This window comes from Rhodococcus sp. MS13, assembly GCF_013277835.1.
Classification (GTDB): domain Bacteria; phylum Actinomycetota; class Actinomycetes; order Mycobacteriales; family Mycobacteriaceae; genus Rhodococcus_F; species Rhodococcus_F erythropolis.
The window spans coordinates 113,170-228,512 of record NZ_VBTL01000014.1; the positions used below are offsets into that span (position 1 = coordinate 113,170).

Here is a 115,343-nt window from a genome sequence, read left to right on the forward strand (position 1 = left end):
TGCAGGAGAAGGGTCGACGCGCCAGTTCGGTGATGGTCGTGCGACCGGCGACGCTTCGCGGGTGATCGTTCGCGAGCGTGTCGACGGCGACCTCGACGGTTGCGTCGATGCGCTGGCACAGGTCCACGAGTGCGACGGATATCCGAACACGTGGCCGCAGAACCCGCACCGCTGGCTCAGTTCGCCCACGGTGGTGAAGGCGTGGGTCGGTGAGAGCGACGGGCGTGTTGTCGGTCATGTGGCCGTCGACCGCGAGGTTGCAGGCGCGCCCACCACCGCGGGATCGATAGCCGTGTCGCGATTGTTCGTTCATCCCCATGCGCGCGGAAACGGCCTCAGCGGTGCGCTACTCGACGCTGTCACGGATTTCGCAGCCGAAAGTCAGTTGGAACTGGTGCTCGACGTCGTCGAGGACGCTTTGCCGGCGATCGCGCTGTACGAGCGTCGAGGTTGGGTGTACGTCGACGAGAGGCTCGCCGACTGGACCCGGACCGACGGCGTCCGGCCCGTGGAACGGCGATACCGTCTGCCGCGCTGAGCGGCCTCGACTACACGAGCCAAATTGCTTGAGCGACTGGGCTTCCCAGGTCGATGGTGTCGGGGCTGTCGCCGAGTCGAACGGACACTGTTCCGGCGAAATCACGGCGTTCTTCGACAGTGATGTCGACATCGAGACTGACGCCGACGGAATCGAAGTACCGAAGCATTTCGGGATCGGAATCGGAGATCCGGGCAACGCGGCCCCGCTCGCCGTTGGCGAAGTCGCTGAGCTGACGGGCCGGGGGAGTCGGCACCGAACCATCGGTGGCGGGAATGGGATCGCCGTGCGGGTCACGTTCGGGGAAGCCCAGTTTGGCGTCCATCCGCGAGATCATCAGATCGGAAACGGCGTGTTCGAGGACTTCGGCTTCGTCGTGGACTTCGTCCCAGCCGTAGCCGAGTTCCTGAACCAGATAGGTCTCGATCAACCGGTGGCGCCGGACCATGGACACAGCAGCCGCGCGGCCACTGTCCGTCAGAGCGATGGAACCGTAGCGGGCGTGATCGACGAGGCCCTGGTCCGAGAGTTTGCGGATCGCCTCGGACACCGTCGAAGCCGAGACGTTCATCTTCTCGGACAGGAGCTTGGTGGACACCCGCTCGTGGGACCACTCTTGGATCGTCCAGATGACCTTGAGGTAGTCCTGAGCCACCGACGAGAGTGCGAGCGTGTCGATTGCCGCGCCGTGCGCCGAAGTGCTGTCGCCATCCGACGTCGATGATGCTTCCGAGGTTCCGGTCTTGTGAGCTGCCACAACGCTTAGCTTAGGCTACGAAATCCGGAACTTCCGTACGTGAGCGGCAGCACAGCGGTGATTCGCTGGGCGGGTCCGAACGTGACCCGCCGCCGGTGGACCCGTAGGCTGCCAATCGTGCTGAGATGGCGTGGTCTCGACGAAGTTCCGGCCGATTGGGGTCGTTGTGTGCTCACTATCGGTGTGTTCGACGGTGTGCATCGTGGGCATGCCCAATTGATAGCGAGAGCGGTTACCGCTGCGCGCAAACGTGGTGTTCCGAGCGTGTTGATGACGTTCGACCCGCATCCCATGGAGGTTGTGCGGCCGGGTAGTCATCCAGCCCAGTTGACGACGCTGCAACGGCGTGCGGAATTGGCTCAGGATCTGGGCATCGACGTGTTCTGCGTGATGCCGTTCACCGCTGATTTCATGAAGCTGACGCCGGAGCGCTACGTCCACGAAATTCTCGTCGAACGTCTGCATGTCGCCGAGGTGGTGGTGGGGGACAACTTCACCTTCGGCAAGAAGGCGCTCGGCAACGTCGATCTTCTTCGTGAGATGGGCGCTCGCTTCGGCTTTGCGGTCGATGGCGTCCAGCTGCTCGCCGAGCATGCGGTGACGTTCTCGTCGACCTACATCCGCTCGTGCGTCGACGCAGGCGACATGGAAGCGGCTACCGAAGCTCTCGGCCGTCCACATCGTGTCGAAGGTGTGGTCGTCCACGGTGACAAGCGTGGACGCGAGTTGGGATTCCCGACGGCCAATGTTGCACCGCCGATGTTTTCGGCGATTCCGGCCGACGGCGTCTACGCAGCGTGGTTCACGGTGCTCGGCGCCGGCGAGGAACTCGGAACTGTCGTTCCCGGTCGTCGGTACCAAGCCGCAGTGTCTGTGGGGACCAACCCGACCTTCTCCGGCCGGACCCGAACCGTCGAGGCGTACGTTCTCGACACCGAAGCAGACCTGTACGGACAACACGTCGCTGTCGACCTGGTTTCGCGGATTCGGGGCATGGAGAAGTTCGACTCGATCGAGTCGCTCATCACGGCGATGAACCGAGACGTCGAACGCGCACGCCAAATCCTGAGTGAGGATGCAGAGCGCAGCGTAGGTTGAGCGCAGAGTGGGTTGAACTCGTCCCGCACTAGTGGCGGCGGCCACATTCGCTCCAGGTGGGCGAAAACGCCTCATTGCTGCTGGTAGGATCTTCTCTCGGTGCGTGCTGCGGTTTGCGGTGGCCGCGCCCGATCTAGTTCCTTTCACGCAAACGTCATCACAGGAGTGAATCAAGTGGCATTGACCACGGAAGAGAAGAAGGTCGTTCTCGGCGAGTACGGCTTGCACGAGACCGACACGGGATCGCCCGAAGCTCAGGTGGCAATGCTCACCAAGCGCATCACCGATCTCACCGAGCACCTCAAGACCCACAAGCATGACCACCACTCGCGTCGTGGACTGCTCTTGATGGTCGGTCGCCGTCGTCGTCTGCTGAAGTACGTGGCAAAGACTGACGTCGCTCGCTACCGCACGCTCATCGAGCGTCTCGGCCTGCGTCGCTAGATTTTTCTCACGACGCTGATCGAAAGCAACACGGCACGCTTCGGTTTGCCGAACACTCCGTTAGCCGGCGAAGCCACGCATATACTGGGCTTCGCTGGCTTTCGGCGTTAGCTGCCGCAAGGCAGTTTCCGCTGTCGGCGCTATGCACAGTTGTCTACGCACAGTTGTGCAGTGCGCAGCCAGCACACCGTATGCACCAGAGAACGTGGTGTCGGTTGTCGGTAGTGGTTCTCCGGACCGGGCAAGTGCCCGAAAGCTCCGGCGGACTTCGATCGACGGCCGCCCGAACGTCGTGACGTCCCGAAGCGGAAATCGCTCGCATCGCAAGGAGCGTCTGCAATTCAAGAGGGGGACGTCCCTCGGTGCGCAGTTTCCACCAGGAGGGTGGAAACGCCCGCGCGGGTACGGCGAAGACGAGAGGGAAGTGAAGAGAAAAGAATGACAGAGAATTCCGTAGTAGAGGTCGACGAAGGCGTGTTCGAATCCACCGCCGTGATCGACAACGGGTCCTTCGGTACCCGCACCATCCGTTTCGAGACCGGACGCCTTGCTCAGCAGGCCGCCGGCGCCGTCGTTGCTTACCTGGACGACGAGACCATGCTGCTGTCCGCCACGAGCGCCAGCAAGCACCCCAAGGAGCACTTCGACTTCTTCCCCCTGACGGTGGACGTCGAAGAGCGTATGTACGCAGCGGGCCGCATCCCCGGTTCGTTCTTCCGTCGTGAGGGACGCCCCTCCACCGACGCGATCCTGACTTGCCGCCTCATCGACCGGCCGCTGCGCCCGTCCTTCGTCGACGGTCTCCGTAACGAGATCCAGGTCGTCGTCACGGTCATGAGCCTCAACCCGCAGGATCTGTACGACGTCGTGGCCATCAACGCCGCTTCCGCGTCGACGCAGATCGCGGGCCTGCCGTTCTCCGGACCCGTCGGTGGCGTGCGTGTTGCACTCATCGTCTCCGAGGACAACAAGGCCGGCCAGTGGGTTGCATTCCCGACGGTCGATCAGCTCGAGAACGCCGTCTTCGACATGGTCGTAGCCGGCCGCGTCGTGTCCGGCAGCGGTGACAACGCCGACGTAGCGATCATGATGGTCGAGGCCGAGGCCACCGACAACGTCATCGCGAAGATCGCCGACGGCGCTCAGGCACCGACCGAGGCCATCGTTGCCGAAGGCCTCGAGGCCGCCAAGCCGTTCATCGCACGCCTGTGCGCTGCTCAGGCAGCACTGGCATCCAAGGCTGCAAAGCCCACGGGTGACTACCCGGTCTTCCCGGCGTACCAGGACGACGTTTTTGCTGCCGTCGAGGCTGCTGCGTCCGAAAAGCTCAATGCCGCACTGACAATCGCCGGCAAGCAGGAACGCGACGACAAGACCGACGAGGTCAAGGTCGAGGTTCTCGAGCAGGTTGCACCCAACTTCGAAGGCCGCGAGAAGGAACTGGGAGCAGCGTTCCGCTCGCTCACCAAGAAGCTGGTTCGCCAGCGCATCCTGCGCGATCAGTTCCGCATCGACGGCCGCGGCGTCACGGACATCCGTTCGCTGTCCGCCGAGGTCGCGATCATCCCGCGCGCACACGGCTCCGCACTGTTCGAGCGCGGCGAGACCCAGATCCTGGGTGTTACCACTCTCGACATGGTCAAGATGGCTCAGCAGGTCGACTCGCTCGGTCCCGAGACCACCAAGCGCTACATGCATCATTACAACTTCCCGCCGTACTCCACCGGTGAGACGGGTCGCGTCGGTTCGCCGAAGCGCCGCGAAATCGGTCACGGTGCACTCGCCGAGCGCGCTCTCATGCCGGTTCTGCCCAGCGTCGAAGAGTTCCCGTACGCGATTCGCCAGGTCTCCGAGGCTCTGAGCTCCAACGGTTCCACCTCGATGGGCTCGGTGTGCGCGTCCACGCTCGCACTGCTCAACGCCGGTGTGCCGCTTCGCGCTCCGGTTGCCGGTATCGCCATGGGTCTGGTCTCCGACCAGGTCGACGGTGAAACCCGCTACGTCGCTCTGACCGACATCCTCGGCGCCGAAGACGCCTTCGGCGACATGGACTTCAAGGTCGCAGGCACCAAGGACTTCGTCACGGCCCTGCAGTTGGACACGAAGCTCGACGGCATCCCGTCGCAGGTTCTTGCCGGTGCACTCTCGCAGGCGAAGGATGCACGGACCACGATCCTCGAGGTCATGGCGGAAGCCATCGACACCCCGGACGAGATGAGCCCGTTCGCTCCCCGCGTGACGGCCATCAAGGTCCCCGTCGACAAGATCGGTGAGGTCATCGGCCCCAAGGGCAAGATGATCAACTCCATCACCGAGCAGACCGGTGCCAACATCTCCATCGAAGACGACGGCACCGTGTTCGTCGGCGCCACCGATGGACCGTCTGCACAGGCCGCGATCGACATGATCAACGCCATTGCCAACCCGCAGCTCCCCAAGGTCGGCGAACGGTTCCTGGGCACGGTCGTCAAGACCACCGCCTTCGGTGCCTTCGTTTCGCTCCTGCCGGGACGCGACGGACTGGTGCACATCTCGAAGCTGGGCAGCGGTAAGCGCATTGCCAAGGTCGAAGACGTGGTCAACGTCGGATCCAAGATCCGCGTCGAGATCGCCGACATCGATGCACGTGGCAAGATCTCGCTGATCCCGGTCGAAGAGGGCAACGACGAGGCTGCCGCTCCGGCCGCCGACGAGGCTGCTTCCGAGTAGATCTCACTTCGTACTCTGATGCGGCCCCGCGCGGATTTCCGTGCGGGGCCGCATCTGTACTGTCTGTAGACACGAGCCTGTAGATACCTGATTCAACACTTGCACCGAGGACTGCTGAACCTTTTCATGGCAAAGACCACTCCCAACACCACGCGCAGCCGCAGCGCTGTGCTGAAATCGCCGATCGATGCGACTCCTGAATCGGGAGTGCAGCGCACGGTCCTGCCCGGCGGCCTGCGCGTCGTCACCGAATTCATCCCCGGTGTGCGTTCCGCCTCCGTCGGCGTGTGGGTCGGAGTCGGTTCCCGCGACGAGCAGCCGAGTGTGGCCGGTGCCGCGCATTTTCTCGAGCACCTGCTGTTCAAGTCGACGCCGTCACGGACCGCGTTGGATATCGCGCAGGTCATGGATGGTGTGGGCGGCGAACTCAATGCATTCACGTCGAAGGAACACACCTGTTTCTACGCGCACGTGATCGACGAGGACCTCCCGATGGCGGTGGACCTTGTTGCCGACGTCGTACTGCGTGGGCGCTGCAGAACTGCGGATGTCGACGTCGAGCGGCAAGTAGTGCTCGAAGAGATCGCGATGCGAGACGACGATCCGGAAGACCTGCTCGGCGACGCCTTCCTGACCGCGTTGTTCGGAGATCATCCTGTCGGTCGTCCCATCATCGGTAGCGTCGAATCGATCGAGTCGATGTCGCGCAATCAGTTGCACTCCTTCCATGTTCGGCGTTACACGCCGCAGCGGATGGTGCTGGCAGTAGCGGGGAACGTCGACCACAAGCAGGTTGTGACGCTCGCTCGCCGCGCCTTCGCCGGGCATCTCGAGCGTGGGGTCAAGCCGGCGCCGCGGCGCGAAGGCACTCTGCGGTTGCGAACGATGCCTGAACTGAGCTTGACCCACCGCGACAGCGAGCAGGTCCACCTTGCGCTCGGGGTACGCGCGTTCGGTCGGCACGAGGGTCATCGCTGGGCCCTGTCTGTTCTCAACGCCGCAGTGGGCGGCGGGCTGAGTTCTCGTCTGTTCCAAGAGATTCGCGAGAAGCGTGGGCTTGCGTACTCCGTCTATTCCGGCGTAGACACCTTCGCGGACACCGGAGCGTTCTCCGTGTACGCGGGTTGCCAGCCGGAGAACCTCGGGGAGGTTGCCACAGTGATCCGCGAGGTACTTGCGAACGTGGCGACGGACGGAATCACCGATGCCGAGATCGCCCGCGCCAAGGGATCGCTGCGCGGCGGATTGGTTCTGGCACTGGAAGATTCAGGTTCACGCATGAACCGTATCGGTCGCAGTGAACTGAATTACGGCAACCATCGCAGTGTTGCGCAGACGCTCGCGACCATCGACGCAGTCACCTCCGAAGAAGTTCTCGAGGTGGCGCAGGTGCTCTTGACCAGGCCTTTTGCAGCCGCCGTCGTCGGCCCGTACAAGCGGGTTCGTGACCTCCCTGCGTCGGTACGCGGGATCGTGGGCAAGTAGTTCGAACTATCGAAATCGGGGTGTGCAGTTGAAGATCCGTGGTGCAGTGCTCGAAGAGATCGGCCGGGAGCGTCCCTTTGCGGAGTCGACTCCGATTTCGATTTCGGAACTCGACCTCGAATCCCCGGGCCCGGGTGAGATCCTCGTCAAGATCGAAGCTGCCGGGCTTTGTCACTCCGACCTCTCCGTGGTCGACGGGAATCGCGTTCGCCCCGTGCCGATGTTGCTGGGCCACGAGGCAGCTGGTCGAATCGTCGAACTCGGCGACGGCGTTGATTCGTTGTCGGTGGGCACCCGCGTCGTGATGACTTTTCTTCCGCGGTGTGGCGAGTGCGCGGGATGCGCCACTGACGGCCGGATGCCGTGCACGGTGGGTAGCGCCGCCAACAACGACGGCAGTTTGCTCGGTGGCGCGCAACGACTGCGGCGCTCCGGCGAGAGCGTCAAACATCATCTCGGCGTTTCGGGTTTCGCGACGCATGCGGTGGTCAACGCCAAGTCCGTAGTTGCCGTCGAAGACGATATTCCGGCCGAGATTGCAGCCGTACTCGGTTGCGCGGTGTTGACCGGCGGGGGAGCGCTACTCAACGCGGCCAAGCCTCGCCCGGCGGACACTGTGATGGTGGTCGGCTTGGGCGGCGTCGGGATGGCCGCAATCCTGACGGCGCGGGCACTCGGGGTCGAGAACGTCATAGGCGTCGATGCACTGGAGTCCAAGCTGGCTCAGGCCCTGGAACTGGGCGCGACCGAGGTCTTCACACCGTCCGGCCTGTCCGAGAGTGGCGTTCGCGCAGACATCGTCGTCGAAGCTGCGGGAAATGCTCGGGCGTTCGAGACAGCCGTGGCTGCGACGGCAGCTGGCGGCACGACCGTCACGGTCGGGTTGCCTGCGCCTGACGCGCGCTCGTCGATCTCGCCGCTCGGGCTGGTGGCCGAAGCGCGGACCATCATCGGCAGCTACCTGGGATCCGCCGTCCCCGCCCGTGACATCCCGATCTACGCGCAATTGTGGCGGGACGGGAAGCTACCGGTCGAGAAGCTCATCTCCTCGCGAATCGAGTTGGACGACATCAATTCCGGCATGGACGAACTGGCCGATGGAAAAGCAATCCGACAGGTCATTATTTTCGAATCGGAGTAGGCGCGCATCGGTGTTATGCAGCGGAAATGAGAGGGTTGCGCCTCCGAGAGCCCCACGCCTCGCCGCGGAAAATCGTTACCCCTTGTAACGCTCCTCTCGTACTGGACGACTACTCGAATGACGTTGCGTGACGCCCCGGGGGTCGGTCGTACGTTTTCCAAAAGTTGATTGGGGAGAAGATATGCCGGTTCGTGGGTTCTTTTCGCGACATCGAATACTGGCGGGTGCAGTAGCGCCCGCAGCGCTCGGCGTGGCCGCACTGGTCGCGGTTGCGGTCGCAGTGGACTCTCCGGAGTCACGCACGATCGAGACGCAACTGACGTCGTCGGTCACGGAGTGCCACGACATGGTGAGTATCGCGGTTGCCGGTCGACACGACACGCCGGATGCTTCGACGGTGAAGATGTTGCTGGGAGCCGACGGGAAGCCGCTGCCGGCCGCCCTGTCCGGTGACTACAAGAGTGAACGCGTCGACCAGGTGATCAACCCGGCAGGCTCGGTCAACGCGAACAAGCCCGGCTCGTACGCAGCGGTGTACATCGCATATCCGGCCAACATGGCGTCCTACGAGGACGCCGTCGCTGCCGGTGCTGCAAATACGCAGTCCGTGATGAGTGCCATCGCCAAGGAATGCCCGAAGACTCAGTTCTCGATCGTCGGTTACAGCGAGGGCGCCGATGTGGTGCGTCGTGTGGCGATGGACATCGGTACGCAGGAGAACAACGAGTTCGGTGTCGACCCGGACAAGGTTGTCGGCGTGGTCATGCTGGCGGATGCAGGCCGCGAAGCCGGCGACGGTACGTTCCTCGGTGCCAAGAATCCGTTCACGAACCCGGACAACTTCGATACGAAGTACCAGAGCGGCACCTCCGCGACACCCGGCGAAGGTGTCCTCCCCGGCACTGCCGGAGGTTTCGGCAAGCTGAACGGCAAGGTCGCGTCCTTCTGCTCGGACGGTGACTTCACCTGCTCGGCTCCCAGCAACATCTCTCTGTTGATCTTGGCGGCAAATGTCGGTCGGCAGTTGAACATCGACCAACTCGAATCACAGGGTCTGAACCCGGCCACCGGCCAGGACGTCGCGGTGGTGTTCGGCCAGATCGTCTTCGAGGCGTTCGCAGACATTTCGTCGAATCCCAACTGGATGCAGAGTGACGAGACGTTCCTTCAGGTGATGCTCAAGGTCTCGGATCCGGAGTACAAGCCCGGTAAAACACCCGCGCCGGCGCCGGTAGCCGAGGGCGAGACGGTATCTACCGACAAGGTGTCTCCGCTGGCATATCTGCCGCAGAAGCTTTTCAAGGAGATCGTCGGTCTGATTGCTACCAACCAGAACACGATTCCCGTGATCTTGAGCGACCCCTACCAGCAGACACTCGCTCCGGACGTCGGACACCACTTCGATTACTGGCGTGATGCGGACGCGGCCAACGGCAAGCCGTTGACTTCAGCTGAGTACGCAGCGGCCTGGCTCACCTACCTCGCCCAGCAGGCGAAGGAAGGAAAGCCCGTCGACACAACGGCGAAGCCGACCCCGGAACAGATCCGCGCGGCAGTCGATGCCTACATGGCCGACGGCAATGCGGAAGGCGACGCAGCAGTGGCTGACGGCACCGGTCAGGCACCGGCCGCAACCACGGGCTCGACGGAATCCGCTGGAGCGCCCGCAACGACGTCGCCGGTACCTGCGGCAGGATCCGCGCCGGTCACATCGGGAGCAGCAGCGACGCCGACTGGTTCGGCCGCGGTCACTCCTACGTCGACTGTTCCGACCTCACCGGTTGCGGGAACGGATGCGACGACGGCGCCCCCGACCACGACGGTGACGTCGACGACGACGACGAAGGTGCCGGTTCCGAACCCGTAGGGGTCCTCGCGACATTACGTCACCAATAGCTCGGTCACAGGCTGCGATCCGCAAGTAGTTGCGGATCGCAGCCTGTTTTGTATGTACGGGTTACGTACGGCGACGGTTGGTGCTTATCGTGGAAGGGAGGTTTCCGGATCACGAATCGTGGGTTTCACCGTGCACGAGCTGTCTATTGCGCAGAGTGTGGTCGAGGCCGTGTGCGAGCGTGCCGGCGACCGACGAGTAGCGAGCGTGCGGCTTGAAGTAGGGCAACTCTGCGCGGTGGTTCCACACTCTCTGCTGTTCTGCTTCGACGTTGTCACCGCGGGTACTCACGCCGAGGGTGCCAGCTTGCACATCGATGAGATTGCAACCAGCGCGCGATGCAAAAGCTGTGGCGTGACTTTCTCGCCCCCCGACATGTTCTTGTTGTGTGGGTGCGGCAGTGCTGATGTCGAGGTGCTTGCCGGCCGCGAGTTGCGGATCCTGTCGATGGAAGTGAGCTGAGCATGTGCGCGACGTGTGGGTGCGGGGACGCCACGGGACCTCGGGTGTCGGTCGTCGCCGGCGGAGAACACGAGCAGGACGACAGCCATGGGCACGGTCACCACCACGACCACGACCATGACCATGACCATGACCATGACCATGGGCACGGTCACTCCGACCACACTGTAATTCTCGAGCAGCAGGTGCTTGCCAAGAACGACGGCATTGCGGTTCACAATCGTGAGTGGATGCGGGGCCGCGGAATCACGGCGCTCAACATCATGAGTTCGCCCGGCGCGGGTAAGACGACATTGCTGGCGCGAACGATCCGGGAACTAGGACGACAACGACCGATTGCCGTGATCGAAGGTGACCAGGAAACCCGGCTCGACGCCGAGCGGATTCGTGAGGCCGGCGCGTCAGTGGTCCAGGTCAACACGGGGGCGGGCTGTCACCTCGATGCCGAGATGATCGACCGCGCGCTGCGCGCCTTGGACCCCGCGGACGAGTCGCTGCTTCTGATCGAAAACGTAGGAAACCTGGTGTGCCCCGCGCTCTTCGACCTGGGTGAGGAAGGCAAGGTTGTCCTAATTTCGACGCCGGAGGGGGGCGACAAGCCGAAAAAGTACCCGCACATCTTTGCCGTCGCGGACCTCGTGGTGATCAACAAGATCGACTTGCTCCCGTACGTCGAGTTCGACGTCGATGCCTGTGTCGCGCAAGCGAAAATACTCAATCCTGCTGTGTGCGTTGTTGTTCTATCGGCCACGACAGGTGAGGGTATGGACGAGTGGTACGAGTGGATCGGTAGTCGTTCGGCGATTTCTCCGGTGGCCGTTGACAACTGATCTGCTCGGGTAGTTAATGAAATGAGTGGGTGCCACGCAAGTGGGCCGAGGTTCGACTCCGGTGGCGTCAGCGTTTCGGTGCCGCAGCAATTTGAGGCCATAGCGTGTCAGGCAGTAGCGGCGCCGAGAATCAGGCGCAAGTGCACCCGTGAAAGCGGCTGACATGGACACACAAAAATCGACTGCTGGCACCACGGCGGAACCTGCCTCCGAAAGCGCAGCTACCCCCGAAAGCGCAGCGGCCAAAGCGGAAGAAACTCTGATCCACGTGCTGTGGATCAATGCCGGTCTCAGTTGCGACGGTGATTCGGTGGCGCTCACCGCGGCCACGCAACCCAGTATCGAGGAGATCGCGCTCGGTGCGTTGCCCGGCCTGCCTCAGGTGGCGGTTCATTGGCCGCTCATCGACTTCGAATGTGGACCGCAGGGCGGCGCTGACGATTTCCTGGAATGGTTCTGGAAAGCCGACCGGGGAGAATTGGAACCCTTTGTTCTTGTTGTCGAAGGATCTATACCGAACGAGAAACTTCACGACGAGGGGTACTGGTGTGGTTTCGGGAACAATCGCGAAACCGGCCAACCGGTCACCACGAGCGAATGGCTCGACAAGCTGGCACCGAAAGCCACTGCGGTAGTTGCGGTCGGCACGTGCGCAACCTACGGCGGCATACATGCGATGGCCGGCAATCCGACCGGTGCGATGGGCGTGCCGGACTATCTCGGGTGGACCTGGAAATCGAAGGCGGGCATCCCGATCGTGTGCGTTCCCGGGTGTCCCATTCAGCCGGACAACCTCTCCGAGACCCTGACCTATCTTCTGTACATGGCCACTGATCAGGCGCCGATGATTCCCTTGGACGAATCCCTCCGCCCGCAGTGGCTTTTCGGTGCCACCGTTCACGAGGGCTGTGACCGTGGCGGGTACTACGAGCAGGGCGAGTTCGCGACGGAGTACGGGTCGCCGAAGTGCATCGTCAAGCTGGGATGTTGGGGACCGGTCGTGAAATGCAATGTCCCCAAACGTGGTTGGATAAACGGAGTCGGCGGGTGCCCTAATGTCGGCGGGATCTGCATCGGCTGCACAATGCCGGGATTCCCGGACAAATTCATGCCGTTCATGGATGAACCACCTGGCGGCAAACTCTCCACCAATGCGGTGGGAATGTACGGGTCCGTGATCCACAGTCTGCGCCGGATCACCGGTCACACGTTGGACAAGGAACCGCACTGGCGCGAGCGCGGGTCGAAGTTGCTCACCGGTGCGACGCGTACCTGGTGACCGACCGGATACCTTCAAATCAGTTCGTGAGCAACGTCTCTGGGAGGCACTGCAATGACGGCCATCGTTCCCGAACCCACCTCGACTGCGGACCGCGACGGTCTTGTCGAGATGGCGTGGGACCCCATCACCCGAATCGTCGGCAGTCTGGGTATCTACACCAAGATCGACTTCGCCAATCGCGAAGTGGTGGAGTGCCACAGCACGTCGTCGATCTTTCGTGGGTATTCCCTGTTCATGAAGGGGAAGGACCCGCGCGACGCGCATTTCATCACCAGTCGTATCTGCGGCATCTGCGGTGACAATCACGCCACGTGCTCGTGCTACGCACAAAACATGGCGTACGGCGTCAAGCCGCCGCATCTAGGCGAGTGGATCGTCAATCTCGGCGAGGCCGCCGAGTACATGTTCGACCACAACATTTTTCAAGAGAATCTGGTCGCAGTCGACTACTGCGAGAAGATGGTCTCCGAGACGAATCCCGGTGTGCTGGCGCAGGCAGAGAACACGCGCTGCCCGCACGAGGAGCAGCACGGTTATCGCACGATCGCGGACATCATGCGGACTCTCAATCCGTTCACGGGTGAGTTCTATCGCGAAGCGTTGCAAGTCTCGCGTTCGACTCGCGAAATGTTCTGCTTGATGGAGGGTAGGCACGTCCACCCGTCGACGCTCTATCCCGGCGGCGTCGGAACCGTCGCGACGATCGAACTGATGACGGACTACATGTCGCGGCTGATGCGGTACGTCGAATTCATGAAGAAGGTCGTGCCGATGCACGACGACCTGTTCGACTTCTTCTACCAGGCGCTGCCCGGTTACGAAAAGGTTGGCCTGCGGCGGACCCTGCTGGGTTGTTGGGGATCGTTCCAAGACCCCGAGTACTGCAATTTCTCGTACAAGGACATGACCGACTGGGGCCGGAAGATGTTTGTCACTCCCGGTGTGGTTGTCGACGGAAAGTTGGTCACCACGGATCTGGTGGACATCAACCTCGGTATCCGAATCATGCTGGGGTCCTCGTATTACGAGGACTGGAGTGATCAGGAGATGTTCGTCAAGACCGATCCGCTGGGTAACCCGGTCGATCGCCGGCACCCGTGGAATCAACACACCAACCCACATCCGCAGAAGCGTAATCTCGAGGACAAGTACAGCTGGGTCATGTCACCGCGATGGTTCGACGGAAAAGACAACCTCGCTCTGGATACCGGCGGGGGAGCATTGGCTCGTCTGTGGAGCACCGCTCTTGCCGGCCTGGTCGACATCGGATACCTCGAGTCGACCGGACACAGTGTGAAGATCAATCTTCCGAAAACAGCACTGAAAGGTCCCGTCTCGCTCGAGTGGAAGATTCCAGAACATGGCAGCAATACTCTCGAAAGAAACCGTGCGCGAACGTATTTCCAGGCATACGCAGCAGCGGCTGCCCTTCACTTCGCAGAGAAGGCGCTTGTCGAGATCCGGGCAGGCCGCACCAAGACGTGGGAGTCGTTCGAGGTTCCGGACGAGGGAATCGGTTGCGGATTCACCGAAGCCGTCCGCGGAGTTCTCTCACATCACATGGTGATTCGTGACGGCAAGATCGCGAACTATCACCCGTACCCACCGACCCCGTGGAATGCGAGCCCGCGCGACAGCTACGGAACCCCCGGTCCGTACGAGGATGCCGTGCAGGGTCAGCCGATCTTCGAGGAGAACGATCGAGACCACTTCAAGGGCATCGACATCATGCGGACCGTGCGTAGTTTCGATCCCTGTCTGCCGTGTGGTGTTCACATGTATCTCGGCGGCGGTAAGACCCTGGAGAAGTTGCACTCTCCGACGCAGTCCGTGACCGGGGAGTGATCGATGGAGCAATCGGCCGACTACTGGCGCGGAGCAGGTGAACGCATCGAGACGTTGTTGCAGGCCAATGCCGGTGCAGGCCCGGTGGCCAGGAATCGCGCCGAGCAACTGGTGCGCGAGGTCGTGCAGTTGTACGGCGCCGCACTCGAACGCACCGTCGCGCTGGCGGATCCGGCCATGATGGATGCGATGGTTCGCGACGATCTGGTGTCGAGCCTCCTACTGGTGCACGGACTTCACCCGCACGACGTCGAGACCCGCGTACGCACTGCGCTCGACAGCGTGCGTCCGTACCTCGGCTCGCACGGCGGGGACGTCGAACTGATCGAGGTGGCGGACGGCGTGGTGCGGCTACGGCTTCTCGGAAGCTGTAACAGTTGCCCTTCGTCGTCGGTGACCCTCGAAACCGCGGTCCAGGACGCGGTGCGGGCGGCGGCACCCGAGACCACCGGAATCGACGTCGAGACACCGGATTCGCACGAGCTGAAGTCGGGTGTGATCTCGGTCGAGTCCCTGTTCTCGCACGTACACGCCGAAGGGGGAGGCGCGCACTGGGTGGAGGTCCCCGAATTTGCCGAAGTCGACGCGGGTGAGGTCGCGGGTTTCCGGGTATCGGATACCGATCTGTTGGTCTGCCGCTCCGGTGACGATCTGTACGCGTATCGCGACCATTGCCCCGTATGTGACCATTCGATGGCGGGGGCTGTGCTCGAACGCATGATGGGCCTTCCTGTCCGAGACGCCGCTGTCCTTACCTGTCCGACGTGCTCTGCCCACTTCAGCGTGTACGGAGCGGGTGCGCGGGTCGGCACCGGCTCCGAGCACCTGGCGCCTCTGCCGGTGCTTATTCGCGACGGTGTGCTCTCGGTCGCGCTTGCCGACGATTCCGTGTTGCCGGTGACCTAGCCGTGGACGAAGCCTGGTCATGAAAACCACTGTGGGAGAGGTACTCACGCGAATCGCCTCGACGCGCGCCGTTCCGACCGGGCCGCTGTGTGAGATGTGCGCGGCGGGCATAGGTGACGAACACCAACACGTCGTGGACGTACAGGTCCGGAGCCTGATGTGCGTGTGCCGTCCCTGCTATCTGCTCTTTGCGCCGGTCGACGCGGATCTCCGATACAAAGCGGTTCCCGATCGGTATCTCGAATTTCCGGGCTTCGAACTCGCCCCTGGCCGGTGGGAGTCCCTGGAAATTCCTGTCGGCCTGGCATTCTTCTTTCGGAACTCACTCCTCGACAAGTACATAGTCTTCTATCCGGGACCTGCCGGAGCTACCGAATCCGAGCTGCCCATCGACTCGTTCGAGACTGTGCTCGCGGAGAATCCGGGGCTCTCGCAGATGCGGGCCGACGTCGAGGCGTTGATTGTCTCGGTGCCCACGTCAGGACAATCGCCGAGATGCTTCGTTGTTCCCATCGACGCCTGCTACGAGCTGGTGGGCAGGCTGCGCACCGTGTGGCGCGGATTCGACGGTGGCCAGGATGCCGCACGCGCGGTGGACGAGTTCTTCGGGCGCGTCGAGGCGCGAAGCAGGTCGGCATGACCGTCCTCGACTTCTCGGTCGACAACGTGGAGGTGGAACCGTATGCGGTTACACCAAATCTGACGGTGAGATTGAGGATGTCGGAGACTACCGGCGCGACCGTCCGAGCAGTCGCTCTACGCGCACAGGTTCGAATCGAACCGCACCGCCGGCCGTACTCCGACGCGGAAGGCGACGCCCTGCGCGATCTGTTCGGTCCGCGGGAGCGTTGGTCGAGTACGCTGCGAACCTTCTTGTGGATGGAGTGTTCCACGGTCGTTCAGGGATTCACGGGGACAACGGTCGCGGCCTTACCCATGGCGTGTACGTACGACTTCTCGGTGACGGCGTCGAAGTACATGCACGCACTCCGTGACGGAACGATTCCGATCGTGGTTCTACTGAGCGGAACCGTATTCACCGACGGACAGCGCGGTTTCTCGGTGCAGCAGATCCCGTGGGACAGATCTGCTGCCTACGAATTGCCGGTCGACGTGTGGAAACAGCTGATGGCCACGCATTATCCGGCCTCTGGTTGGGTACGCCTCGACCATGAGACGATTGCCGATCTCGTGCGATTCAAGGCAGCGCACGGCCTCACGGACCTCGAATCAGCCGTGCGGCAGTTGCTGACGGCGAGCGAGGTACCCCGATGACCCGAACTGAGATGGATCACGACGTTCGGGCCGTGGCCGACGCTGTCCTGTACGAGGGATATCTTCTCTATCCTTACCGGGCAGGCTCGGCGAAGAATCAATCCCGTTGGCAGTTCGGGGTTCTCGGACCGCCCGGCGCCGCCGGTGACGGAGTCGGCGAGGAACCGTCGATGTCCGCCCAATGTCTGCTCGGCGAACTCGAGCGGAACGGCGTCGAAGTAACGGCGACGGTGAGATTTTTGCACCACCAGTCGCGGACGGTTGAACGACTCGGCGCCGGCGGCGCGTGGATTCCGGTGGATCGGTTGGTCGTCGACGGGCACGAGGCGATCTCGTGGGACGAAGCCACCGAATCCGAGATCGTCTTGGGTCCGTGGGGTCTGGACGAACTCGAGGCCGGAGTCGAAGAATCCTTCTGTGCGGCGGGAGTTGTCGACGGCGAGACTCTGGCGGATTCTCGGGGCCGCGTAGTCGGACGGGTCGTTCGGACACGGCTTCCGGTGACCGGCCGCTTGGAATTGAACGCCTCCGCAGGGGACAGACGCAGGGTGATCTCCGTGAGCATCATGAACGACACGAGCGTCGACATGAGGGACAAGGGCACGGCCACGGCGCAGTCGATGCTCGGCACTCACGTCATTTTGACCTGCGCAGGCTCGAAGTTCGTGTCGTTGTTCGACGAACCAGAGCACTCGGAGCCGCTGCGCCAAAATCGCTGTTATCCAGTGCTTGCGGGGACCGAGGATCCGACTCACCCCGGTACATCGCCCACCGTTCTGGTGTCACCGATCATCTTGTACGACTTTCCCGAGATTGCGCCGCAGAGCGAAGGATCCCTGTTCGACTCGACGGAGATCGACGAAATTCTCACGCTGAGAATTCTGGCCATGACCGAAGAGGAAAAGGCGCGGGCGCGGGCGACCGACTCGAAAGCTGCCGACATCATCGACCGATGTGAAAGCTTGACGGCCGACGATCTAGCCGGCCTGCACGGCGTGCTGCGAGATTCGAATGCCGGTTCTGATCTGATACCCGAGGTGCCTGACGGCGTGGACTGGTGGACGCCGGAAGCCGACACCAGTGTTCAACCACGCACCGACGCAGTTTTGATCAACGGCGTCCGCGTCTGCGGTGGAAGTACGGTTCGGCTTCACCCCTCACGTCGCGCTGATGCTCAGGACCTGTTCTTCGACGGCCGGATCGCCCACGTCGCCACCATTCATGAAGACGTGGACGGCGACATTCATGTTGGGGTGACGCTCTTGGACGACCCGGCCGCCGATCTGCACAACTGGTACGGCCGCTACCTGTATTTCGCGCCGGACGAGATAGAGCCGGTGCCGCGAGACGGCGCGAGTTGACGTACTTCACGCTGTCGGACTTCACAGCTATCGGACTTCACAGCTTTCGGACTTCACTGCTATCGAGAGGAGAACCCGCCATGAGGAGCATGGGATTGCTGTCGACGGCACTTCTCGGCGCCACCGCGATCGCAGCCGCGATCGTTCTGGTGGTGTCGATGCCGGACATCCAGCGCTATCTGCGAATGCGAAAGATGTAAAGCACTGTGCGCGTGCTGATTGCAGGCGTCGGAAACATATTTCTCGAAGACGACGGATTCGGCCCCGAAGTTGTTCGAGCGTTGCAGCATGAGAATCTCCCGACGGGGGTTCGCCTGGTCGACTACGGGATTCGTGGTGTGCATCTCGCATACGACTTGTTGGAGTCGTGGGACGCGCTGGTGCTGATCGACGCATTACCGGTGACCGGAGTTCCGGGGAAGCTTGCGATCATCGAAGTGGATCCCGAAAGTGAAGGCTCGCAAGGAGGTTTCGACGCACACTCGATGCATCCGAGTTCGGTGTTTGCCAGCCTGCAGGCCCTCGGCGGAGCACTCCCGCGGACGTTCGTGGTGGGGGCACACGCGAAATCGGTCGGCGACGGAATCGGATTGAGTGCAGAGATGCGTGATTCGGTAGGGCAAGCCGCCTCTGCGGTGATGGCACTCGTCCGGTCGATCGACGTGGATTGTGATGCCACCACTTTGGGGCCGGAGGTGTGAGTCATGTGTCTGGGGATTCCGGGACGGGTACGCGAACTACTGGACGGATACGGCGGTCAACTCGCCCTCGTCGACGTGGAAGGTGCACCGCGCAAGGTCAACATCGGGATGCTCGACGAAGGCGCCGTCACGGCAGGTGACTGGGTGGTGATCCACATGGGCTTTGCAGTCGAGAAGGTCGACGAACGGGGAGCACAGCGCGCCCGGGCCGGCCTCGAACTGATGGGCCGTGGTCAAGACGGTGAGATCGACGAGTCCGATACTCGTACCGGCGAGGTCGGGACATGATGATCGCCAGCCGTGTCATCGTTCGTGGCGTAGTCCAGGGGGTGGGATTCCGGCCGTTCGTTCACGCGACTGCGACCGAACTGGGACTTTCGGGTTCGGTGGGAAATTCTGCTCTCGGGGTCGTGATCGACATCGAAGGCGATGGAGAGGCAATCGATGCGTTTGTCGCTCGGGTGCGAAACCGCCCCCCACCGCTGGCACGAGTGGAGTCGATAGAGCGCGAGGACTCGCCGCCGCTAGGTCGTCAGGGGTTTTGCATCATCGAGACGGATGCGGGGGCGGTCGGGCGAACCTTGGCGCCGGCCGATGTCGGGATCTGCGACGACTGCCTGCGGGAGCTGACTGATCCGAGCGATCGGCGATATCGTCATCCCTTCATCACCTGCACCAATTGTGGTCCACGATTCACGATCATCGAGTCGATGCCCTACGACCGGGCCGCTACGACGATGAAGCGGTTCCCGTTGTGCGCGAACTGTGCGGCGGAGTATGTGGATCCCTCCGACCGCCGGTTTCATGCGCAACCGATTGCCTGCCCGGAGTGCGGTCCAACGCTTTCGTTCGTGGAAGGCGACGCGCCCACGGAGACCGGCGAGGGTGCACTGCTACGAGCCCGATCGCTGCTACGAGACGGGAAGATTATTGCTGTCAAGGGAATTGGAGGATTCCACTTGGCCTGCGATGCGCGTGATGATCGCGTGGTTCACGAATTGCGTGAACGCAAGCATCGACCGAGCAAGCCGTTGGCGGTGATGGTGCGCGATGTGAGAGAAGCCAGAGCGCTGGGTGTGGTCGGGGATGCCGAGGCCGATGCCATGTCCTCGCGCGAGCGTCCCATAGTGCTGGTTGCCAAAGCGTCTGGATACACGCCGTCTCCCTCGATTGCCCCAGGCATTCCGGACATCGGAATCATGCTGGCCTACAATCCGATTCAGCATCTTCTTCTCGGGTTGGCGGGAGACGCTGCGGGCCCCGCGGCGTTGGTGATGACGTCGGCGAACATCGGTGGCGAGCCAATTCTGTACTCTGACGACGATCTCGAACGGGTGGGTGACCTGGCCGACGGGGTGTTGACCCACAACCGTCCGATCTTGATGCCGTGTGACGACTCGGTGATGCGAATAGTCGGCAGTGGACGACAGTTGCTTCGTCGCTCGCGAGGATATGCACCGCTGCCCGTTGCGGCGCCGTTCGATCTACCGCCCACCTTGGCGGTCGGGGCCGATCTGAAGAACACCTTCTGTCTAGCCGAGGGTGCGTATGTCTGGCCGAGTCAGCACATCGGAGACATGGGCGACCTCGCTGTCATCGACAGTTTTGCTGCATCGGAGAGTCACTTCGAGTCGATCACCGGAGTAGTGCCGCACCAGATTGCCTGTGACGAGCATCCTCGGTATCGCTCGTCCTCGTGGGCTCGCAGTCGTAGTGGCGACCGACCGGTGCGCGTCGTCGGGCATCACCACGCACATGTGGCTTCCGTGATGGGGGAGAACGGCCGGGACGGGAGCGAACCGGTTCTCGGAATAGCGTTCGACGGCACCGGTTACGGGGCGGACGGCGCAGTGTGGGGAGGGGAATTGCTGCTGGCGACGTACAAGGGTTATCGCCGTCTCGCGCATCTGGGATACGTACCGCTGCCAGGGGGCGATGCCGGAGTGGAACGACCGTACCGAATGGCGCTCGCCCACCTCTGGCATGCCGGGTTGGACTGGGAATCCGACCTCGCGCCGGTGGCGGCCTGTCCGCCACGAGAGCAGTCGGTCCTACTTCACCAGTTGGAAACCGGTTTCGGGTGTGTGGACACCTCGAGCATGGGGCGGTTGTTCGACGCAGTCTCCTCGCTGACCGGGGTTCGTCAGAGCGTCGACTACGAAGCGCAGGCCGCCATCGAGTTGGAGGGCATTTCGAGGGGAGTCGACTGCGCCCCGTCGCGGTACACCTTCGATTGGGTGCAGTCGGACGACGATTCATGGACAGCTGATCCACGGTCGGTCATTCGGGCCGTTGTCCGTGATCTCCGGGCGAAGGTGCCCGCCGACGTGATCGGCGCGCGCTTCCACGAGTCTGTCGCTTACCTCGTAGTCGAGTGGGCAATCCGTGGCCGCGACCTGGCGGGAGTGGACGAGGTAGTTCTCACCGGAGGCGCCTTTCAGAACCCCCTCCTGCTCGTCCGGGCGTGTGCCCTGCTCGGAGAAGCCGGATTCACGCCGTTGACAGGACTGCAGTTACCACCGAACGACGGTGGTCTCGCCTACGGCCAAGTGCTGGTCGGGAGTTCGTCATGAGGTCAGGAGTTGTGCCATGTGCCTAGCCGTACCAGGACGTATCGAGTCCTTGGAGGAACGCGACGGAACGACGATGTCGGTGGTGAACTTCGGTGGCGTCCGAAAAGAAGTGTGCCTCGAATACATTCCGGGCGCCCGAGTCGGCGAGTACGTCGTGGTGCACGTCGGATTTGCCATCCAACGACTCGACGAGGAATCCGCACGCAGCACGCTGGCGGAATTCGAACACCTCGGCGTACTCGAAGAGGAGTTCGGTGACGGGTTCGCCAGGGCTGCCCGGGCCGCCGGGATCGAACCGAAGGAGACGGAATCATGAAGTATCTGGACGAGTTCTCCGATCCGGAACTGGCCGGCAAACTGCTGGATCAGATCCGCGCGCTGGCCACGCGCCGATGGGCGATCATGGAAGTGTGTGGTGGTCAGACACATTCGATCATCAGGCACGGCATCGATCAACTACTCCCAGAGCAGATCGAGATGATTCACGGACCTGGTTGCCCGGTCTGCGTCACGCCGCTCGAGATCATCGACAAAGCTCTCGAAATCGCGGCAAAGCCCGATGTCATTTTCTGTTCATTCGGGGACATGTTGCGAGTTCCGGGGAGTTCGTCGGATCTGTTCCGGATCAAGAGCGCCGGCGGCGACGTTCGCGTGGTGTACTCACCGTTGGATGCACTGACTATTGCCAAGGAGAATCCGGACCGGCAAGTCGTGTTCTTCGGGATCGGATTCGAGACCACAGCGCCGGCCAACGCCATGACCGTCTATCAGGCCAATCGCCTGGGTATCAAGAACTTCTCGCTGCTCGTCTCGCACGTTCTGGTCCCGCCGGCAATGGCCGCGATAATGGACTCGCCAGAGTGCCGCGTGCAGGCATTTCTGGCGGCCGGGCATGTGTGCAGTGTGATGGGAACGTCGGAGTACCCGGCCCTCGCCGAGAAGTACAAGGTCCCGATCGTCGTTACCGGATTCGAGCCGCTGGATCTCCTGGAGGGCATCAGAAAGACTGTGCTGCAGTTGGAATCGGGTCGACACGAGGTCGAAAATGCCTACGCCCGTGCTGTCACGGCGGAGGGCAACACCGCAGCGAAAGCGATGCTCGAGGATGTGTTCGCGGTGTCGGACCGGACGTGGCGCGGCATCGGATCGATCCCGGACAGTGGTTGGCAGCTGGCACCGAAGTATGCGTATTTTGATGCGGAAGAACGTTTTTCGGTGACCGATATTCACACCGACGAGTCGAGTGTCTGCCGGTCCGGTGAAGTATTGCAAGGCTTGATCAAGCCACACGAGTGCAGTGCCTTCGGGAAGGAATGCACTCCGCGGAATCCACTCGGTGCCACGATGGTGTCGTCCGAGGGGGCGTGCGCTGCGTACTACCTGTACCGACGCCTGGAACTGCAGGAGGCGGGTCATGCCGGCTGAGGAGACCGCTGTCGTGGACCTGTCGGCATGGGTGTGCCCACTGCCGCTGCGTGATTCGCCGAACATCGTCATGGGACACGGCGGTGGGGGAGCGATGTCCGCCGAGCTCATCGAGCATCTGTTCCTGCCCTCGTTCGGAAGCGCTGCCGATGCCGAGCTCGGCGACTCGGCTGTATTCGACATCGGCGGGGTGCGGCTCGCCTTCTCGACGGACTCGTACGTCGTGAAACCCATGGTGTTTCCCGGCGGAACGATCGGCGATCTTGCGGTCAACGGAACGGTGAACGACCTGGCGATGGCGGGAGCACAACCTTTGGTGATGTCGACGGCATTCATCCTCGAAGAAGGGACCGCGTTGACCGACATCGCGGGGATCGCGAAGGCGCTCGGGCAGGCTGCGCACGTTGCCGGCGTTCGACTGGTGACGGGCGACACCAAGGTTGTCGATGCCGGTCACGGCGACGGAGTCTTCATCAACACCGCGGGAATCGGGATTGTCGCCGACGGGGTGGACATCAACCCTACTCGCGCACAAGTGGATGACGTCGTGATCGTCAGCGGCGACATCGGTGTGCACGGGGTGGCCGTGATGAGTTGTCGCGAAGGTCTCGAATTCGGGACCGAGGTGCGCAGTGATTGCGCGTCGCTCAACGGCGTGGTCGCCGACATGATTGCCACCGGCGTCGACATCCACGTCTTGCGCGACCCTACCCGGGGCGGAGTTGCCGCCACTCTCAACGAGATCGCTCAAGCGTCGAATATCGGTGTTGCGCTGGTGGAACGAGATCTGCCGATTCCCGCTGACGTGCGCGACGCCTGTGGGCTACTCGGTCTGGATCCTTTGTACGTCGCCAACGAGGGTAAGTTGATCGCCTTCGTTCCGCGAGAAGACTCCGACCGAATTTTGGAAGCGATGCGCGGTAATCCACTGAGTGCGGGAGCTGCCGTGATCGGGGAGTGCGTGGCCGAACATCGCGGAATGGTGGTGGCGCGTACGGCATTGGGAGGCAATCGGGTAGTGGATTTGCCGGCAGGTGAACAACTTCCGCGGATCTGCTGATGACTGCCGTCGGTATGAACGGGCCGGCATTGTTTGCCCGCTACGCGTATCCGCCGAACGAGTTGGGTTACTGCGGACCCGACGATCCTTCAGTGCTGCTTCGTCTGGCCAGCGGCAACTCGGGCAGCGGCGACCGTGATCGCGCTCGTCAATTCGACGGTGCGTGGCCGTACCTCGAGGCATTGGCAGCAAGTGCGGGCATCGACGATCCACTCGATCCGCGAGTGATCGAAGCCTATTGGGTAGGAGGTGATCTCCTCGACTCGCTTGATTCGGGGGCGTTGTTGCAGCACTTGAGGGGGGCATTCGGCGAACGCGAGAACACCGGGTTTCTCCCTGCCCTCGGGGATCGGGACCGCGCGCTCGCGCACCACAGTTTTCACGTATTTCTGGTGTATCCGTGGGTCAAGCTTCTTCGGAAGCGCGGTGCGGTCCCACTGTCCGTCCTCCAGAACTGCCGGATCAGATGGGGAGTGGTCGAGGACGTGAGTGAGGAGCACGCGTTGGTGGTTTCGTCCCCGCTCGAGTTCGACGGTGAGCAACTCGTACGCGGCACGCCGGTGACGCAGCGAGTGCGATGGAGCGTTGACGGCCGCTCACTCGCACCGACGCCCGTCCAGGGCGCCTTGGTGACGATGCACTGGGATTGGCTGTGTGACAACATCACGTCAGAGCAATCACGGGCATTGGATGCCGCGGAAGACTCGGCATTGCGGATCGCGACCCGGATGCTGTCGAGGTGACAGGCCCTGTCAGAGCAGGGACCACGGTCTGGCGGATACGGAGGTGTCAGGGCACGAAGAAGGTTCCGAGGCCCGGTGTTCCGATCGCCTGGGGATCGACGTATGCGACGACCTGACCCGAGCCCGGACGAATCGTGACGGGTTGTGCATCCAGTGTCGGAAATGATGCGGATCCGTACGCTCCGGTGCCGAGACTGAGCCAGTGGACGACCGCGGAGTGGGGGTTTCCGTCTCCGGGTGCGCGTTGCACGTGCAGCACGGCGACGCCCGGTTCTTCGCCGACGATCGCTGCAAGGTGGGGAGTGGGCAAGTCGACGAGCGGGACGTAAGGGTCGACCTGGAACGGAACCGTGCTCGGCGCCGCTGCCGCGGTACCCGGCATCATCACGCCGGAGATCGCAAGGGCCGCAAAGACCGCGGCACCGGTACGTGCAAAAGCGTTGAGTGCAGTCATACGATTCGACGCTAGTCGCTTGACCGGCGATTCGGTGCCGTTTCGCGTTTCAATCGGTGGCGGGGTGACGTCGACGCCACCGCCCAGTGGTACGCGAAGGTACTCGGAATGACGATCGAGATATTCGGCCCCACGGCACGCACTGCACTGAAGTTCGGAGATCAGAAGATCAATCCGAGGACTCTCGGATCGGCGGAGCAAGACCCGGCCTGGACCACCGGCGCCGTCGAGGCAGCAGGTTCCGAGGATTTGTGCTTCATCACTCTTGCGTCACCCGGAACTGTCCGTGAGCACCTGGAGAACTGTGGGGTCGAGGTGCTCGACGGGCCCGTGACCAAACTGGGTGCCCTCGGCGAGATGGTCTCGCACTATTGTCGCGACCCCGACGTAAACCTTATCGAGATCGCCGTCTACCCGTGAACTAACCACTTCGAGAAGAAATTACTCCAGATTCAATGTCGTCCAGTGCTGCCTCCGCCGGCTGTCGACATCCTTCCCCGCCGTGCACTTGGAATTCTCGTTCGTCACCGGACTTTGCGGGTCCCGCTTCTCTGATCGTCGCCCGCGGTCCGCGTCCGTCGGACTGTTCTCTTCCAGATCGCTGATCGAACTGGTTTCGAGAAGGTGTCGGACCGACGTCCGATGGCTTTCGAGGGGGATCTAGCTACTTCCGTCTTCTATCGAGTGAGCGAGGGTGGAGACGGTGCGCTTTCGGTGGGTTGTTGCCGGTTGCACTGTGTCGGGCCAGTCAGCAGTTTCTTCCAGCGCCCAGTCGGCCCATTCTGCGATGTGGTTGAAGTGGCCGATCATGAACCGGTTGGCCAGTGCCATCAGATGATTCTGCTGGGGGAGTGTGCCGGCTTCGGGGGCCGAAATCCGTTGTGCGTGTGAGACGAACAGACTTCGGGACCGAGTTGCCTGTTCGCGCATGGTGGTCAGGTTGGTCCGCAGGTCGGCAATCGTGCCTTGGTTGGCGAAGATCACGCGGATCATGCCTTCGAACTGCAAGGCGGGGGGTGTGGCCTGGGTGGCGAGCCAGTCACTCAGCGCTGTGCGACCTTCGTCGGTGATGGAGTAGACCGTGCGCGAGCGCTGAGTGCCTTTCGTTACCGTGCTCGCCGTGACCAGACCGCGTTCAAGCAGTATTTTGGGGGCGTTGTATCGCTGTCGGTCTGCGCTGGGCCACAACTCGGCGACCCCGCGTCCGACCTGTTCGGCGATCTCGTATGCCGACCAGTCCTTGACCGTCAGCAGTCCCAGGATCATGTACGAGGTAGGTGTGAGATCACGCTGAGCCACATGGCTCCCTTCGTTCCGCGGTTACATCCGAGCCTACAAGTGCTACTTCCCTTCACCGTTTGCATCCTCGGTGTCGGCGATGTCGTCGGATGTGTCCTGAGCGGGCTTGCCGTAGATGAAGGGGACGAGCGCTGCAGCGACGGCAGAGGCCGGGGCGAAACCATCGGCCGTGGGTGCCAGATTTCCCCACACCACCAAGGCTACGTCGTTGACCGGGTCGTACCCCATGAACGAGTTGTAGCCGGGCAGTTCGCCGATGTGGCCGTACATCGGACCCATTTGAGCGATACCGTATCCGTATCCTGCGGATCCTTCGCCATCTGTGGGTTGCACACTGTTCAAACGCAACTCTTGTGTGGCGGGACTCAGGAGCGAACCGGTTCCCAGAGCTTTGACCCATGTCGCCATGTCGTTTGCAGTCGAAATTCCCTGACCTGCAGACCATGTCCACGAGGGATTGTGCCTAGTGGTGTTGGTCGGTTTTTCGGTGCCTGCGGCGATCGCGTCGAGGCGAGATTGTGGGAGAGCCTCTTTGCCTTCGCCGAGCGTTTCGACGTTGCCACTGTAGGTGTAGCCGTCTGCAAACGGAGTCGGGATGCTGGTGTCGGTGTTCGCAGGAAACGACGTCCCTGCGAGTGCGAGTGGCCCGAAGAATCGGTCCGCGAAGATCTGCTGAATCGGCTTGCCGTCCAGCTGCTCGGCGATCAAGCCGAGGAGAACGGTATTGGTGTTGGAGTAGTGATAACCGGTGTCGGGCGCGAAATACGGCGGCTGGCTCAGCCCCATTGCCAGCAGTTCCTCGGGTGTCCACACTCGCTCCGGTTGCTCGTCGAGCGCCCGGTTGAGTTCGAGGGTTTCGGTGTAGTTGTACAGGCCGCTACGCATGTCGAGTAGGTCGCCGATGGTGATGTTGTCGCCGTTGGGGACATCTGGGCGGAACTTGCTGACCGGATCGGTTACCGCAACCTTGCCTTCGTCGACCAACTGCAGGATGGCCGTACCGGTCCAGGTCTTGGTGTTCGAGCCCACGCGAACCTTGGTGTCCAGAGTGGGAGGCTCGTTCACGCCTTCCCTGACCGAACCCCATGTGTTGACGTACTTCTGCGTCGGCGTCGTGATCATGACCACCATTGCGATCTCACGGAACTCTTCTGCCTTCTCGGAGACGACGGAATCCATTGCGGCGCTGTCGAAAGACAAGACGGCGCTGTCCGCAGACCCGGCGGAGGTCGGCGGGGACGACGAGGGGGACTCGGAATCGGTTGCGGACGAACAGGCTGAGAGCAGCAACGCCGTAGCGATGCAGGCCACAGCCACTTTGCAGGTCTTGACGTTGTGAAAGGACGTCGACTTCCCAAAAGGGTTCATAGAGGGACTTTAAGCGATACTGCACTCTGCATGCTGCACTTTGCAGTAAATTACGACAAATCAGTCATGCATCCTCAGGAGCGTCCATGCCGCACCCCACATCAGTTCGCGCCGTCGCTGCGTTGATCAGCGTCGGAGTAGTCCTCACCGCATGTTCAGCGAAGCCGTCGAATTCCGATTCCGCATCGGCTCCGGCGCAACAGGTTCCCGAGGAGGCAGCCCGCATCATGGCCACCGATCCGTACGCCATGGCTCGGTGGTCCTATCTCTTGGTCGACCCCGCCACCGACGAGGTGATTTACAGCAACAATGCTGATAGCTCGATGTTTTTGGCTTCCCAGACCAAACATTTCACCGTCGGCACCGCCTACGACACCCTTGGTGTAGACCGCACTGTCACCACCCCCGTTTATGCCACTTCTCTCCCCGTCGAGGGCACCCTTACCGGTGATCTGGTGCTGGTCGGCTCCGGTGACCTCGCGCTCGGTGGGCGCAACGCCGCACAAGGCCGATTCGATTTCGCCACCGACGGCATCGACCACGTCTACGCCGATGCCCTGCCAGGAGCCGTTCTCGCGCCCGGTGATCCGCTGGCAGGCCTGAACGATCTCGCACGACAAGTAGCCGACGCCGGCATCACTCGGGTAAACGGCGACGTTCTGGTGGACCCTCGTCTGTGGGACACATACTCGACAGTCGAAGGCCTGGTCCCGTCGATTTTCGTCAACGACAACCTCGTCGATATCCAGGCGAGTCCGGGTGCGGTAGGTGAGCCCGCCACCATCGACATGCTTCCCGGCAACGGCCTGTTCCGCGTCGATGCTCAGGTCACCACGGGTGAGGAAGGTAGCGACTCGACTCTGAAGGTTGCGGCCGATCCGTCCGATCCCACCCGGATCAACGTGACCGGGTCGGTGCCGGCTGGAAAGACATCGCTGACTGTCTATCGCATTACCGACGCGCCGACGTGGGCGCGTCAGCTGTTCGTAGAAGCACTGCGACGCAATGGAATCGAGGTTGCATCGGTATCTCGTACGAACAGCACGGCTGCCCTGCCTGTCGATCGGACATATTCAGGAAGTCGACAAGTTGCGAGCCTGCAATCGGCACCAATTTCGGAGTCGGGAGGGATGATTCTCGCGACAAGCTACAACACGGGCGCGAACACTTTCTTGTGTCTGTTGGCAGTAGCGACAGGATCGTCGTCGTGCAGCGACGGTCTTCCCACCGTGCGGGCACTCGCCGAGAAGGCAGGTATTGCAGCATCCGACCTGGTGGTCATGGACGGTCAGGGTGGAGACCCGTCACAATCGACGCCCGCAGCCGTCCTCCAGTGGCTCGACTGGGTGGACCAGCAGCCATGGGCCGATACGTTCTGGGCAGGTCAACCCGTACTCGGTGAGCGAGGCTCGTTGTCGGGCGTGGGAACCGACAGTCCGGCAAAGGGGAAGGTCATCGGTAAGACGGGAACATCCGCCGACGTCGAATCTGACACCGGCAGGTTGATAGTCACTCTTCAAGCGTTGTCGGGTTACATGATCACCCCCGACGATCGCCGACTTCTGTTTGTCGTCGTCGTCAGCGATGCAGTGTTTCCCGACCTGCCTAGGGGCGTGTTCCAAGTCGGGGGAGACGTCGGTGGTGTTGCCGCTGCATTCCAACAAGCACAGACGAATTGACGGGGCGAGACGGAGGTCCGGCGTTCGGGCGCTCATCCCTTTCGAATGAGGCACGAACGATGTAGGCGCACAGAGTGTCAGCATTGGCGCGCAGCGGTATCGACTGCGTCCCGATGAGAAACGAGTTTTGACATGGGTTCCGTTATCGGAGATCTCCTCCCCATAGCTGTCGGTGTCGCCGTGTCTCCGGTAGCCGTCATCGCCACGATCTTGATGTTGCTCTCCAAGCGCGCGGGTAGCACCAGCATCGGGTTCGCGTTGGGTTGGCTGCTCGGAATCTTCATTGCCACAGTTCTTTTTGTCACCCTGTCCAGTGCCCTCAGCACCTCGGACAATGGACCGTCTGCCACGGTATCGTGGATCAAACTCGCTCTCGGTGTCCTCCTGTTGGCGGTCGCGGTCAAGCAGTGGCGAGGGCGCAGCGGCGAACACGAAACACCGAAGTGGATGCAAGCCATCGACGAGATGACCGCGGTCAAGGGGTTGGGCCTAGGATTCGCGCTCGCCGCGATCAACCCGAAGAATCTGCTGATGTGCATCGCGGCGGGAGTGTCGATCGGCTCGGCGTCGCTGGCGACCAGTGGAGTGATCGCCTCTGTCCTTGTCTTCACGATCATCGCCAGTTCAACGGTCGCGATCCCGGTCATCGGATACCTGGTGGCTGCTGATCGTCTGCGCGAGCCGTTGGCCAAGCTCAAGGTCTGGCTCCAAGACAACAACACCACGGTGATGAGCGTGTTGATCTTGGTCGTCGGAGTTGTTCTGATCGGCAAAGGAATCGGCGGAATCTTCTGATATCCGCTCTTTCGCGTGGTGTGAACGTGCGATTCCCGGATGATCGTTCGATCAGGCGCGCTTGACCGCGTAGTCGCCATCGGCGTGGCCGATCAGTTGCCAGCCGCCCTCGATCGGGGACAGTCGGACGTCAGCGAGATTCGTGGTCTCGAGCTGTGGCCGGTCGGTGCCGGGGTACCAGGCTTCGACCTGTCCGGTACCGGTCCCGGTAAACCCGTTGCGCGACAACTCCGTCAGTGTGCCGGGCGCTGCTCGCGGATAAGCACGCGAGAGAGGCCCGGCAAATCCCTCTACGAGCCCGAGTGATTCGCCGGAAGGGCAGTCGATGCGATTCAAATTTCCTTGCGGCTGGTGGGTATTGCCGTCCCGAACCGGGTGGGGGTCACCGCACGCTTGTGTCCACGACCACCACGCGCCGCCCATCCGGTACTTGTCGGTGGCGTCGACGAAGCGGTCGACGTCTGCTCCCTGCTCGCCGGCATCCCCGAACCAACCCCATTCACCCGTCCACAACGGGGCGTCGTACCAGGCGGCAGCGCGGTCGGCGATCTTGAACCCGTCTTCGATTCCGGGGAATTCGCTACTGACTGTTATCGATTCGCTGTAGAGATGTGGCGAGAAGACCACCAGAGGATCGGTCAGGTACTGGCGTGGGGGCAGCGCGTCGAAGCCGAATGCCGACCAGATCGCGCTGGGCTCGAAGAACACGAGGTGCGGAAATCCGCCTGATTCGGCCTGTCTGATGGCGTCGGTGGCCCGCTTGTAGAACTGCCCGATCTGATCAGCGGCGGTGAATGGATCGCGCAGGCCGGGATTCGGTTCGTTCAACAGGTCGTATCCGGCCACCGCCGGTTCGTCTTTGAACTCGGCGGCCAACCGCGCCCACGTAGCCACGAGGCGACTCTGGATTCCTTGCTCGTCGTCGTAAAACGCCTGGAAGGCATGGGCGATCGCCGGTGCGGCTTCCCGGAGTCCACCGATGTTGCAGGTCGTCCATCCGCCGGTCAGGGTTGCCCACTCCGGTGCGCCGTCCCAGCCGACTCCCGGCTCCATGAAAGACGGGCACGACTGGTCGCTCGGGGTGCCGACGTACGGGCCCCATGCGTCCTGATGCATGTCGAGAACGGTGTAAATGCCGTGATCTTTCGCGTTCTGGACTGCGCCTCGAATCCGGTCGACATACGCAGTGTCGAATGCACCGCGGGTCGGTTCGAGGAGGGACCACGCGACGTTGAGTCGGACGACGTTGAAGCCCAGCGCGGCCATCTGCGCGAAGTCCGTTCTTCCCAGCGGCGTAACGGTGGGTAGACCGGTGCCGTTGGTTGCGTAGTCATTGAGACCGTTGGCGTTCACGCCGCGGAGCAACACCGTTCGTCCGTCGACGTCCTTGATCGTTCGATCTGCGACGGTCAGTTGGGGGAGAGTCCAGCCCGGATCCGGAGGTGAAGCGTTTGCCGCCGGGGCTGCAATCTGGATAGCTAGGATTGCAAGGGTGGCAAGCAACAGCGCGCGCATCCGGTGACCTTTCTAGACAAACGTCCAATTCGGAGATGAGGGTAGCGTGAGAACGCCTCCTCCGGGGCGCTTTGCACCGTGCTGAATAGGCAAGTTTGTCGCGTACGTGAGTCGCTCCACCTGGAATTTGGCCCACGAGGCGTCGCCTGGGCGGGACTGGCGGTGATTTACACTGAGCGCGTGGCACTCTCCCGGACACAGATCTATACCTTTCGCCTTCCGGCCGAGTCGGCTTTCGCGTTGGGGCACAACACTTTGACGGCCATCTTCGGCAACGTGAGGCAGATCGGTCCAACAGCACTGCAGTCAAGCTCGAAGATCAGCTTGTCGAGTTGGGGTGAGCACGTCGTGCTCGAGGTGCGTCCGGCGCCAGGTGGGTCCGCGGTTGCGGTCACGAGTAGTTCGGCGCTCAGTACGCAGTTCCTCGATTGGGGGAAGCACCGAAAGAACATCGATCGAGTCTTTGCTGCCTTTGCGCAATCCGTCGATGAGGCCCAACGGTCAGTGTGAGACAGCAGGCGTCGGCATCCATGAGTCGGTTGTCCGACGGGCTTCGTGCTGACTCTCGAGATAGGCGAGAAGAATGCCGAGCACCGGATGCGCATTGTCCTCGCGCCAGATCAGCGAGTGTGGGTAGACGGGCGTTGGGTTGCGGAGCGGAATGCGTCGCAAGTCGTAACCGGCGGGCCAGAGGTATCGATCTCCTTGGCCGACAAGTGTTGCCAACTCGGTAGATTCGGCGATTGCGTCGAGGAGTGCCTCGGTTCCGAAGTTTGGGCCGATCGCATCAATCGTGAGACCGAATGTGGACGAGAGTTGCTCGTAGTACTCGGACCACTCGGTGCCTGGGACGATGCCGGGAATCCAGATCCGGTGATCGGCGAGTTGAGTCGGGGTGACGGACGGTGAGCCGGCGAAGGGGTGCGAAGGTCCGACTAAGACTTGGAGCGGATCCTCGAGTAGGCCGGTAATTCTGATGCCGTCAGGTACTTCACCGCTCGTCTTCATCACCGCGCGGATGGTCGCGTCGATCTCGCCGGATCTGACGGCAGCGATCGCGGCGACAGCGTTCGAGGTAGACAGAGTGACGACGTCGAGGTCGATTCCAGGGTTGGCGCGGTAGAAGTCCTGGATCAGAACGGCGGGCGCGATCCGACGGTTGAGGACATCGACCCGCAGTGCGCGCCGGCCCGGATGCACAGAGGCGACGGCTCGCTCGTGGACTCGAAGGAATTCGCGTGCATGGGGCAAAAGCGCCTGCCCGTCGATCGTGATCTGTGCGCCCCTCGGCGTGCGATTGAACAGTCGGACATCCAATTCTCGCTCCAGCGCGATGATCCGCTTGGATGCTGCCTGCTGGCTGATCGACAGCTCGTCTGCTGCTGCTTGAAACTGCCCGAGATCGGCTGCCACGACAAAAGTTCGCACGGTGTCGAAGTCCATCTCCCGATCGTATGTACACCACCGATGGTTGTGGCACGGACGCCTCGCAGTTGATTGCTACAGGTCACACAGCTGTGATTCGATCCTCGTTGTCGAATATCGGTGGTCACAGGGGGTGGACGTGGAAGCTCAAAACGCGCGACTTGGTCGAGAATTCGGGTGGTTGTGGTTCGCGTACGTCTCCAGCACTGTCGGCACCTGGGTGGGATTCGGTGCTCTACCCCTCATCGCGATCCAGGTTCTCGATGTCAGCACCTTCCAGGTGTCCATGCTCGCGGCCGCCGGGCTGGCAGTCGGTGCCGTGATTGCAGTACCTCTCGGCGGGAAAGTCGAATTCCTCCGCAAGCGGCCAGTGATGATCACGACGGACCTTGTGCGGTTTTGTGTACTGATTTGCGTCCCGGTGGCATTTGTCATGGGTTGGTTGACATTCACGCTGCTGCTTTTGGTCTCGATCGTTGTTGCGGCAGCCGATATCGCATTCGTGGCAGCGAGCGGCGCCTATCTCAAGCACCTGCTGAAACCATCGCAACTTCTGGTCGCCAACGGGCGGTTCGAATCCACGACTTGGGCCGCCACCGCAGTTGGTCCGCCGTTGGGTGGTGGAGCAATCGGAATGTTGGGTCCGGTTGTCACGGTGATCGCCAACGCCGGTTCATTCCTGGTCTCGGCAGTCGGGTTGTATGCCATCCGAGGACAGGAGGTTCGCCCCGATCGGCGCGACGAGCCGACGCCGAATCTGAAGGCGATGTTCGACGGTTGGAGATTCATCCTCGCTGACTCCGAACTGCGGCCACTCTTTTTCAACACGGTGTTGGTCAACGCCCTCATAATGGCGACCGAACCACTACTGGTTGTTCTGCTCGTGGGCGAACTCGGGTTTTCGCCTTGGCAGTACGGCCTTGCATTCGGCCTTCCATGCCTCGGTGGCTTGATCGGCGCTCGGTTGGCTCCGCGGCTAGTCGCGCGTTACGGGCGACGCAGAGTTATGACCGTCTCCGGTGTCCTGCGAGCCTGCTGGCCAGTTGGACTTGTGTTCGTCGCCCCAGGTGTCGGCGGACTCGTGGTTGTCATCGCAGTTGAATTCCTCTTGATCGCCTGCATGGGAGTTTTCAATCCGATCTTCGCGACCTACCGACTCGAAAGGGTTGCGACTGATCGTGTTGCCCGCGTTCTGACGGCCTGGTCAGTGACCAACAAAGCCGTCATTGCGCTGTTGACCGCAGGGTGGGGTGTAATGGCGGTGTTCACTGGCACACACGCTGCAATCGTCATTTCCGGTGTACTGCTACTTGTTACGCCGATCTTGCTCGTCCGCAGCGCTCCCGAACCTCGACGATTGCCTGGGGAGAAGGAAACGCAGGACGCTACGCCTCGCTGATGGAGGTGTTTGCTTCGACCGAAAATCGATTCTGCGGAGCGGGCCAATTGGTCAGCATCGAATCGAGAGCCTCGAGGATCCTGGACCAGCTTTCGGCGCTGTCCGGTGCACTGTGGCTGAACGATCCACCTAACTCCAGGCTGGCATATCCATGGAAAACGCTGCCTAGCAACCGAACTGCGTGAGTCTGGTCGAGGTCGGTGAGGTTGTATCCGCGCAGAATCGATCGCATCATCTGCGAGTGTCTGAAGCCCGCGCTCGCTGCTGCGTCCTCCGGGGTGAGGCGCATCTGTGACGCGGCGTACCGGCCGGGGTGTGCCTTCGCGTAGTCGCGATAGACGTTCGCGAAGGCGGTCAAAGCGTCGCGGCCGGACCGACCGGCCACGGCGTCGGCAGCCTGGTCGGCCATCTCCTCCAAAGCGAGCAACGCGATTCTGGTTTTGAGGTCGTTCGAACTTTTCACGTGGGAGTACAGGCTTGCGACCTTGACGTCGAACTGCCTGGCGACTGCCGATACGGTCACGTGCTCGAAGCCGACCTCGTCGGCCAATTCCGCGCCCGCCATCGCGAGGCGGTCGGCTGTGAGTCCTGCGCGAGGCATGTCAATCGGTCCTGTTCGTTGGGAGGGTAAACCACTTGCCTAAAGAGTATAGGCAAATTACTATCAGCAGTAGCAAACTTCCGTAAACGATTTCAGGTGAATGAAATGCACAGCCAGAGCAGCTGGATTACTACCGAAATTTCCGACGACATCGTGCGCGGAGCCCTCGAAATCGAACGGACCGAACGCGGTGTGCTGACGCACCGCCTACCTGCCAAGGCTCGCACGCAATTCGCTGACGGGCAGATGGCAATGGCGCAATCACAACCGTCCGGAGTGCGGCTAGTATTCCGAACCAGCGCCACGAGCATCGAACTAGATACTCTGCCCACGAAAATGATCTACACCGGCGCTCCGCCGAGGCCGCAAGGGGTGTACGACCTGCTCGTCGACGGCGAACTGGCCGGGCAAGCAAGCGCTACGGGCGGCAATACGGTGACGATCGACATGGCTACCGGTACCGCTCAGAGGCAGTCCGGACCTGTCAGTATCATCCGTTTCGCGGAGCTGCCCGCGCGATCCAAGACCGTCGAGATCTGGTTGCCACACAACGAGACCACCGAACTTGTCGCATTGCGAACCGACGCGCCACTCGAACTCGCGGTTGATACGAAGCGCCGCGTGTGGCTCCATCACGGAAGCTCGATCAGTCAAGGATCCGGCGCTGAAAGTCCCTCCGGCACTTGGCCTGCTCTTGCAGCCTCCGTCGGCGGCGTGGATCTGATCAACCTCGGGTTCAGTGGCAGTGCTCTGCTGGACCAGTACACCGCCCGCGCGATGCGCGACACTTCTGCTGACCTGATCAGCATCAAGATGGGGATCAATCTGGTCAACTCCGACGTGATGCGCTTACGGGCCTTCACATCTGCAATGCACGGCTTCCTCGACACGGTACGTGACGGTCATCCAGTGGCTCCGCTGTTGGTCGTTTCGCCCGTCTATTGCCCGATCCACGAGGACACACCGGGGCCTGGCGCCTTCGACTTCGACGCTCTTGCCAGAGGCGAAATGCGATTCGTTGCCACCGGAGATCCCGCCGAGCGGGCATCCGGGAAGCTGACGCTGCGCTCGATTCGGGAAGAGTTGGCGCGCATCGTAACCCAGCGGTCAGTCGATGATCCCAATCTGCATTACATCGACGGGTGTGATCTCTACGGTGCCGCGGAGAACGAAGAGTTGCCGCTTCCCGATCAGCTCCATCCGGACGCTGCAACGCATCGTCTCATCGGCGAACGCTTTGCCCAACGTGTATTCGCAGACGGCGGTGTATTCGCCGGCGAGGTGTAATCGCGCAATCTGATTCGGCTCACACCACCACTCACATCACGGTGAGCCGAATCAGCGGGTACTTGCGATCGGACTTGCTCTGGTACTTGGCGATTCGGGGCTGGGCGGTGGCCACTTGGTGCCACGCTTGCTCGCGATCGTCGCCTTCGAGTTCGTGAGCTGTGACTGGTACGGCATTTCGGCCGGGCATCTCGATAGACACTCGATCGGGATGCGCCACCACATTCGAGTGCCAGTCCGGGTTTCGACCGCCGCCGCCCGAAGCCACGATCAACAGACCGCCCCTGCCGTCGGACAGGTGCATCAGCGGAGTCTCTCGGAGTTGCCCGCTGCGTCGGCCTACCGTGTGCAAGATGAGGACGTCCATTCCCATGAATGTGCCTTTCCCGCGCCGAATCTTGCGATTCGTGCGGGCGTTCGCGTTCCGCTGCATCCACCGTGACAGTGCGCCGGGACCGCCGGACTTCGGTTCGCTGTGATTCCCGATGGGATCGCTCGGTGTTGGATCCGTCTGTGCCATGGTCGGCTACCTCCAGTTTGTCGGCGTGAGCGTCGTTTCGACAAACCTATGAGGATTGCGGGCTCGGTGCTTCTCGATTTCTGATCACTGTATTTTCCGGTCACTGTGTTTTGTGATCGGATTTCACACGATTTGACCCTGACGTAGCGTGAGGGCTCACGATGATTTCATGACCGATACCTACCCAGCATTCGACATCAGCCCCGTCCCTGTCCCTACGACCGATGCCGTGCCTCCGGAACAGTTCCGAGGTCTCTACGGTATGCCGATGTTCGTGTCGGTTCCGACTTCGGATCTGGCCGAATCGGCAGACTTCTGGATCCGCGGGCTCGGTTTCTTCGACCTCTTTTCGGTGCCTGATCGACTGACGCATCTGCGGCGCTGGGCATTTCAAGACGTTCTGCTCGTGCCCGGCGAGCGAGCAGATTCACCACCGTCCATCAGCGTGAGCTTTGCGTGTGTGCTGAGTCAGATGGACCAGATAGCAAAGGCGTGTGAGGAATTGCGGCCCGGATGCACCAGCGGTCCAGACCTGAAGCCGTGGAATTCACTGGAGTTGGAGATCGTGACACCGGAGAACGCGCGTGTGATCATGACGGCCGCTCGTCCGTACGACCCGAACAGTGCCGAGGCCGAGCATCTGCGAGGTATGGGAATTGACGGACCCGACGACTGAACAGAAGTCTGACGCGGTGGTCTCGCGCACCGCGTCTGTCAAACTGGATGCCGTGACGGATCAACTCTTCGGAGGCGAGGCAGACAGTGCTCTTACCGTCGGTGCTGCCGCATCTCGGCTGGGCATAACTGTACGTACCCTTCATCATTGGGACGCAATCGGTTTGGTGTGCCCATCCGGGCGCAGTGACGGTGGCTACCGGTTGTACACCGACGCCGACCTCGGCCGAATTGGTCGCGTACTTGTCTACCGCGACGTGGGCTTGTCGCTCGACGAGATCGGGATACTGCTCGAATCGCCGGTAACCCACGTGGACGAAACACTGCGCGGGCAGCGCGCCGAGTTGCGACAACGGATTGCCGACTTGGAGCAACGGGGCGAGTCCTTGGATCGCATCATCGATGCCAGGAAGTTCGGTGTGCTGTTGCCGGCAGACGAGCAGGTGTCGATCTTCGGCCGTCACTGGCAGCCGTCATGGGGACTGGAGGCGCACGAGCGTTGGGGTGACAGTGTGCAGTGGGCGCAGCACGCGGAACGGTCGGCGGGTAGGACCGCTGAGGATTGGCAGAAGATCGCCGACTGCGTCGAGGCGCTCAACGAAGATCTGGCGTTGGCGTGCCGCGCGGGTGTCGAACCGGGAAGCGCCGAGGCGAATTCGCTGGCAGAACGCCACCGAGCGTCGATCGGGGTCTACTTCGACTGCACACACTCGATGCAGGTGTGTCTGGGGCGGATGTACGTGGCCGATCCGGGATTCTCCGAGTTCTACGACGCGCTGTTCTACGAGACGGTCGAGGCCGGTCTGACCGCGTGGCTCCGCGCTGTCATCGATGCGAACGCTCTGGCCCATGGAGTTGTCCCCGAATCGGCGACATGGGTGTGAGTGAGCTGGTGGTCGCTCGTCAGTCCAAAGACGCGCAGGCAGTGCACCACGGTCGGCCGTCGACCCCGGGGGCACGATGGGGTACTGCGATGCGCGCGGCCAAAATGCAGCTTTCGTTGTCGTGATAGACGTCGAGATCCGAAGGAACCGTCGAGTGGAACGCCGGGACCTTCATGTCTACCTCCGTTGTCACTCGCCAGAGAGTTGGCTCGTTGCGGTAATCCTCCCACCCCAGCGATCATCTCGCCTGTCGGAAGAAGCAGGTGTCAAGGCAGGGGCCGACACGGGCTGTCCTCGCCGCGCGATCATGCAGCCGCACAGCGGTTTACAGGTGTGAGTGCCTGATCGCCCTTCCGGTCGAACCGATGCGCACTGCGCGCGCGGTGTGATCTTCGACGGCGCTCACCGCAGAGAATCGCACAGGGATAGGCTGGACGAATGCGTGGAGAGTACAAGGTTCCTGGTGGAAAACTGGTCGCGGTCGACGTCGAGGTGGCGGACGGTCGGCTGGCCGAAGTCGCAGTCTCGGGGGACTTCTTCCTCGAGCCCGACAGTGCGCTCGACGACATCAACGCGGCGTTGCGCGGAATGCCAGCCGACTCGGATGCAGAACAGTTGGCACAAGCTATCTCCAGTGCGCTCGACGAGTCCGTCTCGATGATCGGCTTCACGCCCCAGTCGGTCGGTATTGCGATCCGGCGCGCACTCGGTCACGCCACGAGTTGGGCGGATCACACGTTCGACCTCATCCCACCGGTGGTTCTGGACCCAGCGATGCACGTCGCGCTGGACGAGGTCATCGCGCGTGAGGTGGCATCGGGTGAGCGTCCGCCGACACTGCGATTCTGGGACTGGGACTCGCCCTTGGTCGTGATCGGATCGTTCCAATCCGTGCGTAACGAGGTCGACTCCGAGGCTGCTGCGCGGCACGGCATCGGCGTGGTGCGCCGAATCTCCGGTGGCGGCGCGATGTTCATGGAACCTGGCAACTGCATCACGTACTCGTTGGCAGTACCGGCGTCGTTGGTCGAAGGTTTGAGTTTCGAGCAGTCCTACGCGTTTCTCGATCAGTGGGTGATGGGAGCGCTGGCCGAGGTGGGTATCAACGCTCGGTACGTGCCGCTCAACGACATCGCCTCGGACAAGGGCAAGATAGCCGGCGCCGCTCAGAAGCGATTCGCGTCCGGCACCGTGCTCCATCACGTGACCATGGCCTACGACATCGATGCGGAGAAGATGACGCAGGTGCTGCGAATCGGGCGAGAGAAGATGTCGGACAAGGGAACCAAGAGCGCAGCCAAGCGGGTCGATCCGCTGCGTTCTCAAACCGGAATGACGCGTGCAGCGATCCTGGAGTCGTTTGCGCAGCACTTCCGCGGCCAGTACGACACCCGTGACAGCGGCTACACGGACTCGGAGTTGGAGCAGGCGCGCAAGCTGGTGGACACGAAGTTCAGCACCGAAGCGTGGACTCACCGCGTCCCGTGACGCCGTTGTCTCGAGACACCGACAAACCGGGACGAGACCCGAGAGGTCTCGTCCCGGTCGACCTAGCTGGCCGGAGTCGTTGAGTTTGCCCCGAGAAGTTCAGCGTCGTCGACGACGGAGTTCCTCTTCGGAATGGTGAAAGTTGCGCTCACACACAGGATTGCGATGACGAAGCACGCCAGTGTGTACCACAGGTTCCCGATGGGATCTCCAGCGCTGGTGGAACCGTCGACTGCGTCGAAGAAGTCCGGAAGCGCACTCGCCCACAGTACGGCCATGACAACCAGGTACACCACGCTGTAAATCTGGACGAACCTGTTGGTGTGTGCAGGAGCGTTCGATTCTGCCGTGCGCAGGTTTCTCCACTGGCGGACGAGAACCACGATCGCGACCACTGTGAGGACGGCGAGTTCCGCCGCATAGAGGAACCCACGAACGGTGTCACTGCCCATCCCGAAGACCGTCGCCGGGAGCGGGAGAATGAACGTACCCAGCGAGGCCAGCAGGCCGATCACGATGGTGCGCCAAACCAACTGAAGCCCGGAGAAGTGCTTGCCGGCATCGACGTGCCGTCCGACGAAGTACTGGACGCAGAATGCCAACGACATCGGCCACAGCGCGGCGAAGACGACCACGCTGGGGAGTGGAACCGCGTCGAACATGGGTTGGTTGATCGGGTTCGACGTCGACCACTCCCACCACCGCAACTGGGGTCCGAGGTGATCGAAGATTTCGTAGAACGCGTGGTGGACGAAGCCGACGCAGACTGCACCCAGCAGGGGACCGTATTTGCGGAAAACGCCGAGCATTCTGACTATTTCGAAGGCCAACGTCGCCATGAGCGGGTAGATGGCAATGATGTACAGCGGCAGTCGACCCCACATGAAGTCGACGGTGAACACGTTGTGCGCGAACATCGTGTCCACTTGTTCTTCGATGCCGAACGCTGCCGGGAAGTACAGCGGAGGCTCGATGATGAACAGGTAGGCGGTGGCGCCGAACCAAAGGACCAGGTTGGTGGGGTCGCCGTTGCGGCGCAGTCGCACGATCGCCAAGACCAGTGCGAGTACCGAGCCGACGATGATCGTCCATTCGAGTACGGGCAGGGTCCAGTTCTCGAGGGCCGCCGGGTTACGGAACTCGACGAGTCCACCTGCTTCCTGACAGGAGAAACCGAGTTCTGTTGCCAGTTGGGCAAACGTGGGGGAGCAGTGCTCTGCCATCAGTTGGCCCCTGACGTGATCGACTCTTGTGCCTGAGATTCGGCGGTGTACCAGCGTGTGCAGTCGTAGCCGTCGTCGTAACGCTTGAACCACTGGTCGGCCAGTGCGGGGAGCTTCTCGTGGTCCGGGTTGTGATTGGGCATCTGGCTGCGGAAGACTCCGCCGAGCGCGACGAGTTGTTCGCCGAGTTGTAGGTGATCGAAGGCGCGGGGCATGGTGCCCTTGGTCAGGTAGGGCGCAAACGACGTCAGAATCTTCTGCTTGGTGCGGTGCATGGCGAACATCGACAGTGAGTCGACTTGCCGTTCGGAGAGTGGAACGTGCTGGTTGAACCCTGCACAGGCGATGCGAATCACCTTCATGACGTGCGCGAAGATCGACGGCGCCATTCGCATCCGGTAAAGCTCGCTTCCGACAACGGAATTGAAGATGATCAGTGCCGAGCTGCGATGCTCGACCTCCTCGACGAAGTGCCAGATGAACAGTGATGCGACGCGGTCGTCTCCCGGACGGAACAAGGTCGCCTCGTTGTCGAGCATCAGTTTGAACACCGGTGTGAAGGTCGCCTCCAGATCTGCGGTGTACGCGAGCCGGTAGTTCAACGAGGTCGCCTCGGTGAGCAGATCGAATTCACCGATCACGGCGTCGAGTGTGTTCTGCAGTCCGGGGTATCGCCTGATCAGAGCTTTCACATGTTGGCGGTGGGCGGTCGAGTGGTGGCCTTCTTGACGCATGAATGCCACGGCTTCCTCGGCGACCTCCGGATCACTGATCCGCGACTTGGTTTGCATGATCATCTTCACGATCATCTTTTCGAAACCGATGGCCAGGAACGAGACCGCGTTGGACATGCTCGACCAGGCCGGATTCTCCGGGTTCCACAGGAAGGGAACGTCATGATCCTCGAATCCGAAATCCATCTTTCGGGGCTGAAGGTTGGTCACTTGTCGAACCTCGTCTTTCGGAGGGGCTGGTCAGGTGGCCGCTCTGGCACTCGAAGCCACGTGTGGCGGTAATCATACATATTGATGTGCAGTTGTATGTTCACTTTCGATGACGGGAGTGGATTCGGGGAAAGCAGATGCAAAACCTGCCTGTGTTAGCCTGTGGCTCTTGGACTTCGAGCGCAAAGACATGGTTCGAGCCTCGTTCGAGCGAGGAAGTGGGCAGTGGCACGAAGGCGTGGGTGGGGCGGCAATCCACCGGACAACGACGAAGATGCGTCACGTCGAATTGTCGAGGCCGCAGTCGAGCTGATCGGACGGACGAGTTCGGAAATCAGCATCGGCGACGTGGCGGAGTCACTGGGCGTGATCCGGCAGACCGTGTATCGATACTTCCCCAGCGCCGACGCTCTGATGCGGGCAGCGGCGATCGCGTCGGTCGACGGCTACCTCGATCGACTCACCACACACGTGAGCGGCATCGAAGATCCCGTCGAGGCGATGACCGAGGGTGTTCTCTACACACTGACTCAGGTCCACCGAACACCGCATCTCGGCATCCTTCTCACAAGCACGAATTCGAGTCTGCACCCGGAGGGTCTGACCTCTCAGGAGGCGCAAGCCTTCGGAATGGCGATGATCAACCGCTTCGACGTGGACTGGGTGCATTACGGCTACGACGACGCGTCACTTCAGGAACTGGTCGAATACGTCCTGCGGACGATGCAGTCGTTTTTCCTCGCGCCTGGCGACCCACCGCGGAGCGATGAGGAACTGCGGCGATACCTAAGGCGCTGGATGGGTTCTGCGATCATCGCCCAGGCAAATTCTGTCAGCGATGACCCGATCAGCGCAGGACTATCGTCAAAGCAACGGCACTGACGCACGCGGCGATGACGACGGTCAGTGCGAACAGGTCGGCGAGCTGAGGGCGCTTGGGGTACGCCGCAATCAGTCCAGTGCCCCCGCGAGCGGAGATTGCTTCGCCCATTTCGGCAGACCGCCGAATTGCCACGGACATGGTTGTGGTGATCAGGTCGACTATCGAATTGTCGGCCGCGCTGTTCACCACAGCTTTCGGGCGCAGTCGTCGCGCCGCTACCAGGGTGAGCATCTCGTCGATCAACAGTGGAAGTGAACGAATGCAGAGGGCGGTCGCGATGGCCCACTCGTCGACCGGGATCTTGAATATTCGCAGCGGTCTACCGAGCGTTGCCAGTGCCGGCGCCACGTCGCTCATCGACGTGGTCCACGCCAACATCAGTGAGACGCAGAGCAATACAAGACCGAACGTCACAGCTTGCAGGTAGATGAACACCGCGTCGATGCCGATCGGAAGGTTGATCAACGCGCCGAGCAGGATCAGCGCCCACAACCACCACGGAGGCCGGGGAACTGCAGTCGGGGGGATACGTCCGATCACCGCGGTCAGCAACAACAATCCCAGTACGACGCCGATCGCCGGCCAGGACGGCGCGGCCACGACCACGATGCTGACGAGAACGACGGCAACGATCTTCGTTCCGGCCCACAATCGGTGGATCGGCGATGAAGTCGGGACTTCGCGCAGAAGTGTTGTCACGTCGTCGATCCTTCCAAGGCACTGCTGGCGGCAGGGTCGAGGATGCGACCCTGCGACAGTCGAATTGTTCTGCTGCAGACGGCATCCATGCCGTCGACATCGTGGGAGATGACGACTACTGCGGTTCCGTTCCGACGAATCCACCTGAGTACGTTCAGGATTTCGTGTCGGCCGGGTGGATCGAGCCCGGCCAATGGTTCGTCGAGGATGAGTACTCGGGGTTGGCGGACGAGGAGACCGGCCAGTACGACGCGTCGCATCTGTCCGCCGCTCAACTCGTCGATACTGCGGCCGGCGATGTGACGGTCGAGTCCGACGGCGTCGAGCGCCCAGGAGACTTGCACCGATCCGATCTCCGGACCGCCGGCGGCCTCGATGTCTTCGGCGACGGTTCGGCGTTGCAGCTGCAGCCTCGAGTGTTGGAACGTCAGACCGACAGTGCCGAGCTGACGCGAGACGGGTTTGCCGTCGAAGACCGCGGTTCCCCGGCTCGGTGCGATCAAGCCCGCCATGATCCAGGCCAGGGTCGATTTACCGGAACCGTTGCCGCCCAGGACCAGTAGCCCGTCCCCGTCTCCGATGGTCAGATTCACGTCCGAGAGTGCGCGCCGCGACCACGGAGTCCGGTCGTTGTAGGTGTGGGTGACATCGGTGAGTTGGAGGACAGTTCGAGTGCCGGCCGGCCACGGCGCAGACGGCGGACCCGCGAACGTCGACGTCATCCAACCGGGTTGGTGATCGATCTGCCGTCCGCGTTGTAGTTGAATCACCCGATCTGCGTTGCGGGTGTCGGCGTGGTGATGGGTGACCAGCACCACGGCCATCGGATGGCGCCGGGGCAGTTCGGCGAGGAGCGAGACCAATTCCTCCCGGCCGGCCTGATCGACCATCGCGGTGGCTTCGTCCGCGATCAGCAGAGCGGGGCGACGAGCCAGAGCGGCAGCAACCGCCAGACGTTGCATCTCGCCGCCGGACAGCCCTGAGGTCTCGCGCATGCCCATGCCGGCGAGTCCCACCTCGGCCAGCAGTGCATCGACGTCGGGATGCGACTCGGGCGGAAGCCCCCAGACGACGTCATCGGCGACGCGGGTTCCGAGGATCTGGCTCTCGGGACGTTGGAGGACGACGGCGGTTCCGCCGTGTCGACCGAGACCGGCGGACCCGGGCCTCGTCAGGGTCCCGACGGTCGGTGCGCGACCGGCGAGCAACCGGGTGAGTGTGGACTTGCCCGAGCCGTTGTGGCCGACGACGGTCACGAACTCTCCTCGTCGGACCGTGAAGTTGACGTCGACGAGCGCTGGCGTCGATGCACCCGGATAGGTGAAGCCCACGTGATCGAAAGTGACCGGTAACGGATCGATCGGCCGGTCGTCGGGAGCTGTCTGGAGCGGGTCGGCCGAGGGGAGTGCAGCCAATCGATCGAGGACGGCACCGAGGACAAAATAGGAGACGACGGTGCTGAGGACGATTCCGGAGATGATCGACACGCCGATCCACAACCACCAGTAGTCGATGATCGAGCCGATGCTGTTCTCGATCCATTCGGCTGCGCCGACCAGCGTCGGGGCACGCTTCAAGATTGCGGCCACGCCCAGCGCGGTGTTCTCCAGCGAGGTCAACAACAAGGTGCGCAGGGGCGCGAGAACAAGCAACAGGACTATGGAGAACAACGCCAGCGCGGGTCCGATGACAAGCGACGACAGCAACGCGGAGATGAAGCCGAGACCGCGCCGCTTGACCGTACCGATGATTCCGCCGAGGAGAGCGCTCAGCGCGACCGCCGCCGCAGATCCCGAACCCGCTGCGACGAAAGCGACCGCAGTAGCCGAGACGCCGGCCGTCATCACGGCGCGGACTCGAAAGCGCTGGGCAACAATTCCCATCGGAACGGCGGCCACGAGGTTGAGGGCGCTGGCCATGGGGATGACCGTGGCAATGACGGACAACGCGACCGTGAATCCGGCCATGACGGCACCCGTTGCCAACTCGAGTGGTCGAAGGTTGCCGGTTTCGCGGACTTGCGGACGGTTGCTCACTACGTCCAGTGTGCCAGTGGTGACATAACTCCTGCCCGACTGATGGTGAGCGCATCGGCACGATTGCGTAGGCTTCACCTCAAACAATGCATCGGACGGAGCGTGGAAGACGTGAGTGCAGCACCCATCAGGGTCGGGGTTCTGGGAGCCAAGGGCAAGGTCGGTCGAGCGATCTGCGAGGCAGTGGAAGCTGCTCCCGATCTGGAACTTGTCGCTCAGGTCGATACCGGTGATCGCATCGAGACGTTCGTCGACACCCGCACTCAGGTAGTCGTCGATTTCACGCACCCCGACGTCGTCATGGGAAATCTGGAATTCCTCGTGGCCAACGGAATTCACGCCGTGATCGGCACCACCGGTTTCGACGAGTCCAGGCTTGCGACTGTGCAGTCCTGGCTCGACGAGCAGCCTGCAACGGGTGTTCTGATCGCCCCGAACTTCGCCATCGGTGCTGTGTTGTTGATGCGTTTCTCGGCTGCCGCGGCGCGCTTCTTCGATTCCGTCGAGGTCATCGAACTTCACCACCCCAACAAGGCAGATGCTCCCTCGGGCACCGCATACCGAACGGCCGCCATGATCGCCGAAGCTCGCGCGGAAGCAGGCGTCGGACGCAGCCCTGACGCCACCACGACCGAGCTCGAGGGTGCGCGCGGAGCCGACGTCGACGGAGTCCGGGTTCACTCCGTGCGGATGGCCGGACTGGTCGCGCATCAGGAAGTGATTCTCGGAACTCAGGGCGAGACGCTGACCATTCGCCACGACTCGATCGACCGGAATTCGTTCGCGCCGGGCGTTCTGCTCGGTGTCCGCCAGATCGGGTCACGTCCGGGCCTGACGGTCGGTATCGATTCCTTCCTCGATCTATGAACAAGACCACCCGCACCCTCGCGCTGATCGTTGCGATCTGTATCGCGCTCGCGGTGTACTTCGTATTGCTCGGCCAGCGCGGAATCCAGCTCATCCAAGACGGAGGCGGCGCCGCGATCGGTCTCGGGATCGGCGTGCTGATCCTGCCGTTCCTGGGGCTGTGGCTCGTCATCGCCACCCTTCGTGCCGGCTTCACACACCAACGCCTCGCGCAGCAGATTCACGACGAGGGCCTCGCTGTCGATGCGTCTTCACTTCCGAAATTGCCTTCGGGCCGGATCGAGCGGGCGGCTGCCGACGAGTTGTTCGCTCAGATCAAGGTCGACTGGGAAGCAGACCCGGACAACTGGAAGCAGAACTTCCGACTCGCTCGCGCCTACGACTATGCCGGTGACCGAAGCCGGGCGCGGGAAACCATGCGCCGCGCAGTGGAACTGGAACGTCGGTCGCGAGGCAAGTAGTTTCTCCCTGCTGTGAACAGGGGTCTGCTGGGATGCTACCGCTCCGGAACTGTTGCGGGAGAAGACGGATCCGGAGTGGTGGGGTCGAATGGCGGCGGGTTGTTCGGGTCGAAGCTAGTCATCGGCACCGAACACGTCGCGCCCACTTCGGGATACGTGTTCGGGTTGACTCGTAGCGCCGAGACGAATTGATCGATGCGAGCGTCCTCAGCGTTGTCGAGTTTGAGTTGACGGCCCCAGGACTGCAGCGAGATCGGCGAATCCAGGGTCGGATACGGCGACATCAAGGTGTAGCTCATGCCTTCGACTCGCTGTGCCAAGCGCGCCTGATCCTCACTCGAGACCAGGTCGGGGTTGTACGTGATCCACACTGCCCCGTGCTCGAGGGAATGGACCGCATTCTCGGTTCGAATGGCTTGCGGGTAGACAACTCCGGTGCAGTTTGCCCAGACCGAATCATGGCGACCACCGAAGGGCGGTGAATGTGTGTACGCCACACGTTCGTTCGGCCGTACGTGTTGAGCTGCCGGGTAGTCGACCGTGACAACTCCGTCGATGGATTCGGACGGATCCGGATTGTCGACGCTCGGAACAAACGCATCCGGTCGAGGTGTTCCTTCGAGAGAATTCGCGCACGAAGCCAGCGCGAGAACTGTCGAGATCGCCACTGTTGCTCGAAGTTGTTTGTTCACTCGGCCATGATAGCGGCGCCTGTCCGCTTTCCCGAGACGTGAATCGACTACGACCCGAGAGAGCTTGTGGTTCCGCCCGAGTGCGCGATGTCACTGGCGCCTCGAAGAATTCGGAGCGGAGGCAGCGGCCCTTGGTATGCCTCGGAGCCACTGATCAGATCACCGGCCGCGTCGAACGCGATCGCTTCACCTTGTGGCTCGTCGGGAAGGGGCACACGAATAGGCGTGGTGGTCAAGGCTTTCGCGACATCGCCGTCGGGAGCTGTGTAGAGGTAGACATCGGTGTAGGTGCGCAGCGCTACCACCGTGCCGTCTTTGCTCACGGCGCCTCCGGTGACAGCCATCGTTCCGGCGTGGGGGACCGGCCCACCGGAAGTGAGGGTGGGAGAAAATCTGAGCTGACCTTCCTTGGCCAACATGGTCGGCGACGCCGTCCTCGGATCCTGAACCTGCTGTCGCTCAGCGGTTGTGTAGACCACGCTTGCGCCCAGGTAATCCTTGGTGACGATGACGGGAAGCCCGTTGCTCTGGATCAGCAGTGTCTCGGCATCGTGCGCCCCGTCCGGATAAACCAGGGGGTAGGGGGTCGCGGCACCTGAAGTCGGATCGAGTTCGATCAGCCCGATCGACGTTCGTACCGCGTTGTTGTCGCCGATGTCTGCCAGCCACAGGTGGCCGTCGGGAGTCGACGAGAGATCCTCGACATCGACACGAGGGGTGCCCACGCTGATCCAGCGCTGAACGTGGCAGTTCGAATCGAGTTCGGCGACTCGATCATCGGAGCCGCTGTCGCCGATTGCGTATATCCCGGCCGCGGTGACGGTGAGTCCGGACAGCTCGGAAAGGCCTTCATCGGTGGGTGTGCACAGTACGTCGAAGACGCGCGGGGCCTGTTGCGCCGCCGCCGGAACAGTGTGAACGCCGACGACTGCGGCGGCGAGAAGAACCGATCCGGCAGCCGCAGCGACTGAATGGGCAAGCGGGCGATTCCACATCACGATGCAGTCCTCCGGGCCGAAGAATCGGGACTTAGTGCCCAGAGAATACTGGACGTCCGTCTCACTTTGTCCGAATTCCAAGAAATCGCGCTTGCCGAGACGTCGTGATGCGTCAGTGATTCGCTGAGTGAATGTTGGTGCAGGAGGGGATACTCGACTCACCGGAGATCGGCGGCAACGAGCAGGAAGTGACGAAGCGATGGCGAAGCGTGATTCCGAAAAGCAAGGCGCAGATTCCCCGTCTCAGTTGATCGACCAGCGAATCGAGGAACTCGGAGACTGGCGGGGCGAGATGCTCTCCCGGATACGAACTCTGATCAAAGAGGTGGATCCGGATGTGGTGGAGGAATGGAAGTGGCGAGGAGTTCCCGTGTGGTACCACGCTGGAATGATCTGTACCGGTGAGACTTACAAGAGTGCAGTGAAGGTGACTTTTGCCAAAGGCGCATCACTCGACGACGCCTCAGGTCTCTTCAACTCCAGCCTCGAGGGCAATACGAGACGGGCGATCGATTTTCACGAAGGTGAAGCCGTCGACGAAAAGGCGTTCAAGGCACTCGTTCACGCCGCGATTGCCCTGAACACCTCGAAGAAGTAATGCCTGGTCAGAGCTGATGTTCAGCGAGGTCGAACGCACTGAGTAACGTGCGGAATTTTGTACTGGTCTCTATCAGCTCGATTTCCGGATCGGAGGAAGCGACGATTCCGCCGCCTGCGTACGCCCGCGCCGAGAGGCCGTCTGCTGCAATCTCGGCGCAACGAATAGCCACCATCCACTCGCCGTCTCCGGTTCGGTCGCACCAGCCCACGGCACCGGCGTAGAACCCGCGGTCCCCTTCGGTCGCGGTGATGTGCTCGCGTGCGGCGCCCGTCGGTGTTCCGCAGATGGCGGGGGTCGGGTGCAGCGCCATTGCCAGCTCGAGCGAGGTCAGGTTCGGATCGGTCAGGACACCTTCGATCTTGGTCCCGAGGTGCCACAGTTGCGGTGTCCGAAGGAGTTCCGGTGCGCTGGGTGCATTGAATGATGTGCACAGTGGTCCGAGTATCGCGCTGATGGAGTCGACGACAAACGCGTGTTCGGCGAGATCTTTGGTCGACGCGCGGAGTTGCTCGGCATTCGCCTCGTCCTGATCCGAATTCGGGTGCCGTGCAATCGAGCCCGCCAACGGGTGGCAGGTGACGACGTCGCCTCGCCGTTCGATCAGAACCTCGGGCGTCGAGCCGACCAGCGAACGCCCGCGGTACTTTCCTCCGGCGGGGGACAAGTCGACGCAGAAACCGTTGTGCGCGTGATCGAGTGCAATCAGTTTCTCGGCCAGATCGGCGGGAAAGATCGTGGACTCGGCCTCGATGGTCAGGGAGCGTGCGAGGACAACTTTGTCGAGTTCGCCTGCTCGAAGACGTTCGATGGCGCCGCGGACCCTGTCGGTGTGGATCTGCGGGCTGGGTTCGAATCCGGCTACCCGCGAAGTGGGTAGCGTCGGCACGTTCGAGTGATATAGATCACCGCGGACTCGTGTGAAACTCAGTGGCGCGGTGAGGGCGGACGGCGTCTCCGGGGAGAACGGCAGGGCGCCGACGACCGAGTCGATGCGGCCCGTTTTGAGGGCTTCAGCGGCGTCGAAGGCCGAGTCGAATTCTTCGACTACTCCCGAAGTGCGGATCGACGTTTGCCTACGTGAGAGCAGGAAAACGGAGTCCGTTTCATCGTCAGTCCGGTTGTTGCGCAACGGGAATTCGGAGACTTCGGCGAGTGCTGACATGGACACCCTTCCAGTTCGACAGGATTACTTGCTATGTTGAGGCTAGCCTTAGTTTGGGTGAATTTGTGTCCTGAGCATCCGGGTTGTGTACTTCCGTACCGTTATGGTTAGGCTGGCCTAAAGTAAAGGCGTGCGGACGGGGTCGACACGAGGGGTGGGTTGGCTCGATCTGAGCGCGTCGACCACTACTCGAGGAGACCGATGAGCAACACCGTGGACCGTGACCAGATCGTGCGCGACGTCGCCGAGGTTCTGTCGATGAGGGCAGAACAACTCGGCGACGACGCGGACCTGGGTGACGAAGGCCTGGACTCGGTTCGCTTGATGACGCTCGTCGAACGTTGGCGAGGAGCGGGCGCGGATGCCGACTTCGCGGAGTTGGCAGAAGAACCGACGATCAATGCCTGGGTTCAGGTGCTGTGCCCGCAGTGAGCGATCGCCGAATTGCCGTAGTCACCGGTGCGGCGGCGGGGATCGGCGCCGCAGTGGCCCGGACTCTTGCGCGCGACGGGTATTCGCTGGCACTTCTCGATCGCGACGACGTCGAATTGAAGCGGGCAACTGCGGAATTGGCAGAAACAATCGTCGAAGGCGCCGATATCGAGAGTCACGTCGTGGACGTGACCGATCGGCAGGCAGTCGACGCTGCAGTGGCCTCCACGATGGACACGTTCGGCCGGATCGACGCGCTCGCGCACGTCGCCGGAATTCTCGACACCGGATCGGTGCTGGACTCCGATCCAGACCAGTGGCGGAAGATATTCGGCGTCAACGTATTCGGATTGCTCAACGTTCTGCAAAGTGTGGGACTGGAAATGCGTCGCCGGCGGGCTGGGTCGATCGTGGTGGTCTCGTCCAACGCGGCCGGTGTCCCACGTATCGGGATGGGTGCTTACGGTTCGTCCAAAGCTGCTGCCACCATGTTGGTTCGAACCGCGGGCCTGGAGTTGGCTGTCGACGGGATTCGCGTCAACGTTGTCGCTCCGGGTTCCACAGACACAGCGATGCAGCGGTCATTGTGGTCGGACCCTTCCGACGATTCGGGTGCCGACGCTGTCATCGAAGGCGATCTGGCGGGCTATCGCCTGGGCATTCCGCTCGGAAAACTTGCCACCGCAGACGATATCGCGGACTCGGTGCACTTCCTGCTGTCCGACCGGGCGGCCCACATCACCATGCAGGCGCTGTACGTCGACGGCGGAGCGACGCTAAAAGCGTGAGATGTATTTGCTGACAGTACTTTCGAAGAGGAGTCACTTGCATGACATCGAGGATCGCTCGCGAGCCCTTGGCGCCCGTCGCACAGTATCCACCCGAATTGGTGACGCATTATCGGGAACGAGGCTACTGGACTGACGAGACGCTGGCCGGATTCATCACGGCCGCGGCCGCACGGCATCCCGACAACGAAGCGGTAGTAGGCAGCGATGCCACCGGGGCACAAACACGGCTGACGTATTGCGACCTCGATCGTCGCAGCTCGGCAGTGGCCGGAGGCCTGTCCGGGTTGGGTGTTCGCGCCGGTGACCGTGTGCTTCTGCAGCTACCGAACATCGTGGAATACGTCGAAGCATTGTTCGGTGTGTTGAAGCTCGGCGCCCTGCCGGTATTCGGGCTGCCAGCGCATCGCCGAACCGAAATCGGATACTTCTGCCAGTTCGCTGATGTCGCTGCCTATATCGTCGCCGACCGTCATGGCGGGTTCGACTACCGCGCACTGGCGCGTGAGGTGAACGAAGGCCTCGAAACTCCGCCTGTTGTGATCGTGGCCGGCGACCCCGAAGAGTTTGTCGGTTTCGATTCGCTACGCGGATACGAGATTCCCGTTCTTGCCGACGTCGATCCGTTGTCGGTCGCCTTTCTTCAGCTTTCCGGTGGCACGACCGGTGTTCCGAAGCTGATTCCGCGAACGCACGCCGACTACCTCTACTCGGTGCGGGCATCCAACCCGATCTGCGGCGTCGACGATTCGACGCGCATGTTGGTGGTTCTCCCTGCTGCGCACAATTTTCCGATGAGTTCGCCGGGCATTCTCGGTGTCTTCCACGCGGGCGGCACCGTGGTTCTGGCGCCGGACACCATGCCGTCCACAGCTTTCGGTCTGATCGAATCAGAGCGAGTCACGCACGCGTCGCTGGTTCCACCGATCGCATTGGCCTGGATGGCCGCCCCCAGCAAGGCAGATCACGACCTGTCGAGCTTGCGGGTTCTCGGCGTCGGCGGAGCGAAGTTCAGCGCCGAAGCTGCCGCACGCGTACCCACGGAGCTGGGCTGCACCCTTCAGCAGGTGTTCGGCATGGCTGAGGGTTTGGTCAACTACACCCGCCTCGACGACACGCAAGAATTGATCGTCAGCACGCAGGGCCGGCCCATTTCACCGGACGACGAGGTTCGTGTAGTCGATGACGATGGCGCGCTCGTCGAGCCCGGAACCACGGGGCACTTACTGACTCGGGGGCCGTACACGATCCGTGGCTATTACCGGGCGGATGCGCACAATGCCGAGGTCTTCGACGCCGAAGGTTTCTATCGCACCGGCGATCTGGTCAGCGTCACCGATACGGGACACCTGATTGTCGAGGGCCGCGCAAAGGACCAGATCAACCGCGGCGGCGAGAAGGTGGCCGCCGAGGAGATCGAGAACCACCTGCTCTCGCATCCTGCTGTCCACGATGCGGCCGTCGTCGCTGTTCCCGACGAGTACCTGGGCGAGCGAACCTGCGCCGTTCTGGTGATTTCCGGAGATGCACCGACCGTCGGCGAGATCAAGCGATACATACGAGGCCGAGGCGTTGCGGCGTACAAGGTTCCGGATCGAGTGGAGTTCGTGACCGAGTTCCCCGTCACCGGCGTCGGAAAGACCAGCAAGGCGGCCTTGCGCCGTGTTCTCAGCGAATCGATTGCCGCACAGACTCTGTCGAGTTGATCGGTTCCCACCCCCACATTTTCGAGGAGATTCATCATGGCGCTACCCACAGCAGTGCGATACGAGATGCCCACCGAGTTTCCGCAGAATCGGGTCGACTGGACTCTCGATCCTTCCCGAGCGGTGCTGCTTCTGCACGACATGCAGGAATATTTCGTGAACGCGTACGACCGAAGCGTCGACCCGCTCCAAACCGTGGTTCCGAACATCGACCGGCTTCGTTCGTCGGCGCGAGCTGCCGGAATCCCGATCGTCTACACCGCGCAACCCGGTGATCAGGATCCCGAGGAGCGTGCGTTGCTGTCGGATTTCTGGGGACCGGGTCTGAAGGCAGATCCCGCTCACACCGACGTGATCGCCGAGTTGGCTCCGCATCCGGACGACGTGATGCTCACAAAATGGCGCTACAGCGCCTTCATCAAAACGGATCTGCGTGAGCGGCTGCGCGAGAGTGGGCGTGACCAGCTGATCATCACCGGAATCTATGCCCACATCGGTTGCCTGACTACCGCTTTGGACGGGTTCATGCAAGACGTGCAGATCTTCTTCGTGGGCGACGCGGTGGCCGACTTCTCCCTGGGCGAGCATGTCGGCGCCCTCGAGTACGCGGCCGGGCGCTGCGCCTCGGTCACCCGAACCGATGACCTGGTCAAGGCGATGAGCGCGGAAACGGTTTCGGCGTAGGCGTGAACGGCGACGGGTGCGCCGCCCGTCGCCGTATTGTCAGGTGTGTGAAGACTTTGTTGGTGGTTCACCACTCGCCCTCGCCGACAACCCACGAATTGTTGGATGCAGTCCTTGCCGGTGCTCGCGATCCGGAGATCGAGGGTGTGGAGGTGAAGGTGGTGCCGGCGTTGGCGGCGACGGTGCCCGACGTCCTCGCTGCTGACGGCTATCTTTTCGGTACCACCGCCAATTTCGGTTACATGTCGGGCGCGCTCAAGTACTTCTTCGACACCACGTACTACCAATGTCTCGGTGCGGTGTCGGATCGGCCGTACGGCCTGTGGGTTCACGGCAACAACGACACTGCTGGTGCCGTGTCGTCGGTGCGCAAACTCGCGACAGGGCTCGGGTTGGTCGCGGTGGCGGATCCGCTCGAAGTGACTGTGAGCGTGGACAAATCTGTCCGCGATGGTTGTTATGAACTGGGCGGAACCGTCGCAGCAACGCTGATGGACTAGCCTTCCACTTTCTCGTTTCGGTTCACGAAAGAGACTGTCCCGCAAGTGGTTGTAGAAGCGCGTGTCCTCTGGTGAACGCGTCGGGAGCCGTCGGTTCTCGGGTCACCGGCGAGGCGGATTCCCCGATTCATCGACATTTAGTTTAGGCTACCCAAAACGACGTTAGGTCACCCTTGGGTGACGTGTGTCCACAGACGAGGGGATCAGTGTGAGCGTTCTTCCAGGTTCGAACTCCGGAGCGGCAAACGAAGCTACGTTTGCTCTCACAGGAGCTCAACTCGGGATTTGGAACGCACAAAGGCTTGATCCCGAATCTCGGAGCTATCTCGTCGGTGAGGTGCTCGAAATCTCGGGCGACGAACCGATCGACACCGAACTTCTGACGGCCGCCATCAGGGCGACGATCGGCGAAGCCGAAACCATGCGGCTGCGGATGATCGAGACGGCGGACGGCCCGCGTCAGTACATCTCCGACGAGCCGGTTGGCGTCATCCCGATCACCGACGTCCGTGACGAGCGCGATCCCGTAGCCGTGGCGCACGCATTGGTCGACGCCGAGCGCAGCCGGGCGTCCGAGTACTGCCGCTTGATGGTGGAGCGCCCGCTGTACACGTACTCGCTGATCAGGCTGTCCGAGCGCGAGATCTGGTGCATCCAGCTCTATCACCACTTGATCGTCGACGGATACAGCGCAGCCATGATTTCGCGTCGTGTCGCCGCGCACTACACGGCCGCGAAGAAGGGAACCGAGGTCGCGCCAACGCGATTCGGTTCTATGACCGATCTGGTCAGCGAGGACGAGGCGTACCGGGCTGGCGAGCAGTTCGCGGAAGATCGTGACTACTGGCGTGATGTCCTGACGCCGTTGCCCGCGTTGGACGGACGCGGCCAGCAGGTCACCGGTCCGGCGGAACGAACGATCCAGGTTCGCGAGGTCATTACCGCCGACGCCCTCAACCGCCTCAAAGAGGTGGCAGACGCGACGGGAACAACGTGGGCCGAGGCACTGATCGCCTGCTACGGCGCGTTTCTCCACCGGTTGCTCGGTGAGACGGATGTTGTCATCGCGATGCCACTCATGGCGCGCGTAGGCCGCACGGCACTCAAGACGCCGGCCATGGCAGTCAACGTTCTGCCTCTCCGGTTGACGATTCGCAGCCACGATCGACTCGGTGACCTGAGCAAGCAGGTGGCCGCCACGATGAAAAGCCTGCGCGCACACCAGCGCTACCGCGGTGAGAATCTTGCTCGGGACCTGGGCGTCGCCGGCACCGGCGCACTGCTTCACGGGATCGGAATCAATCTCAAGGCTTTCGACTTCGCCCTCGATTTCGCCGGCGCTGTGGGTGTACTACGTAACGTCGCCGGAGGTCCGCCCGAGGACCTGGGTTTGACGGTCACCCCCATCGCGGACGGCGAAGTTCTCCTCGGGTTCGAAGTGGACGCGCGCACCAACACTCGGGATTCGGTTCAGCGTCGCCTCGCTGGTTTCGTGAGCATCGTCAACGCGATGGTGGGGGAGGGAGACCCTGCCGTCGGACAGGTGCAGATGATGCCGGCACCCGAAGCTGCGCGGATCCTTGCCGGCCGTGAAATTGAACCTGTGCCTGGCTCCGTCGCCCTCGTCCCGGACGTCTTCGACCGCATCGTCGCCGATCATGCGGATGACACGGTCCTGGTGTGCGGTGAGGAACGTCTGACAGGCGCAGAACTCGGTGGCCGCGTCCACAAACTCGCCCGGTTGCTTCGGGCTCGCGATGTCGGCCCGGACGACATTGTCGGACTTGCGCTTCCGCGTACCTCCGAGATGGTGGTGGCTCTGCTCGCGACACTGAACGCGGGCGCAGCGTACGTGGCCCTGGATCCGCAGCACCCGGCCGAGCGGTTGCGGGATCTGATCGACGACGCGCAACCGAAGGTGGTGCTCACCACTTCCGCGCTGGCCGAGCAACTCGTCGGAGATTCTCGACCCGACCCGCTCGTACTCGATTCCGACGAAGTGCGCGAAGAACTCCGTGCCCATTCCGAGTTTCCACTCGAACTCGGTGAACTGGCGACGGCGCGGCATGGCGATCACCTGGCGTACGTCATCTACACCTCGGGATCGACAGGCAAGCCGAAGGGCGTGTTGGTCAGAAGCGGTGGATTGGCGCACCTGCTTCACCATCACCGCGCCACCATCTACCGGGACACGGCCGCGCGCGTCGGAAACCGGCAACTGCACACCGCGCATACGGCGTCGTTCGCCTTCGACGCGTCTCTCGATCAACTGCTGTGGCTGCTGTGTGGTCATCGGGTGCACGTATACGACGAAGAACTGCAGAAGGACGCCGTTGCCCTGGTCGCGGCGTTCGAGCGAGATTGCGTCGACGTGGTCGACACGACGCCGTCGATGGCGGCAGCGATGGTGGACAACGGATTGCTGCGCACGCAGCGGCTGCACCTGCTTGTCGTGGGCGGCGAGGCGGCACCGCCCGCACTGTGGGACGCGATCATCGAATCCGGCGTTCCCGCTCGAAACCTGTACGGCCCCACCGAAACGACGGTCGACGCGATCGCGACCACGGTCGAAGGTGCCGGACCGCGTATCGGGTACCCGCTCGCGGGAACCCGTGCGTACCTGCTCGACAGCGCGCTCGCGCCGGTCGCCGACGGCGAACGAGGTGAGCTCTATCTGGCCGGACCGCAATTGGCCAGGGGATACCTCGGTCGCGCCGGCGCGACCTCCGAGCGTTTTGTCGCAGATCCCTTCGGGGCTCCGGGAGATTTGATGTACCGCGCCGGGGACGTCGCGCGCTGGGTACCCGGGCGGGGATACGACTTCATCGGTCGTAGCGACAAGCAGGTGAAGATCCGCGGACATCGCGTCGAGTTGAGCGAGGTCGAGGCTGTTCTCGGATCGGTGCCCGGAATCGGCGCGGCCGCCGCGCTGATCCGTACGGATGGAGGACGGCCCAGCCTGGTCGGCTACGTTGTAGCCGCCGCCGGTACGACGCTTCCGCCGCAGGAAGAATTGCGCCGAGACCTCGCCGGTCGCGTACCGGATCATCTGGTTCCCGCCGCAATCGTCGTTCTGGACGAACTACCCGTCACGGTGAACGGAAAGCTCGATCGTGCGGCACTACCTGCGCCGGCTACCGAATCGGAAGGTCGCGCTGCATCCACACCACACGAGGAAATCCTCTGTGACGTGGTGGCCGAGGTGCTCGGCCGCGAACGCGTCGGCGTGGAGGAGGATTTCTTCGGCCTCGGTGGTGACAGCATCACGGCAATCAGTGTCAGCAGTCGCCTGCGGGTGCGCGGACTGGTCGTCGCTCCGAAAGAGCTACTTGCACAGCGAGATCTGGGAACCATCGCCGCTGCGGCGCGTGAGATTGCCGATGACGCCGACGCCGTAGCCTCGGTTGCGGACGTGGCGACCGGCACCGTGATCGCTCCGCCGATCGTTCGGGCACTGATCGACAAGAATCCGACAGACGAGGCAATCGCGGGCTACGCGCAGTGGACCGCAGTGCGCATCGACGACGGCCTCTCGCTGGGCGACCTGCAGTCCGGCGTGCAGACGATCCTTGATCACCATGACGCTCTACGTCTGCTCCTGCGCCGTGACAATGACAGCGGCACTACCGAATTGATCGTCCGGGACGCCGGCGCGGTGCGCAGCGAGGGACTCGTTCGCGAGGTGTCCGACACCTCGGAGCTGCCCCGGATCAGAGAGCTCGCGGAGGCGTCGGCGGCGAGTCTCGACCCGCGCGCCGGTGAACTCCTGCGAGTCGTACTGGTCAATACCGCGGCCGGTCGACCCGACCACTTGATCGTCGTGGCTCACCATTTGATCGTCGACGGTGTGTCCTGGCGAATTCTGCTTCCAGACCTCCACGAAGCTACCGATGCAGCGCGCGAGCGTAGGTCGGCCCGGCTGGGTGCTGGCGGAAGTTCGTGGCGCCGATACGCGGGGTTGCTCGCAGAATTCGGGGCCTCGGGCAGCAGGGCCTCAGAGCTCGAGTACTGGAAGTCCGCGTCGGTACAGGCGGACGACGAGCCGATCGGCAGTCGTCGTCTCGACCCGAAAGTCGACGTCACCGCAACCGCCTCTCGCACGACAACTGTTGCACTCCCGGCTGTCACCGACGCGCTTTTGACCACACTTCCGGCGGCGTATCGAGCCAAGGCCGACGAAGTGCTTCTCGCGGGTTTGATGCTTGCCTTGCGCTCATGGCAGCACAGTCGCGGCCTCATCGGGCTGCCCGCGCAGACAGTCACCGTCGAAGGCCATGGCCGCGACGCGCTCACCAGCGATACCGACTTCGCCGGAACCATCGGGTGGTTCACCAGTGAGTTCCCCGTCCGGGTTCCCACCGATGCACTGCTCACCGCAGACGATCTTGCCGACGCACTGAGCGGCGGAGCAGCTGCCGGGCATCTGCTTCGTGCGGTGAAGGAAGCAAAACGCGCCGTACCCGGAGGTGGAGTCGGCTACGGAGTTCTGCGGCATCTGGATCGCGACACCGCACGTGACCTTTCCGCGTGCGCTACACCTGAACTGTTGCTCAACTATCTCGGCCGCTTCCCGTCCCTACCCGGAACCGGATGGCGATTGCCGGAGCAGGATCCATTCGCGGTCATCGAACCGGCGAGCAAGGCAATGTCGGAAGTGCTGGCGCTCAACGCATTTGTCCGAGAGGACGACTCGACGACGCTGGCAGTCGAATGGACTGCGGCGGGTTCAGTGCTCGACGCCGCGACGATCGTCGAGCTGCAAGAGCATTGGGAACGTGCGCTCGCTGCACTGACCGCGCATGCCGCGCTCTTCGAGGGTGGTTTGACGCCTTCCGATTGCTCGGCGACGATCTTCGGCCAGGGCGCGGTGGTCGATCAAGCCGGGATCAACGAACTCGAAGCCGTCCACGGACCGCTTGCCGATGTACTTCCGCTCTCGCCGCTACAAGAAGGCCTCCTGTTCCACGCGGTCCGTGACGGCGAAGCAGACGTCTACACACTTACTGCACGCTTCGACCTCTCCGGCCCGTTGGACGAGGTGAAGTTGGCCGACGCGTTCGAGACCGTGATCGACAGGCACCCGAACCTACGCGCAGCTTTCCACTACGAGCAGTTCGAACGGCCCGTTCAGATCATTCCGCGCGGTGCAAAAGTCGAGTGGCGTTCGGTCGACCTGACCTCCGTTCCAGCTGACACTGCATTCCGCTCTGCAGATCAGCTCGAGGACGAGGCCGCCGATTACGTCTTCGATGTCAGTACACCGCCTCTGCTGCGTGCGCTGCTGATTCGGCTGCCCGGCGGGGTGCACCGTTTGGTCCTCAATGCGCATCACCTGCTCACCGACGGGTGGTCGACTCCGATCGTCCTGCGCGAGCTGATGAACGTCTACCACGACGGCGATGCGCACCTTCCTGCGCCGACGCCGTATCGCGACTACTTGGCATGGATCGCCGGCCGTGATCAGGACTCTGCCCGCGCAGTGTGGAGTGAGCGTCTGCGTGGGCTCACCGCGCCGACTCTCGTTGCCGACGCAGGGGCGCCGCGAAGTGTGCCCGTCGCGCTCGAGGTTCCTCTCGCGACATCGGACGCCGAAGCGCTGATCGAACTCGGTCGTGCGCGAGCGCTGACGGTCAACACCCTGGTTCAGGGTGCGTGGGCGGCGGCGCTCGCCGAAGCGACGGGACAGTGGGACGTCGTGTTCGGGGCCACGGTGTCCGGCCGACCTGCCGAACTCTCCGGGGTGGAGGGAATGGTCGGGTTGTTCAGCAACACGATTCCGGCCCGCCTCGACATCGTCGCGGATCAGCCCTTGCTGGATCAGTTCGTCGGTCTGCAGAACGCGCAGTTCGACATCGTGGACGTCGAGCACACCAGTTTGGCCGAGATCGAACGCATCGCCGGGATCGGTCAACTGTTCGACACGCTCCTGGTGTTCGAGAACTTCCCGAACTCCGGTGCGGGACAGCCTGCATCGCACACACTTCGAGTCGAGGGATTCACCAACCGCGGAGTCACGCACTATCCGATGACGTTGATGGCGCCGCCGAGCACCGGTCTGGATCTGGTCCTGTACCACGATCCGGCAGTTGTCTCCGAAGCCACGGCGCAGCGAATGGTCACACGGCTCGCGGAGATCCTGCGTGGGTTGCTGACCGAGCCGACAGCTCCCGCATCCGCGGTGCTCTCGGTTGTCCGACAGACCCGCCGCGTTGCCGATGCGGTGGCTGTCACAAAAATGGTGGCTGTCACGAAAAAGGCGGCCGCGTCTGATCAAGCGATCGATGTCGATCCAGCGGTCGTCGATGCAGTGTGCGCCTGTGTCGCAACGGTGTTGGAGATTCCCGACGTCGATCCGGGTGACAATTTCTTCACTCTCGGCGGTCACTCGCTCACAGCGATGCGGTTGGTGGGAAGTCTGCGGAAGCTGGGAATACGCGTCGTCGTCTCCGATGTCTTCGACACCCCGACCCCCCTCGGTCTTGCAATGGCCGCACGCGTCGATCAGAAGAAGTTCTCGCCGGATTCGGTTGCTGTCGTCGATCGACCCGCCGTGACCGTGGCGACGTTCCGCGCCCCGGCAGTGGCGGGAAATCCTGATCACGAGCGGTATTGGGTTCGCACGCTCGCGGGCTTGCCCCTCGAAACGGACCTTCCCTACGATCGCCCGCGCGGCGAAGAGTGCCGCCCGCACACCTACGTTCGTCAGCTACGCGATGCTCGGTTCGGTGACGGATCAGGATTCGACGCGGTGCTGTTGGCCGCAGTGGCGGCGACGCTGAACGGCTTCGGTGGCGGTCGGGACCTTGCGGTCGGACTGTTCTCGGAAGGGACTGACAGCCTGATTCGGGTCGATCTGTCCGGTCGGCCGAGAATTGCCGATGTCGTTCGACGAGTCGAAAACGCTGTCTCTGAGGCACTTGCGCATTCCGATGTCAGCCTGGACCGAATCGCCGATCTACTCGGGCGTCCCACCAGCAGTCTGTTCGCTGCCCGTGTCGGTCACTCGCCCGGAAATAGCGTCGACCTCGAATTCGTCCGAACCGCAACAGAACTTCGATTGACGGTTGATGCCGGGCTGTTCGACGCCGCGACTGCGGACGCATTGCTCGACGGTGTGATCGCGGTCCTCGGTCACGAAAACAGCACTGTCGTCGCGGATCTGCGATTGTCGGAAAGCAAGTGGGATCGCGATCCGGGCCGACGCGCGACGCCGCCGTCGGGGATCTCGCAGTTGTTCGCTCGACACGTCAGCCGTCACCCCGACGACGTCGCGGTGATCTCCGGCGAGGTCGGAATTACCTACGGGGAACTGTCGGCGCGCGTCGACGAGCTGGCCCGCGAACTTCTCGCGGCCGGCGCCGGACCCGAGAAGGTAGTCGCCGTCGCGCTCGATCGAGATGCGGATCTGGTGGCCGGACTGCTCGCGGTACTGCGTATTGGTGCGGCGTACCTGCCACTCGACGTCGACTACCCGAGTGAGCGGCTCGAGTTCATGATCGAGGACGCGGCCCCGGTGTGTGTCCTGACCAGTATCGACAGCGCAGGGCAACTTCCGTCGACGGTCGCCACGAGTGTCTTCGTGGACGGTGAGTTCACCAACTCGGGCGTTGTGCTTCCTTCACCGCCCGCGGCGGGTGATCACCTCGCCTACATGATCCACACCTCCGGTTCGACGGGTCGCCCCAAGGGCGTGATGGTCTCGACGGGCAACCTCGCGGCCTTCGCGGACACGGTACTCGAGGATTGCTGGATCAGGCCGGGCGATCGCATCGTCGCGGTGACAACGGTGTCGTTCGACATCGCCGCACTCGAGTTGCTGTGCCCGCTCGCAGCGGGCGCGACTGTCGTGATCGCAGACCGCAGGACGGTTCGCGATCCGGATGCGTTGTCGGCGTTGATCATCGCAAGCGATGCGACAGTGATGCAGGCAACGCCGGCGCTGTGGCGAGTGGTCACCGAACACGAGAACGCAGTCGGACTCGCCATGGTGCGAGCCCTGGTGGGAGGGGAAGCCCTCCCTCAGGATCTGGCTGACGATCTGGTGGCCAACGCTGCTTCGGTCCGGAATGTCTACGGACCCACCGAGGCCACGGTGTGGGCGACATCTTCGGTCATCACGACCGGCGACCGAGTCACGATCGGTCAGCCCTGGACCGACGTGCACGTGCGAATCCTCGACGACGACCTGCGTGAGGTTCCGGAAGGCGTTGCGGGCGAGCTGTATCTGGGTGGTGCGCAGGTGGTCCGCGGATACCTGAATCGCCCCGATCTGACCGTCGCTCGGTTCGTTGCCGATCCTTCTCTGCCGGGGGCACGTCTCTACCGCACCGGCGATCTGGTCCGACGCAGGCGAGGGGTTTTGCACTTCCTTCGTCGTGCGGACGATCAGGTGAAGGTTCGCGGTTTCCGTATCGAGCTCGGCGAGGTCGAAGGCGCGCTCGGATCGGTGGCCGGTGTGTTCCGCGCGGCAGCCACCGTCCGTGTCGATGCGGCGGGCACCGGAAGTCTGCACGGATATGTGGTTCCCGAAGGTGGAACCACGCTCGATTCGGTACTGGTGCGCAAGGAGATTGCGCGGCTGCTCCCTGAGCACATGGTGCCGCAGAGCATCACGGTGCTCGAAGCACTCCCGCTCACCCTCAACGGCAAGGTGGACCGAAAGGCATTGCCCGACACCGCGCCGGATCGTGTGCCGAGCCCACTCGTAAACGTCGATGCGGATCGTCGGGCACGGCTCGAGTCGCTGAGCCCGGGCTGGCAGGACGTGTTGCCACTCGGTCCCTTGCAGGAAGGCATGTACTTCCAGTCGGTTCTCGACGGCGCGGGCGGTACGGATGTCTATCACATGCAGCCGCGATTCGAGTTCTCCGCCGATGCTGCCGTCGACGTTCGCTCACTCCGAGCAGCGGGGGATGCGCTCTTGCGGCGCTATCCGAACCTGCGGGCCGGCTTCACACACGCCGGTTTCGACACTCCGGTGCAGTTCGTGCCCAGGGCAGCCGAAATGCCTTTCCGCGAGATCGATCTGAGCGCAGTTGCGACCGAGGACATCGATCGCGAGGTTCGCGCCGTCGACGAGGCCGAATTCGGTACGCTCTTCGACTTGAGTGCACCACCACTCATTCGAATGGTGCTGGTCTGGTTACCGGGTGGGGGAGCGCATCTCGTCTTCACTCAGCACCACCTGCTGACCGACGGTTGGTCGCAGACCTTGATGTACGCGGAGTTGTTTGCGCTCTACGAGTTTGCTCGCACTCACGGCACGGACCCGGTTGGACTCGACGGCGCGCTCGACAAGCCTGCGGACTTCCGTGATCACCTGCGATGGATCGCCGAAGCGGATCGCACGGACGCCCTCTCGTCCTGGAAGGACTACCTCGCGGATCTCGGGCAACCCACACTCGTGGGTGGTACGGGATCAGGCGGACGCGCTCCGTTGCCGGTGTTCACCCGGGTTCAGCTCGAACAGAGCATCACCGAGCACGTTCGCGAGCTGGCCAGACGTAGCGGAGTGACGCTGTCCACCGTCGTCTCTGCGGCGTGGGGCCTGGCATTGCGCGCCGTGACGGGGCGTGACGACGTGGTCTTCGGATCGACGGTTTCGGGACGTTCACCCGAGGTCGAGGGCGCCGACCGCATGGTGGGCTTGGCGCTCAACACCATTCCCGTGCGTGTCCGGGTCCGGCCAGGCGAGGAGATCTCGGCGTTGCTCGGACGCCTGTTCCGTGAACAGGGTTCGCTGCTGGGGCATCACCAGCTCGGGCTCGGCGACGTGCAGCGAAGCGCTGGGTTCGCAACACTGTTCGACACGCTCTACGTCTTCCGCAACACGCCTCGTGACGAACAGGCACGTCGAGACACGTTCGGGCGCAGTGGAATCGTCGGGTTCGACGCAGTGGACGGCACCCACTATGCGCTCACGCTCGACGTGGATCCGGGGGTCGGGGATGCGCCGATGGCGCTCACTCTCGAAAATCGTCCCGACCTGATTCCCCACGACGTGGCTCGGGACGTTCTTTCACGCACCATCACGATCCTCGAAGTGATGGCGAATTCCGATACCGCCACGGTGGCGGACACGGCGGTTCCGCTTTCGCACACCCCCGCGGAATTCGCTTCGGAGCACATTGTGATGCCGCGGCCGGACCAGGCAGGCGGTAGCGTGGACGCCTTGCTCCGCGAAAGGGCAGCGGCAACTCCGGACGAGACGGCGCTGGTCTTCGGAGACGTCACACTGAGCGCAGCCGAGATGAACACTCGAGTGGACAGGCTGGCACGGATACTCGCTTCGGCGCTGGGGCAGTCGGTGCCAGGCGCGGGATCGACCCGTGTTGTGGCGCTCGCACTTCCGCGTACCGCCGATCACGTCGTAGCGATCTTCGCGGTCATGAGAACCGGAGCGGCATACCTTCCCTTGGATCTGGCTCACCCGCCGGCACGCCTGCGCGAACTGATCCTCGACAGCGATGCGGCGCTGGTGATCACCACGACTCAGACGCGTGACCTTGTTGTTCCGGACGGACAGGTATGTCTGGTCCTCGACGACCCGGACGTAACCGGGGTACTCGACGGGCAGTCCCCGGCACCTGTCGTCGACGAGGCCGCAGTGTGCGGGCCGACCTCACCGGACCAGCCTGCCTACGTCATCTACACCTCGGGCAGTACCGGAAAACCCAAGGGCGTCGTGGTGGGTCACCGCGGGTTGACGACGATGTATCACAATCACAAGGCCGAGATCTTCACTCCGACCGAAAACAGTGTGGGTGGCCGACGTTTGCGCATCGCGCACACAGTCTCGTTCTCGTTCGACATGTCGTGGGAGGAACTGTTCTGGTTGCTCGCGGGGCATGAAGTTCACGTGATCGACGAGCAGGCGCGACTGGACCCCGCGTCTCTGGTGAAGCATTACCGCGAAGTCGGTATCGACGTCGTGAATGTAACCCCCTCGTATGCACGGGAACTGATGGCCGCCGGTCTCCTCGACGGGGAGCGGACGCCTGTGTTGGTGATGCTCGGAGGAGAAGCTGTACCTGCCGAACTGTGGTCGCGATTGCGCGATCAGGACGGTGTCGACGGGTACGACCTTTACGGGCCGACGGAGTTCACGATCAACGCGATGGGATCCCCGGTTCAGGGGAGCGAGACACCGTGCTTGGGTCGTCCGATTCTGAACGCGTCCGCGCGGGTACTCGATTCGGGGCTGCGGGAGGTTCCGATCGGAGCGGCGGGCGAGCTGTACATGTCCGGTGACGGAACGGCGATGGGTTACCTTCACCGGACCGCGCTGACATCTTCCGTATTCGTCGCTGATCCCTACTCGGTCGGTCACCGCATGTACCGCACGGGTGACGTCGTTCTGCGTCGCCGCGACGGCGAACTCGAATATCTGGGTCGCGCAGACCATCAGGTCAAGATCCGAGGCATTCGGATCGAATTGGGTGAAGTGGAATCCGCGCTGGCGTCGTTGCCGGGAGTGTTGAGAGCGGCAGCGTCAGTCCGTAGCGAAGGCGGTGGGCCGCCGCGACTGGTCGGGTACGTCATCGAAGAACCCGGCGCTGATTCAACCGATCTGCGAGCTGCGTTGCGGGAACGCGTACCGGCACACCTGGTTCCGTCGGACATCGTCGTCGTGGATTCGATTCCGCTGACGCCCAACGGAAAACTGGACCGCGGTGCGTTGCCGGCACCCCCCGCCCGAGCAGCGGCCCGAGCACCGCGAACCGAGATGGAAAGGCAACTGTGCCAGGTCTTTGCGCGGGTACTCGGCGTCGAGGCCGTCGATCCCGACGAGAGCTTCTTCGATCTCGGCGGCGACTCGCTTCGAGCCATGCGACTGGTGGGGGAGATGGAGCATGACCTGTCGGTGAGCGTCGGTGTGGGAACGCTGATGGCCCGTCCGACAGTTGCAGAACTTGCAGCACACCTTGGCGAGTCGGCGTCCGAAATCGATTTAAGTCGCGATCGCCTTCTGACACTCCGAGCCGAAGGCAGCGAAGAACCACTGTTCTGCGTGCATCCGGCCGGTGGATTCGCTTGGCCCTTTGCACCTTTGATCGGTGTCCTCGAGGCTGACCGTCCACTGTTCGGCCTGCAACTTCCCACAGTTGCCGGTGAGCCACTCGAACCGACGAACGTGGACCAACTGGCAGCGATGTACGTCGACACGATTCGGGGCGTTCAGCCGAGCGGGCCGTACCACCTGCTCGGCTACTCGTTCGGTGGCAACGTCGTTGCCGCGATGGCGGCTCAGCTGGTCGGTATCGGCGAGAGGGTGGAGTTCGCCGGTCTGATCGATACTCATCCACTGGGAGATCGTGACGATCGCGGTCGCGACGATGCCGACGACCGAGATCTGGCCGCCGCCCTGCCACCCGAGATCCTCACTCAGGCAACGGGACTGGTCGAGGATGTTCGGGCGGGTTTTGATGCCACTCGTTTGCTCGTGGCCCGCTCGACTGACACAACCTACGACGGACCGGTTACTCTGATCACCGCCGACGCCGAGGCGTCCGGACAGCTGCTGGCCGATCGCTGGCGCAGAGTCCGCGGGGACCGGGACATGGCAGTACACCATCTGCCGTACGACCACGCCGGATTGGTGACCCCAGCCGGGTGGGCGGCAATTGCCCCGCTGCTCGACAGCCATTTGTCGAAACGCACGGCCACATAGTTTGAAAACCACACAGTTGAAACACAATGGGAGCTCAATGATGAAGTCCACACCGCCCCTCGCGATACGGAGTTGGCGACGATTCGTCGCCATCGCAGGGTTGCTGATCGTCGCACTCGTGGCGATGATCGGTTGCAGTAGCGATTCGAACGACGAACCGACCAAGGCTGCAGAGCCCACGACGCGCGTGATCGAAACCGAAAAGGGCTCGGTCACCGTGCCCGCGTCGGCGGAGCGCATCGTGGTTCTGAGCGGCGGTCTCGCCGGATACCTGTACGCCCTGGACGCACCGGTGGTTGCCACCGATACCCGCGTCCTCGGTGTCACGAACCTCGACGGTGGATTCCCGCCGGCATGGTCGGATGCCGCAAAGGCGCAGGGCACCAAGGAATTGCCGGCCGGCGAGCAGCTCAACATCGAAGCCGTCGCGGCGGCTGAACCCGACCTGATCATCGGCGGTGGACAGGGCATCACCTCGGTTCAGGCCGAGGAACTCTACGACCAGCTGACTGCTATCGCACCCACCGTGTTGGTCCCCAAGACGGTTGCCAACTGGGACAAGCAGCTCGAGATCGTCGCCGATGCCGCAGGTCGTTCGGACAAGGTTCCGGCACTGATCAGCGCGTACGACGACAAGGTCAAAGAGGTCAAGGGCAAGATCAAGGTTCCCGAGGGCAACGTCGTCTACATTCTCTCGCTCGCCAACAACAAGCCGTACCTCGTGCCGCCGACGGCAGCGCTCCCCGCAATGCTCGCCGAGCTCGGTTTCAAGGCCGACGACGTCATGGCCAAGGCCGGCAACCCGCAGCTCTTCGGCTCGGGTGACTCGTTCGAGGTCAGCCCGGAACTGCTCTCGCAGGTCGCCGATGCTCCTGTCGCCTTTGTGATTCCGGTGTCCGGTCGCCCGATGGCCGAACTTGCCACCGATCCGCTCTACTCGCAGCTGCCGTCCTTCAAGGCAGGCACGACGTTCGAGCTCCCCGCCACCAGCTACCGTCCTGACTACGACGGCGCAATGGCTACGCTCGACCTGATCGGCCAGACCTTCGCATGACTCGATTCGGTGGGCTGGTGATCGATGTTTCACCGTTGCGGACCAGCCGTCCATTCAGGTACGCGTTTTCCGCGCGATTGATCTCGCTGCTCGGGATCGGACTGCTCGTCGTAGCCGTTCCCGCACAGACGTACCAGCTCACCGGCTCGACCTTGCAGGTTGCCGGAGTGTCCACGGCGATGGCCATCGCCATGTTCTTCGGCAGCCTGTTCGGCGGTGTGCTCGCTGATCGTTACGACCGGCGACGCACCATCCAGTTGGCCCGCAGTGCTGCGGGTCTCGGCTTTGTCATTCTCGGGTGCAATGCGCTCTTGCCACACCCGTCGATGTGGGTCATCTACGTCGCGGCAGCCGTCGACGGCTTGGCCGGCGGTGTCAGCAGCTCGGCCTTGATGGCTTTGATGCCGACGTTGTTGCCGCGCAACAAGATGGCTGCGGCCGGCGCTTTGGTAGCGCTGACCACCGACATCGGGACGATGATCTCGCCGGCAATCGCCGGCGTGATCATCGCCTCCGGCGGCATCCCCGCGACACACTTTGTTGCTGCGGTGGCCACCGCAGCAACTGTCACGTTGTTCCAAGCCATCGGCCCTTCCCCTGCACCGGGCACGAATCACGAAAGCCCGATGCGCGCGCTTGTGACCGGCGTGAAATTCGCCGGCACGCACACAGTCATTCGCGGCATCCTGATCAGCGGACTGTTGGTCATGTTCGTCAGCGGGCCTATGGTGTTGCTGCCTGCCTTCGTCGACCAGGTTCTCGGCGGCGGACCCACCATGCTCGGTCTGCTCTACGGCGCCCCCGCTGTCGGCGCTGTGGTCGGTTCCCTCACCAGCGGGTGGACGGGACGAGTCCACCGCAACGGCGCCGCGATGTTGATCTCTGTTGCGCTGATGCCTCTCGGCCTGGTGGTACTGGGTGCGTCGGGAGCAGCGATTGTCGCGTTCCTGGGCCTGGCCGGATTCGGCCTCGGCCGCGCACTCAACGACATTCTGAGATTTGCAGTCCTTCAACAGAACACGCCGGACGAATTGCGCGGACGCGTGTCCAGTCTGTGGATGGTGCAAGCCGTCACGGGTACGGCGATCGGTTCGATGGCAGCCGGGTTCCTCGGGCAGTGGCTCGAGCCTGGCGCCGCGCTACTGGTCTTGGGGCTCGCCGGTGTGACACTGGGCCTGGTGCTCCTGGCAGCATTGGGTTCGGTGCGCCGGGTAACTTCGGAGATCAACGAAGTCGATCTCTCCGAAAACACTGTGCCGGTGGGGAATGCTCCGCCGGAAAAGGAAGGTAGTTCATGAACCGAGGAGACCACCTCGCGACCATCGCCGAAGTTCTGGCGGGAACCACCGGCGCAAAAGTGCCGTACCCCATCGGCATTCGCGAACTCGAAGTTGTTCGCAGCGAAATGGTCGGGACCGGACTGTTGCGTCTGACCTTGGGTGGACCGGAGTTGGAGGGCTTCGAATCGCACGCTCCCGACGAGCATGTCCGCCTGGTGTACCCGGATGCAGACGGAACTTTGCGTCTACCCGAACGCGACGGATTCAGCCTGAAGTGGCCTCGTCCATTGCCGATCTCGCGTGAGTACACCGTCCGTCGATACGACGCCGAGGCGGGGGAGCTGGACCTCGACTTCGCGCTCCACGAAGGTGGGTACGCCTCTGATTGGGCTCAGGCGGCCACCGTCGGCACTCGGGTGCACGTGGCAGGTCCGCCCGGCGGCGTCGTAGTTCCATGGACGTACGACCGCTATCTGCTGGCCGGTGACATCACCGCCCTTCCTGCCATTGCTCGTTGGCTCGAGATGATGCCCGCTGCTGCCGCCGGGTGGGTGTTCGTCGAGATCACCGACCCTTCACAGGAAATCCAACTCACTGTTCCGGAAGGCGTCGAGGTGCGATGGCTGCACCGCGGTGACGTCCCAGCCGGTCACTCGGATCTACTCGAGCAGGCAGTCCGGACGGTCACCGTGCCCGAAGGTGAGCGCCTCTACGCCTGGATCTCCGGTGAGGCCACCAGTCTCAAGCCGATTCGCAGATTCGTACGCGACGAACTCGGCCTGAGTTCGGGCGACCACCTGATCACGGGTTACTGGAAGCGCGGAGTCGCAGACTTCGACGAGGACGACGACGACCACTGAACATCGGTTGACGCCGGTTTCGGCATCGTCACCGCGACAACGAGTCCGACAATCGCAACGATTGCCGCCACTCCGAAAGCCGTGGCGAATGCCGAGTGCTGGGGAAGGCCGCCGGATGAAGTCGCGCTCGCGATGATCCCGGCGGCAATTTGGGTTCCAACAGCAGAACCCAGCGATCTGGCGATCGTGACTATTGCCGTCGTGACACCTACGCGGTCTGCCGGTGCGCTGTCGGCGGAGATGACGAACACTGCCGTCGACGCGGCGGCAACGCCGGTACCCGCAAGGATCAGCACCACAACGATCTGCCACATCGTGGTTGCAAAGACCCCGACGGCGCCGCTCAGGCCGAGAAAGGCAACCCCCGCTACCGCAATGGCTTTCGTGCCGACCCGTTGTGCGAGCTTTCCGGAGATCACCGACGCGATCACCGCTGCGCCGTAGCCGACGCACAGCAGGAAGCCGATGGCGCTGGTCGACGCACCGCGGCCGAATCCGCTTTCTGCCGGCACGGCGAGTTGCTGCGGAAGTAGATAGACAACAGCGCCGTAGGTGAACCCGAAAACCACGCCGACGACCACGGCGCTCCACATCGAACGATGCCGCATCATCGTCAGGTCGACCATCGGCTCGGTTGTCCGGCTCTGATACCTGGCCCAGATCGTGAACACGGCAGCGGAAGCGAGAAGCAGCAGCATCGACGTCGGTGCGCCCCACCCGTTGCTCGATGCGCTCGCCAGCCACGCCGTCAGCGTCAACAACCCCAGAGCCAATCCGGCAGCTCCCGGCCAATCGAGTCGGCCGCCGACGTTCGACATGTGATCTCGTGGTGTGCTCACGGCAAAAGCAATTGCGCCGAGCAAAACGAACGCGGTCGGAACTGCATACATCGCGGTGCGTGAGACGTTTTCCGCGACAGGCCCGGCCAATACGACTCCCAGAGCGCCGCCGGCCACGACGACAGCCCCGAGCAAACCCGTGGCCGTCTTCAGTCGGTCCGAGGACAAAGTGCGTCGTAGGACCACGAAGCTCACGGGAAGCAACCCGAGCCCGAATCCCTGGAGAAACTGGCCGAGGACGAACAGCGGGAAGATCGTTGCAAGAGCGGACACGCTGCCGCCCAGGACGACGATTGTCGTGATCGCGAGCAAGGTGGGGCGGGCGCCGTACACGTCGGCTATTCGCCCGGCCATCGGCGTGACGAGAACAGTGCTCAACGTCAGAGCGACGGATGCGAGCGCTCCGACGTCGGCCGTCACTCCGAAGTCTCTCTGTATCAGGGGGAGTGCGGGGACGATGATGCTTTCGAGCGCGGCCACGGCAGCGATCAGCAGGGTCAGGCTTGCGATAGTTGCTACCGGTCGCGGCTGATTTCCGGAGATGCTCTCTGTGGTCATCGTGCTCTCTTTCTATCGGGGAGTGAGGAGCTTCTGGACACGACGAAGCGCCGCCCCAGCAAGAGTCCGGAAGGGTTGTGGCACTGGGTATATAGGTCAGTGCAGTAGAGCGTCTTGTTATTTCGTTACGCGTACCGTTATTGTGGAGAAATGTAATCGGATTCAGCGCACAAAGCAAGAGCCGGATGGGGCGGAATTGGCGCGAAGTATCGCGAGACCACAACCGGCAGACTTTCGATGTTGTGGTCGGTCAGGGTCAGGTGATGTGACGATGAGGCGTATTTCTCGTCGAACATGACGCTGGTCACCAAAAGGGCTCTGCCAGCAGGGAGTTCATCTGCCGGACACATCCAAGGTCCCCGTTTGAATGCCGGGTTTGTTAGCTTTCTGCCTGTGACGCGACGTCACGGAAAGTTCACGAATCACGGAGGATCATCATGGGTTCTATTTCAACGATCATCGGCATCTTCGAGCTCTACAAGCTGCTCGAGCCGCTGCTGAGTTCGCTGAGCTGATTCAGGTGTGATTTCGCTGTCGAGCCGGGGCGCCGAGGGACTCGGCTCGGCAGCGGATCTCGAGGATCCGGCGCGATCAGGACCCGTGGAACGGATGTCGGCACCGGCAGAATTCCATCGCTCCGGTGTAGTGGTCCATCACCAGGATTTCTGCGCACCGAGCGGGTTGGGGTGCGAACCTGAGGCAGCGCTCGATCCAGCCGCGCTCGAGCGAAGGGGCCGGGTGCGCGCAGTTCCCGCATTGGCCGGGACGTTCGGCGACACGTACGGAACCGTGGTGCTCCGGGGGCATGCCAAACATCTTGGTGGTGCGATGTTTCCAGGGCAATGGTTCGGCTCGAGCGGAAGCTATGTCACGAAAGCGCGACGGCGATATGCGAGGACCGAACCCGATGAGGCTGCCCTACCTAGCTACCTGATAGATCCGATTGTCCAGACTGAGTTTTTTGGTGCAAGCTGCGGCTACTGCGCTGACGCCCAGAAATTCTCGGACTATCTGGGCAACGATCATGTGGTGGTAACTGCGAACAGAATCCGATCCGGCTCGCGTTGCATACGGGTGATCGCGACGCGGCCCCCGATCCAAGCACCAAGTGCACCAATCGCAACAGCGACAGGGATGGCGAAATAGTTCACCGGGTTTGGTAGCAGCGCCCCGAGTAGAACGCCGGGCGCCGTTGTCGCGGCGAAGATGACGATGGCGAGGATGATCAGTCCGAAGGACGAGCCGTTGAAGGACCCGCGGGTGTTGAAGGAGAACGTCTTCTTCATCTCCGGAACCGGGTAGGGCGCTTTGGCGGATATCGCCACTACCAATCCTGCACCGACTCCCATCATCGAAATGCCGACGGCGATCGGCACGGCCAGTCGGTCGGTCCCGAGGTCCCCGAAGATCCGTACAGCAGCTGTTGCGACGACCACGAAGGGTGTCATCACGATTGCCCACGCGATTTGTCGGCCCCGGACGTCAGCGGAAGCGGCTTCGGGGATCATCACCAGATGCCAGATCGATGCGCCGTCGAATCCGTACAGATTCGATCCGGCTGCCATTGCCAGGTAGATCAGGAACCAGGCACCCCATGCGGCGGAGAAGGGGATCGATGACGAGATCAGCGGTCCGAAGCCGGAGACCAAGGTCATGATGGCAACGGAGAGCAGTTGTGTTCGTCGGCGCATGTCTCCGTGCCAGAGCGAAAGCTCGCGAGAGATGACGGTGCCCAGTCGGGATGCGCGCCAACCGGTTCGAATGTCGCGGCCCTGGTTCTTCAATTGCACGGAAGTGGCGCCCGCTGATTCTGCGACCTTCCCGTTGAAGTAGCGAACGACCAGGCGTTGCCATGACCACAGCAGTGCGAGATCGGCCAGCACCAGGGCGAGGACTGCTCCGGCGGCGAGGAGCCAGGCGCCTCCTGCTGCTGCGTCGACACTGGTGATTCCCCACGCGAACGGTATCGAATGCGCGACCGTGAGCGGCCACGTGACGTCGCCGTCCACGACCGTGCCGAGGCGACTCTGCAGCGGAAATTGCAGCAGATACAGTCCGCCGAAGAACGTGCCGAATGCCAACAGTCCCAGTTCGCGGCTGCGACGACTCCGCAGGAGCTGCGACATCGCCAGCATCGCGACCCGTGAGGTGCCGACCATCAGCAGGACCGTTGTGAGCCACGCAACGATCGCCAGAGGCAACGCGGCAGCATGGTGGGTTGCTGCATAGATCGGTATCGCTGCTGCAGCCAACGCGGTAATCGGCACGGTCATACCGACCAGCGACGTCGAGAACAGTGCTCTGGCGAGTCGGACGGGTTCCAGGGGGAGTAGTTGGAAATGTCTGGGGTGAAGATTGTCATCTGACAGACCAGACATGATCGGCATCAAGATCCACATCACGCCGATAGCCGACAGTGCGAGACTGGTTGTGCCGCTGGCGAGTTCGGGAGAAACACCGTTTGTTCCCGAAGCTCGTAGGCACAGTAGAGCTGCCCCCAGAACCCCGAACAACGCTGCAATGACCTTGATTACAGCTCTTCCGCCGGTGAACTGACGTTTGTAGAGGGTCATGCGCATTCGAAGGACCGTGCGCCACACAGAGTCCGCCGTGTTCCAGTGTGTCGGAGAAAAGCTGGTGGTGGTCATGCGCGCATCCATGACAGTCCGTCGGGATTGGGACTGCGGCTGCCGACAACGCGAACGAATGCCTCGTCGAGAGTGTTGCCTGCGCGCACCTCGTCGACCGTTCCTGAAGCCACGACGCGCCCGTCTGCGATGACTCCGATGTGAGTACACAGTTGTTCGACAAGGGCCATCACGTGACTGGAAAGAATGACCGAGCCACCTGAGTGGACGAACGAGAGCAGAATGCTCCGAATTCCGGCCGAAGAAATGGGGTCGACAGCTTCGAACGGCTCATCCAGTACCAGTAAGCGAGGGCCGTGCAACAAGGCCGAGGCCAACCCGATTTTCTTCGTCATACCCGCTGAATAGTCGGCGATGACCGTTCCACCTGCATCGGTGAGATCGAGCGCGGCCAACAGTTCGTCGCGTCGTGACGCGATGACGTCCTCTGGCATGCCGCGCAGGCGTCCGAAATAGGTGAGTAGTTCATGGCCGGTGAACTGGGCGGGTAGCGCCAGACCGTCGGGTAGAACGCCGAGCAGACTCTTCGCTGCCACAGGGTCGTTCCACACGTCGTAGCCGTACACCAGGCTGCGACCGTAGTGCGGGTGAAGCAATCCGACAGCCATCGACAGTGTGGTCGTTTTTCCCGCACCGTTAGGGCCCACCAGGCCGAACAACGAACCTGAGGGCACCGCGAGGGAAAGGTCGTTCACAGCAACTTTCGCGCCGAACGCCATGCAGAGGTGTTCCACCTGTAAGGCCATCGGTCCGGGAGGCAACTGGCCTGTCTCGGGGAGAGGGTGCATCGATCGAGGGTAACTGTCCGGAGCCCTGTGCGCGGAGACAGAGCGGAGCGATGCAGGCTGCGTGCACCGAATGTCATTGGTAGGTGGTTGGTCGCGGCATGAGTCGCTGGTTCGCAAGCTGAGCGGATGGCAGGAGTCGAACCTGCGTGGACGGTTTTGCAGACCGCTGCCTTGCCGCTCGGCCACACCCGCATTGATCCAATTATGTTCGTAGTGAACAACAGTCGCCAGGATTGTGATCAGGGTGAATTGATCGCCATGTGACGGATTGTGGGGAAGGCGGTGAACTGGCGGGCTAGGCGCGGGAGAACACCGCGACCAGGAATTCGGAATTGTCCTTGAACGGGCGCAGGTCCCACGTGGACAGCAGCAGATCAGCCTCGAGGCCACTCGCGGCCGCGTCGGCGAGAAACTCGGGGAACTCGTAGCCACGGCCGGCACCGAATCCGATGACCACTCGGCCGCTCGGAGCGAGATGACGAGCAAATCCTGACAATACTGCTTGCCTGGTTGACGGAGCGAGAAACGCCATCACGTTGCCTGCCGACACGATGACGTCGAAATTTGCCTCGACACCGCGGGCCGGTAGATCGAGCTCGGAGAGATCGCCGACAAGCCACGTCGGGCCTGGGTGGTCCTCCTCCGCGGCAGCGATGAGAACCGGGTCAACGTCGACTCCGACAACCACATGCCCGACGTCGTGCAGATAACCGCCGAGTCGGCCCGGCCCGCACCCTGCATCGAGAACCCGGCCACCGCGTCCGAGCATCGCGTCGATCAAACGTGCTTCCCCGGCAATGTCCTTGCCGTCCGCTCTCATGGAACGGAAACGCTCGACATATCGTGTGGAATGCGTCGAGTCGGCTGCAGTGATCTCTTCCCACTGGCTGGGGATGCGCTCGTTCGGGGCCTGTGCAGTCATCTTTCGAGGGTACCGACAGCTCACCGGGTGCCGACGACCGTCCCGTCTGCGGCATATCCGACGAGAGTTGGACGCGGGAAGGTGAGCGAGAGGGGAATCCATCCGTAGAAGCGGTCTTCGGCAAGAATTGTCGGATAGATTTGGCCGTCTGCGGTGTGAAGTTCGGCCCGAACGGCACCTCCCGCCCCTGCGTCGTAGGTCGCCTCGTGCGAACCGGCCTCGTACCCGGCGCCGCCCCCGAATGAATCTGCGCCGTACAAGTCGTCGTTCGATCTGCAGCCGTGTCCGAGGCTGATGAATTTCGACGGACCAACCTTGTCGGTCTCGGATGACGTCTCGAAAACCGGGGCGACGCACCTCCAGCCATCAGCGCCGTGGGCAACGAAGACGCTGAACACGGTTCCGTCAGGTCCGGGGATGGACCCGACCCGCTCGGCGGTGGACGGATCTATTCCGCCGTTGGTTCCCGGCATGGTCTGCCAACCCGAGTACATATCCGTAAACGGTTTAGGCATCATCGCCGTGGCAGCGGCGCAGCCCACCATTCCCGCTGCACAGAGCATCGCGACGAGAGCTACGGCGCCTACCCGGCGGCGTGGAACTCTGGGTGTTCCAATGTTGTTTTCGTCAGCGATGATTCGGATGCGAGTGGCAACCTGGACGTTCTCGGGCCAGAGTTCGGCGGAAAGAGAATCGGTCGGCCGCAGCTTCTCGAGGGTGGTCAGCAGATCTTTGCTCATGGAGTACTCCCGTGTTCGGCGGCAGCGCAAGGTCGGGCGGTGTTCATCGGGATCGCGGTGTCAGGTTCTGAAGCCAGCCCGGTGCTCAATCGACGCCGAGCGCGAAAGAGTCGAACATGCATGGCTGGAACCGAACACCCGGCGACCCGCGCTGCTTCGGTGGCGGTCAATCCGTCCCAGGCAGTCAGGAGTAGGGCTTCACGCTCGGTGACGGTGAGTGTTGTCAGTGCTTCGAGCAGTTCTGTGCGGTCGGTGACAGTAACGTCGGCGCCCGGCGTCGATGCCGCAATCTGTTCGATGCGTCGCATCTTCTCGGTCAACGCATCATGGCGCCGAACGCTCCGACGGTTGTTGTTCAAGGTGTTTCGAGCCACCACCAACAGCCATGGAAGTGCCTGTTCGGGCACTTCGTCCAAGCGTCGCCAGGCAACGAGGAACGTCTCGGAGACAACTTCCTGTGCGCTGTGATGATCAACGTGGCGGCAGGTATAGGCGAACACCCGACCGGCGTAGGCGTCCCACAAGACGGTGAAACGCTCTTCGTCGCTCGGTGGTGGCCCGTCCTCGGATTTCGGCGTCATAAGAAGAGATGTCCGGCTGGTTGCTGATCCTTACAGCGTGGGCGCCAATGGACGGTATGCCGTGTTACTCCGGCCGAGGATTCCGACGGTCAGGAGCAACAACGCAAGGATGTACAGCGTCATGATCCAGATGCCGGCAGCGGCAGGCTGCCACTTGTTCGCCTGACCGAGCAGGATCAGGGCGTCAGAGGTGAGGAACAGTGCGCCGCCGATACCGGTGGTCGTGTTGTAGGCCAGTGCGGTGGACGCGGTTCCCACCAGGATTGCGGCGTACACAGGGACGGCAATCCGAAGTGCCGGTTCGAGACCGGTCCAGGCGTACGACACAAGGGCAATTCCGGCAACGGCGTACGCGCACAAAAACCATGGCCGCCTTCGTATCTCCCGAAGAGCGCCGTGCGAGAGAAAGAATCGGATGAAACAGACGTGACCGATCGCGAAGGCGGCCATCCCGATGACAAACGTGGAGTCCCAGATCAGGAACAGGTCTCCGAAAGCGCAGGCAATCAGCGCAGCAGCAACAATCCTCGGTCCGCCTTGGTCGACAACCCAGGCAGCCAGAATCGGCGCGAGCATGACCTTGGTGATCCCGTCCCAGGGCACAGCATCAGCGGCATTCAGGATCAGATGAAGAATCGCCACCGCGGAAAACCCGACAAACCATGGCGACCGCAAGGTACTCGGCAGTCCGGCGTCGCGAACAGATTCACGCATCGGCTCAGTGCACGAAGTCCGCTGCACGCTCGGCGAGATCGAGCGCCGGCTGGGGGAGTATGCCGAGGATGAGCGTTACACCGGCGCCGAGGCCGATCACACTGCTGGTCAGTGCACTCGGCACCACGACGGTCGGTGCGTCTTCCGCCGATTCGGTGAAGAACATCAACACGATCACTCGCACGTAGAAGTAGGCGGCGATCGCGCTGCACAGGACGCCGACGATCACGAGAGGCGCGGCCCCACCCTCGGCGGCCGCGCTGAACACCGCGAACTTTCCGATGAACCCACTGGTCAACGGAATCCCGGCGAAAGCCAACAGGAACAGTGCAAACACAACGCCGACCAATGGTGAGCGTCTGCCCAATCCGGCCCAGCGCGACAGCGCAGCGACCTCACCGTCAGCGTCCCGGACCACACTGACGACGGCGAACGCACCCACGGTGCTGAATCCGTAAGCCAGAAGATAGAACATCGCCGAGGCGAGGCCGGCATCCGAGTCCGCCACCACGGCGGTCAGAATGAATCCGGTGTGCGCGATAGCCGAATAGGCCAGCATTCGCTTCATATCGGTCTGCGTCACTGCAACGATCGATCCGACAACCATCGTGAGAATCGCGACCGCCCACATCAGCGGGCGCCAGTTCACGTATTCATTGGGCAGGGCCACGTAGAAGACGCGAAGGATGGCGCCGAACGCGGCAATCTTGGTCGCAGTCGCCATGAAACTGGTGATCGGCGTCGGCGCCCCTTGATAGACGTCGGGAATCCACGAATGAAACGGCACTGCACCGACTTTGAACAGCAACCCCACTGCCACCAGGGCCGTTCCGAGCCAGAGGAAGGCGTCGGTGCCCGACCCGATGCGTGCTGCGTCGGCGATACCGGAGAGCATGACCGTCCCGGCATAGCCGTACAGCAACGCAATTCCGAAAACGAAGAACGCCGACGAAAATGCCCCGAGCAGAAAGTACTTGAGCGCAGCTTCCTGGGAGAGCAGGCGACGTCTGCGTGCCAGACCGCACAGGAGATACAGAGGCAGTGAGAACACTTCGAGCGCAACGAACATCGTCAGTAGATCGTTCGAAGCCGGAAACAACAACATACCGCCGACCGCAAAGAGCGTGAGCGGAAAGACTTCGGTCTGGGCGACACCGACCTTCACTGCTTCTTGCTCCGCAACACTTCCCGGGACGCTCGACGCTTGAGGGGTGAAACTGCCGAGCGCGTCATGTTGCGCAATCACTTCGGCGGTGTTGCCCGAGCCTCGCTCGGCAATCAGCAGTACCGCGGGGATCGACACAAGAAGGATCGTGGCCTGCAAGAACAGCGTCGGTCCGTCGACAGCAACAGAACCCATCATCGCCGTCGACCGCGTGCCGGCGAGCAGAAGCACTGCCACGAACGCAGCCGCCAAACCTCCGACACCGAGGACGAGTTGCACTGGGTACCGAATACGCCGGGGTGCAAAGGCTTCGATGAGTACCCCGACCACCGCAACACCGAACACGATCGACATCGGCGCGAGCAGGCTGTATTCGATACTGGGTGATGCCGCGTCGGCCGAACCGAGGATGGTCACGTCGTTGAAGGAACTCATTTGTGGGCACCTCCTTCGTGGTCGGCGACGAGCGGCGTCGGTGCCTCGTAGACGACGGTGTGGCTCACTGCAGGAGTGATGACGTCCAAGGCAGGCTTGGGGTAGATGCCGAGGAGCAGGAGGAGTGCGATCAGTGGGGCGACCACCACGAGTTCGCGTCGCGCGAGGTCGCGGATCGTTCCCTGCCCTTCCTTCACCGGTCCGCCCATCATGCGCTGATAGAGCCAGAGTATGTAGATCGCGGACAGTACAAGCGCGACAGTCGCCGCGATAGCGGCCACGTGGTAGCGCGAGTACGTTCCGATCAGCACCAGGAACTCACTGACGAACGGCGCGAGACCCGGCAGCGACAGGGTTGCCAACCCCGCAACGAGGAATGTGCCGGCCAGGACGGGTGCGACTTTCTGGACGCCGCCGTACGCTGCGATCGATCGTGTACCTCGCTGCGAGACCAGGAAGCCCGCAATCAAGAACAGCGCGGCGGTGGAGATTCCGTGATTGACCATGTACAGCGCGGAACCTGCCTGGCTCTGGCTGGTCATCGCGAAGATTCCGAGAATGATGAAGCCGAAGTGTGAAATCGACGTGTAGGCGATCAGTCGCATGACGTCTGTCTGCGCGATCGCCAGTATTGCGCCGTAGACGATTCCGATCACGGCGAGCGTGATGATCCACGGTGCAAAAGTCGACGACGACTCGGGGAACAGTTGCAGGCAGTAGCGAATCATCGCGAAGGTGCCTACCTTGTCCACGACCGCCATCATCAACACTGCTGTCGACGGAGTCGATTCCACCGCGGAGTCCGGCAACCAACTGTGCAGCGGCCAGAGCGGTGCCTTGACCGCGAACGCGAACATGAATCCGAGGAACAAGGCGTTGAGCACCCCGGGTCCGACGCCGAGTTCACCGCTGCTCGCCGCGGACGCGATCGCTCGGAAGTCGAAAGTGCCGCTGGTGAAGGGACTCTCGTCGCGCGTGGTGACCACGTACAGGCCGATGACCGCAGCGAGCATAACCAGGCCGCCGAGGAGGTTGTAGAGCAGAAACTTCACGGCTGCGCGAGATCTGCCCACTCCGCCGAACCCGCCGATGAGGAAATACATCGGTATCAGCATTGCCTCGAAGAAAATATAGAACAGGAGAATATCCAAGGCGCTGAACGAAATCATCACCATGGACTCGACAACAAGGATCAGCGCGAAATAGGTGTGCGGCATCCGCTTGGGTGATGCCGGGTCCGCGGGGACGTCGTTCCAGCCCGCGATCAGTAGTAATGGCACCAGCACTGCGGTGAGAAGAACCAGAACGAGTGCGATGCCGTCAAGTCCGAGTGTGTAGCTGGTACCGAAAGCCGGTATCCAGTTGTGGCTTTCGACGAACTGAAACTGCTCGCCGCCGCGGTCGAACGCAACTCCGAGACCGCCGGCGATCACCAGGACTGCCACGGACACTGCCAGCGCGAGAGATTTGGCAAATTGGTACGACCGTGCAGGCAGAGCGAGGACAACACCCGCTCCGATGAGCGGAAGCAGCCAGAGCGCCGTCAGCGCAGGGAAGCCGGCATTGGTCACAGGGTCGCTCACCGCCGCTTCGATCACCACAGTGTCACCGCCATCATTGTCGCGACCACGAGTGTTGCTCCGACAAACATCACCAGCGCGTACGAACGAACGAACCCGGTCTGCAGCTTCCGCGTGAGCGTGGACAAGCCGGTGACGACCACCGCAAAGCTACCCACGACGCCGCCTATTCCCTTGGTGTCGACCACTTCCAGCGACTTGGTGAGTTGTTGTCCCGGCTTCATGAACACCGCCTCGTTGAAGGCGTCACCGTACAGATCACGGCGAGCCGCAACGGTCAACGGAGAAACCGGAGTCGGTGCCACCACGGGAATCTCCCGTGTGGCGTACTCGCGATAAGCAATCGCGACGCCGGCGGCAACTGCGAGCAGCGCCAGCGCGGTGATCGACCATGCGGGTATCGGCGGTTCGACGTGATGGGAGCCGACAACCGGTTCCAGCCAGTTCTGCAAGCTGGACCCGATGGTCAGGAGCATGCCGGCCCCGACGGATCCCACCGCCAGAATGATCATCGGAGACGTCATCACCGCCGGAGATTCGTGAGGTTTCTGGTTCTCCCAGCGGGCCTTCCCGAAGAAGGTCATCAGCATCACGCGGCTCATGTAGAAGGCAGTGAGCGCCGCACCCAAGAGCGTGACGATGCCAAGCACAACACCCTTGACGCCGCCCTCGCCGATTGCAACCTCGATGATCTTGTCCTTGGAGAAGAACCCGGCAAATGGCGGAACACCGATGATGGCAAGATATCCGAGCCCGAACGTGACAAAAGTCAGTGGCATGAACGCCCGGAGTCCGCCGTAGCGCCGCATGTCGGTTTCGTCGTTCATCGCGTGCATCACGGAGCCGGCGCCGAGGAACAGGCCCGCCTTGAAGAATCCGTGGGTGATCAGATGAAGGATTGCGAAGGCGTATCCGGCTGGTCCGAGACCCGCGGCCAGGACCATGTATCCGATCTGACTCATGGTCGATGCGGCGAGCGCTTTCTTGATGTCGTCCTTCGCACAGCCGATGATCGCACCGAACAGGAGCGTCACGGCACCGACGATGACAACCACGAGTTGAGCGTCGGGCGCGAGATCGAAGATCAGATTGGAGCGCACGATCAGGTAGACGCCGGCGGTGACCATCGTGGCCGCGTGAATCAGAGCCGAAACGGGGGTGGGGCCCTCCATCGCGTCGCCGAGCCACGACTGCAGCGGCACTTGCGCCGACTTCGCGCACGCAGCGAGGAGGAGCATCAGACCGATCGCCGTCAGGACACCTTCGCTTGCGCCGGACGCGTCGCCGAACACATTGCTGAACGAGAGCGAGCCGAATGTGCTGAACATCAACATCATTGCGATCATCAATCCGATGTCGCCCACCCGATTGACGACAAAAGCCTTCTTGGCGGCAGTCGCCGCCGACGGCTTGTGCTGCCAGAAGCCGATCAGCAGGTATGACGCCAAACCGACGCCTTCCCAGCCGACGTAGAGTCCGAGGAAGTTGTCGGCGAGCACCAGAAGCAGCATTGCAGCGAGGAAAAGATTGAGGTACGCGAAGAACTTACGACGCTCGGGGTCGTGCGCCATGTATCCGACCGAGTAGATGTGGATCAGCGAACCTACACCGGTGATGAGCAGAACGAAACACATCGACAGTTGGTCCAGTTGCAGTCCGAACTCGACCTGAAGACTGTCGACCGGGACCCAACTGAACAGGTGCTCGGTGACGGTGCGGTCGGCGGTGTCGCGGCCGAGCATGGCGATGAAAAACACCACTGCGACGACAAACGACGCGATAGCCATGACGCAGGCAAGCAGGTGACCCCACGCGTTCGTGCGACGACCGGCCAGCAAAAGAACAGCGGCGCCGCACAGCGGCAGGGCGGGGAGCAACCAGATGGCGGACGTGATTCCTCCTGACATATCAGTACTTCAGCAGGTCTGCGTCGTCGACGGATACAGAACGCCGAGATCGGAAGATGATCATGATGATTGCCAGGCCGACGACAACTTCGGCCGCAGCGACCACCATCGTGAAGAAGGCGAAGATCTGGCCGTCCAGATTGCCGTGCATGCGCGCGAAGGTCACGAACGCCAGGTTGGCTGCGTTGAGCATCAATTCGATACACATGAACACCACGATGGCGTTGCGGCGCAGGAGGACTCCTGCAGCTCCGATCGTGAACAACAGGACGGACAGATACAGATAGTTCTCGGGATTCATCGCTGAGTCTCCTCACCGGTGCTCGGATCCGGGGAACGTGGAGTGAGCGCGCTGCTGACAGAGAGCGTCGAGAACGTTCCGTCCGGCAACAAGGCCGGCATGTCCACTGCGTTGTGACGTGCGTACACGCCGGGACTGGGGAGTGGAGTGGCCGAGCCCTTTTCGGGATTGTCTTCATCGCTGCCCAGGTACGCGAATCGTTGCTGCGAGAGTTCGCGTTGGCTGAGTGTGGCTCCGATCTTCTCCCGGTGTGCGAGCATCATTGCGCCGAGTGTCGCCGTGATCAGCAGTGCACCGGTCAGTTCGAAGGCCCAGACGTAGCGGATGAAGATGAGATCGGCGAGTGCGTCGATGTTGCCCTGGTCGAGTCCGGTGAATCCGGTGAAGCCCGAGATCGACGCATTTCCGAGGCCGCCGATAAGGAGTAGCCCGAATCCCACGCCGATCACGATCGCGCTGACTCGTTGTCCGCGTAGCGTTTCGACCAGGGAGTCCGAAGAATCCACGCCCACCAGCATCAGGACGAACAAGAACAACATCATCACCGCGCCGGTATAGACGACGATCTGGACGACACCCAGGAACAGTGCGCCCTGGACGATGTAGAACACGGCCAGGATGATCATCGTCATCGCAAGGAAGAGTGCAGAGTAGACGGCCTTGGGCGCGGCGACGACACCCAAAGCGCTGATCACCGCAAGGGTTCCGAGGATCCAGAACTGCACCGCCTCGCCGGTGGAGGTCGATGTCATCGTTCCCTCCGCCAGGATCGTGGTCGTGACCGCCGCGATCATTTCTCGGTCTCCGGGTTCGGCTCTCGCTCGGGTGCTGGCTGTTCGGGTGCTGCTTGTTCGGGTACTGCTTGTTCGGGTACTGCTGTGATGTCGCCGCGGTAGTAGTCGTCCTGAGTTGTGCCGGGACGCAGCGCGTGTGGTGGCGCTGTCATGTCGGGTTTCAGGGGCGCGAGCAATCGGTCCTTCTCGTAGATCAATCCAGCTCGATTGTCGTCGACCATCTCGTACTCGTTGGTCATCGTGAGGGCCCGAGTGGGGCAGGCCTCGACGCAGAGGCCGCAGCCGATGCACCGCAGGTAGTTGATCTGATACACCTGCCCGTAGCGCTCACCGGGGGAGAACCGTTCTTCTTCGGTGTTGTCAGCACCCTCGACATAGATCGCGTCGGCGGGGCAGGCCCAGGCACACAGTTCGCAACCGATGCACTTCTCGAGTCCGTCCGCATACCGGTTGAGTTGATGGCGACCGTGGTATCCGGGCGCGGTGGGCCGCTTCTCCTCCGGATAGAACTCGGTCTCGGGTTTCTTGAACATGGTCGAGAGCGTCACTCCGAAACCCGCGATAGGTCCGAGGAATTCAGGCATGGGAGTCCTCCGATGTGTCGGAAACATCTGTGCGTCGCGGCGGTGGCACGTTCTGACCAGGCAGTTTTTGACCAGGCAGTTTTTGACCAGGCAGTTTTTGACCAGGCAGCGGTGGAACCGGGAAGCCGCCCGACATTGCATCGAAAGGCAAGGTCCCCGAAGCGGTGACCAACGCGGCAGTTCGGCGTCGGCCGCGGTAAGTCCCGGCCAACACGATCAGGAGCGCAGCTCCGAGAACCAGTGCGACGCAGAGAAGTACGACCCAGGTGTTGTAGCCCTCGTTGCGGAACGCACGAACGGTCGCGATCACCATCACCCATACCAAAGCTGCTGGGATCAAAACCTTCCAGCCGAGATTCATGAACTGGTCGTAGCGCAATCGAGGAAGCGTGCTGCGCAACCAGATGAAGACGAAGAGGAAGCCCCACACTTTCGCGACAAACCACAGCACCGGCCACCAACCGGAATTGGCGCCGTCCCAAAGATTGAACGGGAACGGTGCGTGCCACCCGCCCAGAAACAGCGTGGTGGCCAGAGCGGACACCGTCACCATGTTCACGTACTCGGCCAGCATGAACATCGCGAACTTGAGGGAGGAGTACTCGGTGTGGAACCCACCTACCAGCTCACCCTCGGCCTCGGGAAGGTCGAAGGGAGCCCTGTTGGTTTCGCCGACCATGGCTGTCACGTAGATCAGGAAGGACGGCAGGAGGAGAAAGACGTACCAGGCTCCCTGTTGGGCGTCGACGATGCCGGACGTGGACATCGTGCCGGCGTAGAGGAAAACGGCAGCGAAAGACAGGCCCATCGCTACCTCGTACGAGATGACCTGCGCGGTCGATCGAAGTGCGCCCAGTAGGGGATACGTCGATCCCGAAGACCAGCCGGCAAGGACGATCCCGTACACACCGATAGAAGTGACGGCCAGGATGTACAGAACGCCGACCGGTAGATCGGTCAGTTGCAGGGGTGACCGGGTTCCGAAAATCGACACCTGTGGACCGAACGGGATGACAGCAAAAGCCATGAAGGCGGGCACGACCGCGATGACGGGCGCGAGGAGGTAAAGCGGTTTGTCGGCGCCGGTCGGTGTGATGCCCTCCTTGAGGGCGAGCTTGATTCCGTCAGCGAGGCTCTGGAGCATTCCACGGGGGCCGACGCGGTTCGGTCCGACACGCATCTGCATGCGTGCCATGACCTTTCGTTCCGCGTAGATCGCCACCAGCGGGGTGAGTACGAGGAACACGAAGATTGCGAGAGCCTTGCCGATCACCAACCACCACGGGTCGTGCCCAAACGCCGACAGGTCGACCGGAGCTGCGACCGTCCCGTACTCGTGGGTGTTCATTGCGCTCCCGCCTTCGCAATCTTCACCACGGACCCCGCGGTGACGCAGAGCGTTTCGTAGATCGTGCTACCCGGTGAATTGAGCGGGAGCCAGACTGTTCGAGGCGGGAGGTCGGTGATCTCCAACGGTAATGTGATGGAACCGGATTCAGTCGACACCGCAACGTGATCGCCGTTGTCGGCGCCGATCTCGGCAGCGGTCTCGGCCGACAAACGCACGAGCGACGGCCGTGCCGTACCCGCCAGGTTGGGCTCGCCGTCTTGCAATCGGCCGTTGTCGAGCAACATTCGCCAACTCGACAACACTGCCTCGCCCAGTGCCGGTGTGGGCATGGTGCCTGACGGGACCTGAGGCGAGGTGGGGCGCGATCCGGACCAAGCGCCGAGGCGGTGTATCTCCGAGCGTGCGGAATCTGCGTCGGGTAGGCCCAGATCGATGCCCATCTCGGCTGCGATCGCGTGGAGAACGCGCTGATCCGGCATTACTCCTGTCGTTCTCAACGCGGTGTCGAACACGCGCTCGCGGCCTTCCCAGTCGAGGAAGGTTCCGGGCTTCTCGGCGACCGGTGCCACCGGGAAGACGACGTCGGCGAGTTCGGTGACTCCGCTGTGACGGATCTCCAAACTCACAACGAACCCTGCGGCTTCGATCGCGGCCCTTGCCCTCGCCGGGTTCGGGAGATCACTCAACTCGACGCCGCCGACAAGAAGCGCAGCAGTCGTCTGCCCCGGATCCAGCAGACTCGCGGCGTCGCGACCGTCGGATGCCGGGATGGAGGCCCCCCACACTGATTCCACCTCCTGACGTGCTGCCGGGTCCGCAACGGGGCGTCCGCCGGGAAGCAATCCCGGTAGCGCGCCGGCCTCGACGGCGCCGCGATCACCAGCGCGGCGTGGTACCCAGGCCAAAGAAGCTCCCGTCGATTCGGCGAGTCGCAGCGCCGCGGCGAAGCCGCCTGCTACCGCACTCAGTCGCTCACCCAGCAGGATCACAGCACCGGGCTGCCGGAGGAGCTGACCCTCCTCACTGCCGGGGTGGGACAACGAATCCATCAGAGCTGCTTCACTTCCGGGAACGGTCCGAAGTAGACCACCGCCCATCTTCTGCAGGCCGCGCGTAGCGAATGGCGCGCTGGAGAGCACCGTCGTCTTGCCGAAACGTGCGGCCTTGCGCAGTCGCAGGAAGATGATCGGTGACTCCTCCTCGGGCTCGAGAGCTACCAGCAACGCGGTCGGGGCAGATTCGAGGTCCTGGTACGTCACCGACCCTTCAAGTGTGCGGCCCGCGACGTGAGCTGAGAGGAAATCTTCCTCTTCGGCTGAGTGAGCGCGGATTCGGAAATCGATGTTGTTGGTAGCGAGAGCAACTCGCGCGAACTTACCGTAGGCGTAGGCGTCCTCCAAGGTAGAGCGTCCGCCGACGAGTACGCCTGCGTCACCGCGGGCGTGCGCGAAGGATCGCGCAACGAGGTCGAGTGCCATGGGCCACGACGCCGGAATCAATTCGCCGTCAGCGTTGCGGATCAGGGGAGTGGCGATCCGATCACCTTGGGTCGTGTACGTGAAAGCGAAGCGCCCCTTGTCGCAGTTCCATTCCTCGTTGACGTCGGGGTCGTCCCCGGCGAGACGACGGAGAACCTTTCCGCGACGGTGGTCGGTGCGCTGAGCACATCCGTCGGCGCAGTGTTCACACACGCTGGGGCTGGACACCAGATCGAACGGTCGCGCCCGGAATCGGTATGCCGTACTGGTGAGCGCGCCGACCGGGCAAACCTGGATCGTGTTGCCCGAGAAGTAGGACTCGAAGGGCTCGTTGGCGTAGATCCCGACCTGTTGAAGCGCGCCGCGCTCGAGGAGATCGATGAACGGGTCGCCGGCGATCTGACTCGAGAATCGCGTGCACCTGGCGCAGAGGACACAACGCTCGCGGTCGAGGAGGATCTCGGACGAGAGGGGGATGGGCTTGGGGTAGGTCCTTTTCTCCTCACCGAATCGGGATTCGGTGCGACCGGTCGACATCGCCTGGTTCTGGAGCGGACACTCGCCGCCCTTGTCGCACACGGGGCAGTCCAGAGGGTGGTTGATGAGCAGGAGTTCCATCACCCCGCGTTGCGCCTTCTCGGCCACAGGCGACGTGAGCTGTGTGGTGACGACCATTCCGTCCGCAACCGGTGTCGTGCAGGACGCCACCGGCTTGCGTTGACCTTCGACTTCCACGATGCACTGGCGGCAAGCACCGACCGGGTCCAGTAGAGGATGATCGCAGAACCGCGGAATCTGGGTGCCGATCATCTCCGCAGCGCGAATGATCAACGTGCCCTGGGGGACCTGGAGTTCCCGGCCGTCGATGGTGAGGGTGACGAGATCAATCGGCGGTGCCGCATCGGTTCCAGTGGTGGCGTCGGCTGCAGTCATGAGACGAACGCTCCTGTCGCGAGAACGGACCGGTGAGGATCGAACGGGCATCCGTTCCCGTCGAAATGCGCTACGTATTCCTCGCGGAAGTACTTCAAGGAAGACATGATCGGGCTGGTCGCTCCATCACCCAACGCGCAGAAGGACTTTCCGAGGATCGTGTCCGAGATATCGAGAAGTTTGGTGAGATCGGCCTCGGTTCCTGTTCCCCCTTCGAGCCGACGCAGGATCTGCACCAGCCAGTACGTGCCCTCGCGGCACGGCGTGCATTTACCGCAGGATTCGTGAGCGTAGAACTCGGTCCATCGCAACACCGCACGCACGATGCAGGTTGTCTCGTCGAATATCTGCAAGGCCTTGGTACCGAGCATGGATCCCGCGGCGCCGACGCCCTCGTAGTCGAGTGGGACATCGAGATGTTCGTCGGTGAAGATCGGTGTCGAGGATCCGCCGGGAGTCCAGAATTTGAGGGTGTGTCCAGCGCGGACCCCGCCTGCGTATTCGAGCAGCTCGCGCAAGGTGATCCCGAGTTCAGCCTCGTACTGGCCGGGGGTGGTGACATGACCCGAGAGCGAATACAGCGTGAATCCCGGTGACTTCTCACTTCCCATCGACCGGAACCACTCCGGGCCGCCCAGGACGATCGACGGAACACTCGCGATGGACTCGACGTTGTTGACGACGGTCGGGCAGGCATAGAGACCGGCGACAGCGGGGAACGGCGGCCGCAGTCGAGGCTGACCGCGTCGTCCCTCCAACGAATCGAGGAGGGCCGTCTCTTCCCCACAGATATAGGCGCCGGCTCCGGCATGGACGACGAGATCCAGATCGAAACCCGAACCGAGGACGTTGCGGCCCAGATATCCGGCCGCGTAAGCCTCGGCGACAGCGGTCTGCAGGCGTCGCAGAACCGGGACAACCTCACCTCTGACGTAGATGAACGCCTTCGCTGCTCGAATTGCGTACGCCGCGATGATCACTCCCTCCACCAACGTGTGTGGGGTCGCCATCATCAACGGCATGTCCTTGCATGTGCCCGGTTCGGACTCGTCGGCATTGACGACGAGGTAGTGAGGCTTGCCGTCTCCTGGCTTGTCTTCGGAGACCTGGGGGATGAAGCTCCACTTGAGGCCTGTCGGGAAGCCCGCGCCGCCACGTCCGCGCAGGCCCGCGTCCTTGACGGTTTCGATCACGGCGTCGGGGGGCGTGGCCAGCGCTTTGCGCAGCGCCTGGTAGCCGTCGCGGCGAAGGTAGCTGTCGAGGGTCCATGAATTCGGTTGATCCCAGTATCGACTCAGGACGGGGGCGAGTGTCATGTCACTTCCCTTCGCCGGGAGCGTCGGCCGCGGAAGCCGAGCCGGGTGGATTGTCGTCGAGAGATCGGCTGATACGTAGTCCGGCAAGAGTTGCATCGCCGACGGTCTGTGCTTCGGCTGCCTCGATTCGCGTATCCGGAAAACCAGCCAGAGTGCGCGCAGTCTGCCGGAACGAGCACAGCGTGGCACCGCGATCGGGTGTCACGCGCTCTCCGGCGCGGAGCGCATCGACGAGTGAGCGCGCCGATTCCGGGGTCTGATTGTCGAAGAACTCCCAGTTGATCATCATGACGGGGGCGTAGTCGCACGCCGCATTGCACTCGATGTGTTCGAGGGTGATCTTACCGTCGGACGTCGAGATGGAGTGTCCACCTTCATCTCTGGAGCCTGTCGAGCCCAGGTGCTCTTCGAGTGCCGCGAGGATGTCGTCGCCGCCCATGATCGCGCACAGCGTGTTGGTGCAGACTCCGACCAGATACTCACCCGTCGGCCCCCGGCGATACATGGAGTAGAAGGTGGAAACTGCGGCGACCTCGGCGCCCGTCAAACCCAGCTTGGCACTGCAGAAATCGATCCCGGCCGGGGTGATGTACCCGTCCTCGGATTGCACGAGATGAAGGAGCGGCAAGAGGGCGGATCGACTGGTGGTCGCGGCGGCGTCAGGCTCACGGTAGCGAGCGATGACGGTTTCGGCGTCGGCGTCGAGTCGGGCGAGTACGTCGGGTGGATAGCTCGATCGTGCGCCAGGGCGTACCAATTGCGTGGGCTCCTCCCGGCGCGGCCCGAGTTCGATGAACACGCGTGACGAGCTGTTCGGGCCGGTCATCGGTCCACTCCGCCCATGACGGGATCGATACTGGCAACCGAAGCGATCACGTCGGACACCATGCCTCCCTCACACATCGCGGCTACTGCCTGAAGGTTGGTGAACGACGGGTCCCGGAAATGGACGCGGTACGGCCGGGTTCCCCCGTCGCTGACCATGTGCACCCCCAGTTCGCCACGCGGAGACTCGACGGCGACGTACACCTGACCTGGCGGCACGCGGATACCCTCGGTGACCAGTTTGAAATGGTGAATCAGACCTTCCATGGAGGACTCCATGATCTTGGCGATGTGCTTCTGCGAGTTGCCGAGGCCATCCGGTCCCACAGCGAGATCGGCAGGCCAGGCGATCTTCTTGTCGTCCACCATGACCGGGCCCGGTTGTAGCTTGTCGAGGCACTGCTCCACGATCTTGAGGGACTCCTTCATCTCCTCGACGCGGATGACGTACCTTCCGTAGCAATCGGATCCGTCGTGTGTCACTACGTCGAACTCGTAGTTCTCGTAGCCGCAGTACGGCTGCGCTCGACGCTGATCGTGGGGGAGACCTGTGGCGCGAAGGACCGGCCCCGTCACCCCGAGCGCCATACAGCCGGTGAGATCGAGATATCCGATTCCCTGGGTACGTGCTTTCCAGATGGAGTTGTCGCTGAGCATCAGTTCGACGTCACGTAACCGTTTCGGTAGGACCTTCAACAATTCCCGAACCTTCGCGACCGACCCGTCGGGTAGATCCTGAGCGAGACCACCAGGCCTGATGTAGGCGTGATTCATCCGCAGTCCGGTGATCGTCTCGAACACGTCCAGAATCAATTCGCGTTCGCGGAATCCGAACAGCATCGCCGTTACGGCGCCGAGTTCCATTCCGCCGGTCGCCAGGGCCACGAGATGTGAGGAGATCCGATTGAGTTCCATCATCATCACGCGAATGACGGTGGCTCGCTCGGGAATGTCGTCGGTGATGTCGAGAAGTTTCTCGACTCCGAGGCAGTACGCGGTTTCGTTGAAGAACGGTGACAGGTAGTCCATTCGAGTAACGAAAGTGACACCCTGCGTCCAGTTCCGGAATTCGAGATTCTTCTCGATTCCGGTGTGCAGGTACCCGATTCCACATCGAGCTTCCACGACCGTCTCACCCTCGATCTCGAGAATGAGGCGCAAGACCCCGTGAGTGGACGGATGCTGTGGGCCCATGTTGACCACGATCCGTTCCGCCTCGCCGGTTCGCTGGCGGGCGGCCGCGGTGACGATGTCGTCCCAGTCCTGACCCGATGCCGTGACGACGGTTTCCGTCGTGGCACCGGAGTTGCTTCCTGTCGTCTCGTTCATCAGTTGTACGACCTACGCTCGTCGGGAGGCGGAGTCTGGGCGCCCTTGTACTCGACCGGGATACCGCCGAGCGGATAGTCCTTCCGCTGGGGGTGGCCTTTCCAGTCGTCGGGCATCTCGATGCGGGTCAGGGCCGGATGACCGTCGAAGACGATCCCGAAGAAGTCGTACGTCTCGCGTTCATGCCAGTCATTGGTCGGGTAGATCCCGACAATCGACGGAATATGCGGATCGGAATCCGGCACAGATACTTCCAGCCTGATTCGGCGGTTGTGCGTAATCGAGGCAAGTGGATACACGGCGTGCAGTTCACGACCGGTGTCCTGCGGGTAGTGCACTCCGTCGACACCCAGGCAGAGCTCGAAGCGAAGGTCCGGTTCGTCGCGCAGTCTTCGCGCAACCTGCGGCAAGTGGGAGCGTTCGACGTGCAGCGTCATCTCGTCTCGAAAGATCACCACACGCTCGACTGCAGCGGTGAAAGTGCCACCCGCGCTGCTCAATGCCGCGTCCAACGAATCCGCGACTGCATCGAAATAACCGCCGAAGGGTCGAGAAGCCTTGTCCTCTAGAGAGATCGGAGGGGCAAGCCTGCTGTAGCCCGAGGTGTCGCCAGTGCCGCGGACCCCGAACATCCCTCTCGCGCCGGTGTTACCCGAGGTCATCGCAGCAGCCCCTTCATGTCGATGGTGGGGGTGGATGCCAGTGCGGCGCGCTCGGCTGCCGCGCGTGCCTCTTCGCGGTTCACGCCGAGGGGCATTTCCTGGATCTTTCGGTGCAGTTCGATGATCGCGTTCAGGAGCATCTCCGGCCGCGGCGGACAGCCGGGCAAGTAGATGTCGACCGGCACGATGTGGTCGACGCCCTGAACCACTGCGTAGTTGTTGAACATTCCGCCGGACGACGCGCATACACCCATGGCCAGAACCCATTTCGGCTCGGCCATCTGGTCGTAGACCTGACGAAGTACCGGGCCCATCTTTTGACTGACCCGCCCGGCCACGATCAGAAGGTCTGCCTGTCGCGGCGACGCGCGGAATGCCTCCATACCGAACCGCGCCAGGTCGAAGCGACCCGACGTGGTTGCCATCATCTCGATGGCGCAACACGCGAGCCCGAAGGTGGCAGGCCACAGTGATCCTTTGCGGGCATAACCTGCCAGGCCCTCGACCGTGGTCAGTAGAAATCCGCTGGGGAGCTTTTCTTCGAGACCCATATCCGACTCTTTTCAGTCGTAACAGCTGCGGTGTGACCGGTTTTGTCTGACTCGTGTGTGCTGTTCCTGTGTTCGCTGAGCTAGTCCCAACCGAGACCGCCTCGCCGCCATTCGTATGCGTATGCCACCGAGACGTTGACTATGAAAAGGCCCATCGCCGCGAGGCCGAACAAGCCGAGCGAATCGAAATGCACCGCCCACGGATAGAGGAAAACGATCTCGATGTCGAAGATGATGAACAGCATTGCCGTCAGATAGAACTTGACGGGAAACCGTCCGCCACCAGCGGTACGGGGTGCCGGTTCGATTCCGCATTCGTAGGCTTCGAGTTTCGCCCTGTTGTACCGCTTCGGGCCCACCACGGACGCGAGAACAACCGACACCACAGCGAAGGCCATCGCGATGACCCCGAGAACGAGAATGGGGATGTAAGCGTTCATCTCACCCGAACTCCTCTCCGCTGTGCGGATGTCCGCCTAGCCCGAAGGTGCCGTTAACCCGAAGGTGCCGTTAACCCGAAGGTGCCGTTAACCCGAAGGTGCCGTTCAATTTCGATACTGCCAGCAATTCGACACTTATGTGACCTGCGACACCCACACTAGGGGAGGCCTCCGACATTGGGTTGATTTTCGAGGTGCCGAGTTTCGCTCTCGAAAGTCCGAAGTAGTCGGCGCCGCAACGAATCACCGCTGCAACGGGTGCTCACCGGCTCAGTTGCCGACGCAGAAGCGCGATGACGGTGGAAGAGAGTTCCATCGGATCTATCGGCTGCGGCACTGAGGCTTCCGCTCGCGACCACGACGCCAGCCACGCATCGTCGGGTCGACCGGTCAGTACGAGGATCGGTGGACAGTCGACGATCTCGTCCTTGAGTTGTTTCGCGACGCCCATGCCGCCCGCCGGACTCGCCTCGCCGTCGAGGATGGCGAGATCGATTCCGCCGGCATCGAGCTTGTCGACGACGATCGGCGCCGTCGCGACCTCGACGTAATCGATGGTGGGCATCGAAGGATGTGGGCGCTCTCCGAGAGCGAGCCGAACCTGCTCGCGGGTGTGTGCGTCGTCGCTGTAGACGAGGATGCGCACGGGTGCCATGGAGTTGGGCTCTGCGGTCTCGGCGGACACGCGGCCGACGTTACTCTGGGCGGTCCCCGGCTACCGGCGAATGTTCAACATCGGCAAGAACTTCCGAGAAATCGCAGCTGGGCTTCACGGCAAACGGCCCCTACCCGGCGATGAACGCCGAAGTAAGGGCCGCCTGAATTGCGTGTGCGCTCAGAAGTTTTCGACGAACTTCGTCAGGCCCTTGCTTGCTGTTTCCAGGGCCGTCTTCTGCGCCTTCTTCACCAGGAAGCCCGGCAGCGGGATCTTGGGATCGATGGTCAGTTCGAAGGTGACCTTGGTTCCACCGTCGGTGGGAGTCAAGACGTACGAGCCGTCCTGCTGGTTCTGCTGGCCGCTCTCGACGAGGGTCCAGGTCACCTTGTCGTCGCCCTCGAAGGTGTAGTCGACTACCTGCTCGTCGTTGATTCCCAGAATGGACACGGCCATGCGAACGCGATGGGGTCGACCGTCGTCGTGAGTGCTCTCGATGGTGATCTTCTTGTGCGCAGACGACCACTCCGGCAGCCGATCGACTGCAGCTACGGCCTTCATCACCGTTTCCGGATCAGCCTTGATCTCGAATTCCTTGACGCCCGAAACGGCCATGAACGTGCTCCTTCTCGCCTTGCGGCAACGGTTCGTGATTACTGCAGTTGCGCAATTAGATCATCGGCGATCAGGGTGGCGTCGAACTAGTCCATGCCGTTCTTGCGCATCTGGTCCCGCAATGCGCCCTGAACGGCTTGTGAAACCCACGAGTTGAGGGAGACTCCGTTCTGATTGGCTGCCTCCTCGGCGCGGGCTTTGATCTGCTCCATCATCCTCAACGTCACTCGGCTGATATCGCCGCTGACGTCGTCGAACGAGTAAGTGGAGTCCTTCTTCTCGTCGTCTGCCTTCTCGTTTCCGCCCTCGCCGCCGGTCGAATTCGTCGGGCGGACGACGTCGGTCACGATCTCGTTGCCGTCGAGATTGACCCTGACCTCGCGGCCGTCGAGTTTGGTCCCGATCTCCTTGGCCAACTCCGTCGCCGCGGCCAACAAGACCAGGCGGACCGAGGGTTCGATGGCGGCGGACAACGACGCCGCAATCCGGCGTGTGTGATCGTCGCCGAGTTCGGCTGCGGTGACGAGGTCATTCTGCAGCTTCGCGGTGTACTCCGAAATGTCCATGACACCAGAGTGGCGTCAAAAGTGACGTCAGTCAAGGATGTGATGACGTCACTCGATCTCGGGGGTGGTCGACCGCTATAGAGTTGCCCAGCACCTGAGGCGAACGGCGCCCGGGTTTCGTGCTGGTCGTTTCGTGCTTGTCGAGGAGTGGGTTGTGCCGAACACGGTGTCGCTGAAAGTGCAGTTGGTGGCGAAGTCCGAGTTCTTCCCGCCCGAGGACATTCCGTGGGAGACGGACGCGGATGGCGGCGAAGCACTCGTCGAATTCTCCGGCCGAGCTTGCTACCAGAGTTGGTCCAAGCCGAATCCGCGAACCGCAACCAACGCCGGCTACCTCAGACATCTGCTCGAGGTCGGACACGTTTCGGTGCTAGAGCACGCGACGGTGAGCTTCTACATCACTGGTATCTCGCGCTCGTGCACTCACGAATTGATTCGTCACCGGCACTTCTCGTACTCGCAACTCTCGCAGCGATTCGTTCGCGAGAATGATGCGAACGTTGTCGTGCCTCCCGCGGTCGAAGGTGATCCTGAGCTCGAAGCACTGTTTCTGTCTGCCACCGACGAGAGCCGTCGCGCTTACGGCGAACTGCTGACCGCCCTCGAGGGGAAATTGCAATCAGTGCCCGGTGCCCCGATGCGTGGGAAGCAAGCCAGGCAAGCTGCGCGCTCGGTGCTGCCCAACGCAACCGAGACGCGCTTGGTCGTGACCGGGAACTATCGGGCCTGGCGGCACTTCGTCGAGATGCGCGCCACCGAACATGCCGACGTCGAGATCCGGCGAGTCGCGATCGAGTGCCTACGTCAGCTTCGTGACGTCGCCCCAAATGTGTTCGGGGACTACGAGATTCTCCGCGGAAGCGACGGATCGGAAATCGCCGTCAGTGCATTTGCGGCCGAGTCGTGACTCGTGTGCAGAAGTAAGAGCTGAACCGGGTAACCTTCTGACCATGACCTACGGTGATTCCGCTTCTCTTGTCGAGCGTCCGTTCGGCACCATTTCCGTTGCGATGGTGACCCCGTTCACTGCCGACGGGAAGTTGGACGTCGACGCGGGAGTGCGCCTCGCAGCCCATCTCGTCGACAACGGCTGCGACGGCCTCGTTCTTGCCGGCACGACCGGTGAGTCTCCCACCACCACCGAGTCCGAGAAGCTCGACCTGCTCCGCGCAGTGATCGACGCCGTCGGCAACCGCGCGAAGATCGTTGCAGGCGCCGGGAGCAACGACACCGCCCACAGTGTCGAACTCGCCCGTGACGCGGCTCGCGCCGGAGCGCACGGTCTGCTCGTCGTCACCCCGTACTACTCGCGTCCGCCCCAGGCCGGACTCTTTGCACACTTCACCGCCGTCGCCAACGCGACCGACCTGCCCGTCATGTTGTACGACATTCCGCCCCGCTCCGTCGTCCCCATCGAGACCGAAACGATCCGCCGACTCGCCGAGCACCCGCGGATCAAGGCCGTCAAGGATGCCAAGGGTGACCTCAACGCCGGCGCAGAGTTGATCGGCACCACCGAGCTTCAGTTCTTCTCCGGTGACGACCCGCTGAACCTGCCGTGGCTCGCTGTCGGTGCTACCGGCTTCGTCAGCGTCATCGGCCATCTCGTTCCGGGTCGCCTCCGCGACCTCCACACCGCGTTCGTGTCCGGCGACATCGCCCGCGCACGCGAAATAAACCTCAGTTTGATCCCTGTGATTCGTTCCGTTGCCCGCCTCGGCGGTGTCAGCGCTTCGAAGGCGGGTCTGCGACTCATCGGAATCGATGTCGGAGAACCACGCCTTCCGCAGGTTGCACCCACTAAAGAGCAGATCGACGGTCTTGCCGCCGATCTGCATGCGGCAGGAGTTTTGTAAATGACCCGTCCCCCCCGACGTCGTAGTGCCAGTCGTCAAGCCGGTCCGCCTTCGCCTCCGGCTCCCGAAACGGCCGCGAAGGCCGCACCGGTAGAGGCACCAGCTGCGCCGGCGGCAGAAGCGGCCCCCGCCGCAGCCGCCCCGCCCAAGAAGGCCGCAGCAGCCAAATCTGCAGCGACCAAGTCCGCAGCCACTAAATCTGCTGCACCCAAGAAATCGACCGAAGACAGGTCGCCACGCAAATCTGCCGGCGGCAACCGTCCGGCAGCGTCGAAGGCGGGCAACGGGCGCGGAAACAAGCGCCCCGAGAACCGTCCGGCCGTCGATCCCACAGGTCGCCTCGGAACACCCCCGAAGGCGCCGGCATCAGGTCTGCGCATCGTTGCTCTCGGCGGCATCGGCGAAATCGGTCGCAACATGACGGTGTTCGAGCACCGCGGCAAGTTGCTGATCGTCGACTGCGGTGTGCTGTTCCCCGAAGACCAGCAGCCCGGCGTCGACCTGATCCTCCCGGACTTCCGCTACATCGAAGACCGTATGGACGACGTCGAAGCCGTCATCTTGACTCACGGCCACGAGGACCACATCGGTGCTCTACCGTTCTTGCTGCGCCTGCGCGCGGACATTCCGGTCATCGGCGCGAAGTTCACTCTCGCCCTCGTTGCCGCCAAGTGCCGCGAGCATCGCCTGCGACCGAACCTCGTCGAGGTCGTCGAAGGAAACACCACCACTCACGGCCCGTTCGACTGCGAGTACTTCGCCGTCAACCACTCGATTCCCGACGCGCTCGCGATCGCGATTCGCACCGACGCCGGAGTTGTACTGCACACCGGTGACATCAAGCTCGATCAGCTGCCTCTCGACGGCCGCCTGACCGACCTCGCCGGTTTCTCCCGCCTGGGCGACGAGGGTGTCGACCTGTTCCTCGTGGACTCGACCAACGCCGAGGTCCCGGGATTCGTCACGCCCGAGCGTGAAATCGGGGGAGTGCTCGACAACGTCATCGGCAAGGCGAAGCAGCGCGTCATCGTGGCATCGTTCGCCAGCCACGTGCACCGCATCCAGCAGGTCGTCGACGTTGCCGCTCGGTACAACCGTCGCATCGTCTTCGTCGGCCGCTCGATGGTCCGCAACATGCAGATCGCCCAGGATCTCGGCTACCTCACGGTGCCAGACGGACTGGTCGTCGACATCGACACCGCCGCCACCCTTCCCGACGATCGCCTGGTGCTCATTTCGACGGGTTCGCAGGGTGAGCCGTTGGCAGCGCTCTCGCGGATGGCACGCGGCGAACACCGCCAGATCAACATCCGTGCCAACGACCTGGTCGTTCTCGCATCCTCGCTGATTCCGGGTAACGAGAACTCCGTTTTTGCCGTGGTCAACGGCTTGGCCAAGCGCGGTGCCACCGTCGTGACGCAGCAGAGCGCCAAGGTTCACGTCTCGGGCCACGCGTCCGCCGGTGAGTTGCTCTACCTGTACAACGCGGTTCGGCCCACCAACGCCATGCCCGTCCACGGTGAATGGCGGCACCTGCGTGCCAACGCCGCCCTTGCCAAGGCCACCGGCGTTCCGGAAGAGCGCATCGTGCTGGCTGAGGACGGCGTCGTGGTCGATATGGTCGATGGCCTCGCCGAGATCGTCGGACGCGTACCGGTCGGACACGTCTACGTCGACGGTCTTTCAGTCGGCGACGTCGGCGAGCCGACGCTCTCCGATCGCCTCGTACTCGGCGAAGGCGGCTTCATCGCCATCACCATCGTCATCAACGAGTCGACAGGACGTGCAGTCAGCACTCCCGAGGTGTCCGGTCGTGGCTTCTCCGACGATCCGACGGCACTCAAGGCCGCCGCGGATCTCGTGGAATCGGACCTGGCCCGGTTGGCGAGCGAAGGCGTCATCGACGCTCATCGCATCGCGCAGTCCGTGCGCCGCGTCGTCGGACGCTGGGTCGCGGACAAGTACCGCCGCCGTCCGATGATCATTCCGACGGTCATCGCGGTTCCGTAGATTCGGCACAGCAGGTCGCTTCCGCTCGAACCCGGTCCGGTTCGAGTACTTTGGCGAAGGTGACCTTCGCTCATGACGAACGACTCGCCCTGGTGGACAGCATGGTCGAGTTCGGCCCCGATGCTCCGACACTGTGTGGGGAGTGGACCAATCGTGACCTGGCAGCACATCTGATTGTCCGGGAGCGGCGTCTCGACGCCGCTCCCGGAATCATGTTGAGCCCTCTTGCCGGTCACACCGAGAGCGTTCGAAAGGCCGCAGCAGCGCGTCCGTGGGAGGAGATCCTCGACGACGTTCGGAGCGGGCCGCCGCGATGGTCGCCGATGTACTGGCTCGACGCGCAGGTCAACACCACCGAGATGTTCGTTCACCACGAAGACGTACGCCGCGCACATCTGAACTGGGCGCCGCGTCCGTTGTCGGAGGGTCGGCAGGCTCAACTGTGGAAGTACGCACGCCAGATCGGCAAGATGGGCTACCGCAAGGCCGCTGTCGAGGTAATTTTCGAACTTCCCTCCGGCGAGAGTGCGGTCGTCCATAAATCCGGCACTCGCAGTGTTGTCTTGCAGGGCGAACCCGCCGAGTTGCTGCTGCACGCATTCGGTCGCAACGAAGTGAAGATCGAAGCCAAAGGTGAACTGGCCGACGTCCAATCCGTGATGTCGCTCGATCGCAGTTTCTGATTGCCTTTTTCAACCTGAGTGGCGCTCGAACGACGGGTTGCGAAGATCACGTTTCGCACTCGCGACCAGTGTTGCTGGTGTTGCGGATGGTCCAGATGGGGTCGCACAGACTAGCCTGAACTCCATGGCAGGTAAGTCGAGCGCCCGGGGATCCAGTACAAGCACGTCCACGTCCAGGGCATCGACCAGGTCGTCAGCCTCCACTCCGAGTGCGCGCACGACCGCAAAACCTCGCACCTCGCGCACCACACGGACCGTGTCGACTCCTCGGAACGTCACGACTTCGGCCAGGGCTGGTGGGCGCCCGGCCTCGGGCAAAGGCTCCAAGCCAGCGCCCAAGAAGGCCTCCGGTACGTCGTCGGCCGCGCGCCGCCCGGTATCGAAAACGTCTCAGCGGGCCAGCCCGTTGGCGGCTGTCGGCAAGGGAATCGGAGCCGGGTGGTCCCTGGCTGCCCGCGGCGTCGGCGCCACCACACGCACCGTCAGTAAGGTCGGCGAGATCGAAGCCGGCCACCGCCGCGACGGAATAGCGCTCGGCCTGATCGCATTCAGCGTCGTCATCGCCGGCGGCGTCTGGTTCAAGGCCGGTGGTCCGATCGGCGGCGGCATCGACACCCTTGTGCGCGCTATCTTCGGCGCGGCCTCGGCCGTGCTCCCCATCGTCGGCGTCGGCCTCGCGATCCTGTTGATGCGCACAGAACCGAAACCTGAGATCCGCCCCCGACTGATCATGGGATCGTTGCTGGTCGGTCTGCCGGCGCTCGGCCTCTGGCACATCATCTCGGGTTCACCGACAGACTCCACCGGTCGCTCCAACGGAGCAGGGTTCGTCGGGTACGTCGTGGGCGGCCCGCTCACCAACGGGCTCACCGTCTGGCTGTCTGCGCCGCTGCTGGTCATCGCCGCCGGATTCGGAATCCTCCTTCTGACCGGAACCACGCTGCGTGAGGTGCCGAGCAAGTTCCAGTCCTTCTTCGGTGCCTCGTATCGCTCGGACGAATACGGCGACTACGGATCCGAATTCGACGAGGACGGCGAGCACCACTACGGCGAATCTGCTTACGATCCTTCACTGTTCGACGCCGACGGCTACCCGGTCGACACCTACGCCGAGCCACCGCTCAAGCCCGCCAAGCGGACCAGCCGACGCGCACCGATCGACAACTACCCGACGGACGAGTTCGAATCCGGCGACAAGAAGACCGAAGTACTCGGTCTGTGGAACGCCGACGACACCGCAGTACCCGACGAGCCCGTCGTGGCTGCTGCCGCGCCCGTCGTGGAGACTCCGGCGCCGCGCCCCAAGGTGCCGGCCCGTTCCGTCCCTATCGCCAAGCCTGTGCCGAAACCCGAACCGGAGCCGGAGGAGAAGGAACACTTCGTCACCGATCGGGTCACCGACGGCGACTACAACCTCCCTCCGACGACGTTGCTGATCGAAGGGGACCCGCCCAAGCTCCGCAGTTCTGCGAACGACGCGATGATCGAAGCGATCAGCGAGGTCCTCGAACAGTTCAAGATCGACGCCGCCGTTACCGGATTCACCCGAGGCCCGACAGTGACGCGGTACGAGGTCGAACTCGGTCCAGGCGTCAAGGTCGAGAAGATCACCGCGCTCGCCCGCAACATCGCCTATGCAGTGGCTACCGACAACGTCCGCCTCCTGGCCCCCATTCCGGGTAAGTCCGCGGTGGGCATCGAGGTACCGAACTCCGACCGCGAAATGGTTCGCCTCGCCGACGTGCTGAACGCGCCGAGCACCCGACGCGATCACCATCCGCTGGTGATCGGTCTGGGCAAGGACATCGAAGGTGACTTCGTCAGTGCCAACCTCGCGAAGATGCCCCACCTCCTGGTGGCAGGTTCGACCGGCTCGGGTAAGTCGAGCTTCGTGAACTCGATGCTCGTCTCGTTGCTCACCCGAGCAACGCCGGAAGAAGTACGGATGATCCTCATCGACCCCAAGATGGTCGAGCTCACGCCGTACGAAGGTATCCCGCACCTGATCACGCCGATCATCACTCAGCCGAAGAAGGCCGCGGCAGCGCTGGCCTGGTTGGTCGAGGAGATGGAACAGCGTTACCAGGACATGCAGGCCAACCGGGTGCGTCATATCGACGACTTCAACTCCAAGGTCAAGTCCGGCGAAATCACCGCCCCGCTGGGCAGCGAGCGCGTCTACCGTCCGTACCCGTACATCCTGGCAATTGTGGACGAGCTGGCCGACCTCATGATGACCGCTCCCCGCGACGTCGAAGAAGCGATTGTCCGCATCACGCAGAAAGCCCGTGCTGCCGGTATCCACCTGGTGCTGGCAACGCAGCGCCCGTCCGTCGACGTCGTCACCGGCTTGATCAAGACCAACGTGCCGTCTCGTCTGGCGTTCGCGACGTCTTCACTGACGGACTCGCGAGTCATCCTCGATCAGCCAGGCGCCGAGAAGCTCATCGGTATGGGTGACGGCCTCTTCCTGCCCATGGGTGCGGGTAAGCCGACCCGTATGCAGGGCGCGTTCATCACCGACGAAGAAATCTCGGCGGTCGTCGACTTCGCGAAGAACCAGGCGGAGCCCGAGTACACCGAAGGTGTCACCGCGCAGAAGGCCGGGGAGAAGAAGGACGTCGACCCCGACATCGGCGACGACATGGATGTCCTCTTGCAGGCCGTGGAATTGGTGATCACCAGCCAGTTCGGTTCAACGTCGATGCTTCAGCGCAAGCTGCGAGTCGGGTTCGCCAAGGCCGGCCGACTGATGGACCTCATGGAAAATCGTGGCGTCGTCGGACCCAGCGAGGGCTCGAAGGCCCGCGAGGTACTCATGAAGCCTGAGGAACTCGACGGTCTGCTGTGGTCGATTCGCGGCGGCGACCCGGATGAGGCACCCGCAGACGAGTAGGGACACCTCGGCGGACAAGCCGTCGACAGACGACCGGAGGAACCCGTGCATGTGACGCCGTTGGCTTGGGGAATCACGATCGTGGTGATCCTCGGCCTGTTCGTCTTCGACTTCTTCGCCCACGTCCGCACGCCGCATGCGCCGACCTTCCGGGAGTCCGCATTCTGGTCGACGGTCTACATCTCGATCGCCATCGTCTTCGGCCTCGTCGTGATGTGGATCTGGGGCACCACGTACGGTGGTGAGTACTTCGCCGGCTATGTCACGGAAAAGGCGCTCTCGGTCGACAATCTGTTCGTCTTCGTGATCATTATGTCGACCTTCGCGGTACCACGAGAGTTCCAGCAGAAGGTATTGCTGATCGGCATCGTCCTCGCGTTGGTGATGCGCGGAATCTTCATCGGTGTCGGTGCCGCCGCCATCAACGCATACAGTTGGGTGTTCTACCTCTTCGGTGCGTTCCTGATCTACACCGCGTACACCCTGATCCGCGATCACGGGCATGAGAAGGAAGCCGAGGAGAAGCGCGACAGTCGCATCATCTCGCTCGTGAAACGGGTGCTGCCGACTACCGAGGAATACGACGGCGACAAGTTGATCACCCGGATCGACGGCAAGCGCGTCGTGACTCCGTTGTTGTTGGCGCTCATCGCAATCGGCTTTGCCGACGTGCTCTTCGCGCTCGATTCGATTCCGGCGATCTACGGTCTGACCCAGGAACCGTATCTGGTCTTCACCGCCAACGCCTTCGCGCTGATGGGCCTACGGCAGCTGTACTTCCTGATCGGTGGGTTGCTCGAACGGCTGGTCTATCTCTCGTACGGGCTCTCGATAATCTTGGCGTTCATCGGTGTGAAACTGGTACTTCACGCGTTGCACGAGAACACCCTCTCGTTCGTCAACGGAGGTGAACACGTCTCCGTGCCGGAAATCTCTACGGCACTCTCACTCGGAGTGATCATCGGAGTATTGGCGGTGACGACGGTCGCGAGCCTGTTGAAGACTCGCGACCGGGCCGGGGAGTAGGCCGACGCTCTCAGGCGCTGAACTGACCCAACACCGGAACCCACTCGGTGATCCGGACCTTCTCGATCAAATCGGCGATCGCGAACGGATCGTGGGTGAAGAGGAGTGAAACGGTGTCGGCGTCAGCGGCGTCGACGATGATCAGCGCGCCGTTTCCATCTGCAAACGGGCCAGATGACAGAACGATCGAGCGGGAAACCAGATCCGCGAGCCAGGCGCGGTGATCGCTGCGGACTTCGTCGCGCTGAGGGGTCTTCTCGGGTGCGTAGGTGTATTCGACGAGGAACAACGACATCGTGAACCGCTTTCGGAGGCTGGTGATCGAGACAGGTGTCTTTGAAGAGTCTGAACGGTTCAGAGAGTCAGGAGCATGCGAGTATTGCCGAGTGTGTTGGGTTTCACATAGCTCAGATCGAGGAACTCGGCGACGCCGGCGTCGTAGGACCGACACATTTCCGCATAGACCTCGGCGGTGACGGGAGTGCCGTCGATCTCCGCGAATCCGTGACGGTGGAAGAACTCGGTCTCGAACGTCAAAACGAACAACCGTTCCAACTCCAATTCCTTGGCGACCTCGATGAGTTTGTCGACGACGTGGAAACCTGCGCCCTGCCCTTTCGCAGTCGGATCGACTGCGACGGTGCGGATCTCACCCAGGTCCGCCCACAGCACATGCAGTGCGCCGCAAGCGATTACCTGGTCGCCCCGCTCGGCGACCCAGAACTCCTGGACTGCCTCGTACAGCGTCACGAGATTCTTCTCGAGGAGGATCTTGCCGGCGTAGATGTCGATCAGACGCTTGATTTCGGGGATGTCCGACGTTCGCGCGCGACGCACGATCAACTGGCTCTCGGTATAGGTCGGCGCGGTCGAAGTCATGTGGTGCACATTAGTCAATGGCCCTACCGATATTCTAAGTCGCGTGCCTGTCCGCCCCACGCAATTCCCGCGCCGCTCGGCTGTATCCCGGGTTCGGCTCACCGCCTGTGCGGTGATCCGATGAGTACCCCGCGCGATCAGACCGACGCCCATCGCGCCGCCGTCGGCCCGTCCGACGGCACACCTGTCGCGGACAACCCGGTTCCGTTGCTGAACATCGCGAACATTCTCACGATGGTCCGGATGGTTCTCGTTCCGGTGTTTATCGTTGTTCTGTTCGTCGACGGCGGACACTCGACGTGGTGGCGTCTCGGGGCGATGGGCGTGTTCATCGTCGCCGCGATCACGGATCGGATCGACGGCCAATTGGCTCGGAAGTACGGTCTGGTCACCGATTTCGGCAAACTCATGGACCCGATCGCGGACAAGGCGCTGATCGGAGCCGCGCTGATCGGGCTCTCGGTTCTCGGCGATCTGTCGTGGTGGGTGACCGGAGTGATCATCGCCAGGGAACTCGGAATCACGCTGCTGCGGTTCGCGGTTCTGCGGCACGCGGTCATCCCGGCGGGCAAGGGCGGCAAGCTCAAGACCCTCGTGCAGGCCGTTGCGATCGGGTTCTACCTCTGCCCGCTGCCGAGCAGTTGGGACATCGTCAGCGGGCTGCTGATGGCTGCTGCCGTCGTGCTGACGGTGGCGACGGGAATCGAATACATCGTGCAGGCGATCAGGCTTCGCGCCGGAGTTCGCGCAGTCGAGTCATGACCGATCCGCTGCTCGGACTCGGAGTTGTCGAACTTGTCGAGGCCCTCGGCGCCGCGAAGCAGACTGTCGCCGCCGCCGAATCTCTGACAGCAGGGTTGTTCACGGCTGCAGTCGCGTCGGTGCCGGGGTCGAGCGCGGTGTTGCGCGGGGGCCTGGTCGTGTACGCGACCGACCTGAAAGCAACACTGGCTGGTGTGGATCCAGGCCGCCTGGCAACGGACGGCCCCGTGTCCGAGAGCACGGCGGTGGCATTGGCGCTCGGTGCCCGGACGAAGTGCGGTGCGGACTGGGGTATCGGTCTGACCGGAGTCGCCGGTCCGAGTGAGCAGGACGGACACCCGGTCGGAACAGTGTTTCTCGGTATCGCCGGCCCTGACGGAACCGAATGCGAACCGCTCGCGCTCGGCGGCGAACGGTGGGAGATTCGGACAACCGCGGTCGCGACTGCCGTGTCGCGGTTGCGTGATCGTGTCGTAGAGCGTGCGGCACGATAGGCTCGGGAACCAATCGGATGTGTTCGGACGTTGACGATTGTGAAGACGTACGACCATGCACGATGAGGTCACGGATGAAGGAGGAGCGAGATGGCGCTGCTATTGCGTGAGGCAATCGGTGACAGTCTCCGGCGTACGCGCGTTTCGCAGAGCCGCACGCTACGTGAGGTGTCGAACAGCGCGCGTGTGAGCTTGGGCTATCTGTCCGAAGTGGAACGTGGACGTAAGGAAGCATCGAGCGAATTGTTGGCGGCGATCTGTGATGCGCTCGCAGTCCCACTGTCCGACGTGCTGGTCGACGTGAGCGAGACCCTGGCCACGAAGAAGAGCGCTCCGGTAGCTGGTCGGCAGGTTGCCGAACCTGCCGTGTCGGCTTCCGGCTCTGTCTCGGCTTCCGGTTCGCCGACTATCGCACGCGACACCCGCGTCGTGATTCCGGCACCGAACGCTCGAAGGTTGGCGGCGGCGTAGCCACTACCGGCCGTAACCGATAGATTTTGTACGTAACCGCCGGTTTCCAGCAGGTGGGGTCAGAGCAGATAGGGCGCAGCCCTTGTTTCGGTGCGCGACGGTCGCGCTCCGGGTCGCGTTCGGCGCGGCGCATCAGATGGAGGCAGGATCAAACCAATGGCTAATCCTTTCGTCAAGGGCTGGAAGTACCTGATGGCGCTCTTCAATTCGAAGATCGATGAGAAGGCAGATCCAAAGGTTCAGATTCAGCAGGCGATCGAGGACGCACAGCGCCAGCATCAGGCGTTGTCCCAGCAGGCTGCGTCGGTGATCGGTAATCAGCGTCAACTCGAGATGAAGCTCAGCCGTCAACTCGACGAGGTCGAAAAGCTCAACGCCAACGCGCGCCAGGCAGTCAACCTCGCCGATCAGGCCGCTGCTGCCGGCGACAACGACAAGGCGATTCAGTACACCAACGCTGCAGAAGCTTTTGCGGCCCAGTTGGTGACGGCCGAGCAGGGCGTCGAGGATCTGAAGGCACTGCACGACCAGTCCTTGCAGGCAGCCGCTCAGGCCAAGAAGGCCGTCGAGCAGAACGCGATGACTCTGCAGGCAAAGGTTGCCGAGCGCACCAAGCTGCTCAGCCAGCTCGAGCAGGCCAAGATGCAGGAGCGCGTGAGCGAGTCCCTTCGTTCCATGGACAGCACGCTGTCGGCTCCGGGCAACACACCCAGCCTCGATGCTGTGCGCGACAAGATCGAACGTCGCTACGCTGACGCACTCGGCTCGGCCGAGCTCGCCCAGAACTCCGTTCAGGGCCGCATGATGGAGGTCCAGCAGGCCTCGGTCCAGATGGCAGGGCACAGTCGCCTCGAGCAGATTCGTGCATCCATGAAGGGCGAGGCGCTGCCGTCCGGCGGCGCAGCAGCCACTCCCGCGACTCCGTCCGTCGAGAAGCAGCCCCCGGCTGCCGGTCAGACCGGGCAGTAGCCGAATCCTCGATGTCGGCAGTGATGCTCTGATGTTTTCTTCACGAGACGGTCGATCTGGGCGTGAGCCCCGGTCGGCCGTTCCCGTTTCCGTATCCGGCGCTTTCGGAGCCTTGGGACGCACCGCGGATACATTGCGCGAGGTCGGGCTTTCGGCGGCGGATGCCGCTCGGCGATGGCAGGACCCGCGGGCCAAGTTCGAGCGCAAGCGTGCCCGTGCGCGCCGACGCGCTCAGCGTTGGGGTTTCATGTCCGGGGGATCCGTGGTCGGCACGGCCGGCCTCGCCGTCGCGTCGGCTCCAGAGTGGTCGGTGGTCGTGGCAGGCGGGGGAGCGGCACTGTTCGCGGTTCCCGCCGTGATCGCGGTCGGCCGCTACCGTTCGATGAGTTCCGGCCCACCGCCGTCAGCGCCGATTCGCCGGCGGTTGCCACCGTCGTCGTCTCGCGCGTTCATCCCGATGTCGCGCCTCATCGGCGCCGAGACTTCGCTGTTCGAGATCTTGAGTGTGCTCAGACGCGCCGACACCATCGACCCCGGTGAGTTGGACGAAATCACTGTTACCGCCGATTCGGCACTGAGAGCGATGTTCGCGGTGTCTTCGGATGTCGTCGCGATGGAACGCGCCGTGGCCGCGACGCCGAAGGTAACCGAACCTCTTGATCCCACCATCGACGGCGCAGTCCGTGAGTTGCAGTCGGGGTTGGATCAGTACGAGGATCTGGTGACTTCGGCAGCTGCTCTGACAGCGCCTCACAGCCCGTCGGCGCTCGTGGGATTCAACCGAGAGCTTTCGGCGCTGCACGCGGCCGCCGAGCGGCTCTCGGCGCTTGCCGACGCCATCGGCGAGGTGGACGACATCACCCGCAAGTACAACTGATCGGCCCTCGCGCCGATCAATGCTCCCTGTTCGACATCTCAGTCGTCGGCGCCGCGTGCCGCCAATGCTTCGCCCATTGCGTCCGCGGTCATCAGGGTGCCGACGATGACCGGCACTGCGAAGGATCGCAGCGAGAATCCGAGCCCTCGCGCCTTGCGTGCCTCGGACACCTGTGTGATGACCTCGAACATCAGCGGGATACACCGGATCGTCATTGCGAGGAGCAAGGCGATCCGTTCGGGATTGACGCCGAAGCGTCGCAAGGGTGTCAGAAATCTGGTGATCGCGTCGAGCATCTCGGAGATCCGTGTGGTCAGACCCATGATCGCCGCGAAGGCGATCGAAATGATCAGAACCCCGCAAACGACGGCCGCTCGCTGCCATCCCGCGACTACCAGCTGGAACGCCCCGATGAAGAGCAACATCCACAGCGCTGGACGCAGCTGCCGGATTGCAGTCATCGGAGGAATGCGCGCAATCGCGTACAGGGCCACAACGACGATCGTGGGAGCTGCCAGTTGCCACGGCTCACGCACGAAGATCGAGACGGCGAGGATGGCCACGACCAAGGCGAAGAGCTTGATCCCCGTCGGCATCCGGTGCAGGAGTGAGCAGCCCGGTCTGTAGACGCCGAGAGTGGTCACGAGACCAACGACCGGTAGTGATCGATGGAGTCGGCGGGGGAGCCGTCAGCGACGACGCGGCCTTGGTCGACGACCAACACCCGTTCGAAGGATTCGAGGAGATCGAGTTGGTGGGTCACGACGATAAGTTGCTGATCGAGTGACTCGAATACCGAACTGATCAGCCGAGAGTTGCGAAGGTCGAGGAGCGTGGTGGGTTCGTCGGCGACGAGTACGTTCGGTTCCGTCACCATGATGGCCGCGAGCGCGAGGAGCTGTTTCTGCCCGCCGGAAAGCTGGTGTGTGGGATGGTCGGCGTGCCCGGCGAGGCCGTAGCGTTCGAGCACCGAGGCCACCTTTGCGGCGCGCTCGGCTTTGCCCAATCCGCTACGGCGGAGCGAGAATTCGATGTCCTCGGCAACCGTCGGCATCACGATCTGGTGGTTGGGATCGGTGAAGACGAATCCGACCTGCTTGCGTACGTCGCGGCCCTTCTTCGCCGTGTCCAAGCCGTTGACGTGGACGCGTCCTTCCGTTGGAACGACCAGTCCGTTGATCATGCGAGCGAGGGTCGACTTGCCGCTTCCGTTCGCACCCACGATTCCGATTCGCTGCTCGCTCAGTCGCAGATTTATCTGCTGCAGGACCGTTCGTTCACCGAAGCTGTGTCCGACGTTCTCGAAGACGATCTCACTCATCGGAGATTAATTCGCCACCACGGTCTTGTTCGACGAGATCACCGAGTCGCGCAGTAGTGCCGGGTATGCCCGATGGACCTGGGACGCGACCAACGCGGTGACGACCGCTTTTGCGGCGTCGAGAGGAATGAAGGCGGCGTTGGCCGACCATGCGGCAACGAAGCTCATGTGTCCGCGGACCATCATTCCGACGATGCCGAACGCGTAGAGAATGACGACGCCGCCGAGAAGGTTGATGCCGATGCCCGCGATGATCCGGTACTTGGGCAGCATCTTGGCAGTCAGCCATCCGATGACAAACGCCGTCGGGATCCAACCGATGAGGAATCCGGCCGTCGGGCTGGAGAGGGACACGAGTGCGGTGCGACCGCCGGCAAGGACCGGTAGCCCGACCAATCCCAGGGCAATGACCGTCAGGACGGCGAGAACACCCTTGCGCGGTCCGAGTAGAGCGCCGGCCATCATGACGCCCATGGACTGAAGTGTGATCGGTACACCGGAGATGCCGATGTTGATCGACCCGGGGAGGCCCAGCGCGATGATGAGTGCGGCGAAGACGGCTACATGCGCGAGATCGCGAGCGGGGAAACGGGTCGTAGACACTGCGGACGTGCTCCTTCGGCATACGGGATCGAACTTCGCGAGTTTACGCCAGGAGCAAGCTCCGATGGGTTGGACACCTGACCTGCGTGAGGGCCGGTCTCGGGGTGAACCCTGATCTTTACCTGAACTTGCCGCTGAGCTGCTGCTTTGTCACGCCAGACCTGTCAGGCTGGTTCTACGGACGACGCAGCACCTGTCCGATTCGACTGATTATTCAACGGCACGTTGGAGGCAAGCATGTTTTGGAAGATCGTTTTGGCCGTCGTACTGGTGTGGGTCGCACTCGCGGTGGTCGGTGCGCTGATCAAGGGGCTTTTCTGGGTTCTGGTGGTCGGCGCTGTCGGCTTCGGAATCTATTTCCTGGTGAAGGCGATGTCGGGAAGTGACGACAATTCGCCCGCTTCGCGGTTCTGACGGGCAAGATCTGCCCTATGGAAAACTTCCCCGAGGACTGGCAGCGCGCGATTGTCATCGTGGCGCATCCCGATGACATCGAATACGGCGCAGCCGCAGCAGTGGCGCAGTGGACCGATCGCGGCAAAGACGTGCGATATGTCCTGGCCACGCGCGGCGAGGCCGGAATTGCCGGTCTGTCGCCCGAGGAGTCCGGCCCGGTCCGCGAGGAAGAAGAGCGTCGCTCGGCCGCGATCGTCGGTGTCAGTGAGGTGGAGTTCCTCGGCCTGCCCGACGGTCGTCTCGTGGAAGGCTTGGAGTTGCGCTCGACTCTCGCCGCAGCAATTCGTCGTCACCGCCCGGAATTGGTGGTGACGATGAACTTCTCCCATACCTGGGGACCTGGCTACCTCAACAGCGCGGATCACCGAGCGCTCGGGATCAGCGTCCTGGACGCGACCGCTGATGCGGCGAACGAATGGATCTTTCCGTCATTGACGGCGCAGGGACTGGCGCCGTGGTCCGGCGTTCGGTGGGTTGCGGTCAACACGATGACTCCTACGCACTGCGTCGACGTGACGTCGACGGTCGATCGCGCCGTGGATTCGCTCGCGGAACATGCGCGATATCTGGCGGCGTTGAGTTCCACGCCGATCCGGGAACAGGCGCGCGCACAGATCGACATGGTCAGCGGACCGAAGCCTGGATTCGACGCCGAGCGCGCAGTTGGTTTCGAGTTGTACTATTTCTGATGATCTCTGAGCGAGAGAACTCGCAAGTCCCGACGGGATTACCGGTGACTTGTCCGGTATTGTGTTACACACGATGGTAATCCGTAACGCAGATGGCCCAATTGTCCCTCGCAAGGCAGACGGTCAGCGCATCCCCAGCCGCGAGATCGACGACGTGATTCTCGACGCAGCAAGGTCGTGTGTCCTCGATTTCGGAATGCAGCGAACCACACTGGCGGAGATCTCGCGTCGCGCCGGCGTGAGCCGGCCGACCGTCTACCGGCGATGGCCGGACACGCGAGCCGTCGTCGCGGATCTGCTCACTCGGGAGATTCGATCGGTGCTGCCCGAGGTGACCTTCACCGGGTCTGCGGCCACATTGCTCGTGGAAGCGATCGGGGACGTCGTCGGCCAGATTCGCGACCATCCGCTCTTCGTGAAGATTCGGCACGCTGATCAAGAGTTGCTCACCACCTACATCGTGGACCGACTCGGCGCGAGCCAGAAGTCGATTCTCGAACTGATCACTTCCGTCGTCGCTGCCGGTCAACAAGACGGTTCGATTCGCGAGGGAAGCGTCAACGAGATTGCGGCGATGGTTCTACTGATGGCTCAGTCCGTCGTCATCTCCGCACCGACTCTCGAGCCGGAACTTTCCGCCGACGCGTCGGTCGAGCAACTCAGACATGCGGTCGCTGCGTATCTGGCACCTGCAAAGAATTCGGGAGAATAGCTGTGGACCCTCGAGATTCAGCAGGCAGTGATTCAGCAGGCGGCGATTCAGCTCTCAATGCACAGCGGCGTACTCGTGAGCTCGAGCAGTTGGCGAACGGCGATTCGGTTGACGTCCTGGTCATCGGCGGCGGAATCACCGGTGTCGGTGTCGCTCTCGACGCCGTGACTCGTGGGCTCAGTGTTGCGCTGGTCGAAAAGCACGACCTCGCGTTCGGCACCAGCCGCTGGAGTTCGAAGCTGGCACACGGCGGCCTTCGGTACCTGGCTTCCGGCAATGTCGGTATAGCGCGTGAAAGTGCGGTCGAGCGCGGCATTCTCATGACGCGCACCGCGCCGCACCTCGTTCGCGCCATGCCTCAACTCGTACCGCTGTTGCCCGAAACGTCGTTCTTCGGGAAGGCCCTGGTGCGTACCGGTTTCCTGGCCGGTGACGCTCTGCGCATGTCGGCGCGAACCCCGGCTTCGGTTTTACCCAGATCACGGACGGTCAGCGCTGCGCGGGCGCGCGAATTGGCTCCCGCGGTCAAGCAGGAGAACCTACGAGGCGCCTTGACCGCGTTCGACGGGCAGCTCATCGACGACGCCCGGCTCGTCGTCGGCATCGCCCGAACCGCAGCGTCCTACGGCGCGCGAATCCTGACCCGCGTCGGTGCATACGACGTATCCGGAACGTCGGCCACCTTGCGCGACGAGTTGACCGGGTCCGAGTTCTTGATGCGTGCCCGCGTCGTGGTCAATGCGACCGGTGTCTGGGCTGATCAGGTCGACTCCAGCATCACCCTGCGCCCCAGCCGCGGGACGCACCTGGTGCTCGATGCAGCGCGATTGGGGAACCCCACGGCAGCACTGACCGTGCCGATTCCCGGCGAGACCAACCGTTTCGTCTTCGCGCTGCCCGCGCAGCTCGGCCGGATCTACCTCGGGTTGACCGACGAAGCAGCGCCGGGACCGGTGCCCGACGTACCGACGGCGTCCGAGGACGAGATCGACTTCCTGCTCGACACCGTGAACACGGCGTTGGAAGTTCCGCTGACCCGTGAGGACGTCTTGGGGACCTTCGCGGGTCTGCGTCCGCTGCTGGACACCGGTGACGGCTCGACGGCCGACCTCTCGCGCAATCACGCTGTAGTCCGTTCGGACTCGGGCTTGGTCACGGTGGTGGGCGGAAAACTCACGACGTACCGCAAGATGGCCGAAGACGCCGTCGACGCCGCGGTCGAGGTCGGATCGCTGAGCGCCGGGGCGTGTCGGACACGCGCGTTGCCGCTGGTAGGCGCTGCATCACCGGTGGAATTGAAAAAGATCAAGGCACCGGCGTCGTTGGTGGCGCGATACGGCACAGAGGCCGAGGTCGTGGCCGCGGCGAGCAGCGATCGACTCCGATCGGTTGCGGACTTGGAGATCTGCGGCGCCGAGTTCGATTTCGCGGTATCGCATGAAGGCGCACTCGACGTCGACGACGTCCTTGATCGCAGGACGAGAATCGGATTGGTGGCTTCGGATCGCGAACGCGCACTGGGTGCGGCGGAACAGGCCTTTCACTCGGTGTGACACTCTGATCCGGTGCGTGTAGCCGTTGTTGCCGGGCCGGACCCGGGTCATGCTTTTCCCGCAATAGCGTTGTCGCTGGCGTTGATCCAGGCCGGCGACGACCCGATTCTGTACACGGGGACCCGGTGGGTCGAGGCAGCGCGAGCGGCCGGCGTGGAAGCCGAGCCTCTCAAGGGCTTGGCCCCGCGGCCGGGAGACGACGATCTTGATGCAGGCGCTCGGATTCATTCGCGCGCCGCCTATATTTCCACCGAACTGCTTCCCGACCTGAAATCCGTCTCCCCGGATCTCGTCGTCTCCGACATCCTCACTGCCGGAGGCGGATTGGCCGCCGAACGGCTCGGCGTCCCCTGGGTGGAACTTTCGCCTCACCCGCTGTACTCACCGTCGCGGGGGTTACCGCCGATCGGCAGTGGGCTCGCGCCCGGCATCGGAATTCGTGGTCGACTTCGCGACACCCTGATGCGCGCCGCAACAGGACGTTCGATCAAGCAAGGGTTGGCCCAGCGCTCCCAGGCCCGTGTCGGCATCGGGCTACCCGCCCTGGATCCAGGCCCGCATGCTCGCCTCATCGCAACACTTCCAGCACTGGAAGTGCCGCGCCCCGACTGGCCGGAGCATGCACACGTCGTCGGCCCGCTTCTGTGGGAGCCGACCGAGGTGATTCTGGACCCACCGCCAGGTGACGAACCGCTGGTCATGGTGGCGCCGTCCACGGCGCACACCGGCGCAGTGGGAATGTTCGAGGGCACGGTCGAAGGACTCGGCGGCGCCGGTGTGCGGCTGATCGCGTCGATGCTCGACGGAGCCGAAGGCGAGCATCCCGATTGGGTTCGTGCAGGTCTCGGACGCCAGGACGCGATGCTGCGTGACGCGTCGGTGTTGGTGTGCGGCGGCGGGCACGGCATGTTGGCGAAGGCCTTGCTGGCCGGCGTGCCGACGGTCGTCGTTCCCGGGGGTGGGGACCAGTGGGAGTTGGCCAATCGCGCTGCGCGGGCAGGGACGTCGGTGATCGTGCGGCCCGCAGATGCCCGCTCGATTCGCGATGCCGTACTGCAGGTGCTCTCCGACAAACGATTCGCGGAAGCTGCGATGTCCGCTGCTGCGACTGCGTCGCAGGTCACCGATCCGGTGGCGGTGTGCCGACAGGTGGTCAACGGCGGTGTGACGGCGTGAGCATGTTGCGCCTGAATGCAGGTGCACCGTTCTGTGGACTACGGTGGCGGCTGTGCGGTTGACCGAATTTCATGAAATGGTGCGCGAAGAGTTCGGGCAGGTACGAGGCGACTCGATGCTGATCGACCATGTACTCCAGAGTCTCGACGGAATGACTGCTGCGGAGGCCGTCGAA

Annotated in this window: 106 protein-coding genes, 1 tRNA gene and 1 pseudogene (2 of these 108 only partly in view); 62 read left to right on the plus strand and 46 right to left on the minus strand. The window is 62.6% G+C overall.

Annotated elements, in window-relative coordinates:
• Both truB and FEZ59_RS28905 read left to right on the plus strand, forming a co-directional pair.
• Positions 1–65, plus strand: partial view of a tRNA pseudouridine(55) synthase TruB gene (gene truB / locus FEZ59_RS28900; RefSeq protein WP_021333527.1) — the 3' end only. Its footprint begins 856 nt before the window's first position; only the last 65 of its 921 coding nucleotides appear in the window; the start codon falls outside the window, past its left edge; the stop codon is at positions 63–65.
• Complete coding sequence (locus FEZ59_RS28905) at positions 62–538, plus strand: GNAT family N-acetyltransferase (RefSeq protein WP_070797173.1); 477 nt, start codon at positions 62–64, stop codon at positions 536–538. Before truB ends, FEZ59_RS28905 begins: the two co-directional genes overlap by 4 nt.
• A 10-nt stretch (positions 539–548) precedes the next feature.
• On the opposite strand, the gene FEZ59_RS28910 is transcribed toward FEZ59_RS28905, so the two are convergent.
• A complete protein-coding gene (locus FEZ59_RS28910) occupies positions 549–1,295 on the minus strand; it encodes a metal-dependent transcriptional regulator (protein WP_019748070.1) in 747 nt (248 codons plus the stop codon).
• Between the two features lie 117 nt (positions 1,296–1,412).
• Between FEZ59_RS28910 and FEZ59_RS28915 the strand changes: the two genes are divergently transcribed.
• From FEZ59_RS28915 to FEZ59_RS29015, 21 genes are all read left to right on the plus strand, one after another.
• Positions 1,413–2,393 (plus strand): bifunctional riboflavin kinase/FAD synthetase, encoded by a 981-nt coding sequence (locus FEZ59_RS28915; protein WP_019748071.1) that lies wholly within the window; start codon positions 1,413–1,415, stop codon positions 2,391–2,393.
• 174 nt (positions 2,394–2,567) lie between these two features.
• Complete coding sequence (gene rpsO, locus FEZ59_RS28920; protein WP_003942254.1) at positions 2,568–2,837, plus strand: 30S ribosomal protein S15; 270 nt, start codon at positions 2,568–2,570, stop codon at positions 2,835–2,837.
• A gap of 438 nt (positions 2,838–3,275) precedes the next feature.
• On the plus strand, positions 3,276–5,546 hold the full coding sequence (locus FEZ59_RS28925; RefSeq protein WP_020907444.1) for a polyribonucleotide nucleotidyltransferase: 2,271 nt from the start codon (positions 3,276–3,278) through the stop codon (positions 5,544–5,546).
• Between the two features lie 126 nt (positions 5,547–5,672).
• Positions 5,673–7,031: a pitrilysin family protein gene (locus tag FEZ59_RS28930; RefSeq protein WP_019748074.1), complete on the plus strand. Its 1,359-nt coding sequence runs from the start codon at positions 5,673–5,675 to the stop codon at positions 7,029–7,031.
• Between the two features lie 28 nt (positions 7,032–7,059).
• The gene (locus FEZ59_RS28935; RefSeq protein ID WP_024487609.1) at positions 7,060–8,172 is read left to right on the plus strand and encodes an alcohol dehydrogenase catalytic domain-containing protein; all 1,113 of its coding nucleotides are present in this window, start codon (positions 7,060–7,062) and stop codon (positions 8,170–8,172) included.
• Positions 8,173–8,353: 181 nt separating this feature from the next.
• Positions 8,354–10,039, plus strand: a complete 1,686-nt coding sequence (locus tag FEZ59_RS28940; protein ID WP_021343994.1) for a cutinase family protein — start codon at positions 8,354–8,356, stop codon at positions 10,037–10,039.
• A 159-nt stretch (positions 10,040–10,198) separates the two neighbouring features.
• On the plus strand, positions 10,199–10,528 hold the full coding sequence (gene hypA, locus FEZ59_RS28945; protein WP_030244663.1) for a hydrogenase maturation nickel metallochaperone HypA: 330 nt from the start codon (positions 10,199–10,201) through the stop codon (positions 10,526–10,528).
• Positions 10,529–10,530: 2 nt separating this feature from the next.
• A complete protein-coding gene (hypB, locus tag FEZ59_RS28950; protein ID WP_172933521.1) occupies positions 10,531–11,358 on the plus strand; it encodes a hydrogenase nickel incorporation protein HypB in 828 nt (275 codons plus the stop codon).
• A gap of 163 nt (positions 11,359–11,521) precedes the next feature.
• Positions 11,522–12,637 carry a NiFe hydrogenase small subunit gene (locus FEZ59_RS28955; protein WP_020969412.1) on the plus strand — a complete coding sequence of 372 codons (1,116 nt, stop codon included), beginning with the start codon at positions 11,522–11,524 and terminating at the stop codon, positions 12,635–12,637.
• Between the two features lie 54 nt (positions 12,638–12,691).
• Entirely contained in the window at positions 12,692–14,485 is a 1,794-nt protein-coding gene (locus FEZ59_RS28960; protein WP_019748080.1) for a nickel-dependent hydrogenase large subunit, read from the plus strand.
• Between the two features lie 3 nt (positions 14,486–14,488).
• Positions 14,489–15,391 carry a NifU family protein gene (locus tag FEZ59_RS28965; protein WP_099697906.1) on the plus strand — a complete coding sequence of 301 codons (903 nt, stop codon included), beginning with the start codon at positions 14,489–14,491 and terminating at the stop codon, positions 15,389–15,391.
• 19 nt (positions 15,392–15,410) lie between these two features.
• Positions 15,411–16,031: a DUF5947 family protein gene (locus tag FEZ59_RS28970; RefSeq protein WP_020907452.1), complete on the plus strand. Its 621-nt coding sequence runs from the start codon at positions 15,411–15,413 to the stop codon at positions 16,029–16,031.
• On the plus strand, positions 16,028–16,666 hold the full coding sequence (locus FEZ59_RS28975; protein WP_172933522.1) for a DUF6084 family protein: 639 nt from the start codon (positions 16,028–16,030) through the stop codon (positions 16,664–16,666). The genes FEZ59_RS28970 and FEZ59_RS28975 overlap by 4 nt, the downstream gene beginning before the upstream one ends.
• The gene (locus tag FEZ59_RS28980) at positions 16,663–18,027 is read left to right on the plus strand and encodes a hypothetical protein (RefSeq protein ID WP_172933523.1); all 1,365 of its coding nucleotides are present in this window, start codon (positions 16,663–16,665) and stop codon (positions 18,025–18,027) included. Before FEZ59_RS28975 ends, FEZ59_RS28980 begins: the two co-directional genes overlap by 4 nt.
• Before the next feature lie 206 nt (positions 18,028–18,233).
• A complete protein-coding gene (locus FEZ59_RS28985) occupies positions 18,234–18,728 on the plus strand; it encodes a hydrogenase maturation protease (RefSeq protein WP_060939619.1) in 495 nt (164 codons plus the stop codon).
• Positions 18,729–18,731: 3 nt separating this feature from the next.
• Positions 18,732–19,016 carry a HypC/HybG/HupF family hydrogenase formation chaperone gene (locus FEZ59_RS28990; RefSeq protein ID WP_084326572.1) on the plus strand — a complete coding sequence of 95 codons (285 nt, stop codon included), beginning with the start codon at positions 18,732–18,734 and terminating at the stop codon, positions 19,014–19,016.
• On the plus strand, positions 19,013–21,301 hold the full coding sequence (gene hypF, locus FEZ59_RS28995; RefSeq protein WP_172933524.1) for a carbamoyltransferase HypF: 2,289 nt from the start codon (positions 19,013–19,015) through the stop codon (positions 21,299–21,301). Before FEZ59_RS28990 ends, hypF begins: the two co-directional genes overlap by 4 nt.
• 16 nt (positions 21,302–21,317) lie before the next feature.
• Positions 21,318–21,617: a HypC/HybG/HupF family hydrogenase formation chaperone gene (locus tag FEZ59_RS29000; protein WP_020907459.1), complete on the plus strand. Its 300-nt coding sequence runs from the start codon at positions 21,318–21,320 to the stop codon at positions 21,615–21,617.
• On the plus strand, positions 21,614–22,726 hold the full coding sequence (gene hypD, locus FEZ59_RS29005) for a hydrogenase formation protein HypD (RefSeq protein ID WP_020969419.1): 1,113 nt from the start codon (positions 21,614–21,616) through the stop codon (positions 22,724–22,726). Before FEZ59_RS29000 ends, hypD begins: the two co-directional genes overlap by 4 nt.
• Positions 22,716–23,786, plus strand: coding sequence for a hydrogenase expression/formation protein HypE (gene hypE / locus FEZ59_RS29010; RefSeq protein ID WP_172933525.1), 1,071 nt, complete (start codon positions 22,716–22,718; stop codon positions 23,784–23,786). Before hypD ends, hypE begins: the two co-directional genes overlap by 11 nt.
• Positions 23,786–24,529 (plus strand): DUF6390 family protein, encoded by a 744-nt coding sequence (locus FEZ59_RS29015; protein WP_134999493.1) that lies wholly within the window; start codon positions 23,786–23,788, stop codon positions 24,527–24,529. The genes hypE and FEZ59_RS29015 overlap by 1 nt, the downstream gene beginning before the upstream one ends.
• A 46-nt stretch (positions 24,530–24,575) precedes the next feature.
• Here FEZ59_RS29015 and FEZ59_RS29020 read toward each other — a convergent pair whose 3' ends face one another.
• Positions 24,576–24,983, minus strand: a complete 408-nt coding sequence (locus FEZ59_RS29020) for a hypothetical protein (RefSeq protein WP_019748092.1) — start codon at positions 24,981–24,983, stop codon at positions 24,576–24,578.
• 60 nt (positions 24,984–25,043) lie between these two features.
• Here FEZ59_RS29020 and FEZ59_RS29025 point away from each other — a divergent pair.
• A pseudogene (locus FEZ59_RS29025) lies at positions 25,044–25,403 on the plus strand (VOC family protein); the annotation flags it as partial.
• A 240-nt stretch (positions 25,404–25,643) separates the two neighbouring features.
• Here FEZ59_RS29025 and FEZ59_RS29030 read toward each other — a convergent pair.
• Positions 25,644–26,282, minus strand: coding sequence for a PadR family transcriptional regulator (locus tag FEZ59_RS29030; RefSeq protein ID WP_046378434.1), 639 nt, complete (start codon positions 26,280–26,282; stop codon positions 25,644–25,646).
• A gap of 42 nt (positions 26,283–26,324) precedes the next feature.
• Positions 26,325–27,650: a serine hydrolase domain-containing protein gene (locus tag FEZ59_RS29035; protein WP_172933527.1), complete on the minus strand. Its 1,326-nt coding sequence runs from the start codon at positions 27,648–27,650 to the stop codon at positions 26,325–26,327.
• A gap of 86 nt (positions 27,651–27,736) precedes the next feature.
• On the opposite strand from FEZ59_RS29035, the gene FEZ59_RS29040 reads away from it, so the two are divergent.
• Positions 27,737–29,329, plus strand: coding sequence for a D-alanyl-D-alanine carboxypeptidase (locus tag FEZ59_RS29040; protein WP_172933528.1), 1,593 nt, complete (start codon positions 27,737–27,739; stop codon positions 29,327–29,329).
• A gap of 132 nt (positions 29,330–29,461) precedes the next feature.
• Positions 29,462–30,124, plus strand: coding sequence for a GAP family protein (locus FEZ59_RS29045; protein ID WP_172933529.1), 663 nt, complete (start codon positions 29,462–29,464; stop codon positions 30,122–30,124).
• 51 nt (positions 30,125–30,175) lie between these two features.
• Here FEZ59_RS29045 and FEZ59_RS29050 read toward each other — a convergent pair whose 3' ends face one another.
• The gene (locus tag FEZ59_RS29050; protein WP_070385288.1) at positions 30,176–31,639 is read right to left on the minus strand and encodes a cellulase family glycosylhydrolase; all 1,464 of its coding nucleotides are present in this window, start codon (positions 31,637–31,639) and stop codon (positions 30,176–30,178) included.
• A 180-nt stretch (positions 31,640–31,819) separates the two neighbouring features.
• Here FEZ59_RS29050 and FEZ59_RS29055 point away from each other — a divergent pair, with 180 nt between their 5' ends.
• Entirely contained in the window at positions 31,820–32,149 is a 330-nt protein-coding gene (locus tag FEZ59_RS29055) for a hypothetical protein (RefSeq protein WP_133053431.1), read from the plus strand.
• On the opposite strand, the gene FEZ59_RS29060 is transcribed toward FEZ59_RS29055, so the two are convergent.
• Positions 32,141–33,082, minus strand: a complete 942-nt coding sequence (locus FEZ59_RS29060; RefSeq protein ID WP_080910495.1) for a LysR family transcriptional regulator — start codon at positions 33,080–33,082, stop codon at positions 32,141–32,143. The genes FEZ59_RS29055 and FEZ59_RS29060 overlap by 9 nt on opposite strands.
• 121 nt (positions 33,083–33,203) lie before the next feature.
• On the opposite strand from FEZ59_RS29060, the gene FEZ59_RS29065 reads away from it, so the two are divergent.
• Positions 33,204–34,463: an MFS transporter gene (locus tag FEZ59_RS29065; protein WP_097388197.1), complete on the plus strand. Its 1,260-nt coding sequence runs from the start codon at positions 33,204–33,206 to the stop codon at positions 34,461–34,463.
• Here FEZ59_RS29065 and FEZ59_RS29070 read toward each other — a convergent pair.
• Complete coding sequence (locus tag FEZ59_RS29070; protein ID WP_080910497.1) at positions 34,450–35,064, minus strand: TetR-like C-terminal domain-containing protein; 615 nt, start codon at positions 35,062–35,064, stop codon at positions 34,450–34,452. The genes FEZ59_RS29065 and FEZ59_RS29070 overlap by 14 nt on opposite strands.
• A 105-nt stretch (positions 35,065–35,169) precedes the next feature.
• On the opposite strand from FEZ59_RS29070, the gene FEZ59_RS29075 reads away from it, so the two are divergent.
• On the plus strand, positions 35,170–36,351 hold the full coding sequence (locus tag FEZ59_RS29075; protein WP_031331571.1) for a GDSL-type esterase/lipase family protein: 1,182 nt from the start codon (positions 35,170–35,172) through the stop codon (positions 36,349–36,351).
• Positions 36,352–36,382: 31 nt separating this feature from the next.
• Here the strand turns inward: FEZ59_RS29075 and FEZ59_RS29080 are convergent, their stop codons facing one another.
• Positions 36,383–36,871, minus strand: a complete 489-nt coding sequence (locus FEZ59_RS29080; RefSeq protein WP_172933530.1) for a nitroreductase family deazaflavin-dependent oxidoreductase — start codon at positions 36,869–36,871, stop codon at positions 36,383–36,385.
• A 169-nt stretch (positions 36,872–37,040) separates the two neighbouring features.
• Between FEZ59_RS29080 and FEZ59_RS29085 the strand changes: the two genes are divergently transcribed.
• On the plus strand, positions 37,041–37,547 hold the full coding sequence (locus FEZ59_RS29085; RefSeq protein ID WP_172933531.1) for a VOC family protein: 507 nt from the start codon (positions 37,041–37,043) through the stop codon (positions 37,545–37,547).
• Between the two features lie 52 nt (positions 37,548–37,599).
• A complete protein-coding gene (locus FEZ59_RS29090; RefSeq protein WP_346343257.1) occupies positions 37,600–38,430 on the plus strand; it encodes a MerR family transcriptional regulator in 831 nt (276 codons plus the stop codon).
• A 19-nt stretch (positions 38,431–38,449) separates the two neighbouring features.
• Here the strand turns inward: FEZ59_RS29090 and FEZ59_RS29095 are convergent, their stop codons facing one another.
• Positions 38,450–38,623: a hypothetical protein gene (locus tag FEZ59_RS29095; RefSeq protein ID WP_153211278.1), complete on the minus strand. Its 174-nt coding sequence runs from the start codon at positions 38,621–38,623 to the stop codon at positions 38,450–38,452.
• Positions 38,624–38,868: 245 nt separating this feature from the next.
• Between FEZ59_RS29095 and FEZ59_RS29100 the strand changes: the two genes are divergently transcribed.
• A complete protein-coding gene (locus tag FEZ59_RS29100) occupies positions 38,869–39,918 on the plus strand; it encodes a biotin/lipoate A/B protein ligase family protein (RefSeq protein ID WP_172933533.1) in 1,050 nt (349 codons plus the stop codon).
• Between the two features lie 62 nt (positions 39,919–39,980).
• Here FEZ59_RS29100 and FEZ59_RS29105 read toward each other — a convergent pair whose 3' ends face one another.
• Both FEZ59_RS29105 and FEZ59_RS29110 read right to left on the minus strand, forming a co-directional pair.
• Positions 39,981–41,141 carry a hypothetical protein gene (locus tag FEZ59_RS29105; protein WP_021333568.1) on the minus strand — a complete coding sequence of 387 codons (1,161 nt, stop codon included), beginning with the start codon at positions 41,139–41,141 and terminating at the stop codon, positions 39,981–39,983.
• Complete coding sequence (locus FEZ59_RS29110) at positions 41,141–42,085, minus strand: metal-dependent hydrolase (protein ID WP_029255210.1); 945 nt, start codon at positions 42,083–42,085, stop codon at positions 41,141–41,143. Before FEZ59_RS29110 ends, FEZ59_RS29105 begins: the two co-directional genes overlap by 1 nt.
• Positions 42,086–42,310: 225 nt before the next feature.
• Between FEZ59_RS29110 and FEZ59_RS29115 the strand changes: the two genes are divergently transcribed.
• Positions 42,311–42,967, plus strand: a complete 657-nt coding sequence (locus FEZ59_RS29115) for a TetR/AcrR family transcriptional regulator (protein ID WP_021344025.1) — start codon at positions 42,311–42,313, stop codon at positions 42,965–42,967.
• On the opposite strand, the gene FEZ59_RS29120 is transcribed toward FEZ59_RS29115, so the two are convergent.
• Together FEZ59_RS29120 and FEZ59_RS29125 are read right to left on the minus strand one after the other, a co-directional pair.
• Positions 42,933–43,667 carry an energy-coupling factor transporter transmembrane protein EcfT gene (locus FEZ59_RS29120; protein WP_020907480.1) on the minus strand — a complete coding sequence of 245 codons (735 nt, stop codon included), beginning with the start codon at positions 43,665–43,667 and terminating at the stop codon, positions 42,933–42,935. The genes FEZ59_RS29115 and FEZ59_RS29120 overlap by 35 nt on opposite strands.
• Positions 43,664–45,703, minus strand: coding sequence for an ATP-binding cassette domain-containing protein (locus FEZ59_RS29125; protein ID WP_172933534.1), 2,040 nt, complete (start codon positions 45,701–45,703; stop codon positions 43,664–43,666). Before FEZ59_RS29125 ends, FEZ59_RS29120 begins: the two co-directional genes overlap by 4 nt.
• Positions 45,704–45,805: 102 nt before the next feature.
• On the opposite strand from FEZ59_RS29125, the gene dapB reads away from it, so the two are divergent.
• Entirely contained in the window at positions 45,806–46,570 is a 765-nt protein-coding gene (gene dapB / locus FEZ59_RS29130; RefSeq protein WP_019748144.1) for a 4-hydroxy-tetrahydrodipicolinate reductase, read from the plus strand.
• Positions 46,567–47,031: a hypothetical protein gene (locus FEZ59_RS29135; protein ID WP_020907483.1), complete on the plus strand. Its 465-nt coding sequence runs from the start codon at positions 46,567–46,569 to the stop codon at positions 47,029–47,031. The genes dapB and FEZ59_RS29135 overlap by 4 nt, the downstream gene beginning before the upstream one ends.
• A 35-nt stretch (positions 47,032–47,066) precedes the next feature.
• On the opposite strand, the gene FEZ59_RS29140 is transcribed toward FEZ59_RS29135, so the two are convergent.
• On the minus strand, positions 47,067–47,723 hold the full coding sequence (locus FEZ59_RS29140; RefSeq protein WP_019748146.1) for a DUF3105 domain-containing protein: 657 nt from the start codon (positions 47,721–47,723) through the stop codon (positions 47,067–47,069).
• Between the two features lie 47 nt (positions 47,724–47,770).
• A complete protein-coding gene (locus FEZ59_RS29145; protein WP_202023267.1) occupies positions 47,771–48,718 on the minus strand; it encodes a hypothetical protein in 948 nt (315 codons plus the stop codon).
• A 202-nt stretch (positions 48,719–48,920) separates the two neighbouring features.
• Between FEZ59_RS29145 and FEZ59_RS29150 the strand changes: the two genes are divergently transcribed.
• Positions 48,921–49,319 carry a DUF1801 domain-containing protein gene (locus tag FEZ59_RS29150; RefSeq protein ID WP_020907486.1) on the plus strand — a complete coding sequence of 133 codons (399 nt, stop codon included), beginning with the start codon at positions 48,921–48,923 and terminating at the stop codon, positions 49,317–49,319.
• Between the two features lie 7 nt (positions 49,320–49,326).
• Here the strand turns inward: FEZ59_RS29150 and FEZ59_RS29155 are convergent, their stop codons facing one another.
• A complete protein-coding gene (locus FEZ59_RS29155) occupies positions 49,327–50,484 on the minus strand; it encodes an isochorismate synthase (protein ID WP_141487374.1) in 1,158 nt (385 codons plus the stop codon).
• A gap of 201 nt (positions 50,485–50,685) precedes the next feature.
• Between FEZ59_RS29155 and FEZ59_RS29160 the strand changes: the two genes are divergently transcribed.
• From FEZ59_RS29160 to FEZ59_RS29200, 9 genes are all read left to right on the plus strand, one after another.
• On the plus strand, positions 50,686–50,916 hold the full coding sequence (locus tag FEZ59_RS29160; protein ID WP_003942230.1) for a phosphopantetheine-binding protein: 231 nt from the start codon (positions 50,686–50,688) through the stop codon (positions 50,914–50,916).
• Complete coding sequence (locus FEZ59_RS29165; protein WP_141487373.1) at positions 50,904–51,704, plus strand: 2,3-dihydro-2,3-dihydroxybenzoate dehydrogenase; 801 nt, start codon at positions 50,904–50,906, stop codon at positions 51,702–51,704. Before FEZ59_RS29160 ends, FEZ59_RS29165 begins: the two co-directional genes overlap by 13 nt.
• Positions 51,705–51,745: 41 nt before the next feature.
• The gene (locus FEZ59_RS29170; RefSeq protein WP_141487372.1) at positions 51,746–53,410 is read left to right on the plus strand and encodes a (2,3-dihydroxybenzoyl)adenylate synthase; all 1,665 of its coding nucleotides are present in this window, start codon (positions 51,746–51,748) and stop codon (positions 53,408–53,410) included.
• A gap of 36 nt (positions 53,411–53,446) precedes the next feature.
• Positions 53,447–54,094, plus strand: coding sequence for an isochorismatase family protein (locus FEZ59_RS29175; protein ID WP_019748152.1), 648 nt, complete (start codon positions 53,447–53,449; stop codon positions 54,092–54,094).
• A gap of 47 nt (positions 54,095–54,141) precedes the next feature.
• Positions 54,142–54,594, plus strand: a complete 453-nt coding sequence (locus FEZ59_RS29180; RefSeq protein ID WP_019748153.1) for a flavodoxin family protein — start codon at positions 54,142–54,144, stop codon at positions 54,592–54,594.
• A 208-nt stretch (positions 54,595–54,802) separates the two neighbouring features.
• The gene (locus tag FEZ59_RS29185; protein ID WP_346343258.1) at positions 54,803–67,264 is read left to right on the plus strand and encodes an amino acid adenylation domain-containing protein; all 12,462 of its coding nucleotides are present in this window, start codon (positions 54,803–54,805) and stop codon (positions 67,262–67,264) included.
• 40 nt (positions 67,265–67,304) lie between these two features.
• Positions 67,305–68,318, plus strand: coding sequence for an ABC transporter substrate-binding protein (locus FEZ59_RS29190; RefSeq protein WP_029538034.1), 1,014 nt, complete (start codon positions 67,305–67,307; stop codon positions 68,316–68,318).
• Between the two features lie 17 nt (positions 68,319–68,335).
• Entirely contained in the window at positions 68,336–69,616 is a 1,281-nt protein-coding gene (gene entS, locus FEZ59_RS29195) for an enterobactin transporter EntS (protein ID WP_346343259.1), read from the plus strand.
• Complete coding sequence (locus tag FEZ59_RS29200; protein ID WP_172933536.1) at positions 69,613–70,458, plus strand: siderophore-interacting protein; 846 nt, start codon at positions 69,613–69,615, stop codon at positions 70,456–70,458. Before entS ends, FEZ59_RS29200 begins: the two co-directional genes overlap by 4 nt.
• Here the strand turns inward: FEZ59_RS29200 and FEZ59_RS29205 are convergent.
• The 25 genes from FEZ59_RS29205 to FEZ59_RS29325 all read right to left on the minus strand — a co-directional run bounded on the left by FEZ59_RS29205 (position 70,407) and on the right by FEZ59_RS29325 (position 95,735).
• Positions 70,407–71,855, minus strand: coding sequence for an MFS transporter (locus FEZ59_RS29205; protein ID WP_172933537.1), 1,449 nt, complete (start codon positions 71,853–71,855; stop codon positions 70,407–70,409). The genes FEZ59_RS29200 and FEZ59_RS29205 overlap by 52 nt on opposite strands.
• Positions 71,856–72,877: 1,022 nt before the next feature.
• Complete coding sequence (locus FEZ59_RS29210; protein ID WP_172933538.1) at positions 72,878–74,503, minus strand: ABC transporter permease; 1,626 nt, start codon at positions 74,501–74,503, stop codon at positions 72,878–72,880.
• Positions 74,500–75,291 (minus strand): ABC transporter ATP-binding protein, encoded by a 792-nt coding sequence (locus FEZ59_RS29215; RefSeq protein WP_172933539.1) that lies wholly within the window; start codon positions 75,289–75,291, stop codon positions 74,500–74,502. Before FEZ59_RS29215 ends, FEZ59_RS29210 begins: the two co-directional genes overlap by 4 nt.
• A gap of 121 nt (positions 75,292–75,412) precedes the next feature.
• Positions 75,413–75,483, minus strand: a tRNA-Cys gene (locus tag FEZ59_RS29220).
• 103 nt (positions 75,484–75,586) lie between these two features.
• A complete protein-coding gene (locus FEZ59_RS29225) occupies positions 75,587–76,213 on the minus strand; it encodes a class I SAM-dependent methyltransferase (protein WP_172933540.1) in 627 nt (208 codons plus the stop codon).
• A gap of 20 nt (positions 76,214–76,233) precedes the next feature.
• A complete protein-coding gene (locus tag FEZ59_RS29230) occupies positions 76,234–76,953 on the minus strand; it encodes a hypothetical protein (protein WP_172933541.1) in 720 nt (239 codons plus the stop codon).
• Positions 76,950–77,534 (minus strand): sigma-70 family RNA polymerase sigma factor, encoded by a 585-nt coding sequence (locus tag FEZ59_RS29235; protein ID WP_172933542.1) that lies wholly within the window; start codon positions 77,532–77,534, stop codon positions 76,950–76,952. The genes FEZ59_RS29230 and FEZ59_RS29235 overlap by 4 nt, the downstream gene beginning before the upstream one ends.
• 30 nt (positions 77,535–77,564) lie before the next feature.
• Complete coding sequence (locus tag FEZ59_RS29240) at positions 77,565–78,248, minus strand: lysoplasmalogenase (protein ID WP_172933543.1); 684 nt, start codon at positions 78,246–78,248, stop codon at positions 77,565–77,567.
• Positions 78,249–78,252: 4 nt separating this feature from the next.
• Positions 78,253–79,848, minus strand: coding sequence for an NADH-quinone oxidoreductase subunit NuoN (gene nuoN / locus FEZ59_RS29245; protein ID WP_172933544.1), 1,596 nt, complete (start codon positions 79,846–79,848; stop codon positions 78,253–78,255).
• On the minus strand, positions 79,845–81,449 hold the full coding sequence (locus tag FEZ59_RS29250) for an NADH-quinone oxidoreductase subunit M (protein WP_172933545.1): 1,605 nt from the start codon (positions 81,447–81,449) through the stop codon (positions 79,845–79,847). The genes nuoN and FEZ59_RS29250 overlap by 4 nt, the downstream gene beginning before the upstream one ends.
• Positions 81,443–83,335 (minus strand): NADH-quinone oxidoreductase subunit L, encoded by a 1,893-nt coding sequence (gene nuoL / locus FEZ59_RS29255; protein WP_172933546.1) that lies wholly within the window; start codon positions 83,333–83,335, stop codon positions 81,443–81,445. The genes FEZ59_RS29250 and nuoL overlap by 7 nt, the downstream gene beginning before the upstream one ends.
• A gap of 1 nt (position 83,336) precedes the next feature.
• Positions 83,337–83,636 carry an NADH-quinone oxidoreductase subunit NuoK gene (gene nuoK, locus FEZ59_RS29260; protein WP_003942238.1) on the minus strand — a complete coding sequence of 100 codons (300 nt, stop codon included), beginning with the start codon at positions 83,634–83,636 and terminating at the stop codon, positions 83,337–83,339.
• The gene (locus tag FEZ59_RS29265) at positions 83,633–84,430 is read right to left on the minus strand and encodes an NADH-quinone oxidoreductase subunit J (RefSeq protein WP_020907504.1); all 798 of its coding nucleotides are present in this window, start codon (positions 84,428–84,430) and stop codon (positions 83,633–83,635) included. Before FEZ59_RS29265 ends, nuoK begins: the two co-directional genes overlap by 4 nt.
• Positions 84,427–85,014 (minus strand): NADH-quinone oxidoreductase subunit NuoI, encoded by a 588-nt coding sequence (gene nuoI / locus FEZ59_RS29270; RefSeq protein ID WP_133729302.1) that lies wholly within the window; start codon positions 85,012–85,014, stop codon positions 84,427–84,429. Before nuoI ends, FEZ59_RS29265 begins: the two co-directional genes overlap by 4 nt.
• Positions 85,007–86,362, minus strand: coding sequence for an NADH-quinone oxidoreductase subunit NuoH (nuoH, locus tag FEZ59_RS29275; protein ID WP_099697707.1), 1,356 nt, complete (start codon positions 86,360–86,362; stop codon positions 85,007–85,009). Before nuoH ends, nuoI begins: the two co-directional genes overlap by 8 nt.
• On the minus strand, positions 86,359–88,776 hold the full coding sequence (locus FEZ59_RS29280; RefSeq protein WP_172933547.1) for an NADH-quinone oxidoreductase subunit G: 2,418 nt from the start codon (positions 88,774–88,776) through the stop codon (positions 86,359–86,361). Before FEZ59_RS29280 ends, nuoH begins: the two co-directional genes overlap by 4 nt.
• Entirely contained in the window at positions 88,773–90,092 is a 1,320-nt protein-coding gene (nuoF, locus tag FEZ59_RS29285; RefSeq protein ID WP_019748171.1) for an NADH-quinone oxidoreductase subunit NuoF, read from the minus strand. The genes FEZ59_RS29280 and nuoF overlap by 4 nt, the downstream gene beginning before the upstream one ends.
• Before the next feature lies 1 nt (position 90,093).
• Positions 90,094–90,918 (minus strand): NADH-quinone oxidoreductase subunit NuoE, encoded by an 825-nt coding sequence (gene nuoE, locus FEZ59_RS29290; protein ID WP_172933548.1) that lies wholly within the window; start codon positions 90,916–90,918, stop codon positions 90,094–90,096.
• Entirely contained in the window at positions 90,915–92,246 is a 1,332-nt protein-coding gene (nuoD, locus tag FEZ59_RS29295; RefSeq protein WP_019748173.1) for an NADH dehydrogenase (quinone) subunit D, read from the minus strand. Before nuoD ends, nuoE begins: the two co-directional genes overlap by 4 nt.
• On the minus strand, positions 92,246–92,908 hold the full coding sequence (locus FEZ59_RS29300; protein ID WP_019748174.1) for an NADH-quinone oxidoreductase subunit C: 663 nt from the start codon (positions 92,906–92,908) through the stop codon (positions 92,246–92,248). The genes nuoD and FEZ59_RS29300 overlap by 1 nt, the downstream gene beginning before the upstream one ends.
• Positions 92,905–93,459 (minus strand): NADH-quinone oxidoreductase subunit B, encoded by a 555-nt coding sequence (locus FEZ59_RS29305; protein WP_003942234.1) that lies wholly within the window; start codon positions 93,457–93,459, stop codon positions 92,905–92,907. The genes FEZ59_RS29300 and FEZ59_RS29305 overlap by 4 nt, the downstream gene beginning before the upstream one ends.
• Positions 93,460–93,539: 80 nt before the next feature.
• On the minus strand, positions 93,540–93,899 hold the full coding sequence (locus FEZ59_RS29310) for an NADH-quinone oxidoreductase subunit A (protein ID WP_003942165.1): 360 nt from the start codon (positions 93,897–93,899) through the stop codon (positions 93,540–93,542).
• Between the two features lie 262 nt (positions 93,900–94,161).
• Positions 94,162–94,554 carry a response regulator transcription factor gene (locus tag FEZ59_RS29315; RefSeq protein WP_044480360.1) on the minus strand — a complete coding sequence of 131 codons (393 nt, stop codon included), beginning with the start codon at positions 94,552–94,554 and terminating at the stop codon, positions 94,162–94,164.
• 180 nt (positions 94,555–94,734) lie between these two features.
• Positions 94,735–95,169, minus strand: a complete 435-nt coding sequence (locus FEZ59_RS29320; protein ID WP_020907512.1) for an SRPBCC family protein — start codon at positions 95,167–95,169, stop codon at positions 94,735–94,737.
• Between the two features lie 86 nt (positions 95,170–95,255).
• Positions 95,256–95,735: a toxin-antitoxin system HicB family antitoxin gene (locus FEZ59_RS29325; protein ID WP_019748177.1), complete on the minus strand. Its 480-nt coding sequence runs from the start codon at positions 95,733–95,735 to the stop codon at positions 95,256–95,258.
• Between the two features lie 154 nt (positions 95,736–95,889).
• On the opposite strand from FEZ59_RS29325, the gene thyX reads away from it, so the two are divergent.
• The 6 genes from thyX (at position 95,890) to FEZ59_RS29355 (ending at position 104,206) form a co-directional block, all read left to right on the plus strand.
• Positions 95,890–96,642 (plus strand): FAD-dependent thymidylate synthase, encoded by a 753-nt coding sequence (gene thyX, locus FEZ59_RS29330; protein ID WP_020907513.1) that lies wholly within the window; start codon positions 95,890–95,892, stop codon positions 96,640–96,642.
• Between the two features lie 43 nt (positions 96,643–96,685).
• Entirely contained in the window at positions 96,686–97,591 is a 906-nt protein-coding gene (gene dapA, locus FEZ59_RS29335) for a 4-hydroxy-tetrahydrodipicolinate synthase (RefSeq protein ID WP_003942142.1), read from the plus strand.
• Entirely contained in the window at positions 97,592–99,601 is a 2,010-nt protein-coding gene (locus FEZ59_RS29340) for a ribonuclease J (protein WP_019748179.1), read from the plus strand. It abuts the gene before it with no gap.
• A 59-nt stretch (positions 99,602–99,660) separates the two neighbouring features.
• Complete coding sequence (locus FEZ59_RS29345) at positions 99,661–100,284, plus strand: TIGR03085 family metal-binding protein (RefSeq protein ID WP_172933549.1); 624 nt, start codon at positions 99,661–99,663, stop codon at positions 100,282–100,284.
• A gap of 124 nt (positions 100,285–100,408) precedes the next feature.
• On the plus strand, positions 100,409–103,180 hold the full coding sequence (locus tag FEZ59_RS29350; RefSeq protein WP_019748180.1) for a DNA translocase FtsK: 2,772 nt from the start codon (positions 100,409–100,411) through the stop codon (positions 103,178–103,180).
• A 45-nt stretch (positions 103,181–103,225) separates the two neighbouring features.
• A complete protein-coding gene (locus FEZ59_RS29355) occupies positions 103,226–104,206 on the plus strand; it encodes a TerC family protein (RefSeq protein ID WP_019748181.1) in 981 nt (326 codons plus the stop codon).
• A 10-nt stretch (positions 104,207–104,216) separates the two neighbouring features.
• Here FEZ59_RS29355 and FEZ59_RS29360 read toward each other — a convergent pair whose 3' ends face one another.
• Together FEZ59_RS29360 and FEZ59_RS29365 are read right to left on the minus strand one after the other, a co-directional pair.
• The gene (locus FEZ59_RS29360) at positions 104,217–104,501 is read right to left on the minus strand and encodes a YciI family protein (RefSeq protein WP_019748182.1); all 285 of its coding nucleotides are present in this window, start codon (positions 104,499–104,501) and stop codon (positions 104,217–104,219) included.
• Positions 104,502–104,560: 59 nt separating this feature from the next.
• Complete coding sequence (locus FEZ59_RS29365; protein WP_019748183.1) at positions 104,561–105,085, minus strand: amino-acid N-acetyltransferase; 525 nt, start codon at positions 105,083–105,085, stop codon at positions 104,561–104,563.
• A gap of 120 nt (positions 105,086–105,205) precedes the next feature.
• Between FEZ59_RS29365 and pgsA the strand changes: the two genes are divergently transcribed.
• The 5 genes from pgsA (at position 105,206) to FEZ59_RS29390 (ending at position 108,658) form a co-directional block, all read left to right on the plus strand.
• Positions 105,206–105,847, plus strand: coding sequence for a CDP-diacylglycerol--glycerol-3-phosphate 3-phosphatidyltransferase (gene pgsA, locus FEZ59_RS29370; protein WP_172933550.1), 642 nt, complete (start codon positions 105,206–105,208; stop codon positions 105,845–105,847).
• The gene (locus FEZ59_RS29375; protein ID WP_019748185.1) at positions 105,844–106,341 is read left to right on the plus strand and encodes a CinA family protein; all 498 of its coding nucleotides are present in this window, start codon (positions 105,844–105,846) and stop codon (positions 106,339–106,341) included. Before pgsA ends, FEZ59_RS29375 begins: the two co-directional genes overlap by 4 nt.
• 90 nt (positions 106,342–106,431) lie before the next feature.
• Positions 106,432–106,812: a helix-turn-helix transcriptional regulator gene (locus tag FEZ59_RS29380; protein WP_003942191.1), complete on the plus strand. Its 381-nt coding sequence runs from the start codon at positions 106,432–106,434 to the stop codon at positions 106,810–106,812.
• A gap of 156 nt (positions 106,813–106,968) precedes the next feature.
• Positions 106,969–107,781, plus strand: coding sequence for a phage shock protein PspA (pspA, locus tag FEZ59_RS29385; RefSeq protein WP_003942098.1), 813 nt, complete (start codon positions 106,969–106,971; stop codon positions 107,779–107,781).
• A gap of 31 nt (positions 107,782–107,812) precedes the next feature.
• Positions 107,813–108,658 (plus strand): hypothetical protein, encoded by an 846-nt coding sequence (locus FEZ59_RS29390; protein ID WP_020907518.1) that lies wholly within the window; start codon positions 107,813–107,815, stop codon positions 108,656–108,658.
• A gap of 38 nt (positions 108,659–108,696) precedes the next feature.
• On the opposite strand, the gene FEZ59_RS29395 is transcribed toward FEZ59_RS29390, so the two are convergent.
• From FEZ59_RS29395 to FEZ59_RS29405, 3 genes are read right to left on the minus strand one after another with little or no spacing between them, the layout of a single operon-like run.
• Positions 108,697–109,302, minus strand: coding sequence for an energy-coupling factor transporter transmembrane component T (locus tag FEZ59_RS29395; RefSeq protein WP_019748187.1), 606 nt, complete (start codon positions 109,300–109,302; stop codon positions 108,697–108,699).
• Positions 109,299–109,979, minus strand: coding sequence for an ABC transporter ATP-binding protein (locus FEZ59_RS29400; protein ID WP_070797201.1), 681 nt, complete (start codon positions 109,977–109,979; stop codon positions 109,299–109,301). The genes FEZ59_RS29395 and FEZ59_RS29400 overlap by 4 nt, the downstream gene beginning before the upstream one ends.
• Before the next feature lie 6 nt (positions 109,980–109,985).
• Positions 109,986–110,582 carry a biotin transporter BioY gene (locus FEZ59_RS29405; RefSeq protein WP_019748189.1) on the minus strand — a complete coding sequence of 199 codons (597 nt, stop codon included), beginning with the start codon at positions 110,580–110,582 and terminating at the stop codon, positions 109,986–109,988.
• Between the two features lie 237 nt (positions 110,583–110,819).
• Here FEZ59_RS29405 and FEZ59_RS29410 point away from each other — a divergent pair, with 237 nt between their 5' ends.
• From FEZ59_RS29410 to FEZ59_RS29435, 6 genes are all read left to right on the plus strand, one after another.
• Positions 110,820–110,996: a hypothetical protein gene (locus FEZ59_RS29410; RefSeq protein WP_003942133.1), complete on the plus strand. Its 177-nt coding sequence runs from the start codon at positions 110,820–110,822 to the stop codon at positions 110,994–110,996.
• 17 nt (positions 110,997–111,013) lie between these two features.
• Positions 111,014–111,727 carry a PIG-L deacetylase family protein gene (locus FEZ59_RS29415; protein WP_019748191.1) on the plus strand — a complete coding sequence of 238 codons (714 nt, stop codon included), beginning with the start codon at positions 111,014–111,016 and terminating at the stop codon, positions 111,725–111,727.
• A gap of 73 nt (positions 111,728–111,800) precedes the next feature.
• Complete coding sequence (locus FEZ59_RS29420) at positions 111,801–112,439, plus strand: TetR/AcrR family transcriptional regulator (protein WP_019748192.1); 639 nt, start codon at positions 111,801–111,803, stop codon at positions 112,437–112,439.
• A gap of 2 nt (positions 112,440–112,441) precedes the next feature.
• Complete coding sequence (locus FEZ59_RS29425; protein WP_172933551.1) at positions 112,442–113,992, plus strand: FAD-dependent oxidoreductase; 1,551 nt, start codon at positions 112,442–112,444, stop codon at positions 113,990–113,992.
• A 12-nt stretch (positions 113,993–114,004) separates the two neighbouring features.
• Complete coding sequence (locus FEZ59_RS29430) at positions 114,005–115,168, plus strand: nucleotide disphospho-sugar-binding domain-containing protein (RefSeq protein ID WP_141487358.1); 1,164 nt, start codon at positions 114,005–114,007, stop codon at positions 115,166–115,168.
• 52 nt (positions 115,169–115,220) lie between these two features.
• Positions 115,221–115,343: the 5' portion of a DUF3046 domain-containing protein gene (locus FEZ59_RS29435; RefSeq protein WP_003942185.1), read on the plus strand. The gene runs 72 nt beyond the window's last position; 123 of the gene's 195 nt are visible here — the first part of the coding sequence; it begins with the start codon at positions 115,221–115,223; the stop codon falls past the right edge of the window.

Coding starts and splice junctions, on each gene's coding strand:
- FEZ59_RS28925 (WP_020907444.1), top strand. CDS start 3,276: ATGACAGAGAATTCCGTAGTAGAGGTCGACGAAGGCGTGTTCGAATCC.
- FEZ59_RS28930 (WP_019748074.1), top strand. CDS start 5,673: ATGGCAAAGACCACTCCCAACACCACGCGCAGCCGCAGCGCTGTGCTG.
- FEZ59_RS28940 (WP_021343994.1), top strand. CDS start 8,354: ATGCCGGTTCGTGGGTTCTTTTCGCGACATCGAATACTGGCGGGTGCA.
- hypB (WP_172933521.1), top strand. CDS start 10,531: ATGTGCGCGACGTGTGGGTGCGGGGACGCCACGGGACCTCGGGTGTCG.
- FEZ59_RS28955 (WP_020969412.1), top strand. CDS start 11,522: ATGGACACACAAAAATCGACTGCTGGCACCACGGCGGAACCTGCCTCC.
- FEZ59_RS28960 (WP_019748080.1), top strand. CDS start 12,692: ATGACGGCCATCGTTCCCGAACCCACCTCGACTGCGGACCGCGACGGT.
- FEZ59_RS28965 (WP_099697906.1), top strand. CDS start 14,489: ATGGAGCAATCGGCCGACTACTGGCGCGGAGCAGGTGAACGCATCGAG.
- FEZ59_RS28970 (WP_020907452.1), top strand. CDS start 15,411: ATGAAAACCACTGTGGGAGAGGTACTCACGCGAATCGCCTCGACGCGC.
- FEZ59_RS28975 (WP_172933522.1), top strand. CDS start 16,028: ATGACCGTCCTCGACTTCTCGGTCGACAACGTGGAGGTGGAACCGTAT.
- FEZ59_RS28980 (WP_172933523.1), top strand. CDS start 16,663: ATGACCCGAACTGAGATGGATCACGACGTTCGGGCCGTGGCCGACGCT.
- FEZ59_RS28990 (WP_084326572.1), top strand. CDS start 18,732: ATGTGTCTGGGGATTCCGGGACGGGTACGCGAACTACTGGACGGATAC.
- hypF (WP_172933524.1), top strand. CDS start 19,013: ATGATGATCGCCAGCCGTGTCATCGTTCGTGGCGTAGTCCAGGGGGTG.
- FEZ59_RS29000 (WP_020907459.1), top strand. CDS start 21,318: ATGTGCCTAGCCGTACCAGGACGTATCGAGTCCTTGGAGGAACGCGAC.
- hypD (WP_020969419.1), top strand. CDS start 21,614: ATGAAGTATCTGGACGAGTTCTCCGATCCGGAACTGGCCGGCAAACTG.
- hypE (WP_172933525.1), top strand. CDS start 22,716: ATGCCGGCTGAGGAGACCGCTGTCGTGGACCTGTCGGCATGGGTGTGC.
- FEZ59_RS29015 (WP_134999493.1), top strand. CDS start 23,786: ATGACTGCCGTCGGTATGAACGGGCCGGCATTGTTTGCCCGCTACGCG.
- FEZ59_RS29020 (WP_019748092.1), bottom strand. CDS start 24,983: ATGACTGCACTCAACGCTTTTGCACGTACCGGTGCCGCGGTCTTTGCG.
- FEZ59_RS29035 (WP_172933527.1), bottom strand. CDS start 27,650: ATGAACCCTTTTGGGAAGTCGACGTCCTTTCACAACGTCAAGACCTGC.
- FEZ59_RS29040 (WP_172933528.1), top strand. CDS start 27,737: ATGCCGCACCCCACATCAGTTCGCGCCGTCGCTGCGTTGATCAGCGTC.
- FEZ59_RS29045 (WP_172933529.1), top strand. CDS start 29,462: ATGGGTTCCGTTATCGGAGATCTCCTCCCCATAGCTGTCGGTGTCGCC.
- FEZ59_RS29050 (WP_070385288.1), bottom strand. CDS start 31,639: ATGCGCGCGCTGTTGCTTGCCACCCTTGCAATCCTAGCTATCCAGATT.
- FEZ59_RS29060 (WP_080910495.1), bottom strand. CDS start 33,082: ATGGACTTCGACACCGTGCGAACTTTTGTCGTGGCAGCCGATCTCGGG.
- FEZ59_RS29070 (WP_080910497.1), bottom strand. CDS start 35,064: ATGCCTCGCGCAGGACTCACAGCCGACCGCCTCGCGATGGCGGGCGCG.
- FEZ59_RS29075 (WP_031331571.1), top strand. CDS start 35,170: ATGCACAGCCAGAGCAGCTGGATTACTACCGAAATTTCCGACGACATC.
- FEZ59_RS29080 (WP_172933530.1), bottom strand. CDS start 36,871: ATGGCACAGACGGATCCAACACCGAGCGATCCCATCGGGAATCACAGC.
- FEZ59_RS29085 (WP_172933531.1), top strand. CDS start 37,041: ATGACCGATACCTACCCAGCATTCGACATCAGCCCCGTCCCTGTCCCT.
- FEZ59_RS29100 (WP_172933533.1), top strand. CDS start 38,869: ATGCGTGGAGAGTACAAGGTTCCTGGTGGAAAACTGGTCGCGGTCGAC.
- FEZ59_RS29105 (WP_021333568.1), bottom strand. CDS start 41,141: ATGGCAGAGCACTGCTCCCCCACGTTTGCCCAACTGGCAACAGAACTC.
- FEZ59_RS29135 (WP_020907483.1), top strand. CDS start 46,567: ATGAACAAGACCACCCGCACCCTCGCGCTGATCGTTGCGATCTGTATC.
- FEZ59_RS29145 (WP_202023267.1), bottom strand. CDS start 48,718: ATGTGGAATCGCCCGCTTGCCCATTCAGTCGCTGCGGCTGCCGGATCG.
- FEZ59_RS29150 (WP_020907486.1), top strand. CDS start 48,921: ATGGCGAAGCGTGATTCCGAAAAGCAAGGCGCAGATTCCCCGTCTCAG.
- FEZ59_RS29155 (WP_141487374.1), bottom strand. CDS start 50,484: ATGTCAGCACTCGCCGAAGTCTCCGAATTCCCGTTGCGCAACAACCGG.
- FEZ59_RS29160 (WP_003942230.1), top strand. CDS start 50,686: ATGAGCAACACCGTGGACCGTGACCAGATCGTGCGCGACGTCGCCGAG.
- FEZ59_RS29170 (WP_141487372.1), top strand. CDS start 51,746: ATGACATCGAGGATCGCTCGCGAGCCCTTGGCGCCCGTCGCACAGTAT.
- FEZ59_RS29175 (WP_019748152.1), top strand. CDS start 53,447: ATGGCGCTACCCACAGCAGTGCGATACGAGATGCCCACCGAGTTTCCG.
- FEZ59_RS29190 (WP_029538034.1), top strand. CDS start 67,305: ATGAAGTCCACACCGCCCCTCGCGATACGGAGTTGGCGACGATTCGTC.
- FEZ59_RS29200 (WP_172933536.1), top strand. CDS start 69,613: ATGAACCGAGGAGACCACCTCGCGACCATCGCCGAAGTTCTGGCGGGA.
- FEZ59_RS29205 (WP_172933537.1), bottom strand. CDS start 71,855: ATGACCACAGAGAGCATCTCCGGAAATCAGCCGCGACCGGTAGCAACT.
- FEZ59_RS29210 (WP_172933538.1), bottom strand. CDS start 74,503: ATGACCACCACCAGCTTTTCTCCGACACACTGGAACACGGCGGACTCT.
- FEZ59_RS29215 (WP_172933539.1), bottom strand. CDS start 75,291: ATGCACCCTCTCCCCGAGACAGGCCAGTTGCCTCCCGGACCGATGGCC.
- FEZ59_RS29225 (WP_172933540.1), bottom strand. CDS start 76,213: ATGACTGCACAGGCCCCGAACGAGCGCATCCCCAGCCAGTGGGAAGAG.
- FEZ59_RS29230 (WP_172933541.1), bottom strand. CDS start 76,953: ATGAGCAAAGATCTGCTGACCACCCTCGAGAAGCTGCGGCCGACCGAT.
- FEZ59_RS29235 (WP_172933542.1), bottom strand. CDS start 77,534: ATGACGCCGAAATCCGAGGACGGGCCACCACCGAGCGACGAAGAGCGT.
- FEZ59_RS29240 (WP_172933543.1), bottom strand. CDS start 78,248: ATGCGTGAATCTGTTCGCGACGCCGGACTGCCGAGTACCTTGCGGTCG.
- nuoN (WP_172933544.1), bottom strand. CDS start 79,848: ATGAGTTCCTTCAACGACGTGACCATCCTCGGTTCGGCCGACGCGGCA.
- nuoL (WP_172933546.1), bottom strand. CDS start 83,335: ATGTCAGGAGGAATCACGTCCGCCATCTGGTTGCTCCCCGCCCTGCCG.
- nuoK (WP_003942238.1), bottom strand. CDS start 83,636: ATGAATCCCGAGAACTATCTGTATCTGTCCGTCCTGTTGTTCACGATC.
- FEZ59_RS29265 (WP_020907504.1), bottom strand. CDS start 84,430: ATGATCGCGGCGGTCACGACCACGATCCTGGCGGAGGGAACGATGACA.
- nuoI (WP_133729302.1), bottom strand. CDS start 85,014: ATGCCTGAATTCCTCGGACCTATCGCGGGTTTCGGAGTGACGCTCTCG.
- nuoH (WP_099697707.1), bottom strand. CDS start 86,362: ATGAACACCCACGAGTACGGGACGGTCGCAGCTCCGGTCGACCTGTCG.
- FEZ59_RS29280 (WP_172933547.1), bottom strand. CDS start 88,776: ATGACTGCAGCCGACGCCACCACTGGAACCGATGCGGCACCGCCGATT.
- nuoF (WP_019748171.1), bottom strand. CDS start 90,092: ATGACACTCGCCCCCGTCCTGAGTCGATACTGGGATCAACCGAATTCA.
- nuoE (WP_172933548.1), bottom strand. CDS start 90,918: ATGACCGGCCCGAACAGCTCGTCACGCGTGTTCATCGAACTCGGGCCG.
- nuoD (WP_019748173.1), bottom strand. CDS start 92,246: ATGAACGAGACGACAGGAAGCAACTCCGGTGCCACGACGGAAACCGTC.
- FEZ59_RS29300 (WP_019748174.1), bottom strand. CDS start 92,908: ATGACCTCGGGTAACACCGGCGCGAGAGGGATGTTCGGGGTCCGCGGC.
- FEZ59_RS29305 (WP_003942234.1), bottom strand. CDS start 93,459: ATGGGTCTCGAAGAAAAGCTCCCCAGCGGATTTCTACTGACCACGGTC.
- FEZ59_RS29310 (WP_003942165.1), bottom strand. CDS start 93,899: ATGAACGCTTACATCCCCATTCTCGTTCTCGGGGTCATCGCGATGGCC.
- FEZ59_RS29315 (WP_044480360.1), bottom strand. CDS start 94,554: ATGGCACCCGTGCGCATCCTCGTCTACAGCGACGACGCACACACCCGC.
- FEZ59_RS29320 (WP_020907512.1), bottom strand. CDS start 95,169: ATGGCCGTTTCGGGCGTCAAGGAATTCGAGATCAAGGCTGATCCGGAA.
- FEZ59_RS29325 (WP_019748177.1), bottom strand. CDS start 95,735: ATGGACATTTCGGAGTACACCGCGAAGCTGCAGAATGACCTCGTCACC.
- dapA (WP_003942142.1), top strand. CDS start 96,686: ATGACCTACGGTGATTCCGCTTCTCTTGTCGAGCGTCCGTTCGGCACC.
- FEZ59_RS29340 (WP_019748179.1), top strand. CDS start 97,592: ATGACCCGTCCCCCCCGACGTCGTAGTGCCAGTCGTCAAGCCGGTCCG.
- FEZ59_RS29350 (WP_019748180.1), top strand. CDS start 100,409: ATGGCAGGTAAGTCGAGCGCCCGGGGATCCAGTACAAGCACGTCCACG.
- FEZ59_RS29360 (WP_019748182.1), bottom strand. CDS start 104,501: ATGTCGTTGTTCCTCGTCGAATACACCTACGCACCCGAGAAGACCCCT.
- FEZ59_RS29365 (WP_019748183.1), bottom strand. CDS start 105,085: ATGACTTCGACCGCGCCGACCTATACCGAGAGCCAGTTGATCGTGCGT.
- pgsA (WP_172933550.1), top strand. CDS start 105,206: ATGAGTACCCCGCGCGATCAGACCGACGCCCATCGCGCCGCCGTCGGC.
- FEZ59_RS29375 (WP_019748185.1), top strand. CDS start 105,844: ATGACCGATCCGCTGCTCGGACTCGGAGTTGTCGAACTTGTCGAGGCC.
- FEZ59_RS29380 (WP_003942191.1), top strand. CDS start 106,432: ATGGCGCTGCTATTGCGTGAGGCAATCGGTGACAGTCTCCGGCGTACG.
- pspA (WP_003942098.1), top strand. CDS start 106,969: ATGGCTAATCCTTTCGTCAAGGGCTGGAAGTACCTGATGGCGCTCTTC.
- FEZ59_RS29390 (WP_020907518.1), top strand. CDS start 107,813: ATGTTTTCTTCACGAGACGGTCGATCTGGGCGTGAGCCCCGGTCGGCC.
- FEZ59_RS29400 (WP_070797201.1), bottom strand. CDS start 109,979: ATGAGTGAGATCGTCTTCGAGAACGTCGGACACAGCTTCGGTGAACGA.
- FEZ59_RS29410 (WP_003942133.1), top strand. CDS start 110,820: ATGTTTTGGAAGATCGTTTTGGCCGTCGTACTGGTGTGGGTCGCACTC.
- FEZ59_RS29415 (WP_019748191.1), top strand. CDS start 111,014: ATGGAAAACTTCCCCGAGGACTGGCAGCGCGCGATTGTCATCGTGGCG.
- FEZ59_RS29420 (WP_019748192.1), top strand. CDS start 111,801: ATGGTAATCCGTAACGCAGATGGCCCAATTGTCCCTCGCAAGGCAGAC.